The organism is Sinomonas sp. ASV486 (genome assembly GCF_030908215.1).
In the GTDB taxonomy this organism is placed as follows: domain Bacteria; phylum Actinomycetota; class Actinomycetes; order Actinomycetales; family Micrococcaceae; genus Sinomonas; species Sinomonas puerhi.
The window spans coordinates 114,723-229,401 of sequence record NZ_JAVFJK010000006.1; the positions used below are offsets into that span (position 1 = coordinate 114,723).

The 114,679-nt window shown below is 69.2% G+C and carries 102 protein-coding genes, 5 tRNA genes, 1 pseudogene and 1 riboswitch (1 of these 109 running past the window's edge); of the genes and pseudogenes, 69 read left to right on the forward strand and 39 right to left on the reverse strand.

All coding sequences use genetic code 11. From position 1 onward, the window contains the following. The first annotated feature begins 72 nt into the window (after window positions 1-72). The 3 genes from RBS60_RS10335 (at window position 73) to RBS60_RS10345 (ending at window position 4,811) form a co-directional block, all read left to right on the forward strand. Entirely contained in the window at window positions 73-2,103 is a 2,031-nt protein-coding gene (locus RBS60_RS10335; RefSeq protein ID WP_307957475.1) for a primary-amine oxidase, read from the forward strand. 271 nt (window positions 2,104-2,374) lie between these two features. Then, complete coding sequence (locus tag RBS60_RS10340; RefSeq protein ID WP_307957476.1) at window positions 2,375-3,898, forward strand: APC family permease; 1,524 nt, start codon at window positions 2,375-2,377, stop codon at window positions 3,896-3,898. 286 nt (window positions 3,899-4,184) lie between these two features. After that, the gene (locus RBS60_RS10345) at window positions 4,185-4,811 is read left to right on the forward strand and encodes a DUF1992 domain-containing protein (protein WP_307957477.1); all 627 of its coding nucleotides are present in this window, start codon (window positions 4,185-4,187) and stop codon (window positions 4,809-4,811) included. Window positions 4,812-4,936: 125 nt separating this feature from the next. Here the strand turns inward: RBS60_RS10345 and RBS60_RS10350 are convergent, their stop codons facing one another. From RBS60_RS10350 to RBS60_RS10400, 11 genes are all read right to left on the reverse strand, one after another. Continuing rightward, entirely contained in the window at window positions 4,937-5,788 is an 852-nt protein-coding gene (locus RBS60_RS10350) for an HpcH/HpaI aldolase/citrate lyase family protein (RefSeq protein ID WP_307957478.1), read from the reverse strand. Beyond that, on the reverse strand, window positions 5,773-6,573 hold the full coding sequence (locus RBS60_RS10355; protein WP_307957479.1) for a fumarylacetoacetate hydrolase family protein: 801 nt from the start codon (window positions 6,571-6,573) through the stop codon (window positions 5,773-5,775). Before RBS60_RS10355 ends, RBS60_RS10350 begins: the two co-directional genes overlap by 16 nt. Before the next feature lie 4 nt (window positions 6,574-6,577). Further along, a complete protein-coding gene (gene hpaD, locus RBS60_RS10360; protein ID WP_307957480.1) occupies window positions 6,578-7,744 on the reverse strand; it encodes a 3,4-dihydroxyphenylacetate 2,3-dioxygenase in 1,167 nt (388 codons plus the stop codon). A 45-nt stretch (window positions 7,745-7,789) separates the two neighbouring features. Next, window positions 7,790-9,328 (reverse strand): 5-carboxymethyl-2-hydroxymuconate semialdehyde dehydrogenase, encoded by a 1,539-nt coding sequence (hpaE, locus tag RBS60_RS10365; RefSeq protein WP_307957481.1) that lies wholly within the window; start codon window positions 9,326-9,328, stop codon window positions 7,790-7,792. Window positions 9,329-9,376: 48 nt separating this feature from the next. Continuing rightward, a complete protein-coding gene (locus RBS60_RS10370; RefSeq protein ID WP_307957482.1) occupies window positions 9,377-10,069 on the reverse strand; it encodes a GntR family transcriptional regulator in 693 nt (230 codons plus the stop codon). Next, entirely contained in the window at window positions 10,066-11,670 is a 1,605-nt protein-coding gene (locus RBS60_RS10375) for a fumarylacetoacetate hydrolase family protein (RefSeq protein ID WP_307957483.1), read from the reverse strand. The genes RBS60_RS10370 and RBS60_RS10375 overlap by 4 nt, the downstream gene beginning before the upstream one ends. Window positions 11,671-11,905: 235 nt before the next feature. After that, window positions 11,906-12,724: an alpha/beta hydrolase gene (locus tag RBS60_RS10380; RefSeq protein WP_307957633.1), complete on the reverse strand. Its 819-nt coding sequence runs from the start codon at window positions 12,722-12,724 to the stop codon at window positions 11,906-11,908. A 100-nt stretch (window positions 12,725-12,824) separates the two neighbouring features. Further along, a complete protein-coding gene (locus RBS60_RS10385) occupies window positions 12,825-13,154 on the reverse strand; it encodes a biotin/lipoyl-containing protein (RefSeq protein WP_307957484.1) in 330 nt (109 codons plus the stop codon). Beyond that, window positions 13,147-14,202, reverse strand: coding sequence for an alpha-ketoacid dehydrogenase subunit beta (locus tag RBS60_RS10390; protein ID WP_307957485.1), 1,056 nt, complete (start codon window positions 14,200-14,202; stop codon window positions 13,147-13,149). Before RBS60_RS10390 ends, RBS60_RS10385 begins: the two co-directional genes overlap by 8 nt. Next, window positions 14,195-15,175 carry a thiamine pyrophosphate-dependent enzyme gene (locus RBS60_RS10395; RefSeq protein WP_307957634.1) on the reverse strand — a complete coding sequence of 327 codons (981 nt, stop codon included), beginning with the start codon at window positions 15,173-15,175 and terminating at the stop codon, window positions 14,195-14,197. The genes RBS60_RS10390 and RBS60_RS10395 overlap by 8 nt, the downstream gene beginning before the upstream one ends. 385 nt (window positions 15,176-15,560) lie before the next feature. Next, complete coding sequence (locus RBS60_RS10400) at window positions 15,561-17,015, reverse strand: amino acid permease (RefSeq protein WP_307957486.1); 1,455 nt, start codon at window positions 17,013-17,015, stop codon at window positions 15,561-15,563. 246 nt (window positions 17,016-17,261) lie between these two features. Between RBS60_RS10400 and RBS60_RS10405 the strand changes: the two genes are divergently transcribed. The 6 genes from RBS60_RS10405 to RBS60_RS10430 all read left to right on the forward strand — a co-directional run bounded on the left by RBS60_RS10405 (window position 17,262) and on the right by RBS60_RS10430 (window position 24,026). Beyond that, window positions 17,262-17,732 carry an Lrp/AsnC family transcriptional regulator gene (locus RBS60_RS10405; protein ID WP_307957487.1) on the forward strand — a complete coding sequence of 157 codons (471 nt, stop codon included), beginning with the start codon at window positions 17,262-17,264 and terminating at the stop codon, window positions 17,730-17,732. A gap of 152 nt (window positions 17,733-17,884) precedes the next feature. Then, window positions 17,885-18,823, forward strand: a complete 939-nt coding sequence (locus tag RBS60_RS10410) for an NrtR DNA-binding winged helix domain-containing protein (RefSeq protein WP_307957488.1) — start codon at window positions 17,885-17,887, stop codon at window positions 18,821-18,823. Next, complete coding sequence (nadA, locus tag RBS60_RS10415; RefSeq protein WP_307957489.1) at window positions 18,820-20,106, forward strand: quinolinate synthase NadA; 1,287 nt, start codon at window positions 18,820-18,822, stop codon at window positions 20,104-20,106. Before RBS60_RS10410 ends, nadA begins: the two co-directional genes overlap by 4 nt. After that, complete coding sequence (locus RBS60_RS10420; RefSeq protein WP_307957490.1) at window positions 20,103-21,869, forward strand: FAD-binding protein; 1,767 nt, start codon at window positions 20,103-20,105, stop codon at window positions 21,867-21,869. Before nadA ends, RBS60_RS10420 begins: the two co-directional genes overlap by 4 nt. A gap of 1 nt (window position 21,870) precedes the next feature. Then, entirely contained in the window at window positions 21,871-22,872 is a 1,002-nt protein-coding gene (nadC, locus tag RBS60_RS10425) for a carboxylating nicotinate-nucleotide diphosphorylase (protein WP_307957491.1), read from the forward strand. Beyond that, entirely contained in the window at window positions 22,869-24,026 is a 1,158-nt protein-coding gene (locus RBS60_RS10430) for a cysteine desulfurase family protein (RefSeq protein WP_307957492.1), read from the forward strand. The genes nadC and RBS60_RS10430 overlap by 4 nt, the downstream gene beginning before the upstream one ends. A 46-nt stretch (window positions 24,027-24,072) precedes the next feature. Here the strand turns inward: RBS60_RS10430 and RBS60_RS10435 are convergent, their stop codons facing one another. The 7 genes from RBS60_RS10435 to RBS60_RS10465 form a co-directional block, all read right to left on the reverse strand. After that, window positions 24,073-24,594, reverse strand: coding sequence for a GtrA family protein (locus tag RBS60_RS10435; RefSeq protein WP_307957493.1), 522 nt, complete (start codon window positions 24,592-24,594; stop codon window positions 24,073-24,075). A gap of 51 nt (window positions 24,595-24,645) precedes the next feature. After that, the gene (locus RBS60_RS10440) at window positions 24,646-26,184 is read right to left on the reverse strand and encodes an amino acid permease (RefSeq protein ID WP_307957494.1); all 1,539 of its coding nucleotides are present in this window, start codon (window positions 26,182-26,184) and stop codon (window positions 24,646-24,648) included. Between the two features lie 154 nt (window positions 26,185-26,338). Continuing rightward, window positions 26,339-27,796: an aspartate ammonia-lyase gene (locus tag RBS60_RS10445; RefSeq protein ID WP_307957495.1), complete on the reverse strand. Its 1,458-nt coding sequence runs from the start codon at window positions 27,794-27,796 to the stop codon at window positions 26,339-26,341. 95 nt (window positions 27,797-27,891) lie between these two features. Beyond that, window positions 27,892-28,941 carry an asparaginase gene (locus RBS60_RS10450; protein WP_307957496.1) on the reverse strand — a complete coding sequence of 350 codons (1,050 nt, stop codon included), beginning with the start codon at window positions 28,939-28,941 and terminating at the stop codon, window positions 27,892-27,894. 121 nt (window positions 28,942-29,062) lie between these two features. Next, a complete protein-coding gene (locus RBS60_RS10455) occupies window positions 29,063-29,785 on the reverse strand; it encodes a FadR/GntR family transcriptional regulator (protein WP_307957497.1) in 723 nt (240 codons plus the stop codon). Window positions 29,786-29,878: 93 nt separating this feature from the next. Beyond that, the gene (locus RBS60_RS10460; RefSeq protein ID WP_307957498.1) at window positions 29,879-30,733 is read right to left on the reverse strand and encodes a fumarylacetoacetate hydrolase family protein; all 855 of its coding nucleotides are present in this window, start codon (window positions 30,731-30,733) and stop codon (window positions 29,879-29,881) included. Window positions 30,734-30,867: 134 nt separating this feature from the next. Further along, window positions 30,868-31,503, reverse strand: coding sequence for a DUF1684 domain-containing protein (locus RBS60_RS10465; protein WP_307957635.1), 636 nt, complete (start codon window positions 31,501-31,503; stop codon window positions 30,868-30,870). A gap of 206 nt (window positions 31,504-31,709) precedes the next feature. Here RBS60_RS10465 and RBS60_RS10470 point away from each other — a divergent pair, with 206 nt between their 5' ends. Both RBS60_RS10470 and RBS60_RS10475 read left to right on the forward strand, forming a co-directional pair. Next, entirely contained in the window at window positions 31,710-32,618 is a 909-nt protein-coding gene (locus RBS60_RS10470) for a hypothetical protein (RefSeq protein WP_307957499.1), read from the forward strand. Between the two features lie 15 nt (window positions 32,619-32,633). Continuing rightward, on the forward strand, window positions 32,634-33,437 hold the full coding sequence (locus RBS60_RS10475) for a transglutaminase family protein (protein ID WP_307957500.1): 804 nt from the start codon (window positions 32,634-32,636) through the stop codon (window positions 33,435-33,437). A 45-nt stretch (window positions 33,438-33,482) separates the two neighbouring features. Here RBS60_RS10475 and RBS60_RS10480 read toward each other — a convergent pair whose 3' ends face one another. The 7 genes from RBS60_RS10480 to bcp form a co-directional block, all read right to left on the reverse strand. Further along, complete coding sequence (locus tag RBS60_RS10480; RefSeq protein ID WP_307957636.1) at window positions 33,483-33,977, reverse strand: MarR family transcriptional regulator; 495 nt, start codon at window positions 33,975-33,977, stop codon at window positions 33,483-33,485. 53 nt (window positions 33,978-34,030) lie between these two features. Next, window positions 34,031-35,203 (reverse strand): CE1758 family FMN-dependent luciferase-like monooxygenase, encoded by a 1,173-nt coding sequence (locus RBS60_RS10485; RefSeq protein ID WP_307957501.1) that lies wholly within the window; start codon window positions 35,201-35,203, stop codon window positions 34,031-34,033. 111 nt (window positions 35,204-35,314) lie between these two features. Next, window positions 35,315-38,506 (reverse strand): efflux RND transporter permease subunit, encoded by a 3,192-nt coding sequence (locus tag RBS60_RS10490; RefSeq protein ID WP_307957502.1) that lies wholly within the window; start codon window positions 38,504-38,506, stop codon window positions 35,315-35,317. A 104-nt stretch (window positions 38,507-38,610) separates the two neighbouring features. Continuing rightward, a complete protein-coding gene (locus RBS60_RS10495) occupies window positions 38,611-40,101 on the reverse strand; it encodes a malate:quinone oxidoreductase (protein ID WP_307957503.1) in 1,491 nt (496 codons plus the stop codon). 114 nt (window positions 40,102-40,215) lie between these two features. Beyond that, entirely contained in the window at window positions 40,216-41,880 is a 1,665-nt protein-coding gene (locus RBS60_RS10500; RefSeq protein ID WP_307957504.1) for an ABC transporter substrate-binding protein, read from the reverse strand. A 120-nt stretch (window positions 41,881-42,000) separates the two neighbouring features. After that, a tRNA-Leu gene (locus RBS60_RS10505) sits at window positions 42,001-42,082 on the reverse strand. Between the two features lie 27 nt (window positions 42,083-42,109). Next, the gene (bcp, locus tag RBS60_RS10510; protein ID WP_307957505.1) at window positions 42,110-42,604 is read right to left on the reverse strand and encodes a thioredoxin-dependent thiol peroxidase; all 495 of its coding nucleotides are present in this window, start codon (window positions 42,602-42,604) and stop codon (window positions 42,110-42,112) included. Window positions 42,605-42,784: 180 nt separating this feature from the next. Between bcp and RBS60_RS10515 the strand changes: the two genes are divergently transcribed. Beyond that, a tRNA-Lys gene (locus tag RBS60_RS10515) sits at window positions 42,785-42,857 on the forward strand. Between the two features lie 46 nt (window positions 42,858-42,903). Here RBS60_RS10515 and RBS60_RS10520 read toward each other — a convergent pair. Together RBS60_RS10520 and RBS60_RS10525 are read right to left on the reverse strand one after the other, a co-directional pair. Then, window positions 42,904-43,068 (reverse strand): hypothetical protein, encoded by a 165-nt coding sequence (locus RBS60_RS10520; protein WP_307957506.1) that lies wholly within the window; start codon window positions 43,066-43,068, stop codon window positions 42,904-42,906. A 77-nt stretch (window positions 43,069-43,145) separates the two neighbouring features. Further along, entirely contained in the window at window positions 43,146-43,604 is a 459-nt protein-coding gene (locus RBS60_RS10525; RefSeq protein WP_307957507.1) for a hypothetical protein, read from the reverse strand. A gap of 83 nt (window positions 43,605-43,687) precedes the next feature. On the opposite strand from RBS60_RS10525, the gene RBS60_RS10530 reads away from it, so the two are divergent. The 8 genes from RBS60_RS10530 (at window position 43,688) to metG (ending at window position 54,277) form a co-directional block, all read left to right on the forward strand. Further along, window positions 43,688-44,611, forward strand: coding sequence for a LysR family transcriptional regulator (locus RBS60_RS10530; RefSeq protein WP_307957508.1), 924 nt, complete (start codon window positions 43,688-43,690; stop codon window positions 44,609-44,611). An 85-nt stretch (window positions 44,612-44,696) separates the two neighbouring features. Beyond that, entirely contained in the window at window positions 44,697-46,454 is a 1,758-nt protein-coding gene (ilvD, locus tag RBS60_RS10535) for a dihydroxy-acid dehydratase (protein ID WP_307957637.1), read from the forward strand. 290 nt (window positions 46,455-46,744) lie between these two features. After that, window positions 46,745-48,619 carry an acetolactate synthase large subunit gene (locus RBS60_RS10540; protein ID WP_307957509.1) on the forward strand — a complete coding sequence of 625 codons (1,875 nt, stop codon included), beginning with the start codon at window positions 46,745-46,747 and terminating at the stop codon, window positions 48,617-48,619. Window positions 48,620-48,621: 2 nt separating this feature from the next. Further along, on the forward strand, window positions 48,622-49,134 hold the full coding sequence (ilvN, locus tag RBS60_RS10545) for an acetolactate synthase small subunit (protein ID WP_307957510.1): 513 nt from the start codon (window positions 48,622-48,624) through the stop codon (window positions 49,132-49,134). A gap of 79 nt (window positions 49,135-49,213) precedes the next feature. Next, window positions 49,214-50,242, forward strand: a complete 1,029-nt coding sequence (gene ilvC / locus RBS60_RS10550; RefSeq protein ID WP_307957511.1) for a ketol-acid reductoisomerase — start codon at window positions 49,214-49,216, stop codon at window positions 50,240-50,242. A 136-nt stretch (window positions 50,243-50,378) separates the two neighbouring features. Beyond that, window positions 50,379-51,971: a phosphoglycerate dehydrogenase gene (gene serA / locus RBS60_RS10555; protein ID WP_307957512.1), complete on the forward strand. Its 1,593-nt coding sequence runs from the start codon at window positions 50,379-50,381 to the stop codon at window positions 51,969-51,971. Window positions 51,972-52,221: 250 nt separating this feature from the next. Then, complete coding sequence (locus tag RBS60_RS10560; RefSeq protein ID WP_307957513.1) at window positions 52,222-52,635, forward strand: hypothetical protein; 414 nt, start codon at window positions 52,222-52,224, stop codon at window positions 52,633-52,635. A gap of 82 nt (window positions 52,636-52,717) precedes the next feature. Then, complete coding sequence (metG, locus tag RBS60_RS10565) at window positions 52,718-54,277, forward strand: methionine--tRNA ligase (protein ID WP_307957514.1); 1,560 nt, start codon at window positions 52,718-52,720, stop codon at window positions 54,275-54,277. Window positions 54,278-54,518: 241 nt separating this feature from the next. On the opposite strand, the gene RBS60_RS10570 is transcribed toward metG, so the two are convergent. After that, window positions 54,519-55,490 (reverse strand): type IV toxin-antitoxin system AbiEi family antitoxin domain-containing protein, encoded by a 972-nt coding sequence (locus RBS60_RS10570; protein ID WP_307957515.1) that lies wholly within the window; start codon window positions 55,488-55,490, stop codon window positions 54,519-54,521. Window positions 55,491-55,719: 229 nt separating this feature from the next. Between RBS60_RS10570 and RBS60_RS10575 the strand changes: the two genes are divergently transcribed. From RBS60_RS10575 to RBS60_RS10610, 8 genes are all read left to right on the forward strand, one after another. Then, complete coding sequence (locus tag RBS60_RS10575) at window positions 55,720-56,772, forward strand: 3-isopropylmalate dehydrogenase (RefSeq protein ID WP_307957516.1); 1,053 nt, start codon at window positions 55,720-55,722, stop codon at window positions 56,770-56,772. A gap of 155 nt (window positions 56,773-56,927) precedes the next feature. Then, window positions 56,928-58,040 (forward strand): branched-chain amino acid aminotransferase, encoded by a 1,113-nt coding sequence (locus RBS60_RS10580; protein ID WP_307957517.1) that lies wholly within the window; start codon window positions 56,928-56,930, stop codon window positions 58,038-58,040. A 206-nt stretch (window positions 58,041-58,246) separates the two neighbouring features. Further along, window positions 58,247-59,023 (forward strand): fumarylacetoacetate hydrolase family protein, encoded by a 777-nt coding sequence (locus RBS60_RS10585; protein WP_307957518.1) that lies wholly within the window; start codon window positions 58,247-58,249, stop codon window positions 59,021-59,023. 154 nt (window positions 59,024-59,177) lie between these two features. After that, complete coding sequence (gene gltX, locus RBS60_RS10590) at window positions 59,178-60,701, forward strand: glutamate--tRNA ligase (protein WP_307957519.1); 1,524 nt, start codon at window positions 59,178-59,180, stop codon at window positions 60,699-60,701. After that, window positions 60,694-61,536: an HAD family hydrolase gene (locus tag RBS60_RS10595; RefSeq protein ID WP_307957520.1), complete on the forward strand. Its 843-nt coding sequence runs from the start codon at window positions 60,694-60,696 to the stop codon at window positions 61,534-61,536. Before gltX ends, RBS60_RS10595 begins: the two co-directional genes overlap by 8 nt. A 304-nt stretch (window positions 61,537-61,840) precedes the next feature. Beyond that, window positions 61,841-61,912, forward strand: a tRNA-Gln gene (locus tag RBS60_RS10600). Between the two features lie 66 nt (window positions 61,913-61,978). Then, window positions 61,979-62,051: transfer RNA gene (locus RBS60_RS10605), tRNA-Glu, on the forward strand. Between the two features lie 96 nt (window positions 62,052-62,147). Further along, window positions 62,148-62,220: transfer RNA gene (locus tag RBS60_RS10610), tRNA-Glu, on the forward strand. A gap of 60 nt (window positions 62,221-62,280) precedes the next feature. Here the strand turns inward: RBS60_RS10610 and RBS60_RS10615 are convergent. Beyond that, complete coding sequence (locus RBS60_RS10615; protein WP_307957521.1) at window positions 62,281-62,841, reverse strand: DUF1697 domain-containing protein; 561 nt, start codon at window positions 62,839-62,841, stop codon at window positions 62,281-62,283. 37 nt (window positions 62,842-62,878) lie between these two features. Further along, complete coding sequence (locus tag RBS60_RS10620) at window positions 62,879-63,598, reverse strand: IclR family transcriptional regulator (protein WP_307957522.1); 720 nt, start codon at window positions 63,596-63,598, stop codon at window positions 62,879-62,881. 135 nt (window positions 63,599-63,733) lie between these two features. Here RBS60_RS10620 and leuC point away from each other — a divergent pair, with 135 nt between their 5' ends. From leuC to RBS60_RS10650, 6 genes are all read left to right on the forward strand, one after another. Further along, window positions 63,734-65,173 (forward strand): 3-isopropylmalate dehydratase large subunit, encoded by a 1,440-nt coding sequence (leuC, locus tag RBS60_RS10625; RefSeq protein WP_307957523.1) that lies wholly within the window; start codon window positions 63,734-63,736, stop codon window positions 65,171-65,173. A gap of 17 nt (window positions 65,174-65,190) precedes the next feature. Beyond that, on the forward strand, window positions 65,191-65,790 hold the full coding sequence (gene leuD / locus RBS60_RS10630) for a 3-isopropylmalate dehydratase small subunit (RefSeq protein WP_307957524.1): 600 nt from the start codon (window positions 65,191-65,193) through the stop codon (window positions 65,788-65,790). Window positions 65,791-65,931: 141 nt separating this feature from the next. Then, window positions 65,932-67,257 carry a UDP-N-acetylglucosamine 1-carboxyvinyltransferase gene (gene murA, locus RBS60_RS10635; protein ID WP_307957525.1) on the forward strand — a complete coding sequence of 442 codons (1,326 nt, stop codon included), beginning with the start codon at window positions 65,932-65,934 and terminating at the stop codon, window positions 67,255-67,257. Between the two features lie 83 nt (window positions 67,258-67,340). Next, window positions 67,341-68,042, forward strand: a complete 702-nt coding sequence (locus RBS60_RS10640) for a lysophospholipid acyltransferase family protein (RefSeq protein ID WP_307957638.1) — start codon at window positions 67,341-67,343, stop codon at window positions 68,040-68,042. 68 nt (window positions 68,043-68,110) lie between these two features. After that, a complete protein-coding gene (locus RBS60_RS10645) occupies window positions 68,111-69,109 on the forward strand; it encodes an NAD(P)H-dependent glycerol-3-phosphate dehydrogenase (RefSeq protein WP_374049265.1) in 999 nt (332 codons plus the stop codon). Between the two features lie 4 nt (window positions 69,110-69,113). Continuing rightward, the gene (locus tag RBS60_RS10650; RefSeq protein WP_307957526.1) at window positions 69,114-70,241 is read left to right on the forward strand and encodes a D-alanine--D-alanine ligase family protein; all 1,128 of its coding nucleotides are present in this window, start codon (window positions 69,114-69,116) and stop codon (window positions 70,239-70,241) included. Between the two features lie 41 nt (window positions 70,242-70,282). On the opposite strand, the gene RBS60_RS10655 is transcribed toward RBS60_RS10650, so the two are convergent. Continuing rightward, entirely contained in the window at window positions 70,283-70,849 is a 567-nt protein-coding gene (locus RBS60_RS10655; RefSeq protein ID WP_307957640.1) for a DUF3515 family protein, read from the reverse strand. 149 nt (window positions 70,850-70,998) lie between these two features. Here RBS60_RS10655 and RBS60_RS10660 point away from each other — a divergent pair, with 149 nt between their 5' ends. Genes RBS60_RS10660 through RBS60_RS10690 form a run of 7 tightly spaced genes read left to right on the forward strand, consistent with a single transcriptional unit; the run spans window position 70,999 to window position 76,473 of the window. Then, complete coding sequence (locus RBS60_RS10660; RefSeq protein WP_307957527.1) at window positions 70,999-72,018, forward strand: thiamine-phosphate kinase; 1,020 nt, start codon at window positions 70,999-71,001, stop codon at window positions 72,016-72,018. Between the two features lie 22 nt (window positions 72,019-72,040). Then, window positions 72,041-73,036, forward strand: a complete 996-nt coding sequence (locus RBS60_RS10665) for a DAK2 domain-containing protein (RefSeq protein ID WP_307957641.1) — start codon at window positions 72,041-72,043, stop codon at window positions 73,034-73,036. After that, a complete protein-coding gene (locus RBS60_RS10670) occupies window positions 73,020-75,245 on the forward strand; it encodes an ATP-dependent DNA helicase RecG (protein WP_307957528.1) in 2,226 nt (741 codons plus the stop codon). Before RBS60_RS10665 ends, RBS60_RS10670 begins: the two co-directional genes overlap by 17 nt. Then, window positions 75,238-75,375: a hypothetical protein gene (locus RBS60_RS10675; protein WP_307957529.1), complete on the forward strand. Its 138-nt coding sequence runs from the start codon at window positions 75,238-75,240 to the stop codon at window positions 75,373-75,375. The genes RBS60_RS10670 and RBS60_RS10675 overlap by 8 nt, the downstream gene beginning before the upstream one ends. Beyond that, window positions 75,372-76,010, forward strand: a complete 639-nt coding sequence (rsmD, locus tag RBS60_RS10680; RefSeq protein ID WP_307957530.1) for a 16S rRNA (guanine(966)-N(2))-methyltransferase RsmD — start codon at window positions 75,372-75,374, stop codon at window positions 76,008-76,010. Before RBS60_RS10675 ends, rsmD begins: the two co-directional genes overlap by 4 nt. Next, window positions 76,007-76,255, forward strand: coding sequence for a hypothetical protein (locus RBS60_RS10685; RefSeq protein ID WP_307957531.1), 249 nt, complete (start codon window positions 76,007-76,009; stop codon window positions 76,253-76,255). The genes rsmD and RBS60_RS10685 overlap by 4 nt, the downstream gene beginning before the upstream one ends. Continuing rightward, window positions 76,252-76,473, forward strand: a complete 222-nt coding sequence (locus RBS60_RS10690) for a hypothetical protein (protein ID WP_307957532.1) — start codon at window positions 76,252-76,254, stop codon at window positions 76,471-76,473. The genes RBS60_RS10685 and RBS60_RS10690 overlap by 4 nt, the downstream gene beginning before the upstream one ends. A 3-nt stretch (window positions 76,474-76,476) precedes the next feature. Here RBS60_RS10690 and RBS60_RS10695 read toward each other — a convergent pair whose 3' ends face one another. Together RBS60_RS10695 and RBS60_RS10700 are read right to left on the reverse strand one after the other, a co-directional pair. Further along, window positions 76,477-77,265 (reverse strand): fused MFS/spermidine synthase, encoded by a 789-nt coding sequence (locus RBS60_RS10695; RefSeq protein ID WP_307957533.1) that lies wholly within the window; start codon window positions 77,263-77,265, stop codon window positions 76,477-76,479. Beyond that, on the reverse strand, window positions 77,262-78,488 hold the full coding sequence (locus RBS60_RS10700) for an aminotransferase class I/II-fold pyridoxal phosphate-dependent enzyme (protein ID WP_307957534.1): 1,227 nt from the start codon (window positions 78,486-78,488) through the stop codon (window positions 77,262-77,264). The genes RBS60_RS10695 and RBS60_RS10700 overlap by 4 nt, the downstream gene beginning before the upstream one ends. Window positions 78,489-78,579: 91 nt before the next feature. Here RBS60_RS10700 and coaD point away from each other — a divergent pair, with 91 nt between their 5' ends. From coaD to smc, 6 genes are all read left to right on the forward strand, one after another. Then, window positions 78,580-79,062, forward strand: coding sequence for a pantetheine-phosphate adenylyltransferase (gene coaD / locus RBS60_RS10705; protein WP_307957535.1), 483 nt, complete (start codon window positions 78,580-78,582; stop codon window positions 79,060-79,062). A gap of 182 nt (window positions 79,063-79,244) precedes the next feature. Next, complete coding sequence (locus tag RBS60_RS10710; RefSeq protein ID WP_307957642.1) at window positions 79,245-79,775, forward strand: YceD family protein; 531 nt, start codon at window positions 79,245-79,247, stop codon at window positions 79,773-79,775. Between the two features lie 30 nt (window positions 79,776-79,805). Further along, window positions 79,806-80,009 carry a 50S ribosomal protein L32 gene (gene rpmF, locus RBS60_RS10715; protein ID WP_066498296.1) on the forward strand — a complete coding sequence of 68 codons (204 nt, stop codon included), beginning with the start codon at window positions 79,806-79,808 and terminating at the stop codon, window positions 80,007-80,009. A gap of 16 nt (window positions 80,010-80,025) precedes the next feature. After that, complete coding sequence (gene rnc / locus RBS60_RS10720; protein WP_307957536.1) at window positions 80,026-80,727, forward strand: ribonuclease III; 702 nt, start codon at window positions 80,026-80,028, stop codon at window positions 80,725-80,727. A gap of 2 nt (window positions 80,728-80,729) precedes the next feature. Then, a complete protein-coding gene (gene mutM, locus RBS60_RS10725; protein WP_307957537.1) occupies window positions 80,730-81,689 on the forward strand; it encodes a bifunctional DNA-formamidopyrimidine glycosylase/DNA-(apurinic or apyrimidinic site) lyase in 960 nt (319 codons plus the stop codon). 79 nt (window positions 81,690-81,768) lie between these two features. Next, the gene (gene smc / locus RBS60_RS10730) at window positions 81,769-85,431 is read left to right on the forward strand and encodes a chromosome segregation protein SMC (protein WP_307957538.1); all 3,663 of its coding nucleotides are present in this window, start codon (window positions 81,769-81,771) and stop codon (window positions 85,429-85,431) included. Between the two features lie 15 nt (window positions 85,432-85,446). Here the strand turns inward: smc and RBS60_RS10735 are convergent, their stop codons facing one another. Continuing rightward, a complete protein-coding gene (locus RBS60_RS10735; protein ID WP_307957539.1) occupies window positions 85,447-86,316 on the reverse strand; it encodes an enoyl-CoA hydratase/isomerase family protein in 870 nt (289 codons plus the stop codon). After that, complete coding sequence (locus RBS60_RS10740) at window positions 86,313-87,569, reverse strand: CoA transferase (RefSeq protein WP_307957540.1); 1,257 nt, start codon at window positions 87,567-87,569, stop codon at window positions 86,313-86,315. The genes RBS60_RS10735 and RBS60_RS10740 overlap by 4 nt, the downstream gene beginning before the upstream one ends. Window positions 87,570-87,732: 163 nt before the next feature. Between RBS60_RS10740 and RBS60_RS10745 the strand changes: the two genes are divergently transcribed. Beyond that, complete coding sequence (locus RBS60_RS10745) at window positions 87,733-88,671, forward strand: LysR family transcriptional regulator (RefSeq protein WP_307957541.1); 939 nt, start codon at window positions 87,733-87,735, stop codon at window positions 88,669-88,671. A 58-nt stretch (window positions 88,672-88,729) separates the two neighbouring features. Here RBS60_RS10745 and RBS60_RS10750 read toward each other — a convergent pair whose 3' ends face one another. After that, window positions 88,730-90,121, reverse strand: coding sequence for an MFS transporter (locus RBS60_RS10750; RefSeq protein ID WP_307957542.1), 1,392 nt, complete (start codon window positions 90,119-90,121; stop codon window positions 88,730-88,732). A 152-nt stretch (window positions 90,122-90,273) separates the two neighbouring features. On the opposite strand from RBS60_RS10750, the gene ftsY reads away from it, so the two are divergent. Then, on the forward strand, window positions 90,274-91,497 hold the full coding sequence (ftsY, locus tag RBS60_RS10755; protein ID WP_307957543.1) for a signal recognition particle-docking protein FtsY: 1,224 nt from the start codon (window positions 90,274-90,276) through the stop codon (window positions 91,495-91,497). Between the two features lie 116 nt (window positions 91,498-91,613). Then, window positions 91,614-94,985 (forward strand): fibronectin type III domain-containing protein, encoded by a 3,372-nt coding sequence (locus RBS60_RS10760; RefSeq protein WP_307957544.1) that lies wholly within the window; start codon window positions 91,614-91,616, stop codon window positions 94,983-94,985. Between the two features lie 32 nt (window positions 94,986-95,017). Here RBS60_RS10760 and RBS60_RS10765 read toward each other — a convergent pair whose 3' ends face one another. Further along, entirely contained in the window at window positions 95,018-96,238 is a 1,221-nt protein-coding gene (locus tag RBS60_RS10765) for an MFS transporter (RefSeq protein ID WP_307957545.1), read from the reverse strand. 203 nt (window positions 96,239-96,441) lie between these two features. Here RBS60_RS10765 and RBS60_RS10770 point away from each other — a divergent pair, with 203 nt between their 5' ends. From RBS60_RS10770 to RBS60_RS10785, 4 genes are all read left to right on the forward strand, one after another. Further along, window positions 96,442-97,842: an ammonium transporter gene (locus RBS60_RS10770; protein ID WP_307957546.1), complete on the forward strand. Its 1,401-nt coding sequence runs from the start codon at window positions 96,442-96,444 to the stop codon at window positions 97,840-97,842. Beyond that, window positions 97,839-98,177 (forward strand): P-II family nitrogen regulator, encoded by a 339-nt coding sequence (locus RBS60_RS10775; protein WP_307957547.1) that lies wholly within the window; start codon window positions 97,839-97,841, stop codon window positions 98,175-98,177. Before RBS60_RS10770 ends, RBS60_RS10775 begins: the two co-directional genes overlap by 4 nt. Before the next feature lie 271 nt (window positions 98,178-98,448). Further along, window positions 98,449-99,882, forward strand: coding sequence for an ammonium transporter (locus tag RBS60_RS10780; protein ID WP_307957548.1), 1,434 nt, complete (start codon window positions 98,449-98,451; stop codon window positions 99,880-99,882). Then, window positions 99,879-100,217 (forward strand): P-II family nitrogen regulator, encoded by a 339-nt coding sequence (locus tag RBS60_RS10785; protein ID WP_307957549.1) that lies wholly within the window; start codon window positions 99,879-99,881, stop codon window positions 100,215-100,217. The genes RBS60_RS10780 and RBS60_RS10785 overlap by 4 nt, the downstream gene beginning before the upstream one ends. 139 nt (window positions 100,218-100,356) lie before the next feature. On the opposite strand, the gene RBS60_RS10790 is transcribed toward RBS60_RS10785, so the two are convergent. Further along, on the reverse strand, window positions 100,357-101,790 hold the full coding sequence (locus tag RBS60_RS10790; protein WP_307957643.1) for a glucose-6-phosphate dehydrogenase: 1,434 nt from the start codon (window positions 101,788-101,790) through the stop codon (window positions 100,357-100,359). Between the two features lie 253 nt (window positions 101,791-102,043). Between RBS60_RS10790 and ffh the strand changes: the two genes are divergently transcribed. Continuing rightward, the gene (gene ffh, locus RBS60_RS10795) at window positions 102,044-103,633 is read left to right on the forward strand and encodes a signal recognition particle protein (RefSeq protein WP_307957550.1); all 1,590 of its coding nucleotides are present in this window, start codon (window positions 102,044-102,046) and stop codon (window positions 103,631-103,633) included. Window positions 103,634-104,049: 416 nt separating this feature from the next. Here the strand turns inward: ffh and thiC are convergent, their stop codons facing one another. Next, window positions 104,050-105,810, reverse strand: coding sequence for a phosphomethylpyrimidine synthase ThiC (gene thiC / locus RBS60_RS10800; RefSeq protein WP_307957551.1), 1,761 nt, complete (start codon window positions 105,808-105,810; stop codon window positions 104,050-104,052). Further along, a riboswitch (TPP riboswitch) is annotated at window positions 105,805-105,912 on the reverse strand. (Overlaps the previous gene by 6 nt.) Before the next feature lie 31 nt (window positions 105,913-105,943). On the opposite strand from thiC, the gene RBS60_RS10805 reads away from it, so the two are divergent. The 14 genes and pseudogenes from RBS60_RS10805 to RBS60_RS10870 all read left to right on the forward strand — a co-directional run. After that, the gene (locus tag RBS60_RS10805) at window positions 105,944-107,059 is read left to right on the forward strand and encodes an amidohydrolase family protein (protein WP_307957552.1); all 1,116 of its coding nucleotides are present in this window, start codon (window positions 105,944-105,946) and stop codon (window positions 107,057-107,059) included. 56 nt (window positions 107,060-107,115) lie between these two features. After that, complete coding sequence (locus tag RBS60_RS10810; protein WP_307957553.1) at window positions 107,116-108,006, forward strand: VOC family protein; 891 nt, start codon at window positions 107,116-107,118, stop codon at window positions 108,004-108,006. A 111-nt stretch (window positions 108,007-108,117) separates the two neighbouring features. Next, window positions 108,118-108,573, forward strand: a complete 456-nt coding sequence (locus tag RBS60_RS10815; protein ID WP_307957554.1) for a hypothetical protein — start codon at window positions 108,118-108,120, stop codon at window positions 108,571-108,573. Between the two features lie 206 nt (window positions 108,574-108,779). Next, a complete protein-coding gene (gene rpsP, locus RBS60_RS10820) occupies window positions 108,780-109,202 on the forward strand; it encodes a 30S ribosomal protein S16 (RefSeq protein ID WP_307957555.1) in 423 nt (140 codons plus the stop codon). A 1-nt stretch (window position 109,203) separates the two neighbouring features. Beyond that, a complete protein-coding gene (locus tag RBS60_RS10825; RefSeq protein ID WP_307957556.1) occupies window positions 109,204-109,446 on the forward strand; it encodes an RNA-binding protein in 243 nt (80 codons plus the stop codon). Between the two features lie 97 nt (window positions 109,447-109,543). Next, window positions 109,544-110,104, forward strand: coding sequence for a ribosome maturation factor RimM (gene rimM / locus RBS60_RS10830; protein ID WP_307957557.1), 561 nt, complete (start codon window positions 109,544-109,546; stop codon window positions 110,102-110,104). Next, window positions 110,105-110,929 carry a tRNA (guanosine(37)-N1)-methyltransferase TrmD gene (gene trmD / locus RBS60_RS10835; protein WP_307957558.1) on the forward strand — a complete coding sequence of 275 codons (825 nt, stop codon included), beginning with the start codon at window positions 110,105-110,107 and terminating at the stop codon, window positions 110,927-110,929. A gap of 223 nt (window positions 110,930-111,152) precedes the next feature. Next, on the forward strand, window positions 111,153-111,512 hold the full coding sequence (gene rplS / locus RBS60_RS10840; protein WP_307957559.1) for a 50S ribosomal protein L19: 360 nt from the start codon (window positions 111,153-111,155) through the stop codon (window positions 111,510-111,512). A gap of 44 nt (window positions 111,513-111,556) precedes the next feature. Continuing rightward, window positions 111,557-112,222 (forward strand): signal peptidase I, encoded by a 666-nt coding sequence (gene lepB, locus RBS60_RS10845; protein WP_307957560.1) that lies wholly within the window; start codon window positions 111,557-111,559, stop codon window positions 112,220-112,222. A 95-nt stretch (window positions 112,223-112,317) separates the two neighbouring features. Beyond that, window positions 112,318-112,971, forward strand: coding sequence for a signal peptidase I (gene lepB / locus RBS60_RS10850; RefSeq protein ID WP_307957561.1), 654 nt, complete (start codon window positions 112,318-112,320; stop codon window positions 112,969-112,971). Continuing rightward, on the forward strand, window positions 112,968-113,750 hold the full coding sequence (locus RBS60_RS10855; protein WP_307957562.1) for a ribonuclease HII: 783 nt from the start codon (window positions 112,968-112,970) through the stop codon (window positions 113,748-113,750). Before lepB (RBS60_RS10850) ends, RBS60_RS10855 begins: the two co-directional genes overlap by 4 nt. Next, window positions 113,747-114,070, forward strand: a complete 324-nt coding sequence (locus RBS60_RS10860; protein ID WP_208712739.1) for a DUF2469 domain-containing protein — start codon at window positions 113,747-113,749, stop codon at window positions 114,068-114,070. The genes RBS60_RS10855 and RBS60_RS10860 overlap by 4 nt, the downstream gene beginning before the upstream one ends. Window positions 114,071-114,170: 100 nt before the next feature. Next, the gene (locus tag RBS60_RS10865) at window positions 114,171-114,527 is read left to right on the forward strand and encodes a YraN family protein (protein ID WP_307957563.1); all 357 of its coding nucleotides are present in this window, start codon (window positions 114,171-114,173) and stop codon (window positions 114,525-114,527) included. Next, window positions 114,527-114,679, forward strand: a pseudogene (locus RBS60_RS10870) (magnesium chelatase domain-containing protein); its annotated part runs 102 nt beyond the window's last position; the annotation flags it as partial. The gene RBS60_RS10865 and the pseudogene RBS60_RS10870, both read left to right, overlap by 1 nt.

Sequence of the window (114,679 nt, forward strand, 5' to 3'; positions counted from 1 at the left end):
GTGATTCAGCTTACAGTTCGTTATTCTCTACGTCTATAGAAAAAACTCCTTCGCCTACCCCAGGAGATCGCCATGAGCACGGAGACCACCATCCACGACCACGCGTGCCACGAGGCTGAAGGCGTCGAGCCGGAGGCTCAGGCCGCGGGCCAGTATGCCCTCGCGACGGCCGCCGAGGTCTCGGCCGCGCGCGGCATCCTTGAGCGCGCCGGCCTGTGGCACGAGACAACGCGCATCGCGTATCTCGGCCTCGTCGACCCGCCCCGCGGCCGGGGAGGGGATCAGGAGGGCATCGACCGCCGCTTCCGCGCGTTCCTGCACGACGTCGCCGGTGCTGCGCCGCACGACGTCACCCTTTCGGTGACGCGCGGCGAGGTGGACTCGGACGTCGAGCTCGACACCGCGGTGTCGGGCGAGCTGCCCGTCCTCGAGGAGGAGTTCGAGGCCGTCGAGGAGATCCTCAACGCCGATCCGCGTTGGCTCGCCGCCCTCGAGGCACGCGGTCTCGCGGTCTCCACGGTACGGGTAGCGCCGCTCTCGGCCGGCGTCTTCGACTACCCCGAGGAGAAGGGCCGCCGGATCCTGCGCGGCCTCGCGTTCGTGCAGGAGCACGAGACCGACAGCCCGTGGGCACACCCCGTGGACGGCCTCGTCGCGTACGTCGACGTCGTGAACCGCAGCGTGGACCAGGTGCTCGACTTCGGCGTGGTCCCGGTCCCGGCCGAGCACGGCAACTTCACCGACCCCGAGCTGACCGGGCCGATCCGCACCACCCAGAAGCCCATCGAGATCATCCAGGCCGAGGGACCGAGCTTCACGGTCACGGGCGGCAACCACGTCGAGTGGGAGCGCTGGAGCCTCGACGTCGGCTTCGACGTGCGCGAGGGCCTCGTGCTGCACAACATCGCCTTCGACGATGCGTCCGCAGGACAGGGCGCAGGGCATAGCACAGGACAGGGCACAGGACAGCCGGGCGATCCCCGCCCCGCGCGCCGTCGTCGGATCCTGGACCGTGCCTCGATCGCGGAGATGGTCGTGCCGTACGGCGACCCGTCCCCGGTGCGGTCGTGGCAGAACTACTTCGACACCGGCGAGTACCTCGTGGGCCAGTTCGCCAACTCCCTCGAGCTGGGCTGCGACTGCCTCGGCGAGATCACCTACCTCAGCCCCGTGGTGAGCGACGCGTTCGGCAGGCCCCGGACCATCGCGAACGGCATCTGCATGCACGAGGAGGACTGGTCCATCCTGTCCAAGCACTCGGACCTGTGGAGCGGGGTCAACTATGTGCGGCGCAACCGCCGTCTCGTCATCAGCTTCTTCACCACGATCGGCAACTACGACTACGGCTTCTACTGGTACCTCTACCTCGACGGCACGATCGAGTTCGAGGCCAAGGCCACCGGCGTCGTGTTCACGAGCGCCCAGCCGTCCAAGGACTACCCGTACTCGTCCGAGATGGCGCCGGGGCTCGGTGCGCCGTTCCACCAGCACCTCTTCAGCGCACGCCTCGATTTCGCGCTCGACGGCGGCCCGAACCGCGTCGAGGAGGAGGACGCCGTGCGCGTGCCGATGGGCCCCGGGAACGAGCGCGGCAACGCGTTCACGCGCAAGCGCACCGTTCTGGCCCGCGAGTTGGAGGCCGCACGCGACGCCGAACCTGCGCTCGGCCGATCGTGGGTCGTCTCGAACCCGTCCTCCCTCAACCGGCTCGGCGAGCCGGTCGCGTACAAGATCCATTCCCAAGGTCAGCCGACCCTCCTTGCCGACCCCGCGTCGTCGGTCGCGGGCCGCGCCGCGTTCGCTACGAAGGCCCTCTGGGTCACCCAGTACGACGAGGCCGAGCGGTACCCGACGGGAGACTTCGTCAACCAGCACCCGGGCGGCGCGGGCCTGCCGGCCTATCAGGCGCAGGACCGCGACATCGACGGGACCGACCTCGTCGTGTGGCACACGTTCGGGCTCACGCACTTCCCGCGTCCCGAGGACTGGCCCATCATGCCCGTGGACCACGTGGGCTTCAAGGTCCGCCCCGAGGGCTTCTTCGACCGCAGTCCGGTCCTCGATGTTCCCGCGCCGGTATCCGGCGGCCACTGCCACATGTAGCCGGTTCGTGCTGCGGGCAGGCCCCGCCACGCGCACGACGGCGCGCGCTCGCCTCCCGCGGTGGGCGCGCGCCGTCGTCCTCCGGGTCCGGCGTGCGGCGCGCTGCGCCGCTCCAGCTCGCGTGGACAACAACCGTTCGCTGTGCGACAAGTCACACCGTGTGCTGCTGCAGCACGATGGTTCTGCGGCCACCGCACTGCTCCCGATGCACCCCCGGCGGCATCCGTTCCCCGGCCGCTCCCAGAACCCCCCCGACATACTTGGAGGAACCATGAGCACCTCGACAAGCGCGCAGCGCACGGCGAAGGAGGGAGCAGTGGCCCAGGCCGCCCCCCACGGGCGCCAGCGCCGCCTCGGCGTCGCGTCGGTGACCCTCATGATCATCGCGGCGTCCGCTCCCCTGACCGTCCTGGCCGGAGGCGTGACGACGACGTTCGCCGTGACCGGCCTGCTCGGCGTCCCGCTGTCCTACCTCGTGCTCGGCGCCATCCTCGCGGTCTTCGCCGTCGGGTACGCCGCCATGAGCCGCCACGTGACCAACGCCGGCGCGTTCTACGCCTACGCGGCGCAGGGCATCTCCCGTCCCGCCGGCGTGGGCGTCTCGCTCGTGGCGCTCATGGCCTACAACCTCATGCAGGTGGGCATCTACGGGCTCTTCGGCTTCACGGTCTCCTCGCTCCTTGCCGAACGCTTCGGCATCGACGTCCCGTGGTGGGCGGCGGTGCTCGTGTGCATCGCGGTGGTCGCGGTCCTCGGCGTCAATCGCGTGGACCTCTCGGCGAAGGTGCTCGGCATCCTCGTGGCACTCGAGTTCCTCGTGGTGATCGTGTATGACGTTGCCGCGTTCGCCGCCGCCCCCGAGGGCATCACCGCCGAGCCCCTGTCGCCGTCGAGCCTGTTCGTCCCGGGCGTCGGCGCCGTGCTCTCATTCGGCGTCGCGGCCTTCATGGGCTTCGAGTCCGCCGCGATCTACGGCGAAGAGGCCAAGGACCCCCACCGCACGATCCCGCGCGCCACCTACACCGCCGTGGGCATCATCGCGCTGTTCTACGCGGTCTCCTCGTGGGCCATGGCCGTGGGCGTGGGCCCCTCGCAGCTTGCCGACCAGGCTGGCCAGCAGGGCCCGGACCTCGTCTTCACCTTCCTCGGGTCCCACGTCGGCCAGATCGCCGCGGACATCGCCCAGGTGCTGTTCATCACGAGCCTCTTCGCCGCGCTGGTGAGCTTCCATAACGCCGTTGCACGCTACTTCTTCTCGCTTGGCCGCGAGCGTGTCCTGCCCGGCTGGCTCGAGGCCACGAGCCACCACGGCGCGCCCAAGGCCGGCTCGCTCGTGCAGACCGGCATCGCCGTCGTCGTGACTGTCGCGTTCGCCATCGCCGGGAACGGCTCCGACCTCGGCCCGCTGTACCCGGTGCTGACCATGTTCACGTGGCTCACGAACGCCGGCGCCATGGGCCTTGTGCTGCTCATGGCGATCGTCTCCGTTGCCGTGATCGGCTTCTTCCGCCGGCGCCGCATCGCCGGCGTCGGGATCTGGACGTCCACTGTGGCGCCAGGCCTCGGAGCCGTTGCGCTCGCCGTCGTGTTCGGTCTTATCGTGGCGAACTTCGACGTTCTGCTCGGCCTCACCGAGCCGAGCGTCCTCAGCTGGGTCCTTCCGGCGATCGTGGTAGTGCCAGGCGTCATCGGGATCGTCTGGGCGCTCCGGCTCCGTAGCACGCACCCAGCCCTGTACTCGCGCATCGGCCATGGCGAGGAGGGGAAGGCCCACCACCTCGGCGACGACGACTGACTCCTCGGCGCTGTCTGGTGGGCGCTCCCGACGTCGGAGCGCGACCCAGCTGCTGCCACGCCCGTGACTGCAATGCCCGTGACTGCCGTGCCGTCACGTCCTACCGTGGACGTGACGGTACGGTTCTGTGTGCTCCGCTTGCGTGACCGCCGCTTCCGCAGGTCGCTTCCGGCGTTGCGGGGTCACTTCGGCGGGGTGTGCGCGTGTTGCGTGGCCCCGTCGGTACCGTGGTGAGCCCCGCGGTTCTGGCCGCGCACGCGACGAGAGGAGCGATGGAGATGACGAGATGACGGACGGCACGGACAGCCGACGCGGGGAGGAACTCAGACGCAGGCTCGAGCACGCGGCCGAGCTGCGGGCAGGCGGGGTGGCGCAGGGTCCCGAGGAAGCCGAGGAGATCGCGCGGGAGGACGAGCTCAAGCGCAGGCGCCGTCAGGTCGACAGTGCCCGGCGAGCCGACTATCTCATCCGTGACGCGATGGCGCGCGGCGAGTTCGACCACCTCGAGTACGCCGGCAAGCCTATCCCGAACCTCGACAACGCCAATGATCCCGACTGGTGGATCAAGGGCCTCATCCAGCGCGAGCAGCTCACGGGACTCGGCCCCGAGGCCCTGGTCCTGAGGGTGGAGGACGAGCGGCTTGAGGCCACGCTCGACGCGCTCCACACCGAGGGCCAGGTCCGCGAGAGCCTCGAGGCGTTCAACCGGCGCGTCATCGAGGCGCGCCGCCAGCTCCTCGGCGGGCCGCCTGTCATCACGAAGACGCGCGACATCGAAGCCGAGGTGCGCGCCTGGCACGAGCGGCGCACGGTCGCGGCGGCAGCCCGCGCGGAAGAGGAGGCGCACGACGACGCCGCTCGCCCGCCGTCGTTCTGGCGGCGGCTGGTCGGCAGACGCCGCGAAGGTGGTTGACCTGCAGCGACCGCGGTGGGTGAGCGCAGCCCCGCGGTGGTTGAGCGCAGTCGAAACGACGAAGCGGAGCGGAAACCCGAGGGGTTTCTGCTCCGCTCCGCACTCGATCACCGCAGCAGGCGACCTCAGTAGCTGGCCGGCCGCTCGCCGTCGTCCTGTGCGGAAGACGCGCCCGGCGCCGCGAAACGCGAGGCCAGCTCCTCGCTCGAGCGGGCGAGGATCGCCACGTCCGCGCCCACGAGCACGAAGCGCGCGCCGCGGTCGATGTAGTGCCGCGCGCTCGACTCGACGAACGCGTTGACGCCGGCGGGTTTCCCGGCCTTCCGGGCGGCGTCGAGGCACCGTTCAACCGCGGCCCGCACCTCGGGGTGCTCCTGCTGGCCGAGGAGTCCCATGGACGCCGCGAGGTCGGACGGGCCGATGAAGATCCCGTCGATGCCGTCCACCGCCAGGATCTCCTCGACCTTGGTGACCGCCTCGGCGGTCTCGATCTGGACCGTGAGCGAGATCGTCTCGTCGGCGCGCGCGAGGTATTCCGGGATGCGGTTCCAGCGTGCGGCGCGGGCGAGGGCGGAGCCGACGCCGCGGACGCCGTGGGGCGGGTACCGCACGCCCGCGACGGCGGCACGGGCCTGCTCGGCGTCGTTGACCATGGGGATCAGGAGGTTCTGGGCCCCCAGATCGAGGTACTGCTTGATCAGCACCGTGTCGTTCCACGGCAGCCGGACCATGGGCAGCACCGGGTAGCCGTGCACCGCGTGCAGCTGGGCCAGGACCGACTCGAGCGAGTTCGGGCTGTGCTCGGCATCGATGAGGAGCCACTGCGCGCCGGAGCCGGCCATGATCTCGGCCACCAGCGGACTGCCCGAACAGACCCACAGGCCGATCTGCGCGCTGGGGCCCTCGGGGCCGGCGCCGGTCTGGGCCTGGGCGAGGGCGTGGCGGAACGTCTTCTCGGGCTCTAGACGAAACGGCATGTCACCGTCCCCAGGGGCCCGTAGTCGGCGTAGACCGTGTCGCCCTCGTAGACCCACATGGGCCGCGTGAACGAGCCGGCGAGGATCAGGTCCCCCGCGCGCAGGTCCTGCCCGTGCTGGGCGAGCTTGTCCGCGAGCCACGCCACGCCTGTGGCCGGGTGATTGAGGACGCCGGCCGCCACGCCGGTCTCGACGATCTCCTGGTTGCGGTACAGGAGGGAGGCAATCCAGCGGAGGTCGGTCTCGTGCGGTCGCACCGGGCGGCCGCCCACCACCATCGCCCCGAGCGCGGCGTTGTCCGAGATGGTGTCCACGATGGTGCGGCCCTCCATCTCGATCCTCGAGTCGAGGATCTCGAGCGCTGGCACCACGTAGTCGGTCGCGTCGAGCACGTCGAACACCGTGACAGCTGTTCCGTTCGGGCCACGGCCCGTGAGGTCCTTGCCGAGCTTGAACGCGAGCTCGACCTCGATGCGCGGATGCGTGTAGCGCTTCCACTCGACGACGGCGCCGTTCTCGAGGACCTGGTCGTCGAAGATGACGCCGTAGTCCGGCTCGGTGATGCCCGTGGCCGCCTGCATGGCCTTCGACGTGAGGCCGATCTTGCGCCCGGCCACCCGCCGTCCCGCGGCCTCGAGCCGGCTGGCCCAGAGCTTCTGGACCGCGTACGAGTCCTCGACGTCCATGCCCTCGTACCGGGTGTGGAGGAGCGGGACGGGCGTGCGCGTCCGCCCCGCCTCCACGAGCTCGTCGGCGATCGCCGCGATGGTCTCCTCGTTCAGCATCGGATCAGAGCTGGTTGCCGAGCTTGAAGCCCTTGGAGGCCTCGCCGTGGTACGAGCCGGACTCGTCGCCGGCACGGGTGTAGGAGAACCCGTCCGCGCCGATCGTCACGTCCAGCTCGGAGGACTCGGTGCGCTCGATGATGGGCTGGGGGTTGCCGTCGAGGTCGAGGACGAGGGAGGCCTCGGTGTACCAGGAGGGGACGACCGGGTTGCCCCACCAGTCGCGGCGCTGGTTGTCGTGGACGTCCCACGTGACCACGGGGTTGTCCGGGTCGCCGGTGTAGTAGTCCTGCGTGTAGATCTCCACGCGGTGCCCGTCCGGGTCGAGGATGTAGAGGTAGAACGCGTTCGAGACGCCGTGGCGGCCCGGGCCGCGCTCGATCCGGTCCGACATGCGCAGCGCGCCGAGCTTGTCGCAGATCGCGAGGATGTTGTGCTTCTCATGCGTCGCGAACGCGACGTGGTGCATGCGCGGGCCGTTGCCGCCCGTCATCGCGGTGTCGTGGACGGTCGGCTTGCGGCGCATCCACGCGGCGTAGACCGTGCCCTCCTCGTCCTGGATGTCCTCCGTGACGCGGAAGCCGAGGTCCTGCATGAACTTCGTGGCACGCGGGACGTCCGGGGTGACCTGGTTGAAGTGGTCGAGGCGGACGAGCGAGCCGGGCGTGTAGAGGTCGTAGCGCCACGCGAGCCGCTCGACGTGCTCGACGTCGTGGAAGAACTCGTAGGGGAAGCCCAGCGGATCCGTCACCCGTACCGAGTCGCCGATGCCCTTCGTGAAGCCGTCCTTGCGGCGCTCCACGCGGCAGCCGAGCTCGGTGTAGAACGCGACGGCCGCATCGAGGTCTTCCGGCGTGCGCACGCGGTACGAGAACGCGGCGACGGCGGCGACGGGGCCCTTCCGGAGCACGAGGTTGTGGTGGATGAACTCCTCGAGCGAACGCAGGTAGATCGCGCTCTCGTCCTCCTCCGTGACGGTGAGCCCGAGCACGTCGACGTAGAAGTCCCGCGAGCGCTTCAGGTCGGTGACCACGAGCTCCATGTACGCGCAGCGCAGGATGTCCGGGGCGGGCGCGGAGGGGGTGGGGATCGGGTTGCTGCAGGAGATCGGGGCCTCCTGCGACACGTAGAACCCCGAGGAAGTGAGGGTCATGTCTTCACGGTTGGTCATGGCAGCGTCCTTGCTTTCAGTGAGGTGAATGGTGGCTTGCGGGGATCAGCGGGGGTCCGGGTCGTCGATATCCGACTCGGTGTGAAGCTCCTGCTTGCCGAACGTCGGGTTGTGCACCTTGCCGAGGGTGATGTGCACGGCCTGCTGGTCGGTGTAGAAGTCGATCGAGCGGTAGCCGCCCTCGTGGCCCAGGCCCGAGGCCTTCACGCCGCCGAACGGCGTGCGCAGGTCGCGCACGTTGTTCGAGTTGAGCCAGACCATGCCGGCCTCGACGGACTGGGCGAAGTTGTGGGCCCGCTTGAGGTCGTTGGTCCACACGTAGGCGGCCAGGCCGTACCTCGTGTTGTTCGCGAGCTCGAGGGCCTCGGCGTCGTCGTCGAACGGCGTGATCGCCACGACCGGGCCGAAGATCTCCTCCTGGAAGATGCGCGCATCCGGCTTGACGTCCGCGAAGACGGTCGGCGCGACGAAGTTGCCGAACTCGAAGCCCTCGGGCTGGCCGCCGCCGGCGACGAGGCGTCCCTCGGTCTTGCCGAGCTCGACGTAGCCCATGACCTTCTCGAAGTGCTCGGGGTGGACGAGCGAACCGACCTCCGTGGTCGCCTCGTGCGGGTAGCCGACCTTGACGCGCTTGGCCTGCGCGGCGTAGCGCTCGACGAACTCGTCGTAGATGTCGCGGTGGACGAGGATACGGGAGCCCGCCGTGCAGCGCTCGCCGTTGAGGGAGAAGACGCCGAAGATCGTGGCATCGATGGCCGCGTCGAGGTCCGCGTCGGCGAAGACGATCGCGGGGCTCTTTCCGCCGAGCTCCATGGACAGGCCCTTGAGGTACGGGGCGGCGTTGCCGAAGATGGTCTGGCCCGTGCGGCTCTCGCCGGTGAAGGAGATGAGCGGCACGTCCGGGTGCTTCACGAGTGCGTCGCCCGCGTCCTCGCCGAGGCCGTTGACGAGGTTGAACACACCCTGCGGAAGGCCTGCCTCCTCGAAGATCCCGGCCCACAGTGAGGCGGAGAGCGGGGTGAACTCGGCAGGCTTGAGCACCACGGTATTGCCCGTGGCGAGGGCCGGTCCCAGCTTCCACGACTCGAGCATGAACGGTGTGTTCCACGGCGTGATGAGGCCCGCGACGCCGATCGGCTTGCGGTTGACGTAGTTGATCTGGCGGCCTGGGACCTTGAACGTGTCATCTGCCTGGGCGACGATCAGGTCCGCGAAGAAACGGAAGTTCTCGGCGGCGCGACGAGCCTGGCCCAGGGCCTGCGTGATGGGCAGGCCTGAGTCGAAGGACTCGAGCTCGGCGAGGCGCGCATCGCGGGACTCGACGATGTCGGCAATCCTGTGCAGGACCCGGGAGCGCTCGCGGGGGAGCATCTTCGGCCAGGGTCCCTCCTTGAAGGCGCGGGTCGCCGCGGCTACCGCGAGGTCGATGTCGGCCTTCTTGCCCGCTGCGGCCTTGACGTAGACCTCGTTCGAGACGGGCTCGAGGACATCGAAGGTGTCGCCGTCGACCGAGTCGACGAACTTGCCGTCGATGTAGTGCTGGATGCTCGTCGGGAGATTCTCCGGGACGAATTTGCTGCTCACGTGTCGCTCCTTTGAAGGGCTGGTTGTCAGGTGGGACGGGTGGAGGGTCTAGAGGGTCGGAAAGCCGGGGCTCTCGCCCGTGTGGGCGAGGTAGGCCTCAAGGGTCGCGGAACGGTGGCGGCGCGCGGCGAGCTCGATGTCGGCCGTCGGCGCCCTCCGCTCGATGAGGCGCAGGAGCGCCTCGTGCTCCTCGGTGGACTGGCTCGCGCGCTCGGGAACGTAGCTGAACGTTGAGCCGCGCAGTGCCTTGAGCCGGTTCCAGCCGCGGTGCACGAGGTCGAGGATGTGGGGGTTCGGGCAGCGTTCGAACAGTACGGAATGGAACTCCCGGTTGAGGGCCGTGAAGACCACTGGGTCGAAGTGCACCGGATCGGCCGCGAGGAACGTGCGCATGCGCTCGTTGACCTCCCGCGCCGCAGCGATGTCCTCCGCCGTGACCAAGGGCGCCGAGAGCGCCGTGGCTGCCCCCTCGACGAGGCTCAGGGTCTGCATCGTGTACAGGTACTCGACGGGATCGATCCCGGCGACCGTGGCTCCGACGTTCCGCTCGAACGTCACGAGCCCCTCTGCCTCGAGCCTCCGGACGGCCTCTCGGACCGGAACCACCGAGACGTGGAGCTGCTCCGCGACCTGGGCGAGGACGAGGCGGGCGCCGGGCGCGAGCTCGCCCGAGACGATCTGCTCGTGGAGCCATTCGTAGGCGAGCTCGGACTTGCTCGCGGACGCCGGGGCGACGCTCATCGCTGGCCGGCCGCGCCGGTTGCCGACTGTGCGGCCTTGTACTTCGCGGTCCACTCGGCGTTCATCGGGAACAGCCCGTCGACGGCGTGGCCCTCGGCGACCCGCTCCGCGACCCAGGCTTCCATGCGCTCCTGGGCAACGGCGTCGTCGGCGACCTCCTCGGCGAGCGCCGGCGGGATGACGACGATCCCGTCCTCGTCGCCCACGATTACGTCGCCGGGCTGGACTGCAGCACCGCCGCACGCGACGGTGTCGTCGACACTCCAGGGGACATGCCTGCGCCCGAGCACGGCCGGGTGGGCGTTCGCGCCCCATGCCGGTATGTCCATGGCCGAGACGGGGCCGAAGTCCCGGATGCCGCCGTCGGTGATGACTGCCGCGGCGCCGAGCACCTGGGCACGGAGCGCGAGGACGTCTCCGAGCGTGCCGGAGCCCTTCTCGCCGCGCGCATCCATGACGAGGATGTCGCCCGGGCGGAGGGAATCGACGGCCCGCTTCTGTGCATTGAAACCGCCGCCGTGGGTCTTGAACAGGTCTTCGCGTGCGGGGATGTAGCGCAGCGTCCGGGCCGTCCCGACGACCTTCGCGCCCGGCTTGGTGGGGATGAGGCCTTCGATGTGGCAGTTCTGCATGCCGCGCTTGCGCAGCTGCACACTCAGGGTGGCCGTGCCGACCGAACGGAGCTTCTCCTCGAGTTCGGGGGTCACGACGCTCACTGGCCGCGTGTCCTCGGTCTGAACGGCGGACGACGGCGCGCCGCTGGCTTTTGCCTCGCCCGCGCCATCCGCTGGGAGTCCGGCTGCTTCGGGCGAGCCCCACGCGTCGATGCGGTCGGCGTCCGTGAGCTTGGGCAGGGCGCCGTAGGACTCGAGGACGAGTCCCGAGTCGACCACCGCGTTCGACAGGCGCCCGGTGGTGAGCGACGCGCCGTCGGACGCGACGCCGTCGACCTCGATCTCGACGACATCACCCGGCTGGGCCACCGTTGCGCCGGCAGGAGTGCCGGAGAGGATGATGTCGCCGGGCTCGAGCGTCATGAGGCGGGAGAGGTCCGCGACGAGCTGCGCGAACGGGAAGAAGAGCGTCGCCGTCGAGTCCTCCTGGGCGAGCTTGCCGTTGATCCACATGCGCACGCGCAGGGCCGCGGGGTCGAGCTCCTGCGCGGGGAGCAGCGTCGGACCGATCGGCGCGATGCCGTCGACGCCCTTGGAGCGGAGGTTGGAGCCCTTGTCTGCCCAGCGCAGGTCGGCAAGTCCGGCGTCGTTCGCGGCCGTCACATAGCCGACGTGCGCCCAGGCGTTCTCCGGGGAGATGTTGCGGGCGCGGGCTCCGATGACAAGTGCCACCTCTCCCTCGACCGTGAGGAGCTCGACGCCTTGCGGGCGCTTGAGCTCGGCGCCGTTGAGCGCCAGCGACGTTGCGGGCTTGAGGAAATAAGAGGGGACTGCGGGGGTGCGGCCGCGCTGGGCTGCGCGGCTCGGGTAGTTGAGGTGGACTGCGATGACCTTGCCGGCGGCGTCGATCGTGTCCTGGCGAACCTGGTCTGCGAGCTGCCCTGGATGCTGCACGTGGTCCTCTTCCTCGAGTCGGCCAGCTCTCATGGAACTGGATCGTATACGATCATCGTATACGATCCAGTGTGCCGTGGGACACTGCAACCCGTCAACCCCTCGACGCTGGGGGGTCACCTCTCAAGGTTGCGGGGTCATGTCTCGAGGTTGCGGGGTCACGTCTCGAGAGTGGGCCTTGCCACAGTAGAGAGGTGACTCCTCATCGTGCGGAGGTGACTCCGCAACGTTGGGAGGTGACTCCGCAACGTTGAGAGGTGACTCCGCATCAGGGGCGGGCGAGGAACTCGATGGCCGCCTGCTTGAATGCCCGCGCGGTGACGACGTTGACGTGGTTCCGGCCCGGGACCACGACGATCTCGGCGGAGGGCGCGAGCCCCTTGAGGACCTCGAGCGCACCCAACCGCTCGTCCTTCTCTCCTGCGACCATGAGCACGGGCTGACGCGGCACGGCTTCTGCGGCGTCGAACGGCTCCTCCTTGATGCCCTCGACGAGCGAGAGCAGCGCGTACATGTCGGACTCGGGGGAGGCCTGGGCCATCGTCACGAGCGAGGCGGTCGATGCGTCCTCGATCGGCGTCCCGTCGGCCAGGAAGCGCTGGACTGCCGGGAGGTCGAACTCGGCAAGCGGGTCGCGGTTGCTCGGGCCGCCGAGGACGAGGCGGCGCACGAGTGCGGGCTGGGTGGCGCCGAACTCCCACGCGAGGCGCGAGCCCAATGAGTACCCGATCACGTCCAGCCCGCTGTCGGCGTGGCGCGGATCGAGCGGTCGTGCGCCCGCATCGGTCACGATCTGAAGGAGGTCCGCGCGGATCCGTCCGGGAGTGTACGAATCGACGTCCTCGGGTGCCGTGCTCCTGCCGTGCCCGGGGAGGTCGACGGCGACCACGCGCCGTCCTGCCTCGAGGAGTGCCGCGATCCAGCCGCTCTGCTCCCAGTTGAGCGCGACCGAGGAGGCGAACCCGTGGATCAGCAGGACGGGCGGCAGGGCCGCGGGCGACTCGGGCTCGGCCACGACCACGTGGAGCCCCGGGTCGGTCCCCTCGACCGTGTGCTGTGCCGCCGACCCCGCGTGCTGTCCTGCCATCATGTGCGCCATCCCCTCGTCCTGCGCGGCCTCATCGTGCGTGGCCGTGCCGCGTGCTGCATCAAGGTCCAGCGTAGGTCCCTGCGGCATCAATCCTCGCTCAGTCCTCGTCGAGGTTTGCGCTCAGACGGACACGCCGCTTCGGCGCGTCCTCGGACGGCACGGTGCCGACGATCCCCGCGGTCTCGTCCGCGACCTCGAAGACGATGAGGGGTTCGCCCACCTTGATGACCTCGCCGGGCGCGCCGTAGACCTTCTTCACGACCCCGGACTGGGGGGAGGGAAGCTCAAGGGCGGACTTTGTGGTCTCGACCTCGACCATCGGCTGGTTCCGCTCGATCTGGTCGCCCTCGGCGACGAGCCAGTCGAGGACGGTGGCCTCGATGAGTCCCTCGCCGAGATCGGGGAGGGGGAAGGAAATCTCAGCCACGCTTGTACTCCAATACTCGCTGGATGCCGAACAGGATGCGGTCGATATTCGGGATGTACTCGTCCTCCAGGTCACCTGAGGGATACGGTACGTCGAAGCCGGTGACGCGCTCAACGGGTGCCTTGAGCGCTCCGAAGCAGCGCTCGGTGATGAGCTGGGCCACCTCGGCTCCAAGGCCCGCGGTGAGCGGGGCCTCGTGGACGACGACGGCGCGCCGCGTCTTCGCGACGGACGCCGCCAGGGTCTCGGCGTCGATCGGCTTGAGCCAGCGCAGGTCGACGACCTCGACGTCGATCCCGTCCTCCGCGGCCAGCTCGGCCACCTGCAGGCAGCGGGCCACCATCGCGCCCCACGCGACGAGTGTGAGGTGCCGCCCCGCGCGGGCGACGCGCGCCCCCCAAGGCGAATCGACGCGCGACGGCGAGGAGTCGCCGTCGTGCGCGCCCTCCGCCTCGGTCACGACCGGCCCCTTCTGCCAGTACCGCGACTTGGGCTCCATGAACATGACCGGATCGTTCATGCGCACGGCTGCCTTGAGCAGCGTGTAGCCCTGCTGCGGGTCGGAGGGGGAAACGACCTTGAGGCCCGGGACATGCGCGAAGACGGCCTCGAGGCTCTCGCCGTGGTGCTCAGGTGCCCGGATGCCGCCGAAGCTCGGGACCCGGAGGGTGACTGGCATGGGCAGGGTGCCGCGGGAGCGGTAGTGCATGCGGCCGAGCTGCGTGACGATCTGGTTCATCGCGGGGTACGCGAAGCCGTCGAACTGGACCTCGGGCACGGGCCGGAATCCGGCAATCGCTAGGCCGATCGACATGCCGAGGATCCCGGACTCGGCGAGGGGGGTGTCGAAGACGCGCTCCGCCCCGTGCGAGGCCGCGAGGCCGCTCGTGACGCGGAAGACTCCGCCGAGCGTGCCGACGTCCTCGCCCAGCACAAGGACCTTCTCGTCCTCGGCGAGGAGCTCGTCGAGGGCCAGATTGAGTGCCCCCTGGAGGGACAGCACGGGGGAGGGCGTGCGGGTTTCAGGTACAGCGACCGTCTCAGGCATGCTCGGACTCCTCGCGCCAGGCAGCCTTCTGCCGCAGCAGTTCGTCGGTGGGTTCGGTGAAGACGAAGTCGAACATCTCGGCGCCGGGCCGCGGACCGAGCGCGAGCACGCCCGCGCGCACCTCCTCGGCTTCGGCGGTCGCCGTCTCGTCGAGGGCATCAAGGGTCGACTCGGAGGCGATCCCGGCCGCCAGGAGCCGCTCGCGCAGTCGCACGAGGGGATCGGCACCGCCGTCGAGCCTCTCCTCATCGAGGGTGCGGTAGCGGCCGGGATCGTCGCTCGTTGCGTGGGGGCCTCGCCGGTACGTCATGGCCTCGACGATCGCCGGACCGTGGCCTGCGCGGGCATGGGCGACGGCGCGGCGGGTCGCCTCGAGCACGGCCGCGGCGTCATTGCCGTCGACCTGGAGCGACGGCATGCCGTACCCAGTCCCGCGGGCGGCAACGCTTCCGCCGGCGACCTGCTTCTCGGTGGGCACCGAGATGGCCCAGCCGTTGTTCTGCACGAAGAACACGACCGGGGCCGCGAACACGCCCGCGAAGTTCATGGCCTCGTGCACGTCGCCCTGGCTCGACGCGCCGTCACCGAGGTAGGTGACCGCGACCGCGAGCCCCTCGGCTGCGGCGCCGGCGGTGCGGGCGAGCAGTGTCTGACCATGCGCCCAGCCGACAGCGTGGAGCACGGACCCGGCCACGACGGCCTGGATCGGTGCGACGTGGGAGGCCGCGGGGTCCCAGAGGCCGCCGTGCCATGTGGCGAGGTGCGTGGACATGTACTCGACCATGTTGACCCCGGCGGCACGTGCAACGCCCAGCTCGCGGTAGGTCGGGAACACGAAGTCCCGGGAGAGGTCGAGGGCGAGGGCCGAGCCGACCTGGGCGGCCTCCTGGCCGAGCTCAGGGGCGTAGGCCGGAAGGATCCCCTGGCGCTGCCACGCGATGGCGGCCTGGTCGAGCCGGCGAACGGCCGTCATGAGGCGATAGAGCTCGAGGAGCTCGGCGTCGGTCGCCGGCGTAGCCGAGGGGAGTTCGGGGAGCGGCTTCCGTGGCCCCCCGGCCAGCCCGGCACGGCCCGGAGAGGCCGTGGCAATTGCTGAAGTCTGCATAGCATGACCGTAGATTGAGCAAACATCCTGTGCAATACAAGAGTTTCGAGCAATGCAATCTGTATAGAACACCGGGGTTGTGCCGTATATCACTGTGCACAGTGTCCAGCCGCACATGAGTGGCACAGCACGGGCCGGAATGCGGCAGGGGGCGGGATGCAGCAGCGGGCCGGATGCAGCAGCGGCTCCGGACCCGCGCTCGCGCGCTCGGGGTCCGGACCCGCTGCTTCTGGGCCCGTGCCGGCCCGCCGCCTCAGCTGTGCTGGTTTTGGACGGCGATGTCGGTCTCGACCGCCCCGTCACCCGACGTAGCGAATTCGGTCTGGCGGGCGCGTGCGCGTCGTCCGAGCCATGCGGCGAGCGCGATAGCCGCGACGAGGGCGAACGTGCTCAGGAGCTGGATGCGGCTGTCCTCGCCGATGAGGCCCACGAGGAAGATGGCGGCCAGCAGGAGCACGCCGAACCCCGAGAGCCAGGGGAACCCGGCCATGCGGAGCGGGAGCCGAGTTCCAGCGGCATCCGCCCTGCGGCGCAGCACGATCTGCGAGACGAGGGCGGAGCCCCACACCACGAGGCACGTGGAGCCGACGAAGTTGAGCAGCAGGGGGAGGACATGCTCGGGGAACAGCAGCTCGAGGACCGTGGCGATGAAGCCGAACGCCACCGAGGCGGCCACGGCGATCGCTGGCACCCTCGCCCCCGTGAGGCGCCTGAGTGCACTCGGGGCCTCCTGGCGCTCGGCGAGAGAGAAGATCATGCGCGAGGCGCCGTAGAGGTTTGCGTTGAGGGCAGAGAGGAGGGCTACCACGGCCACGAGCGTAATGACGGTCGCGGCGGCCGGAAGGCCCGCGATGTCGAGGACCCCCGCGAACGGGCTCTTGATTTCGGGGGAGTCCGACGGGATCACGGCGGCGATCACGAAGATGGAACCCACGTAGAACACCAGGATGCGCCACACGACCGTGCGGACGGCACGGGCCACGCTGCGCTCGGGGTCCCGCGTCTCGGCGGCCGCGACGGAGACGATCTCGGTGCCACCGAAGGCGAAGACCACCACAAACAGGCCGGTTGCGATGCCCGCCATTCCGTGAGGCGCGAAGCCGCCTGCGGCCGTGAAGTGGCCCAGGCCCGGCGAGGCGGCATTCGGGATCCAGCCGAGCAGGAGGGCTGCGCCGATCAGCAGGAAGACGACGATTGCCGTGACCTTCAGGAGCGCGAACCAGAACTCGAACTCGCCGAAGTTCCGCACCCCCGTCAGGTTCACTGCGGTGAAGACCCCCATGAATACCAGGGCCATGAGCCATACCGGCAGCGCGGGGAACACCGTGGCCAGCAGGCCGGCCGCGCCCAGGGCTTCGGCTGCGATCACCACCACGAGCTGAGCCCACCAGAGCCAGCCGACTGTTGCGCCGGCGACGCCTCCAAGGGCCTTGCCGGTGTATACGGAGAACGCGCCGCTGTTGGGGTTGGCGGCGGCCATCTCGCCGAGGGCCCACATCACAATGATGATGAGGGTGCCCGCGACAAGGTAGGAGATGAGGACGGCGGGGCCGGCGGCCTGGACGCCTGCGCCCGAGCCGATGAAGAGGCCGGCGCCGATCGCGCTGCCGAGCCCCATCATCGTGAGCTGGCGCGGAGACATGGAGTGTCCGAGCTTGGGTTCCTGCGTCGTCGTCGACGAGGAGCCGAGGCCCTTTGACGTGTGCATAGCTGTCATTTCCGTCTTTCGGATCTGCGGTGGCCGAGCGCGGGATGGGCGCCTGTGCGGCCAGAGGACCCACTGACCATAGCGCGTGCGCCGCCGGTCAGTGTGGTCTGGTTCACTGCACCGTGCATCGTGTGCAGTATCAGGGTGAGATGCGTCGCACGGCATGGCAGAATGCGCAGTACATGCGGGAGCGATCATCAATCTGTAGCATACGACCAACGCCGTTGCGACCATCTGGAGGCTTGCATGAAGGTCGACAAGCTCGACGCGAAGATCGTCCGCCTGTTCACCGACGAGCAGCGCATGAACGTGCTCGAGGCGTCCCGCATCCTCAAGGTGGCCCGCGCCACGGTGCAGGCCCGCCTCGACCGCATGGTCGCCAATGGAGTGATCGGCGAGTGGGCGCCACACCCCGAGCCGCAGGCCTTCGGGTTTCCGGTGGTCGCCTTCTGCTCGCTGACGATCAACCAGGACTTCGGGCACGACGCCGTGGCGTCGGCTCTCGCTGAGATCCCGGAGGTCCTCGAGGTGCATACGGTCTCGGGCGACAGTGACCTCATGGCCCGCGTCGCGGCACGCTCCAACTCGGACCTGCAGCGGGTGCTGGATGCCGTGACGGCGACCCGGGCCGTGGTCCGCTCGTCGTCGGTGATCGTCCTCAACACCCACTTCGAGGGCCGCACCCTCCCGCTGCTCGAGGCCTCCGCGGAGAGCTGAGGCGCAACCCCGCCGCTACGTCACCTTTTGTCTTCGGACCCGGGCTAGGCGTATCATGACTTAGAGTCAAACTGACTTTAACTAGCGGTGAACTTGTTGCCTAGCGATGAACTTGGCCCTGGTGAACCGGCACGCGGTATCGGGAGGTGCGCATGGGCGGGATCTTCGACCCGACGCTGCTGCGACCTGCCGCGCCGCACGGCGCCAATGTGGCGGAGCGGGCGCAGTTGCCGCCGTCGTTGGCCATTTCCACGGTGATCTTCGCCCTCACTCCGGACCGCGCCCGGGGCGAGGCCAGCCAAGGGCGCCCGACCCTCTGGATCCCGCTCGTGCGGCGCGTCAAGGAGCCGTTCAAAGGCCAGTGGGCGCTCCCCGGCGGCCCGCTGACCTCTACCGAGTCATTGGAGGATGCGGCCCGACGCAACCTCAAGGAGACCACAGGGCTCGCGCCCGAGTACCTCGAGCAGCTCTACGCGTTCGGTGGCCTCAACCGCTCGAGCCGGCCCGATCGGGGGAGCCAGCGCGTCGTGTCGATCGTCTACTGGGCGCTCGTCCGGCCGACCGAGGCCGAGCTCCTCGGTGCCGGGGAAGCGACGGGGAACGTTGCGTGGCACCGCGCAGACTCTGCTGGTGCAGACAAAGACGGTGCAGACACAGCCGGCTCGGGCGACGGTGGGCTTGCCTTCGACCATCGCGACATCGTCGACTACGCCCTGTGGCGGCTGCGCAGCAAGCTCGAGTACGCCCAGATCGCCTATCACTTCCTCGGCGAGACGTTCACCCTCGCGCAGCTCCGCGAGGTCTACGAGGCCATCCTCGCCAAACCGCTCGACCCCGCCAACTTCCGCCGCCAGCTCAAGGGGATGGCGGAGATCGAGCCGACCGAGCACGTCCTGGAGGGCGGCCGGCACCGGCCCCCGCGGCTCTACCGTTACACCGGAGCCCGGGGAGCCATCGATACGACCACCGCGCCGCCCCTGCTGGGTTCCGCGCCGGAGGCGCTTTCCGCACAACGGCCGCGTCCAGCACCGCAGCCCCGTCCTGTTTCCACCCCCTCCGACCTGACCGCATCCACCAGGAGCACCCCATGACCTCTGTTGCCACCGCCATCAGCCTCATTCCGCTCACGGATGCCGGCGCCAGCACGTGCGGGGCGGACCTCGCCAAGGGCCCCTGGGAGTTCGACGCCGCGGAGGCGCTCGCAGGGATGCCCGCCTACGGCCCCGGCGCCTCGAGCGCGGACACGGCTCCGGCCGCAACGCCACGGCAGGGCCAGCTCCCGCAGGAGTACAAGGACGCCTCGGAGGCGGAGCTCCACTCCCGGATCGTCGCAGCCAAGGAAACGCTCGGCGAGCGCGTCGTCGTGCTCGGGCACTTCTACCAGCGGGACGAGGTCGTTGAGCACGCGGACTTTGTGGGCGACTCCTTCCAGCTGGCCAACGCGGCGCTCACCCGGCCGGACGCCGAGGCGATCGTGTTCTGCGGGGTGCACTTCATGGCCGAGACCGCGGACATCCTCTCGCGGGGGGACCAGGCCGTCATCCTGCCGAACCTCGCCGCGGGCTGCTCGATGGCGGACATGGCGGACATCGACTCGGTCGAGCAGGCCTGGGCCCAACTCGAGGAGCTCTTCGGCACGGACCCCGACGCCGATGGCCGCGTTCCGGTCATCCCCGTCACCTACATGAACTCCTCCGCCGCGCTCAAGGGCTTCTGCGGCGAGCACGGTGGGATTGTCTGCACGTCCTCGAATGCGGCGACGGTGCTCGACTGGGCGTTCGAGCGTGGGCAGCGGGTCCTCTTCTTCCCGGACCAGCACCTCGGCCGCAACACGGCCAAGGCCATGGGCGTGCCGCTGTCGCACATGCCGATGTGGAACCCCCGCAAGCCGCTCGGGGGCAATGACGCGCAGACGCTCCGGGACTCGCGCGTGATCCTGTGGCACGGGTTCTGCTCCGTGCACCGCCGCTTCAACGTCGCCCAGATCGAGAAGGCGCGCGCCGAGTACCCGGGCGTGCGGGTCATCGTGCACCCTGAATGCCCCATGGAGGTCGTCGACGCCGCGGACGAGTACGGCTCGACCGACTACATCCGCAAGGCCATCGCGGCCGCAGCCGAGCCGACCGTCTTCGCCATCGGCACCGAGGTCAACCTCGTCAACCGGCTCGCCGCCGAGTACCCGCAGCACACCATCTTCTGCCTCGACCCCGTGATCTGCCCCTGCTCGACGATGTACCGGATCCACCCCGGCTACCTCGCCTGGGTCCTCGAGGGCCTTGCCGAGGGCGAGGTGCGCAACCGCATCGAAGTCCCGGCCGACGTCGCCGGAACGGCGCGCGTCGCGCTCGAGCGGATGCTGGCGGCGCGGCCGTGAGCCAGCCCCGGCGGGCGTCCCGGCGCCTCGTCGTCGTAGGGAGCGGTGTCGCGGGGCTGACGGCGGCGATCACCGCTGCCACGGCCAGCGGAACCTCGTCCGGGGCGGTATCGCCCGAGGTGACGGGCGCCGACGTCGTGCTCCTGACGAAGGCCCGGCTCGCCGACAGCAACAGCATGCTCGCGCAGGGCGGCTATGCAGCCGTGCTGCCCGAGGGCCAGCGCACCCCCGGCGACAGCCTGGTCAGCCACGTCGCCGACACGGTTTCCGCCGGTGCCGGAGTGGGGTCGCGCCCAGCCATTGAGCAGATGTGCCGGGCCGCTGCAGAGAGCGTGCTGGAGCTCGCGGCGCGCGGCGTCGTGTTCGACCGTGGCACCGATGGCCGTTTCCTCCTCGGCCTCGAGGCCGCCCACTCGTTCCCGCGCATCCTCCACGCGGGCGGCGATGCCAGCGGCGCGGGCATCACCCGAGCCCTCATCGCCCGGGTCCGCGAGCTTGAGGCGACCGGGCGCGTCACCGTTCTCGAGGACGCGATGGCCACCGAGATCCTGATCGACGCCGGTGCCGTCACCGGCGTTGCCTACACCCCGCGTGGCGCGGCCGAGGGCGCTCGGACGGCTTGCCGCACAGTAGCGGCGGACGCCGTGATCCTCGCCACCGGGGGAGCAGGCCAGCTCTACGCCCAGACCACGAACCCGGACGTCGCAACGGGCGACGGCGCGGCGCTCGCCTTCATGGCAGGGGCGGTGCTGAGGGACCTCGAGTTCTACCAGTTCCACCCCACGGCCCTGCAGATCGTGGGGCCGGACGGAACTCTGCGGTCGTCTCTCATCTCCGAGGCCGTCCGAGGCGAGGGCGCAGTGATCCGCGATGCGGCGGGCCACCGTTTCGTGGGCGACTACCACCCCCTCGCGGAGCTGGCGCCGCGCGACGCCGTCTCCCGCGCTATGGCCTTGCACGCGCGCGCCGGAGGCGGCCAGGCCTACCTTGACGCCACCGCTTTGGAAGCGGACCACGGCGAGGGCCTCCTGGCCAAACGCTTCCCGACGCTGAACGCGATGGTCCGGGATGCGGGGTACGACTGGCGGCGCGAACCGCTTCCCATCGGGCCGGCCGCCCACTACTGGATGGGCGGGGTCGCGACGGACGTGAACGGCGCCACGAGCGTCCCCGGCCTGTACGCCGTGGGCGAGGCAGCGTGCACCGGGGTCCACGGGGCCAACCGCCTCGCCTCGAATTCGCTGCTCGAAGGCGTTGTCTTCGCTGGCCGCGCCGTGGGCCACGCGCTGGCCGGGGACGCTCAGGCTTGGGGCGGTCCCGTGCGCGCAGCCGATCCGCTCCAGGTCAACGTGGCCCCTGGCGCCGATGCCGAGGTTCTGGCCGGCCTGGCGGGGCATGCCCGGCTCGCCGACGCGATGCAGCTCGACGGAGGCGTGATCCGCGATGGCCGCGGCCTCGCGCGGCTCTCACGCACGCTCGGCGGCTGGACCTCGGACGAGCCCGAGACCGCCCACCTCCTGGTCCTCGGTCGGCTGCTCGCGGAGGCCGCCGCGCACCGCGAGGGATCCGTCGGCGCCCACTACCGTCTCGACTTCCCAGAGCGCCGCTTCCCTGCGCCGGGCCCGGACGGCCGGGGCCGCGGCGACGTGCGCGCAGAGGGGCGGATCGACGTGGTGCGCGCGGTCGGGAAGCCCTCCCGGAACGCGTCGCCGCGTCCGTCCCGGCGCGCGCCCCAGCCAGCCCTGGCAGGGAGGAGCGCCTGAGATGACAGTGCACATCACGGCCCAGACAGCCCGGGCCCAGATAGCTCCGACCCAGACAATCAAGACAGCGGGGACAGTAGAAGTCGTGCAGCATCCCTCAGGGCTTCCAGCCCGTGTAGCGCCCATCCCGCTCCCGGAAGCCGCGGTAGGCCGCGTGCTCGAGGCAGCGTACGCCGAGGACGCCCCGAGCGGTGACCTCACGTCGCTGCTGCTCATCCCGGCCGAAGCCAGCGCGACCGCGGAGCTGCGCGCCCGGGTGCCCGGCGTGTTCTCGGGAGGACCGATCGTCGAGGCCGGGTTCCGGTTCCACGACCGCTCCGCCCGCACCGAGCTTCTCGTCGCCGAGGGAGAGCCCTTCGACGCCGGCGCCGTCCTCGCGCGGGTGACCGGACGCGCGCAGGCGATCCTCACGGCCGAGCGTGTGGTGCTCAACCTCGTGCAGCGGATGAGCGCGATTGCGGCTCTCACTGCCCGGTACGTTGCCCTCACAGCAGGTACGAAGGCCCGCATCGTCGACACGCGCAAGACCACGCCGGGACTGCGCGAGCTCGAACGGTACGCCGTACGCTGCGGCGGAGGCCGCAACCACCGCTTCAGCCTCTCCGACGCGGTCATGGCCAAGGACAACCACCTCGCCGTGCTGACGGGGGGCGACGCCTCGCGCCTCACCGGAGTGCTCCGGGCCGCGCGTGAGCGTCTTGGCCACACGACGCACTTCGAGGTCGAGGTGGACAGGATCGAGCAGATCGAGCCGGTGCTCGCGGCCGGCGTGGACACGATCATGCTCGACAATTTCAGCCTCGACGACCTCCGCACGGGCGTTGCACTCATCGACGGGCGGGCCATCGTCGAGGCGAGCGGCGGGGTTAACCTCGACACGGTGTCCGGAATCGCGGCGACCGGTGTCGACGTCATCTCTGTGGGCGCCGTCACGCACTCCGTGGTGAACCTCGACCTAGGGCTGGACATTGTGATCGACCGCGGGGAGGCGGACCCGGCGTGATCTACCTCGACGCTGCCGCGACCACCCCCGTGCGCCGCGAGGTCATCGAAGCCATGTGGCCGTACCTCACGGGCGACTTCGGGAACGCCTCGAGCCACCACGAGCTCGGTGCGCGGGCACGTGACGCGCTCGAGGGAGCCCGCGCGGAGGTGGCGGGTCTGCTGGGCTGCCGGCCGTCCGAGGTCACGTTCACGTCCGGGGGGACCGAGGCGGACAACCTCGCGGTCAAGGGGATCGCGCTGGGCAGGCGGGCTGCCGGCGCCGGGCGCGCTCGGCTCGCGGTCAGCTCGATCGAGCATCCGGCGGTGCTCGAGTCCGCGCGGGCTCTCGCGCGGCTGCACGGCTTCACCGTCGACGAGGTGGGGGTCGACGCTCTCGGGCGGGTCGAGCCTGATGCGCTGGCCGCCGTCGTCGGCCCGGAAACCGCCGTCGTCTCGGTCATGTACGCGAACAACGAGGTGGGGACGGTGCAGACCGTTGCCGAGCTGGCCGCCGTCGCCCGCGCAGCCGGGGTGCCCTTCCACACCGACGCCGTCCAGGCCGCCGGATGGCTGCCGCTTGACGTTCAGGCGCTCGGGGTCGACGCGCTCTCGGTCTCCGGGCACAAGATCGGCGCGCCCAAGGGCGTTGGTGCGCTGTACGCCGCCGGACGGCTTGCACTCGAGCCCGTCATCGACGGAGGCGGACAGGAACGCGGTCTCCGGTCCGGCACCGAGAACGTTGCCGGGGCCGTGGCGCTCGCCACCGCCTTGCGGCTCGCTGAGTCGGAACGCATGACGTCGGCGGCTCGCCTCACAGAGCTCCGCGACGCCTTCATCGCACGGGTCATCGAACTCGTGCCGGATGCGCTCCTGACCGGCCACCCCTCGGAGCGGCTCCCGGGCAGCGCGTCCTTCTGCTTCCCTCGGGTGAGCGGCGAGTCGGTCCTCCTCGAGCTCGAGCGGCGCGGGATCGTGTGCTCCTCAGGGTCGGCGTGCGCGGCGGGCTCGAGCGATCCCTCACACGTGCTCCTGGCGATGGGCCTGAACCCCGAGACCGCACAGACGGCCGTTCGATTCACACTCCCGGCATCAGTCGGTGCCGACGACCTCGATCAGACCGCATCCGCCCTCCGCGACGCCTACGCCGCTGTCACCGGGATCGCCCGAAGGTAGGAAGCCAGCGCGAGGTGCGCGGCGTCGTCATGCGTCAGCGGCCGTATCAGGCGTTGCGCGCGCGGCGGAAGATCCAGTGCCGCAGGAGGCTGAAGCGCACGGCGGTCGCGAGCCAGCCTGCGATCGTCGTCGTCCACAGCTCGGTCGCGACGGATGCCGAGGGGTCCACCCAATGGAGGCCGGCAAGGCTTCCGGCCGTGAGCACGAGGGCCACAGCCATGGCCACGAGGCCGTTGAGGTGGTCCTGGGCCAGCTTCGAGGACCCGCGCAGCTTGAAGGTGAAGCGCCGGTTGAGCGCGGTGTTCATGACCGACGTGAGAATGAGGGCGACGGCGTTCGCGGCCTGGGAGCCGAGGGTCGGCCGGCACAGCGCGTACAGCGCGAGGGACGTCACCGTGCAGACCAGCCCCACGCCCGTGAACCGCACGAGCTGCCGCATGAGCGGCGTCCGCCACGCCCGGCCCAGCGCCCCCGCGGCAAGGCCGGGGAGACGGCCGAGGGCCCCGAGCACCGGCGCGATGAGCACGCCTGCCTCAGGGTCCTGGGACCGTGTCTGCGGGTTGTCCATGCCTTCAGCCTCTCACGATGACGCTGTGGACGCGCTGTGGCCCAGCGGTGACTACTCGGACCGTCCCGGCAGCGGGCGGTTCGCGATCACGGGGGCTGCGCCGGTGAACCCGTCGCGTGCCTCGGCGATCTCGTGGATGCGCTCGCGGCTCGCGTACCACCCTGCCACCATGAGGACGCACGCCACCGCCGTGGCCAGGAGGGTCCACGGCGAGTCGATGAGGACCATGACGAGTACCACAACGAGGAAGACGAGCGTCACGTACCCCGTGTAGGGCGCACCGGGCATACGGAAGGACGGGCGCACCGTCCAGCCCTTCCTCGCCCACCGCGCCAGCTGCATCTGGCACAGCACGATGGTCGCCCAGGTCGAGATGATCCCGACAGACGCGACATTGAGGACGATCTCGAACGCGTCGGAGGGCACAAGGTAGTTCAGCGGCACACCGAGCAGCGACACGACGGCCGTGATGGCGATGCCGCCGTAGGGAACGCCGGCCTTGTTCATGCGCAGCGCGAACTTCGGTGCCGAGCCCGCGGCCGCCATCGACCGCAGGATGCGGCCGGTCGAGTACAGGCCGGCGTTGAGCGAGGAGAGGGCCGCGGTGAGGACGACGAGGTTCATGATGACGTCCACGCCCTGGATCCCGATCGATCCGAAGAACGTCACGAAGGGGCTCACGCCCTTCTGGTACGCGGTGTAGGGCAGGAGGAGCGAGAGGAGGATCACCGAGCCGACGTAGAACACCGCGATCCGGAACACGACCGCGTTGATGGCGCGGGGCATGATCTTCTCGGGGTTCTTGGTCTCTCCGGCTGCCGTTCCGATGAGCTCGACCGACGCGTACGCGAACACGACGCCCTGCATGAGCAGGATCATCGGGGCGATGCCCATCGGGAAGATGCCGCCGTGGTCCGAGATGAGGGAGAGTCCGGTGGGATCGCCGTTCGGGGTGCCGAAGAGCACGAAGTAGACGCCGACGGCGAGGAACGCCACGAGCGCCGCGACCTTGATGAGCGCGAACCAGAACTCCATCTCGCCGAAGACCTTGACGGAGACGAGGTTGAGCGAGAGCACGAGTGCGAGCGCGATGAGGGCCCACAGCCACTGCGGGACGGCAGCGATCCACGGAACGTACTTCCCGAAGAAGTGCATGTAGAGCGCCGCCGCGGTGGTGTCGACGATCGTCGTCATGGCCCAGTTGATCCAGTAGAGCCATCCGGAGATGTACGCGGCCTTCTCACCGAAGAACTCGCGGGCGTAGGAGACGAAGGAGCCCGACGAGGGGCGGTGCAGCACGAGCTCCCCGAGGGCGCGCAGGATGAGGAAGACGAACGCACCGCAGATCGCGTAGGCGAGCACGAGCGACGGCCCAGCCTGCGCGAGCCGTCCGCCAGCGCCGAGGAAGAGACCCGTGCCGATGGCGCCGCCGATGGCGATCATCTGGATCTGCCGGGCCTTGAGCCCCTTGTGGTAGCCGGTGTCCTCGGCGTGGATGACGTGGTCGGCCGCGTGGGCGTGGCCGTGGTCTTCGAGGTGGTCAGGGATGTCTGGAGGGCTCTGGGGCGCAGCAGGCGTGGGGGAGGACATCGGGTCCCTTTCGGTATGGAGGTGGCTGGGGGTTACCAGAGTGCGAGGGGGTCGGGCGGGAATCAGAAGTGGGAAGACGGAACCGCGCGAATCAGTGGGGTGCTGATCAGGGGCGGGCCTCGGGCGGGCCGCCCACCGGCGGCTTGGGCGGGTTCTAGGCGCTCAGGTTGGCCAGGCGCTCGGGCCGGAGCAGTTCTTCGAGGCGCTCGGCGGTGAGGAGCCCGCGCTCGAGGACGAGCTCGGCGACACCGCGCCCGCTCGCAAGCGCCTCCTGCGCGATGGCCGTCGATTCGGCGTATCCGAGGTAGGGGTTCAGCGCTGTCACGAGTCCGATCGAGTGCTCAACGCTCTCCCGCAGCCGTGCGGCGTTGGCGGTGATCCCGCTGACGCAGCGCCGGGAAAGCGTGTGGCAGGCGGCCGTGAGATGCGTGATGCTCTTGTGCAGGCTGTGCACGATCACTGGTTCGAACGCGTTGAGCTGGAGCTGCCCACCTTCGGCAGCCAGCGTGATGGTCACGTCGTTGCCGATCACCTCGAATGCCACCTGGTTGACGACCTCCGGGATGACGGGGTTGATCTTGCCCGGCATGATCGAGGAACCCGACTGCACCGGCGGGAGGTTGATCTCGGCGAGCCCCGCGCGGGGGCCCGACGAGAGAAGGCGCAGGTCGTTGCAGATCTTCGACAGCTTGACCGCCACGCGCTTGAGGACCCCCGAGAGATGGACGAACGCGCCCATGTCTTGAGTCGCCTCGATCAGGTCGAAGGCGGTCACGAGCGGCAGTCCCGTGATCCCGCCGAGATGGCGGCACGCCGCCTCGGCATAGCCGGCGGGGGCATTCAGGCCTGTGCCGATAGCGGTCGCCCCGAGGTTGATCTCGTGGACGAGCCCGGCGGATTCGCGCAGGCGCTCGCGGTCCTCGCCAATCGTCACGGCATACGTGCCGAACTCCTGTCCGAGGGTCATCGGCACGGCGTCCTGGAGCTGCGTGCGGCCCATCTTCACCACAGTGCGGAACTCGGTGGCCTTGGCTGCGAACGCGTCCTCGAGCTCACTCAGCGCGGCCAGCAGATCGTCGATGCCCATCACCGTCGCGATGCGGACGGCAGTGGGGTAGACGTCATTGGTCGACTGGCTCAGGTTGACGTGGTCGTTGGGGTGCAAGGCCGCATAGTCGCCCTTCTCCTGGCCGAGCAGTTCCAGTGCGCGGTTCGCGATCACCTCGTTCGCGTTCATGTTCGACGACGTCCCCGCGCCGCCCTGGATGACGTCAACCACGAACTCGCGGAGCAGTTCCCCGTCCAGGATCTCCCGGCAGGCGGCCTCGATCGCGTCCGCACGCTCGGCGTCGAGCAGGCCGAGCTCACGGTTCGCCCGGGCCGCGGCGAGCTTGACGGCCGCGAGTCCGCGAACCAGATGGGGATTGGTCGAGAGCGGCTGGCCGGTGATCGGGAAGTTCTCGATCGCGCGCAGGGTATGCACGCCCCAGTAGGCGGCCGTGGGGACGCGGCGGTCGCCGAGCAGATCGTGCTCGGTGCGGAACCCGGCGGGCTCGTCGACGGCGATCGTGGCGAGGGCCGCTGTGCTGCTCGCAACGGTCGTCGGGGTCATGGGGGAGACCATAGGGGTCACTTTCTGGAGGAGGTGGGGGCGTGAGGGAGAGAGGAGACGAGGGGTACAGACGGCCAGGGGTACAGGCGAACGGATCAGACGGCCGGGGCCGGGAACGCGCCGTCGAGCGCTGCGAACACGCCGACCTGACGGCCACCACCGAGCACCGGGCGGGTTGCGAGGGCCGCGAGCGGCCCGTCAGGGGCCGCCTCGGGGACGTCGAGGGCGGCGAGGGCGCGGACCGTGATCGGCAGACGGGCGCGATCGCCGCCGTCCGAGATCTTGATGGCGAGGCCCCGGCCATCCGGCAGCCCCACGAGCTGGATGCCCTCAAAGCCGTCCTTGGCCACCGTTCCAGGAAGGGCCCGCATGAGGAGCGTGACGTCACGGTCGGCTCCTGCAACCATCTCCGGGTGCGTGGTCATGGCACGGGCAACGGCAGCCTCGGCTGTCCCGCCAGCGGCGCGGGCGAGGCGACCGTAGGAACGGGCCATCCCCGCAAGGCTCACGGCGGGGAGAGGAGTGCCACAGCCGTCGGTGGTCCACAGGGAGGGCACCTCTCCCGTGAGCTCCTCGACGGTCGCGGCAATGAGCTGCTGCAGCGGGTGTCCGGGATCGAGGTATCCCTCGAGAGGCCAGTCGTTGAGCACGCACACCGAGACCATGGCAGCGTGCTTGCCGGAGCAGTTCTGGCACACGCGGTCCGCGTGCCCGCCACCGGCGAGCCACTCCTCGCGCTCGCGGATGCCATACGGAAGGTCTTCCGTGTTCGCGAGGACCGACTCGTCGAGACCGTTGAGGGACAGGATCCTGCGCGCGCCGTCCCGGTGCATGGCCGCGCCAGAATGGCTCGCGGCGGCGAGGGCGAGGAGCTCGTCTGGGAGGGCCAGCCCTGCGCGGACCATCGCAACCGCCTGGAGGGGTTTGAGCGCCGAGCGCGGGAAGACGGGAGCGGTGGCGGCTCCGGCCGCCCACAGGAGAACGCCATCGGCGTCGGTCGCGGCGACGCTGCCGTAGTGCACTCCCTCGATCATGCCGCCGCGGGTCTGGGCGGCGAGAGGGACGTGGGCGGGGAAGTCAGCGACGGCGCGGGCCGCTGCTGCGGCGTCCTGGAGGGTGAGTGCCGCGGATGCGGGAGGGATCATGGCTCGCTCACGGTAGGGGATCGGTGGTCAGGAGTCCGTGCGGTCGGTGCGGCCGGGGTTGAGGCCCGACGGCGCCGGGCAGTGCGGGGCGATAGGCCGGTTGTGTGGCCGCCAGCGGGTGTCAGGGGTTGGGTCCGAGGAGCCCGAGAGCCTCGTCCACGGCCGCAAGATGCTTGGCCATGGCGGCGCTGGCGCGCTCGGCCGAACCTGCCTCGATGGCGTCGAGGATTTCCTGGTGCTCGTTGTCTGAGGCGGCCTGACGGTCGGCGAGCAGGTTGAGCGTCTCCGACTGATGGGCCAAGGCTTCGCGGAGGTCGGCGAGGACGTCCTCGAAGATCTGGTTCCCGCTCGCCTTGGCGATGGTGCCGTGGAAGGCCGCCTCGAGGGTGACCCTTCTGGCAGGCTCGTCTTCGACGGCGGTCTCGGCGACGATTCCCCTGAGGGTCGCCAGGTCCTCCTCCGTACGTCGGAGGGCGGCGAGCCCGGCGGCCGGTACTTCAACGTGGGGCCGCGCCTCGGTGAGGTCCCGCGCTGAGTACCGTCCCAGGACCAGGTCGCCGGCAATCCGGCTAGACACCACAAACGTGCCCTTGCCGGTGTGGGTCTCGGTGAGCCCCAGTGCCGCGGACGACCGCAGGGCCTCGCGGACCACCGAGCGGCTAACGCCGTACCGCGCAGCTAGCGCAGCCTCGGAGGGGAGCTTTGCGCCGACGGGGACCGCCCCCGCTTCGATGTCGCCGCGCAGGTCGGCGAGCACGGCCTCGGCGGCGCCTACACGGACAATCGGCCGCTGGGCGGTCTGGCCAGCCGACTGCCTGGGTGTACGGCTGTCTGACAGGTTCACGCCACGACTATGGCAGCGATCACACTGCGTTGTCAAACGGGCAGCAAGGGCCCCTGTCTGGTGGTGGCAGGCCGCGCGTCGGGGGGTTCGCCCCTAGGGTGCCGCGACGACGCTGTTCGTCAGCGTGCCGATCCCGTCGATGCGGCATTCAACGTGCTGCCCGGCGGTGATGGTGCCCGATGTTCCGGGGAATCCGGTGAGGATTACGTCCCCGGGATGCAGGGTCATGAACGAGCTCGCGTACACGAGGATTTCCTCGATGCCCCATCCCAGATCGGCAACCGTTCCGCCCGGGAGCCGAGCGCCGTCGATCCCCACACCGATCCCCGCATCATCGTGCGGACGCTGCGTGACGATCCAGGGGCCGAGCGGGGTGAACGTGTCAGCACTCTTGGCGCTGATCCAGAGCTCGTCGCGGCCTTGTGCCAGCCGGTCGGTCACGTCGTTGCCGATCGTGAATCCGAGGACTGCCTCCATGGCGTTCTCGGTGGTCAGATGCCGAGCGAGGGCCCCGATGACGACCGTGAGCTCGGACTCGGGCTCGACCCGGGCGCCCGTCGGTGCCTCGATGGCGTCTCCCGGTCCGATGACGCTCGTGGCGGCCTTGTGGAACGCCTGCGGGGGAAGTGCTCGGCCAGCTGCCCCCGTGTTGTGCGCCATGCCGAGGACGTTGGACGGAGAGCAGGGTGCGAGGAAGGTGAAGGCGTCTTGCGTCACCTCGGCGCCCGCCTCCCAACCGGCGCGAGACGGCGAGGCCGCGTTGCCCGGCGAGCCTGGGAATGGTGTCTCCACGACGGTCCAGCGCTGCCCGTGGGGGGAGGCGAAGTCCTCTGCGCCGCTGGCCACGAAGAAGGACTCCTGTGCGTTGGGGGCGTCTGCCGGCCTCACGCGGGCGATGCGGAGCGGAGGTGCGGAGGTGGGTGCGGCTGGGGCGGGGGAGGCGGTCACAATGGACATCCTATGTCCCGGGGGCCGCCTGGGGCATGGCGCGGGGGAGTGGCGTTGCGGAAGCGATAGTGGCGCGGGGAGCAGGATTGCGTAGGGTCACGGCACACATGGATTCACAGCCACGCGCCGGCCGGTCACCCGTACAGTTCGCCAACCGGGATCTCAGCCTCGACGCGGTTCTCGGGCCCGGGCAACGGGCACGCCCATGCCTCGTTGTACGCGCAGCTGGGGTTGTACGCGAAGTTGAAGTCGAGGATGAAGCGCGGACCCAGCCGCGCGCCGTCGTGCGCACGGTCCGGGGCAGCGGAGTTCCGTGCGGCCGTCTCCTCGGCGACTCCGAGGAACGCGCCCTTGATCGTGTCGATGAGGTACCGGCCAGCCCCGTACGATCCCGCCCCACCGCCCGTCCTCCCCGCCGTAGCATCACGGAACGGGACGAAGATTCCGCCGCCGTAGCCCTGATGCCGCCACGCGGCGACGGAACCGATCCCCGGGACCTCGAAGGTTCCGAGCCGCACGAACGGCACCACGCCATCGGTGCCGGTCCGCACGGGGCGCTCCTGCCCCGCGCCCCCGGGGCTGAGTGGCAGTTCGAAGCGGTACGCGGGATCGTAGTCGGCCACCGAGAGGCCGGTGAACGCCGCACGGTCCCGCAACAGGAGCGGCGACGCGGGGTGCGTTCCCATGAGTGCGTCACGCTCGCGCCGCCACAGCGCGTGGGCTTCGCGCGGGCTGGCCGCCGCCCGGACCCGTTCGTAGACCGAGAACATGCGCAGGCGCCAGTCGACCACCTCGTGCGCCGGCAGGTCCAAGGCCGCCTGGGCATCCTCCCACTCGGCGTCGGACCATTCCGTGCTGTCTGGGCTGGCCGGGCCATCCTGTTCGCCCTGGCCGTCCTGGCCGTCCGACCTTGCGTCCCTGTGATCCTCGCGCATGGCGCAAGACTACTCGGGCCCCGCTTCGCTAGGGTGGGGGCATGGACGTCACGCCCCGAAGTGCACCCCACAGTGCACCGCGCACGGGACACCGAACCGGACACTGGACCGGACACTGGACTGGACACCGGGCAGCAGCCGCCAACCATGTCATCGCGGCGGGCGCCGCGATCGCCGTCGCCGCGGTTCTCACAGTTGCTCTGGCCGGGTGCGGCGCGGGTTCCACGGAACCGGTGTGGACTGGCGTTCCGAGCGGGTCGTCGTCGGCGGCACCCGGCGGCCCGACGTCCGGCAGCCCGGGCGCGGGAGGCACGACGGCGAGTGGTCCCGCGGCGTCGTCGGGAACGCCCTCGCCGGGCGCCACGAGCGCCCAGTGGAAGACGTATACGGATCCGGCCAAGAAGGTGAAGTTCGATCTGCCCGCGGCATGGATCGTCCAGTCCACCGATCCAGCTCCCGGTGCGGCCGCTGGGTCCCTGCGCCTGGAGGTCAAGAAGGCGGACGGGACCTTCGTCGCGGCGCTCGCCACGGGCCTCCCGGTGCCCGCGCCGTCCACCTGCGACCCCGCACAGGCCAAGGCCTACTCAGTGCTCAACAGCCTTCCCGTGACAGTGCCGTTCGCGGATGGCCCGAACGTCATCACGCCGCGGTTCGTGTTCCGCGTGATCCAGGGCTACAAGTTCTTCGGCACGTTCGGCCTCACGGGCCTCGCCACCTCCGCCCAGGACGGCAAGGCGTGCGTGCTCGTCAATGTCGTGCCCGGTCCCGCGGGCATCGGCGGCTACTCGTTCGCCGACACCATCGCGGCCACACCCCCCCAAACCGATGCGAAGGTTGCGCCCCTCAAATCTTTCGATACCCTAGCTCAGGCGTCGGCCTACGTCCGCGACTCGGGCGACTTCGCGGACGCGCAGCGCATGATCATGTCGCTGACCTTCACCCAGAACTAGCCCTACTGGAGCCCCATGCAGCGCACCGTCGGTGCCCAGCTGTCGTTCACGACCGCGGCACAGACCAAGCTGGCGATGGCGATTGCCGTCGCCCGCCACCCCGGCTACACGTCCTTCGAGGAGGAACTCGTTGTCACCGCGGACGGGGCGGCGGTGGAACCGCGGGAACTGCTGGACGGCCACGGCGGGCGATTCCACGTGCTCGAGCTGCCCGAGCCCGCACACGTCGAGGTCGCCTACACGGCCCGCGTCGAGGGAACGAGCGAGCCGGAGCCCGTCGACGAGATCGAGCTGATCCGCTACGTGCGCCCCAGCAGGTACGCCGAGAGCGACCGGCTCCTGCCCACGTCGTACGCCGAATTCGGGACTCTCCGGGGTCTTGAGCTCGTCCAGGCGGTCCGTGACTGGGTCAACCGCCAGCTCGCCTACGTGAGCGGCTCGTCCCGTGGCACCGACGGTGCGGTGGAGACGCTCCTCCACCGGCGCGGTGTGTGCCGCGACTTCGCCCACCTCGCGATCGCGCTGTTGCGGGCCAAGGACGTCCCGGCGCGGCTCGCGGCAGTGTATGCCCCCGGGCTGAGGCCCATGGACTTCCATGCGGTGGCCGAGGCCTACGTGGACGGCGCGTGGCACGTGATCGACCCGACGGGCCTCGCCCCGCGCGCCTCGATGGTCCGCATCACGGCCGGCCGGGATTCCGCGGACACGGCGTTCCTCTCGACCGTCGGCGGGCGGATCGTGCTCAAGAAGCTCACCGTCACGGCCGTGGCCGACGAGCTTCCGTTCGAGGACCCCCGGGCCTCCGTCCGCCTAGCCTGAGGGCTCGCGAGCTGTGCCTCCGCACCCCTACGTCGCGGGGTGCGGTCAGAGCGGGTGGTGGGCCACGACGTGCGCGCGGACGCGCTCGGTGAGGTCCCGCAGCTCGGCCAGCCCCCCAGTGTCGAGGGCGTCGCCCATGATCCGCTGGATCTCCCTCACGTGGGCGCGCCCCACCTCGCGCTGGAGCCGCGCGCCCTCGTCCGTGAGCCGCACGACGACGCCGCGCCCGTCCTCGGGCGAGCTCTCGCGCGCCACGAGGCCCTGCTTGGCGAGTCGTTCGACGAGCCTCGACAGGCTGGACTGGGCCAGCAGCACGTGGTCGTTGAGCTCGTTGAGCCGAAGGCCCGCGCCCTCGCACGTGCTCAGGGTGAAGAGCACGTCGTAGGCATTCATGCCGAGCTTCCGGAAGGCCGGGTCGCGCTGCAGGCGGCGCATCACCGCCACCTGGGCGCGGAAGAGCGACTCCCAGGCCTCCGAGACGTCCTTCACCGAGGGTGTGGGCCCGGGAGCCGCCGGGCGGGAAGGCGCCGGAGCTGCCATGAGCGAGGGCGCGGTGTCGGGCCCGGGAGCGGCGCCGGCCACCGGCTGCGTGCTCACCGCGCCGTCGCCCCGGCGGTCGCCTCAGCGGACGCCGTCGCAGCCGACCCGGTCCCGGAGCCTGCGTCCGTCTCGGCCGTCTCTGACCCGGACATGGCAGCGCTGCGGGCTGCGACTCGCGCGGCGTGCGTCGGCCCCTCGGGGACGTCCGCGGGACGCCCCTCGGCGAAGCCCGCCTTGAGCTCGGGAAGCACCTCGCCGAGCAGGTCGAGCTGTTCGAGCACGGTCTTGAGCGGAAGGCCCGCATGGTCCACCAGGAACAGCTGGCGCTGGTAGTCGCCGAAGTAGTCTCGGAACGCGAGGGTCTTCTCGACGAACTCGGCCGGACTGCCCACGGTCAGCGGGGTCTGCGCGGTGAACTCCTCCATCGATGGCCCGTGTCCATAGACGGGTGCGTTGTCGAAGTAGGGGCGGAAATCCCGCTTGGCGTCCTGGGAGTTCCTGCGCATGAAGAACTGGCCGCCGAGGCCCACGATCGCCTGGCTCGCCGTGCCGTGCCCGTAGTGCTCGAACCGCTCGCGGTAGAGGTTGATGAGGCGGATGTAGTGCTCCTTCGGCCAGAAGATGTTGTTGGCGAAGAAGCCGTCGCCGTAGTAGGCGGCGAGTTCGGCGATCTGCGGGGTGCGGATGGAGCCGTGCCATACGAACGGGGCCACCTCGTCGAGGGGGCGCGGCGTGACCGTGAAGTTGTGCAGCGGGGTGCGGAACTTGCCGCTCCACGTGACGGTCTCCTCGTCCCACAGGCGTCGCAGGAGCGCGTAGTTCTCGATCGTCAGCTCGAGGGAGTCCTGCGGGCTCTTGCCGAACCAGGGGTAGACGGGTGCTGTGTTGCCGCGGCCCAGCACGAGGTCCGTGCGGCCGCCCACGAGATGCTGGAGCATCCCGAAGTCCTCGGCGATCTTCACCGGATCGTTGGTGGTGATGAGGGTCGTGGTCGTGGAGAGGATGATCTTCTCGGTCTGCGCGCCGATGTACCCCAGGAGGGTGGTCGGCGAGCTCGGGTAGAACGGGGGATTGTGGTGCTCGCCCGTCGCGAAGACGTCGAGCCCCACCTCCTCGGCGTGCTTGGCGATCTTCACGATCGCCTGGATCCGCTCGCCCTCAGACGGCATGTGGCCGGTCGTCGGGTCGAGGGTGACATCTCCGACGCTGAAGATACCGAACTGCATGGAACGACCTTTCCTCACGCGGTTGCCCTGAGCTGCCGCACATTGAGATAAATGCATTTGCATCTATCTCAACGGGTGAGGTCCCCTGATCATTCCCGGGTCCGTTATGCCTTATGCCTTGGCGGCCCGCCGTCCGGTGACCTTCGGCACGGCACCCGTCGTCCAATCGCCCTCGTCTGTGTCATCGACGTCGTCGGCCGGGAGCTCTGGGGTGCGCTTCAGGCCGCGCAGGAGCCTGCTCTTCTCGAGCCGGCCCTCCACAAGCCGGTACAGGACGGGCACGAGGACGAGTGTGAGCGTCGTCGAGGACACCAGACCGCCGATGACGACGACGGCGAGCGGCTGCGAGATGAAGCCCCCGCCGCCGGTGAGCCTGAGGGCCATCGGCGTGAGCGCGAAGATCGTCGCGAGCGCGGTCATGAGGATCGGCCGCAGTCGTTGGCGCGCGCCCTGTTCGATCGCCTCGGCGAGCGGCAGCGCGGGCCTGCCGCGGTGCGGCCGCCGGTACTGGTTGATGAGGTCGATGAGGACGATCGCGTTGGTCACGACGATGCCAACGAGCATGAGCAGGCCGATGAGGGATGGCAGCCCCAGCGGAATCCGCGTCGCGAGGAGCAGCACGATCGCGCCTGTCGCGGCGAACGGGACGGAGACGAGCAGCACCAGCGGCTGGAGGAGGCTCTTGAAGGCAGCGACCATGATGACGTAGACGATCGCGATGGCCGCGAGGAGTGCCAGACCGAGCTGCTGGAACGACTGGGTCTGCTGGCTCGCCGCGCCGCCCACGGACGCCGTCGCGCCGCCGTCGAGCGTCAGATCCGCCACACGCTTGGTGACCTCGGCGCTGACCGAGCCGAGATTCGTGTCGCCGGGCGTCACGGAGACTGTCGCCGTGCGCTGTCCGGCCGTGCTCGTCACCGTCACCGGGACGTCGACGGCTGTGACGGAAGCGATCTGCGCAAGCGTCAGCCCGCCCGGCGCGCCGGCGATCGGCATGGCTCGGACGGCATCGATGCTTTGGAACTGGGTTCCCTTGCCGATGCGGACCGGGTAGTCCGTCGTGTCGATCCGCACGGTTCCCGCGGGAATCGGGCTCACGGTCGCGGCGAGCGCCGTGCTGATCTGCTGCTCATTGAGGCCAGCGGCAGCGGCCTTCGCGCGGTCAACCTTCACCTGGACCACAGGCTGGCCGGCGGCGAGGTTGCTCGTCACGCCCGTCGCGCCGGGGACATCCTTGAGAGCTGCCGAGACGGCGTCGTTGGCCTTCGCAAGCGCGGCGGAGTCGGGTGCCTTGACCGTCACATCGACGGTCGAGGCCGTGCCGAAACCGCTCTGCTGGCTCCCCACCGAGACGGTGCCGGCCCCGCTGAGGCGCCCGACGGCGTCGCGCACCTGCTGCTGGAGCGCAGCCTGGTCCTTGGACTCGTCCGTGATGACCGTGAAGGTCGCGTTCGAGGCGCCGGACGAGAGGAAGGCGCTGAAGCCGGTCGTGGAGTTGCCGATCGTGACCTGGACCGTCTGGATCCCGTCGATGCCGCGGAGCGCGTCCTCGACCTTCGCGGCGGCCGTGCTCGTCGCGTCGAGGCTTGTGCCCGGGTCTAGCTTCTGCGTCACGGTGAAGTTGTTCTGGCCCGTGTTGCCGAGGAGGTTGGTCGGAAGGAGCGGCGTGAGGGCGAATGTGCCCACGAGGATGAGCGCGCCCGCCACGAGCGTGATGACGGGGTGCTTCTGGGTCCTGTGGAGGATCGGAAGATAGCCGCGCTGGAGCAGGCTGCGGCGCTCCTTCTCGTGCGCCTGGGCTTCGACTTCTGCGGGGTTCACGGCGCCGGGTGACTTGTGCCCGAGGAACCAGTATGCGAGCACCGGAACGATCGTGAGAGAGACGACGAGTGATGCGAGCAGGGCGATCGTGACCGTGAGCGCGAACGGCCGGAACAGCTCGCCCGCGAGGTTGCCGACGAACGCGATGGGCAGGAAGACCGCGACGGTCGTGAGCGTCGAGGCGGTCACTGCGGCGGCGACTTCTCGCACGGCGCCCAGGATCGCCGTCGTCTTCTCCTCGCCGTAGCTCAGGTGCCGCTTGATGTTCTCGATGACCACGATCGAGTCGTCGACGACGCGGCCGATCGCGATCGTGAGCGCCCCGAGCGTGAGGATGTTCAGCGAGTACTTCGAGGCGTACAGCCCGATGAACGTGATGAGGAGCGAGAGGGGGATGGAGACGGCCGTGACGAGGGTCGAGCGGACGGAGAGGAGGAAGACGAGGATCGTCAGGACGGCGAATCCGAGTCCCAGGAGTCCCTCGGTCGCGAGGTCGCGGATGGACTTCTCGATGAACGGCGCCTGATCGAAGACGGCGGTCATCTTCGCGTTCGAGCCGAGGTCCGAGGCCAGCTGGGGGAGCGCGTCGCGCACGGCGTGCGAGACCGCCACGGTGTCGCCCTCCGGCTTCTTCGTCACGGACAGCGCGAGAGTGGGCTTGCCGTCGGTGCGGGTGATCGACGTCGCGGCGTCGTCCTCGATCGTGACGGCTGAGACGTCGCCGATGGTGGTCGGCTGCTTCGCGCCGGTGAGCGGCAGGCCCTTGACCGCATCCGTCGAGTCGACGGGGCTCCCGGCCTGGAGGGAGAGGGTCTTGCCCTGCTCGGACACCGTGCCGATCGGGACGAGCGAACCGCTGTTCTGCAGGGCCGTGCGGATCGAACCGATGTCGACGCCGCGGCTCGCCATGGCCGCCTGGTCCGGCTGGATCTGGAGGTGCTGCGTCGCGCCCCCGGTCACGTCCACGCTGCGGACTCCGTCGATCTTCGTGAGCTTCGGGACCGCCTGCTGGATCAGCTGGGTGTCGAGCTCGCTGAGCCGCTTGTCCGAGGAGACTGCGATGAAGACGATCGGGAAGTCGCTGATGCTGCCCGCGAGGGTGTTCGGCGAGGCATCGGCGGGCAGCTGGGACTTCACGTTGGAGATCGCCCGGTCGATCTGGTTGCGCGCGCGGTCGAGGTTCGTCCCGTACTGGAACGAGAGGCGGATCGTCGAGACCCCGGTGCGGGACGTCGATGCGCTGCTCTCGAGGCCCTCGACGGCCTGGAGCGACTTCTCCAGCGGCTGGCCGATCTGCTTGTCCACGACGTCCGGCGACGCGCCGGCCATCGCCGTGACGACCGTGAGCTGGGGAAACTCGATGGACGGGATGAGTTCCTGCTTGAGGCTTCCCGCAGTGATGACGCCGAAGACCGAGGCGAACACCATGATGAGCGCGATCAGCGCCCTGTTCGCCATGGACAGTCGGGCGAGCCGGAACATCAGAGGCCCTTTCGCAGGGGTCCCGGCCGAGCCGGGGAGAGGTGGACGGGTAGCGAACGGCCCGCGTCCTCGTTGAAGAGGTCACGGGCCGAGGAGGGACCGCCTTAGCGGGCCGGGGCCGCGAGGCCGAGGGACGTCGCGGTGTCCGCGGCGATCTCGGCAGCGAGGTCCGCGTTCTCGTTGAGCTTGAGGCCGTAGCCCGGCATCATCTCGCTGAACTTGGGTTCCCATCCCTTGAAGTTCTTCGGGAAGCAGCGCTGCATGAGCTCCAGCATGATCGGCACGGCCGTGGAAGCGCCCGGCGAGGCTCCGAGGAGGGCACCGATCGACCCGTCGCGGGCCGTGATGACCTCGGTGCCGAACTGGAGCTCGCCGCCCTTGGAGGCGCTTTTCTTGATGATCTGCACGCGCTGGCCCGCGGTGATGAGTTCCCAGCCGTCGCCTGCGGCCTCGGGGAAGTACTCACGCAGGGCCTGGACCTTCGCATCGCGGCTCTTGGCGACTTCCTTGATGAGGTAGGCCGTGAGGTCCATGTTGTCCTTGCCGACGGCGAGCATGGGGATGATGTTGCCGAGGCGGATCGAGCCGGGGAGGTCCCAGAGCGAGCCGTTCTTGAGGAAGTTCGTCGAAAAGCCCGCGTACGGGCCGAAGAGGAGCGAGCGCTTGCCGTTGACGTAGCGCGTGTCCAGGTGCGGGACCGACATGGGCGGGGCCCCGACGGACGCCTGGCCGTACACCTTCGCGTTGTGCTGGGCGGCAACCGACTCATCGGTGCTGCGCAGGAACTGGCCCGAGACGGGGAAGCCGCCGTAGCCCTTGCTCTCCGCGATCCCGGAGGCCTGAAGGAGGTGCAGCGCACCGCCGCCGGCGCCGACGAACACGAACTTGGCGTGGATTCCGCCACGCTCGCCCGAGGCCTTGTGCTTGGTCGCGACGCTCCAGCCGCCGCGGGAGCGCTCGAGGTTGGTCACGTCGGTGCCGTAGTTGACCTCGACTCCGTTGCCCGCGAGGAACCCGACGAGTTCCCTCGAGAGGCGGCCGAAGTCGACGTCGGTGCCCTCGGCCACGCGGGTGGCGGCGACGCGGCCGGCGCCGCGGCCGCCCATGACGAGCGGTGCCCACTCGGCGATCTTCGCAGGGTCCTCGCTGTACTCCATCGAGGAGAAGAGCGCGTTCGGGTGGAGCGCCTCGTAGCGGGCCTTGAGGAAGTCCGCGTGGGCGTCGCCAATCACGAAGCTCATGTGCGGCACCGTGTGGATGAAGTTCGACGGCGCGCCGATGCTGCCGTCGTTGACGAGGTGCGACCAGAACTGGCGCGAGAGCTGGAAGCCCTCGTTGATCCCCAGCGCCTTCGCCGGGCTCACCGAGCCGTCCTTGGCCTGGGGCGAGTAGTTCAGCTCGCAGTACGCCGCGTGCCCCGTGCCCGCGTTGTTCCAGGGGTCCGAGCTCTCGAGCCCCACATCGTCGAGGCGCTCGAAGAGGACGATGCTCCAGCTGGGCTCTAGCTTCTTGAGGAAGGCGCCGAGGGTGGCGCTCATGATGCCCCCGCCGATCAGAACGACGTCGGCAGATCGGGTGGTGGAAATGAAGGTCACTGAAGTCTCCCTGCACAATTGGACCAGTGGCAGAATATCCCCGCCATGGCCGGATCGCTAAATCCTCCGGTGCCGGTCAGTCAAGCCCCTTGAAGGATATTTTTCCGGCCTTCACTAGGCTGAGACAAGGGTCACATGATTGAAGGTCTCGTTGAGCACGGGCGACGTCGGATAGCTCGCCACCCGCGCCGAGACTGCAACCGCCGAGATCGGGTAGGCGATAGGCACCGCGGGCGCCGTTGAGCCGATCTGGCCGTTGATGTTCTGGTACGCCTGCGTCCGGTCGGTGCCGTCAGGGAGGCCTCGGGCGCGCTCGATCTTGCTGAAGATCTGGGCGTCGAACATCCCGAATTCGCCGTTCTTGGCGCCGAAGAGCGGAGCGAGGAAGTCATCGGGGTCGGCGTACGTGCCGTACCGGCCCAGGAGGTGGAAGGCGTGGTCCCCGGGGGAAGTGACCTTCTGCAGATATCCGTCGGACCAGTCCACCGGCACGGGCTTGATGTTCAGGCCCAGCAGCGTCAGCTGGGAGGCGATCTCCGCGTAGACCTTCTCGGGGCTCGGCAGGTAGAGGCGGGCCACGTTCAGCGGGTAGTAGAAGGGGAGTTCCTCGCCCTTGTAGCCGGCCTCGCTCAGCAGGCGCTTAGCCTTCTGGGGATCGTAGCCGGGGAAGCCGCCGGAGGTGTTGAAGCCGCTGAGCTTGGGCGGAACGAACTGGGACGCCGTCTTCGTGTCCTCGAGGAAGAACGGCTTGATCACCGCATCCTTGTTGATGCCGATCGCAATCGCCTGGCGCACCTTGTCGTTCTGCAGCAGCGGCACCGACTGGTTCATCCCCACATACATGACGGAGAACGGGTCGCGGCGGACCACTTGGAAGCCCTTGCGGACGAGCGTCTCGATGTTCGCCACGGTCACGGCGTCGTACCCGTCGATCGTGCCCGCGACGAGCGCCTGGAGCCGGCTCTGGGGAGTGTCGTAGACGACGAACGAGAGCTGGGAGATCTGTCCGCGCTCCCCCCAGTAGTCCGGTGAAGACTCGACGACCACAGCGTCCTTGGTCCATGCACGGAACCGGAAGGGCCCGGTGCCCACGGGATGCTGGGCGTAGCGCGAGATCGGGACCCCGGACGAGGTCTGGTCCTCCACGTCCGCGGTGCTGGCCGTGAGGGCAGCAGGGGAGGAGATCGCCAAGCCCGGCGCGGTCATGGCCGCCAGGAAGCTCGTGAGCGGCTGCGTCAGGTCGATGCGGACCTCGTGGTCGCCCAGGACGGTGCAGCCCTTGTACAGGGAGAGCGCTGCCTGATCCGCGTGCGCCTTGAACACCGCAGTGAAGGGAAGGCCCGGGTGCGAGGCGCGGAACTGCGGGGTGAACGCGAACCAGCGGTCGAAGTTGGCCTTGACGGCCGCGGCATTGAAGGGCGTTCCGTCGTGGAACTTCACGCCGCTGCGGAGGGTGAACGTCCAGGAGAGGAGGTCCGAGCTCTGGGTCCACGCGGTCGCGAGGGCGGGCGCCGGCGCCCCTGTGTCCGGATCGGTGGTCAGGAGGCACTCGAGGACCTGCCGGGTGATGCGCGATGACTCGATGTCCGGTGTCACCGCCGGGTCAAGGGCGATCGGCGGCGCCGGGGTCGCGAACGTGAACTTGGCGGTGGGGCCCGCTGAGCCACTCGGGGTGGGCGACGGTGCCGGGGAGGGCGACGGCGTGCAGCCGGCGAGCAGCGCCGCTGTCGCCGCAGCCTGGAGCAGTTCCCTGCGCCCGATGGTCCGTGAACGGCTCACGACTTCTTTGCCTTTCGCTTCCGCCGCATGCCCGGCGCCGTCATGACTGGGTGTCGACCTGTTCGGCCGGATCAACCGCTGGCCGGGTCGACCGCAACGGCGGGACTGGGCCGGAGGCAGTGCGCGAGGAGGGACTTGAACCCTCACGTCCTAGGACACAGGAACCTAAATCCTGCGTGTCTGCCAATTCCACCACTCGCGCGGACCCCGCCACGGCGGGGCAACCCGATCAGTCTACCGGCAGGATCTTCAGGTCCCGGTGGAGCTTGGCGACATGCCCCTTCGCGCGGACGTTGTACTGCGCAACGTCGATCCGCCCGTCGGCGCCGATCACGAAGGTCGACCGGATGAGCCCCTGGTAGACGCGCCCGTAGTTGACCTTCTCGCCCCACGTGCCGTACGCCTCGGCGACCGCGTGATCCTCGTCCGCGAGCAGGAGGAACCCCAGGTGCTGCGCGGCGGCAAATTTCCGCACGTCTGCGGCCGGATCAGGGGAGACGCCCACCACCCTCAGTCCGGCCCCGTTCAGGCCCGCAAGGCTGTCGCGGAAGTCGCATGCCTCCTGGGTGCACGCAGGCGTGTCCACCTGGGGGAAGAAGTACAGGATCGTGCGCTCGCCTGCGAGGTCCGCGAGCGACGTCGTGCCTCCCTCGGAATCCGGGAGGGAGAAGGCAGGGGCAGCATCGCCCGCGGTGAGGCGGCGTTCAGGTCCAGAAGTGGTCACGACGACGAGCCTAGCGGCCCCCGTAGAGCGACAGGGCAGCCGTCGACGCGGTGGCCGAGCTCACGCCGGAAAGGCTCGGCGCCGATTTCGTTTTTCGAAGGGACTCCTGTAGAGTTTCATGTCGTTGCGGGGCACGGAGATGATCCAAACGGATCGTCGAAATCTTCCTGCAGCGACAATGCGCCTCTAGCTCAACTGGCAGAGCAATTGACTCTTAATCAATGGGTTCCGGGTTCGAGTCCCGGGGGGCGCACGGAAGAAATTGAGGGCTCCGGCTGACGCCGGGGCCCTCAATGCGTTCAGGCCGAGGCCGGACCGCGAGGCACCGCGGATGCCGAGGTGAGCGTCCGGAGAGATCCACGATGCCGTCCGCGACGCGCCGTCGAGGCATCTTCGCGGACCACCGTCCATACGGCAAGGGCGAGCGTGATGGCGCCCGAGATCCCGATCAGCACCACGTCCATGGCAGCCTCCGTGAAGGTCCCGTCGCTGTGGACGGATGTGCCTATTGAACGACTCGTGCCCAGCCGGAGTCCAGTGCCTAGAGGTCCGCGAGATCGCGCAGGAAGGAGGCGAGATCGGCGGCATCCTCGTCCTGTGAGAGCGTACTGGCCGAATGGGGGCCCAGGACGCAGGTCGCGCGCAGGGTGAGGGTGATGATGCGGCCCGTGCTCATGGCAATGTCGAAGGCGCCGGGGGCGGCCTCGGCGACGAAGGCGAGATTGGAGAGGTCGATGGCAACCGGTCGGTCGAGCGCCGCGAGCGTCGCGCGGTTGAACGGGGTCAGGATCAGCTCGACAGGCCTGCGACGGTACCCGACGATGATGCCCGCCGGGACAGGTGCGGCCGGGCGCTGGCCCGTCACTGTCCCGCCGCACTCCGAGGCGCATACGAGGTTGTAGTCGCCGTAGTTGGGTATCTGGGTATCGAAGACATGGTGGAGCGCTGCCTTCAACGCAACGTCCGAGCCGGGAACGTCTCCGGCGGCTGTGCTGCTCATTCATGCTCCTTTCACCGTGGACAGTCTACGTATCCCGTCTGGCGGCGGGGCCGGACGGCGGCCCGGCCCAGTAGCCTGTGCGCATGGACTTCCGCAGACTCCTGCTCCTGCGGGAACTGGCCGATCGCCGCACCGTCGGCGCGACGGCCGACGCCCTCGGGATCACGCCGTCGGCCGTCTCGCAGCAGCTCAAGCTCCTCCAGGAGGAACTCGGGATCGTCCTCCTCGAGCGCCAGGGCCGCGGCGTGCGGCTCACCGAGGCAGGGGAGGCGATGGCGGCTGCCGCGGCCGGAGTGGCCGTCGCCATGGCCCGCGCGGAGGCCACGGCCGATGGCTACCGCCGCGGAGAACAGGCGATTGTGACGGCGGCTTTCTTCCCAAGCTCGGCTGAGATGCTGCTCCCGGGCCTGCTGGACCGGGTCGCGGAGCGTGAGGGCCTGCGCCTCGATGCTCGGCTCGAGGACCCGAACGTACAGGGCTTCATCGACCTCGCGGCGGATGTGGATGTCGTGGTGGCCCACTCGGTCAACGGGCCCGCCGAGTTCGCGAGGCCCGGCCTCGTGGTCGAGCTCCTCCTCGAGGAGCCGCTCGACGTTGCGCTCCCCGCGGCCCATCCGCTCGCAGCCAAGGCAGCGCTCGAACCCTCCGATGTGGCCAGCTATCCGTGGATCGGCGTGCCGTCGGGGTTCCCCTTCGACACCGTGCTGCGGCAGGTCGAGCTGCAGGCGGGCCATGTCATCGAGCGGACGCAGCTCATGCCGGACCTCAGGGCCATGGAGGCCCTCGTGCGGGGCGGGCACGGACTGAGCCTCCTCCCGCGTTTCACCGCGCGTGGGGCGCTCGCGAGCGGACTCGTTCTGCGGCCGCTCACGGGAGTCCACGCGGGTCGTAGCATCGTGCTCCTTGCGCGCGCCGAGGTGGCCGCGCGGCCCACGGTGCGCAGCGTCATGGACATGGTCCACGCTGAAGCGCGCCGAGTCCTGCACGACGACCTCCTGCGCGGGTGAAGGGACCCGCTCGCGATTGCACCTCCCGGACCCGTGATCTGCCTCACCCTCCGGTCCTAGACTGTGCGCCATGACCGAGCAGAGCATGGCCCAGACTGTGTCAGCGGATCCTTCAGCGTCGACGGCTCGTTCGGGGTCGGCGGCCCCTTCGACGCCGGTCGACCCCAAGCCGCGGAGCCGCGTGGTGACGGACGGCATCCACGCTGCCCCCGCGCGCGGCATGCTGCGTGCGGTCGGCTTCGGCGACGAGGACTTCGCCAAGCCGCAGGTGGGCATTGCGAGCTCGTGGAACGAGATCACCCCCTGCAACCTCTCCCTCGACCGCCTCGCCAAGGCCGCCAAGGAGGGCGTCCACGCCGCGGGTGGATTCCCGATGCAGTTCGGGACGATCTCCGTCTCCGACGGCATCTCCATGGGCCACGAGGGAATGCACTTCTCGCTGGTCTCGCGCGAGATCATCGCCGACTCGGTCGAGACGGTCATGCAGGCCGAGCGGATCGACGGGCAGGTGCTCCTCGCGGGCTGCGACAAGTCGCTGCCCGGCATGCTCATGGCCGCCGCGCGCCTCGACGTCTCCAGCGTCTTCCTCTATGCAGGCTCGATCATGCCGGGTTGGGTCAAGCTCGAGGACGGCACCGAGAAGGACGTCACGCTCATCGACGCCTTCGAAGCCGTCGGCGCCTGCGCGGCGGGCAGGATGTCCACCGGGGACCTGGACCGGATCGAGCGGGCCATCTGCCCGGGCGAGGGCGCCTGCGGCGGCATGTACACCGCGAACACCATGGCGAGCGCTGCCGAGGCGCTCGGGATGTCCCTGCCGGGCTCGGCAGCCCCGCCGTCCGCAGACCGGAGGCGGGACATGTTTGCCCACCGTTCGGGGGAGGCCGTCGTGAATCTGCTGAAGCAGGGCATCACCGCACGCGACATCCTCACGCGCGAGGCGTTCGAGAATGCGATCGCCGTGACGATGGCGTTCGGAGGCTCGACCAACTCGGTGCTGCACCTCCTGGCGATCGCCCGCGAGGCCGAGGTCGAGCTCGAGCTCGCGGACTTCAACAGGGTCGGGGACAGGGTTCCCCATCTGGGAGACCTCAAGCCGTTCGGCCGGTATGTCATGTACGACCTCGACAGGGTGGGCGGGGTTCCCGTCGTCATGCGCGCCCTGCTCGACGCCGGTCTCCTGCACGGCGACGCCCTCACGGTCACCGGCAGGACGGTCGCGGAGAACCTCGCCGAGATCGCACCCCCGGACCTCGACGGCAAGATCGTGCGCGCGATGGACAACCCGATCCACCGCACCGGCGGGCTCTCGATCCTGCACGGCTCGCTCGCTCCGGACGGCGCTGTCGTGAAGACGGCAGGCTTCGACGCCGAGGTGTTCGAGGGCACCGCGCGCGTCTTCGAGCGCGAGCAGGCCGCGCTGGATGCGCTCGACAACGGCCAGATCGCGGCGGGGGACGTCGTCGTCATCCGCTACGAGGGGCCCAAGGGCGGCCCGGGCATGCGTGAGATGCTCGCGATCACGGGCGCGATCAAGGGAGCCGGCCTCGGAAAGGACGTCCTCCTCCTCACCGACGGCCGATTCTCCGGCGGGACGACGGGGCTCTGCATCGGCCACGTGGCCCCGGAAGCGGTCGACGGCGGCCCGGTCGCCTTCGTGCGCGACGGCGACCGCATCCGCGTTGACATCCCGCAGCGGAGGATCGACCTCCTGGTCGACGACGCGGAGCTCGCGTCGCGCCGCGAGGGCTGGGCGCCGCTGCCGGCCAGGTTCACCAGGGGAGTACTGTCGAAATACGCCAAGCTCGTCCACTCGGCGAGTGAGGGCGCCGTCCTCGGGTGACCCCTCTGCGGGTGACCGCGCCCCTGAGTCTCACGTGCTGGATAAGCGTCCGTATATTGAGACGGGCGCGGGCCAGATTGACACGCCAGAGCGAGATTGGCAAGACTGTCCGCATGCAGACCGTTCCGACGAGCAGAGTGCTCGATGTCGTCGTCCTTGCCAAGCGCGTGGCTCACTGAGTCCGTCTGGCACGATCTGTCACGCGCAACCCCTCGAGACGCCAGGCGGCCGAGGGGTTTTTCGTTTCTGAGCACACAACCTTCGCCACGAAGATCCTAAGGAAGAGACTGATGAGCAAAGGAACGCCAATCAGCCCATCGCTGATGGCTTCGAAGCCGTCCTCGGCCAAGGCCGCGGATCCTGTCGACACCGTCGACTCTGCCTCTGCCGTCCTGGGGCCCAACCGTGTTGTTGAGCCCACAGAGATGACTGGATCTGAAGCAATTGTCCGCTCGCTCGAGGAACTGGGCGTGGACGATGTCTTTGGTCTACCGGGCGGCGCGATCCTGCCGACCTACGACCCTCTGATGGCTTCGAAGATCAACCACATTCTCGTGCGCCATGAGCAGGGCGCAGGCCACGCGGCCCAAGGGTACGCGATGGTCACCGGGCGTGTGGGAGTCTGCATTGCGACGTCAGGTCCGGGAGCCACCAATCTGGTGACCGCGATCGCCGACGCGCACATGGACTCCGTCCCCCTCGTTGCAATCACCGGTCAGGTCGCGAGCTCCGTGATCGGCTCGGACGCCTTCCAGGAAGCGGACATCGTGGGCATCACCATGCCCATCACGAAGCACTCCTTCCTGGTGACGAATCCGGCGGACATCCCCCAGGTCCTCGCCGAGGCCTTCCACCTTGCCTCGACCGGCCGCCCCGGACCCGTCCTCGTCGACGTGGCGAAAGACGCCCAGCAGGCCAAGACGGTCTTCAGCTGGCCGCCGAAGATCGACCTGCCGGGCTACCGGCCCGTGACCCGCGGCCACAGCAAGCAGGTCCGCGAGGCAGCCAAGCTCATCGCCGCCGCGTCCAAGCCCGTGCTGTACGTGGGCGGCGGCGTCGTCAAGGCCCATGCCTCGGCGGAGCTGCTTGCGCTTGCAGAGGTGACCGGTGCCCCCGTCGTCACGACCCTGACCGCCCGTGGCGCATTCCCCGATTCGCACCCCCAGCACCTCGGCATGCCGGGCATGCACGGCGGCGTCGCCGCGGTGACGGCCCTCCAGCAGGCCGATCTGCTCATCACCCTCGGCGCGCGGTTCGACGACCGCGTGACCGGCGTCCTGAGCACCTTCGCTCCGAACGCGACCGTGATCCACGCCGACATCGACCCGGCCGAGATCTCGAAGAACCGCACGGCCGACGTGCCGATCGTGGGCTCGGTCAAGGAGATCCTCCCCGAGCTCGCGGAGACCGTGAAGGCCAGCTACGAGAAGGACGGCGCGCCCGACCTCACCGCATGGTGGTCGTTCCTGAACAAGCTGCGCGAGGACTACCCCCTCGGCTGGACGGAGCCGGAGGACGGACTCCTCTCACCGCAGCACGTCATCCAGCGGATCGGTGAGCTCACCGGTCCGGAGGGCGTGTATGTCGCCGGCGTCGGGCAGCACCAGATGTGGGCTGCGCAGTTCATCAAGTACGAGCGGCCGCACGCGTGGCTCAACTCGGCCGGCCTCGGCACGATGGGCTACTCCGTGCCGGCCGCGATGGGCGCCAAGGTGGGCAATCCGGACCGGGTGGTCTGGGCGATCGACGGTGACGGCTGCTTCCAGATGACCAATCAGGAACTCGCGACATGCGCGCTGAACAACATCCCGATCAAGGTCGCGATCATCAACAACTCCTCGCTCGGCATGGTCCGGCAGTGGCAGACGCTCTTCTACGACGGCCGCTACTCCAACACTGACCTCCAGACGGGCGCCGACACGGTCCGCATCCCCGACTTCGTCAAGCTCGGCGAGGCCTACGGCTGCGCGTCCTTCCGCGTCGAGCGCGAGGAGGACATCGACGCCACGATCCAGAAGGCGCTCGAGATCAACGACCGGCCGGTGGTCATCGACTTCGTGGTCAGCCCCAATGCCATGGTCTGGCCCATGGTGCCCTCCGGCGTCAGCAACGACCTCATCCAGGTCGCCCGCAATTCCACTCCCGACTGGGAAGAGGAGGACTGAGCATGTCGCGCCACACCCTGTCCGTGCTGGTCGAGGACAAGCCCGGCGTCCTCACCCGCGTTGCCGGTCTCTTCGCCCGCCGCGCGTTCAACATCCACTCGCTCGCAGTGGGACCCACCGAAGTCCCGGGCGTCTCGCGGGTGACCGTGGTGGTGAACGCCGAAGGCGACCTCCTGGAGCAGGTCACCAAGCAGCTGAACAAGCTCGTCAATGTCATCAAGATTGTCGAGCTCCAGCCTGAGAGCTCGGTCCAGCGGGACCATCTGCTCATCAAGGTCCGTGCGGACGCTGTGACCCGGCTCCAGGTCACCCAGGCCGTGGACCTGTTCCGGGCGTCTATCGTGGACGTGTCGACCGATTCGGTCGTGGTCGAAGCCACCGGCACGACCGAGAAGATCCAGGCCCTGCTGAGTGTCCTCGAGCCGTTCGGCATTCGCGAGATCGTCCAGTCCGGGACGCTCGCGGTCGGCCGCGGCTCCAGGTCGATGAGCGACCGCGCCCTGCGCGCGGGCTAGCCTGACGCCCCTTCGAACTCGGCCGGCGGTGACCGCCGTCGGCACCCCCGCATGTGAAACAGACTCAAGGAGACACCAAGTGACAGCAGAGCTCTACTACGACGACGACGCCGACCTCTCGATCCTCCAGGGCCGCAAGGTCGCTGTGATCGGCTACGGCAGCCAGGGCCATGCCCATGCGCTCAACCTCCGTGACTCGGGCATCGACGTCCGCGTCGGCCTCCAGGAGGGCAGCAAGAGCCGTGCCAAGGCCGAGGAGCAGGGCCTCAAGGTCCTCACCCCGCGCCAGGCCGCGGAGGAGGCGGACGTCGTCGTCATCCTCGCGCCGGACCAGGCCCAGCGCCACCTGTACGCCGATGAGATCGCTCCGGCCCTCAAGGCGGGCGACGCCCTGGTGTTCGGCCACGGCTTCAACATCCGCTTCGGCTACATCCAGCCGCCGGCCGGCGTCGACGTGATCCTCGTGGCCCCGAAGGCTCCGGGCCACACGGTGCGCCGGGAGTTCGTCGCGGGCCGCGGCATCCCGGACATCATCGCGGTCGAGCAGGACGCCACGGGCAAGGCCTGGGACCTCGCGAAGGCCTACGCCAAGGGCATCGGCGGCACGCGCGCCGGCGTCATCAAGACCACGTTCACCGAAGAGACCGAAACGGACCTCTTCGGCGAGCAGGCGGTGCTCTGCGGCGGCGTGTCCCACCTCGTCCAGGCAGGCTTCGAGACGCTCACCGAGGCCGGCTACCAGCCGGAGATCGCCTACTTCGAGGTTCTCCATGAGCTCAAGCTCATCGTGGACCTCATGTGGGAGGGCGGCATCGCCAAGCAGCGCTGGAGCATCTCCGACACGGCCGAGTACGGCGACTACGTCTCGGGCCCGCGCGTCATCACCCCGGCCGTCAAGGAGTCCATGAAGGAGATCCTCGCCGACATCCAGTCGGGTGCCTTCGCGAAGCGCTTCATCGACGACCAGGAGAACGGCGCCAAGGAGTTCCTCGCGCTGCGCGAGAAGGAGGCTCAGCACCCGATCGAGGCCACTGGCCGCGAGCTGCGCTCCCACTTCTCCTGGAAGCAGCAGGACGCCGACTACACCGAGGGCTCTGCCGCGCGCTGACCCCCGCCGACCGCGGCGGCGGGCGACCTGAGCGCCCCGCCGCCGCGGCTTCTGGGGCGGATCGCCTCACCTACCCGCATCCCTCAGCACCGCTATTCCCGCCGTTACCCCGCCTGAACTGGAGAGGCCCCGCCCAGTGACCACCAAGCCCGTCGTCCTCCTCGCCGAAGAACTCTCTCCCGCCACGATTGCCGCACTCGGCCCGGACTTCGAGATCCGCTACACCGACGGCTCCGACCGCGCCCAGCTCCTGCCCGCAATCGCGGACGTGGATGCGATCCTCGTCCGCTCCGCAACCCAGGTGGACGCCGAGGCCATCGCCGCCGCCAAGAAGCTCAAGGTCATCGCCCGCGCCGGCGTCGGCCTCGACAACGTCGACATCAAGGCCGCCACGCAGGCCGGTGTCATGGTCGTGAACGCCCCGACCTCGAACATCGTCTCCGCCGCCGAGCTGACGTGCGGCCACATCCTGAGCCTCGCCCGCAACATCCCCGCCGCGAACATCTCGCTCAAGGGCGGCAAGTGGAAGCGTGCCAAGTACGCGGGCACCGAACTTCTCGACAAGAAGCTCGGCGTGATCGGCCTCGGACGCATCGGCGCCCTCGTCGCCGCACGCATGCAGGCGTTCGAGATGGAGGTCCTCGCCTTCGATCCCTACGTGACGGCGGCTCGCGCGGCCCAGCTGAACGTCAAGCTCGTCACCCTCGACGAACTCCTCGCGCAGAGCGACTTCATCACGATCCACATGCCCAAGACGCCAGAGACCGTGGGCATGCTGGGCAAGGACGCGTTCGCCAAGATGAAGAAGACCGCCTATGTGGTCAACGTGGCCCGCGGCGGTCTCATCGACGAGGAGGCCCTCGCCCGGGCGCTCGAGGACGGCGAGATCGCCGGCGCCGGCGTCGACGTGTTCTCGAAGGAGCCGAGCACGGACCTCGCGTTCTTCGGCCACGAGAGCGTCGTCGTCACGCCGCACCTCGGTGCGTCCACCGACGAGGCGCAGGAGAAGGCCGGGGTGTCCGTTGCCAAGAGCGTGCGGCTCGCCCTCGCGGGCGAGCTCGTGCCCGACGCTGTGAACGTGGCTGGCGGCGTCATCGCCCCGGACATCCGCCCGGGCATCCCGCTCATCGAGAAGCTCGGCCGCATCTTCACTGCGCTCGCGCAGGACTCGGTCACCCAGATCGACGTCGAGGTGGCAGGCGAGATCGCGAGCCTGGACGTCAAGGCCCTCGAGCTCGCGGCACTCAAGGGCGTCTTCACGGACGTCGTGTCGGACAAGGTCTCCTACGTCAACGCGCCCGTCCTGGCGGAGCAGCGCGGTGTTGCCGTCCGCCTCCTCACCACGACCGAGGCCGAGGACTACCGCAATGTGCTCACCATCCGCGGCCTTCTCCAGGACGGCACGCAGGTCTCGGTGGCCGGTACGCTGACGGGCCCCAAGCAGGTCCAGAAGCTCGTGGGCATCAACGGTTACGACGTCGAGATCCCGATCTCTGAGCACCTCGTGGTGATGTTCTACTCGGACCGCCCGGGCGTGATCGGCACGATCGGCCACATTCTGGGCATGAACGAGATCAACATCGCGGGCATGCAGGTGGCCCGGGCCGACGCCACGGGCACCGCGATGGCGCTGCTCACCGTGGACTCCGCGATTCCGCCGACGGTCCTCGAGACCGTCAAGCGCGAGATCGGCGCGACGGTGCTGCGCGAGGTCGACCTCGAGGACTGACCGGCCGCGTCCAAGGCGACGACTCACGACGGCGACCCTCACCGCACGCGGTGGGGGTCGCCGTTGTCCGTGGCCCGCAGTCCGTGGGCGCCCAGCAGGGCGGCCGAGATCCGCCGACGGGGGACTTTCGACGCTGGCACGGCGGAACGAGCCCTCCTACTGTCGTCATCAGGGATGTTCCTGATTCAGAGGCAGGCGAACCATGCGCGCGAGTGGACTGACCAGAGCTGCGCGGGGCAGCCTGATCGCAGTGGCTGTCTTCAACGCGCTGTCGGCTGTCGCGGGCGGAGTCGGCATGCTGCTCACGGACGGCCTGGGCATGCCCCGATCGTTCCTGGACAACAGTCCCTTCAACTCGTTCCTCGTGCCGGCGCTCATCCTGCTGATCGTCATCGGTGGCACCCAGACGCTCGCGACGGTACTCCTGATTGGCCGGCGCGCGTCCGCCCTCCTGTGGACCGCCGTTGCCGGGTTCGCCATGCTGATCTGGATCCTCACGGAGACGGTCATGATCCAAGGGTTCAGCTGGCTGCAGGCCCTCTACTTCGCCACGGGCGGCGTGGAGCTCATCCTCGTCCTTGCGCTCCTCGGCATCGTGTCCTGGCTCCCGCGGGCTGCGGACTGGGCGCCGGCGGTCCGGGCCGGGAACGGGCGGCGGCGCTAACGCTCCTCGGCGCCGACGGCTCACGTGGAGGCCGGAGCGGGCACTTTTCGCCACGGTCCACCGCATCCGGTAATTTCGTAGGGTGACGTCCGCATCTGAGAAGGTTCCCTTCTACCTCACCACTGCCATTACGTACCCGAACGGTGCGCCCCACATCGGCCATGCTTACGAGTACATCTCCGCGGATGCGATGGCGCGTTTCAAGCGACTCGACGGATTCGACGTCTTCTTCCTCACCGGAACCGACGAGCATGGGCTCAAGATCGCCCAGACCGCCGAGAAGGAGGGGCTCACGGCAAAGGAGTTCGTCGACCGTCAGGCTGCGGTGTACCGGGACGTGCACGAACTCCTCGGCACGAGCTACGACCGCCTCATCCGAACGACCGATTCGGACCATTACGCCGCGGCCAGCGATCTCTGGAAGCGCATGGAGGGCGCGGGGGACATCTACCTCGACAAGTACGAGGGCTGGTACTCGGTCCGCGATGAGGCGTACTACACCGAGGACGAGACCGTGGTGCGCGACGGCGTGCGGTACTCGAAGGAGACCGACACCGAGCTCACCTGGACCGCTGAGGAGAGCTACTTCTTCCGCCTCTCGGCCTACCAGGACAGGCTTCTGGCGTACTACGAGTCCCACCCCGAGTTCGGCGCACCGCAGTACCGGTTCAACGAGGTCATCTCCTTCGTCAAGCACGGGCTCGAGGACCTCTCGATCTCGCGCACGTCGTTCGACTGGGGCGTTCCCGTGCCGGACGCCCCCGGCCACGTCATGTACGTCTGGGTCGACGCGCTGACCAACTACCTCACCGGCGTGGGCTACCCGGACACGGACTCCGAGCCGTTCCGGAAGTACTGGCCAGCGGACGTTCACATCATCGGCAAGGACATCTCGCGCTTCCACGCGATCTACTGGCCCGCGTTCCTCATGAGCGCGGGGCTCGAGCTGCCCCAACGGGTGATGATCCACGGGTTCCTGCAGAACAACGGCGTCAAGATGTCCAAGTCATTGGGCAACGTGGTGGCGCCAGCGGACATGATCGCCCAGTACGGGCTCGATTCCGTCCGCTACTTCTTCCTGCGCGAAGTGCCTTACGGTGCCGACGGCAGCTACAGCCACGAGGCGATCGTGGGCCGCATGAACGCGGACCTCGCCAACAACCTCGGGAACCTCGCCCAGCGGTCGCTCTCGATGGTGGCCAAGAACCTGGGCGGCGTCGTGCCCTCGCCGGGGGAGTTCAGCGACGCGGACCGGGCGATCCTCGATGCCGCGGCTGGTCTGCTGGCGGCCGTGCGGGCATCGTTCGGCAAGCAGGAGTTCTCGCGCGCACTCGAGGCGATTTGGACGGTGCTCGGCGACACCAACGCCTACTTCGCTGACCAGGCCCCGTGGGTTCTGCGCAAGACGGATCCCGCCCGCATGGCAACCGTGCTGTACGTGACGCTCGAGGTGGTCCGCACGGTGGGGCTCCTCGTGCAGCCCGTGGTGCCCGCATCCGCAGCGAAGCTGTTGGACGTGCTCGGCCAGCCTGAGGGCGAATCCCGCCAGTTCGCCGCCATCGCGACCCCCATCGCCCCTGGCACTCAGCTCCCCGCCCCCGTGCCGGTCTTCCCGCGCTACGAGGAGCCCGCAGAGGCCTGACCGCCTCCCTCCCGCCGAGGTCACGCCGTGTGGTGTCGAGGTCACCGGGTGTGGTGTCGAGGTCACGGGGTGTGGTGTCGAGGTCACCGGGTGGGTGTTGAGGTCACCGGGTGTGGTGTCGAGGTCACGGGGTGTGGTGTCGAGGTCACCTCTGGCGCTGAGGTCGCCCGGTGGCCGCGGTCATCCGGCGGCACGGCGGCGACTGAACATCGCTGTCCGCAACGCGTCTGGGCAGTGTCTCTCACGCGACGTCGAACAGGGCATGCGGCGTCGTGAGGAAGGCACGCACTTTGGTGCGGAGAGCCTCGACGTCGTCGAGCTCGGGCCAGTACACGTTGAGAACGCGCCATCCAGCAGCGACCAGCCGTGCCTCGCGCTCACGCTGCGCTACAACCTTCGTGTCCGGCGGTCCGTAGTCGAAGTACTTCGCGTACCCATGAACCTCGATGACGAGCCGCCTCGCTGACCAGGCGAAGTCGACGCGTTCACGACCACCCGCAGTCGCGATCCAGAGCTGGAGCTCTGGTTCGGGAAGGTTCCATTCCTCCAGAAGCAGACGGAAGCGTGTCTCGGCCGGAGATTCCGAGAGCCCGTTGGCGGCGGCCAGCGCCTCACGGACTCGCCGTATTCCACGCGTGCCCCTGCCTTCGACGACGAGACGACGGATGGTCTCACGATCTGCGCCGTTTGCGAGCCCGGAGTCGGCGATGATCACGGCCAGCTCGAAGGGCAGCAACCGCGCGCAGTCGATGATGGTCCGCTCCAACGAGGTCACCCTGAGCCCGCCCCTGGTCGTGACCTGTGAGTCAGGGATTCGTTGGTTGTGCCGCACGATGTCGCACGCGGGACCGGAGTTTCCCCGACGGCCAGCATGCGCGACATGTACGAGCGGCCGCGCACGCCACACCGAGAGGCCCCAGATCAGCGCCGCCGATGTGTGGGTGTATACGTGCGAAGCACCGGTCGAGGCGGCATGGTGCGCGCAGATTCTGATGATCATGGGATCAGGAGTGCCAACCCCCATCGGCGCATAGACACCGCGTCCCTGTCGGGACAGGTCGCCAGAGTCGGTGAGGCTCCGGATGGTCTGGTCATCGAGACCGGCGGAGCGAAGCTGACGTCGCGTGAGCATGGGGACGGGGGAAGCCGCTGAGGCGGCCAGATCACCAATCCGGTTCCGGGCGTGGGGAGTGAGGTCGAGGTCGAGGTCCATGGTGGGAGTCTCCCGTCCCGACTCGTCATCCGCAGCGTCGCGACCTTGTATGTGGATAACTCAAAGGGTCGCGCGCCTGCAGCTCCAGGGCGACGTCGCGGCCGTAGGGGGTGACTTCGCGTCCACAGGGGGTGACCTCGCGCCCGCCGGGGGTGACTTCGGCGCTATGGCGTCCGCAGTGTGAGACCAATGTGACCAGCATGTGGATGATCGCGTTAGTCTTTCGATCATGACCCAGACGCAGCTCGATCTTGCAGTGATTCCCGGAGACGGCATCGGCCCCGAAGTGACGGCAGAGGCCCTCAAGGTCCTCCACAAGGCGCTCGAGGGATCGGGCCTCGAAGTCAAGGAGACGCGCTACAGCCTCGGCGCGGAGCACTGGCTCACGACGGGGGAGACGCTCTCCGAGGAGACCCTCGCGGACATCCGCGGCCGCGATGCCATCCTCTTCGGTGCAGTGGGTGCCGCCCCCGGTGACACACGCATCCCCTCGGGCATCCTCGAACGCGAGATCCTCCTCAAGCTCCGCTTCAGCCTCGACCACTGCGTCAACCTGCGACCGTCCCGGCTCTACGCGGGAGTTCCCAGCCCGCTCGCGGACCCGGGGCAGGTCGATTTCGTTGTGGTGCGCGAGGGCACCGAGGGCCCGTACACCGGCAACGGCGGCGCCCTGCGGGTCGGCACGCCCCAGGAGATTGCCACGGAGGTCTCCGTCAACACGGCCTACGGGGTCGAGCGCGTGGTTCGCGACGCCTTCCGCCGCGCCACCCAGCGCCGCAACAAGGTCACGCTCGTCCACAAGCACAACGTCCTCGTGTACGCGGGCCACCTGTGGAAGCGCACCGTCGAGGCCGTCGCCGCCGAGTTCCCGGGGGTCGAGCACGACTACCTGCACGTCGACGCGGCCACGATCTTCCTCGTCACCGACCCCTCCAGATTCGACGTCATCGTCACCGACAACCTGTTCGGCGACATCCTCACGGACCTCGCGGGTGCAGTAACGGGCGGCATCGGCCTCGCCGCAAGCGGCAACATCAACATCGACCGCACCGCGCCGAGCATGTTCGAGCCCGTCCACGGCTCGGCCCCCGATATCGCCGGCCAGCAGAAGGCCGACCCGACCGCCGCGATCCTCTCGGCCGCGCTCCTGCTCGACCACATCGGCCAGCCCGAGGCAGCTGCGCGCATCCAGGCTGCCGTGCGGGCCGATGTCGAGTCCCGTACCCCGGGCGAGGCGCGCACGACGTCTGCCGTTGGGGACGCCGTCGCGGCGCGCCTCTAGCGCGCCGCACCGAAGGAAGGAGGACGACGGCGGGTGCCACCCCGCCGTCGTCCTCGCACCGAATCCCGACGGGTGCGCAGGCGTAAGCTGGACGCACTTGCAGGCCCCGGGCCTGACGGCAGTGAGGCCGTCCGCCCGATCGATGTGGAGGAATCATGACTCAGAACGCTCTCAGCGTTGAATTCGCACGGCGGCTCTCGGAGACCCCGAAGAGCGCCGAGGAGCGTGCGGCGATCCTGGAGAACCCCGGGTTCGGCGACTATTTCACTGACCACACCGTCGTCGTCGACTGGAAGGTCGATCCCGAGGGGAAGGGCGGCTGGCACAACGCGCGGGTCGAGCCGTACGGCCCGATCGCGATGGATCCGGCTGCGGCGGTGCTGCACTATGGCCAGGAGATCTTCGAAGGCCTCAAGGCGTACCGCCACGCCGACGGCACCGTCTGGACGTTCCGTCCCGAGGCGAACGCTCACCGCTTCAACAAGTCGGCCCAGCGCCTCGCGCTGCCCGAGCTGCCGACTGAGGTCTTCATCGAGTCTCTGCGGCAGATCGTGTCCGCGGACAAGGATTGGGTGCCGAACGGCGACGGCGAGGCCCTGTACCTGCGCCCGTTCATGATTGCCACCGAGGCGTTCCTGGGCGTCCGTCCGGCCCGTGAGGTCTCGTATCGCGTCATCGCTTCGCCCGCGGGCAACTACTTCGGCGGCGAGCTCGAGCCTGTCTCGATCTGGCTCTCCGAGCACTATGCGCGTGCAGGCCACGGCGGCACGGGGGAGGCGAAGTGCGGCGGCAACTACGCGGCGTCGCTCGCGGCCCAGCTCGAGGCCGAGGCGAATGGGTGCAAGCAGGTCCTGTTCCTCGACCCGACCAACGACTTCGCTGTCGATGAGCTCGGCGGCATGAACATCTTCTTCGTGTTCAACGGCGACACCCTCGTCACGCCGGCGCTCAACGGCAACATCCTCCACGGCGTCACCCGCGACTCTGTCCTGCAGCTCGCGAGCGACCGCGGGCTCACGGTCGAGGAACGCAAGATCACGATCGACGAATGGCGTCAGGCCGTCGCCGACGGGACGCTCACCGAGGTCTTCGCGTGCGGCACCGCGGCCGTCATCACGCCTATCGGCGAGCTCAAGACCGCCGACGGTTCCCTCGTGACGCCTGAGCTCAAGGGCGAGTCGGTCGCGATGAGCATCCGCGAGCAGCTCCTCGGGATCCAGACCGGCACGGTCGAGGACCTGCACGGCTGGCTCACGCAGCTCGCGTAGCCTGCGCTGATCGAGCGGACCCGAAGACGCTGGTTGAGCGGAGTCGAAACCGAGGTTCCGCCGCACCGGGCTTCCGCTGTGCTGCGCACGACGGCGCGTCCCCGGCTCAGGCGGGCATCCCGCCTGCCTGCCCAGGGACGCGCTGTCGGAGGCTGCCCCTCACGGTGCCGCCAGGCCACCCGCCCGGTCACGATAGGGTGAACCCCATGCGCATTGCCCGTTGTGTACTCGACTCCGAACCCTTCTACGGCGTGGTCCAGGGGGAGCCCGGCCACGAGACCGTCGCCGTCATCAAGGGCGACCCCTTCTTCAACGGCGTCGAGCCGACGGGCGTCACCCACCCGCTCGAGGACGTGCGCCTCCTCGCGCCGATCATCCCCCGCAGCAAGGTCGTGGGGATCGGCCGCAACTACGCGGACCACGCCAAGGAGATGGGCAACGACCTGCCCACCGAGCCGTCCATGTTCCTCGTGGCCAACACGGCAGTGGTGGGCCCCGGCGACCCGGTCGTCCTGCCGGAGTGGACCGAGGAAGTCTCCTACGAGGGCGAGCTCTGCGTCGTGATCGGACGCATCTGCAAGGACGTGCCAGCAGAGAAGGCCGGGGATGTCATCTTCGGCTACACCGTGGGCAACGACCTCACGGCACGCGACAAGCAGCGCACTGATCTCCAGTGGGCGCGAGCCAAGTCGTTTGACACGTCCAAGCCCCTCGGACCCTGGATCGAGACCGACCTCGACGTCGAGGATCTCCGCCTCTCCACCAAGGTCAACGGCGAGGTCAGGCAGGACGGCAGCACCGCAGACATGGTCTTCGGCGTCAATGAGCTCGTTGCTGCCGTCTCCGCAGCCTTCACCCTCCTGCCCGGCGACGTCATCATGACCGGCACCCCTGCCGGCGTGGGCCTCGTGAAGGAGGGTGACCGCGTCGAGATCGAGATCGAGGGCCTCGGGGTCCTCTCGAACCCTATCGTGCGTCGGTAGCCGCTGCGCCGCAGGCTGAATGCCGTGTGCTTCCCTGCGGCGCGCACGACGCCGCGTGGCCGGCCCGCACGGGTCGGGAGCCCGCCGTCGTGCGCACCACAGCTGGGATGACGCGAGCCGAGCCAAGGGAGAGGCCCCTTAGAATAGGGGCACTATGACTTCCTCGCCCCCAGCACCTCTGCTCGACCCCGCCTCCATCCCGTCCGTCGTGCCCGACACGCCGGTGCGTGTGCGCTTCTGCCCCTCTCCGACGGGCACGCCGCACGTCGGCATGGTGCGCACTGCCCTGTTCAACTGGGCCTACGCGCGCCACACGGGCGGCACGTTCGTGTTCCGCATCGAGGACACCGACGCGCAGCGGGACACCGAGGAGAGCTACGAGCAGATCGTCGAGGCCCTGCGCTGGCTCGGCCTGACGTGGGACGAGGGGATCGACGTCGGCGGCCCGCACGAGCCGTACCGGCAGTCGCGTCGTCTCGACCTCTACAAGGACGTCGCGGCGAAGCTCAAGGACGCGGGGTTCCTGTACGAGTCGTTCTCCACGCCGGCCGAGATCGAGGCCCGCCACAAGGCGGCGGGCCGGGATCCCAAGCTCGGCTACGACAACTCGGACCGAGACCTCACGGACGAGCAGAAGGCAGCCTTCCGTGCCGAGGGACGCGAGCCCGTGCTGCGCTTCCGCATGCCCGAGGAGGACGTGGTCTTCAATGACATCATCCGCGGCGAGATCACGTTCAAGGCCGGAACAGTGCCGGACTTCGTCGTGGTGCGCGCGGACGGCTCGCCCCTGTACACGCTCGTCAACCCGGTCGACGACGCTCTCATGGGCATCACCCACGTGCTCCGTGGCGAGGACCTCCTGTCCTCGACCCCGCGCCAGGTCGCGCTCTACTACGCGCTCCACGCGGTGGGCGTTGCGAGCTACATGCCGATCTTCGGCCACCTGCCGTATGTGATGGGCGAGGGGAACAAGAAGCTCTCCAAGCGCGACCCGGAGTCGAACCTCTTCCACCACCGCGAGCGCGGCTTCATCCCCGAGGGCCTCCTGAACTACCTCGCGCTGCTCGGCTGGTCGATCTCGGCGGACGAGGACATCTTCACGGTGGAGCAGTTCACGTCCGCGTTCGACATCGCCGACGTGCTGCCCAACCCGGCCCGCTTCGACCTCAAGAAGGCCGAGGCGATCAACGGCACGCACGTGCGCCTGCTCGAGGCCGCCGACTTCCGCGAGCGCCTGGTCCCGTACCTGCGCGAGGCCGGCATCGTGGGGGAGGCCCTCACCCCGCGCCAGGACGAGATCCTGACCGAGGCCGCGCCGCTCATCCAGGAGCGCATCACGCTCCTCGGCGAGGCCCCCGAGATGCTCGGCTTCCTCTTTGCCGAGGACTCCGCGATCCGCATCGCCGACGATGCGCTGAAGGGCATGCCCGCGAACCTGCCCGAGGTCCTCGACGCCGCCCTCACGGCCCTCGAGCCGGTCACGGACTGGTCGGCTGAGGACATCCAGGCAGCCCTGCGCAGCGCCCTCGTGGAGGGACTCGGCATCAAGCCGCGCCTCGCGTTCGGGCCAGTCCGCACGGCCATCTCCGGCCGCCGCATCTCGCCGCCGCTCTTCGAGTCCATGGTCATCCTCGGCAAGGACTCGTCCCTCGCACGCATCAAGGCCTTCCGTGGCTGACACGGTGACTGCGACGGTGGCTGAGGCGCTGGCCGAGAGCACAGGACCCGCGACGCCGGCGACGCACGACGGCGGCCGCGCACCCGCCGTCGTTCGCGTGCCCGGCGTGGTCGGAACGGCGCAGGTGGAGGGCGTGCTCCTGGACATCGACGAGACTCTCGTGGATCTCGAGGGCGCCATGGACCGGGCGCTTCGTGAAGTCAGCGCTCCGCTCCTCCCCGGCCTGGTCGAGGCGGAGTGGGTGACGTTCTGCCGCATCTTCACGCGCGGGTCCGACGACATCTATGAGCGCTACATGGCGCACGAGATCACATTCGCCGAGCAGCGGGTGCTGCGGGCCGAGCGGTGCCTCGCGCACTTCGGGACGGGTTTCGCCTCCGATGCCCAGGCTGCTCAGTGGCTCAGCGAGTACGAGACGGCGCAGCCCTCATACGTGCGGGCGTTTGACGACGTGCACCCGTTCCTCGATGCCCTCGAGGCCGCGGGGATCGCCTACGGCGCCGTCAGCAACAACGTGCACGACTACCAGCGGGCCAAGCTCGATGTCGCCGGTCTCGAGCGCATCAGCGTCCTGGTGGGCATCGATGCGGTGGGCGTTGCGAAGCCGGATCCGGCCATCTTCCGTGAGGGACTGCGCCGGCTCGGCACGGCGGCCGAGCAGACGGTGTACGTCGGGGACAACCCCGCGCACGACGTCGTCGGGGCGGCCGGCGCGGGAATCCGCGGGATCTGGCTCAATCGCCGCTCGACGGTCCTCGACCCCGCGGCCGCACTGCTGGTGCCCGAGCAGGTTGCGAGCCTGGGCGAGATCCCGGGGATCCTCGGCCTCCTCTGACGCTCAGCGACCCCGCAACGTCCTGCCAGAGACCCCGCAACGTCCTGCCAGAGACCCCGCAACGTCCTGCCAGAGACCCCGCAACGCTGTAGGGTCTCTGGCGTTGTGCTGTGGGGTCTCAGGTCAGGCTCTCATCGCGCGAACATGACACGGATCACGTGCGCGAGGGGTTCCGTGACCGTGTTGCGGATTTTGCGCCCGACAGAGCATCGGGTAGAGTAATTACTCGTGCTGAGGGGCACGGGAGCATTCGGGTGGACCACCAAGGTTGACGCGAAGAGCCGAGCAGAGCCCCGATAGCCAGTGGGATATGGTGTAATTGGCAACACTACGGTTTCTGGTACCGTCATTCTAGGTTCGAGTCCTGGTATCCCAGCTCCTGATGTTCCGCCGTTGTGCGGAATCAAAGGAATGCTCATTTGTGAGCACGGTAAAGTACCACGGCCCCATCGTATAGCGGCCTAGTACGCCGCCCTCTCACGGCGGTAACGCGGGTTCGAATCCCGCTGGGGTCACGGACAGGGTGCCGGCAATTGCGCCGGGACCCTTTCTGAAAGAGCCTTCCTCAGGAAGGCAGGAGCGCCGTCCGGCAACGGGCTGGCGCAGTGCAGGGCCCCATCGTATAGCGGCCTAGTACGCTGCCCTCTCACGGCGGTAACGCGGGTTCGAATCCCGCTGGGGTCACCTCAGAGGAGGGCCCGGTCTTCGGACCGGGCCCTCCTTCGTTTCTCGGACTGGATGGCCTCACGCGAAGGCTGCCTGGACCTTCAGGAGCGTTCGGAGGTTGCGCGTCGTGGTCGTGGCCTTGAACGCCGGCTTGGCGCTGGCCTTGGAGATGGGCGCGTCAAGGGTGGAACCCTTCGGGCAGCGCCACGCGAGCGCCATCGGGGAGAGGCGCATGTGCTCCGTCTCGGCTGAGCTGCCGGTCTCCGGACGCGATTCCGCGAGGGCCGCCGCGGTGTCAAGGAGGCCGTCGAGCGCCGTGGGGTCCGAGGCGAGGGTGATGTACGCATGGACCGCGGGTTCGTCGGCCGGGTACGGGCAGGCTGCAACGAGCGAGTCGACCTCGTCGCGCGGGAGCACCACGACCCATGCGTCGTAGCCGAAATCGGACCGCAGCGCCCGCTCGACCAGGTCTTTGACCTCGGTCGTGGTCTTCTCGGCAGAGAGAACGGCGTTGCCGCTCGCGAGCAGCGTCTTGACGCCAGAGACCGGCAGCGCCGCAAGAGTCGCGCGGACGTCCGCCATCTTGAGCGTGATGCCGCCTACGTTGACGCCGCGCAGGAACACCGCGTACTCGGCCACTGGCCCCCCTCGTCCGCCTTGTCTCGGTGCTGCTGGCTCAGTCGTTGCCCTTGCGCAGGGCCTCCGTCAGGAGCCGTCCGGCATTGCATACGACCTCAGCATGCTGGCGGCCCGGCTGGCGGGTCAAGCGCTCGATGGGCCCCGAAATGGACACCGCTGCGATCACCCGGCCGGAGGGTCCCCGCACCGGGGCGGAGACGGAGGCGACCCCCGGCTCGCGTTCGCCGAGCGACTGGGCCCAGCCGCGGCGTCGTACTCCCGCGAGGACTGTGGGCGTGAAGCGCGCCTGGTTCAGGCCCTCGAGGAGCCGGTCGTGGTCTTCCCATGCTACGAGCACCTGTGCCGCCGAGCCTGCCTTCATGCTCAGCTGGGTGCCCACGGGGATGGTGTCGCGCAGCCCTACCGGGCGCTCGGCCGAGGCGACGCACACGCGCCAGTCGCCCTGTCGGCGGAAGATCTGGGCGCTCTCGCCGGTTGCATCGCGGAGCTGGACGAGGATGGGGCCTGCAGCGGCGATGAGGCGGTCCTCGCCCGCGGCGGAGGCGAGTTCGACGAGCCGCGAGCCGAGCACGAACCGACCCTGCATGTCCCGCGCCACGAGCCGGTGGTGCACGAGGGCGAGAGCGAGCCGATGGACGGTGGGCCGGGCGAGGCCGGTCGCCGCTACGAGCTGAGCGAGGGTCGTAGGCCCCGCCTCGAGGGCGTCGAGCACGAGGGCGGCCTTGTCGATGACGCCGACGCCACTAGAGTTGTCCATAGGATGATATTGGCGTCTCAGTATCTGAGATGCAAGTTGGCGGAGTGGCCAGCAGGGCCGCGGCGCTGGTGCACTGGTACGTAGACAGCCATGGCGGCTGGCCAGACAACTGGCACGAGCTGGAGGGAGTAGGCCGTGGGACGCACACTGGCCGAGAAGGTCTGGGACGCACACGTGGTGCGCAAGGGCGCGGATGGGCAGCCCGATCTGCTGTACATCGACCTTCACCTCGTGCATGAGGTGACGTCGCCTCAGGCGTTCGAGGGCCTCCGGCTCGCCGGCCGCAGACTGCGCCGACCCGACCTCACGATTGCGACCGAGGACCACAACACCCCGACGCTCGACATCGACAAGCCGATCGCGGATCCGACGAGCCGTACGCAGATCGAGACCCTGCGCGCCAACTGCGCGGAGTTCGGCGTCCGACTGCACTCCCTCGGTGACCGCGAGCAGGGCATCGTGCACGTGGTGGGCCCGCAGCTCGGCCTCACACAGCCCGGGCTCACGATCGTGTGCGGCGACTCGCACACGTCGACGCACGGTGCGTTCGGTGCCCTTGCCATGGGCATCGGCACATCCGAGGTTGAGCACGTGATGGCCACGCAGTCGCTCTCGCTCACTCCGTTCAAGACCATGGCCATCACGGTCGAGGGCACGCTCAAGCCCGGCGTGAGCAGCAAGGACATCATCCTCGCCGTCATCGCCAAGATGGGCACCGGCGGCGGCCAGGGCTATGTCCTCGAATACCGTGGCTCCGCGATCCGCGCCCTCTCAATGGAGGCGCGCATGACGATCTGCAACATGTCCATCGAGGCGGGCGCCCGCGCAGGCATGGTCGCGCCGGACCAGACCACCTACGACTTCATGAAGGGCCGCCCGCACGCCCCGCAGGGCGCCGAGTGGGATGCGGCCGTCGAGTACTGGGACACACTGCGGACCGACGACGACGCCGTGTTCGACGCCGAGGTGTTCCTCGACGCTGACACGCTCGAGCCGTTCGTCACCTGGGGAACGAACCCCGGCCAGGGCGTCTCGCTCTCGCAGGCCGTGCCGGATCCGGACGACTTCGCGGACGAGAACGCCAAGGCCACCGCGCGCCGTGCCCTCGACTACATGGGCCTCAGTGCGGGAACGCCGATGAAGGATATCCGCGTCGACACGGTCTTCCTCGGATCCTGCACCAATTCCCGTCTCGAGGATCTCCGGGCCGCCGCGGAGATCGTCCGCGGCCGCACCAAGGACCCGACGGTCCGCATGTTGGTTGTCCCGGGGTCTGCCCGAGTGCGCCTCGAGGCCGAGGCCGAGGGGCTCGACAAGGTGTTCAAGGACTTCGGTGCCGAGTGGCGCTTTGCAGGCTGCTCGATGTGCCTTGGCATGAATCCCGACCAGCTCCAGCCGGGCGAGCGGTGCGCCTCGACGTCGAACCGCAACTTCGAGGGCCGCCAGGGCAAGGGCGGCCGCACGCACCTCGTCTCACCCGTCGTCGCGGCGGCGACCGCGATCCGTGGCACACTCTCGTCGCCCGCGGACCTCGATCCCGTGCCCGACTCCCAAGCCGCCGGCGCGGCTGCCTAAGGAAGGACCACCCAGCCATGGAGAAGTTCACCACCCATACCGGCATCGGTGTCCCGCTGCGCCAGAGCAACGTGGACACGGACCAGATCATCCCTGCCGTCTTCCTCAAGCGCATCACGCGTACAGGCTTCGAGGACGCACTCTTCGCCAGCTGGCGCAAGGACGAGTCGTTCATCCTCAACCAGGAGCCGTTCAGCCGGGGCTCCGTCCTCGTGGCCGGTCCCGACTTCGGAACGGGCTCGTCCCGCGAGCACGCGGTGTGGGCGCTCAAGGACTATGGCTTCAGGGCCGTGCTCTCCTCGCGGTTCGCAGACATCTTCCGCGGCAACTCGGGCAAGCAGGGACTCGTGGCGGCGGTCGTGGCCCAGGATGACATCGAGCTCATCTGGAAGGAGCTCGAGAACCACCCGGGCACGCAGATCACCGTCGACTTGACCTCTAAGACTGCCACGTGCGGCAACATCGTGGCCCCGTTCGAGATCGATGACTACACGCGCTGGCGCCTCATCGAGGGCCTCGACGACATCGGCCTCACGCTCCAGCACGAGGACGAGATCGAGGCGTACGAGGCCGGGCGTCCGGCGTTCAAGCCCACGACCCTCCCCGCCAGGACCTGAGCGCGCGCAGTTCGCGCACCACGGCACTGAGGCTCGCGCCCGGGTTTTCACCTCCCCGGACGCGAGCTTCTATGCTTAGCAGGGTCCCGTGCCGGCGGGGTACTGACCGAGGCTATGGGGGCCAGTGAGGAAAAGGTGCAGATGAGCAGTGTCCTGACCATCCGAGGCGGCGTCCCCCTTTCGGGACGGGTGGCGGTCCGTGGTGCCAAGAACCTCGTTCCCAAGGCCATGGTGGCCGCGCTCCTGGGCAACGAACCGTCCACGCTCCGCAGCGTGCCGGAGATCAAAGACGTCGACATCGTCACGAGCCTGCTCCAGCTCCACGGGGTCTCGGTCAACCGGGACACCGCCACGGGCGATCTGACTCTCGACCCCACCAACGCCAAGACCGCGGCCGTGGCGGACATCGATGCCCACGCCGGTGACTCGCGGATCCCGATCCTGTTCTGCGGCCCGCTCATCCACGCGATCGGCGAGGCCTTCATCCCGGACCTCGGGGGCTGCCGTATCGGCGACCGCCCCATCGACTACCACCTCGACGTGCTGCGCCAGTTCGGCGCCGTGGTGGACAAGCGTCCAGGCGGCATCAGCATCTCGGCTCCCCGCGGACTCAAGGGCGCACGGATCTCGCTGCCGTACCCGAGTGTGGGCGCCACGGAGCAGGTGCTCCTGTCGGCAACCCGCGCGGAGGGCGTCACGGAGCTCAAGGGTGCCGCGATCGAGCCCGAGGTGATCGATCTCGTTGCCGTCCTGCAGAAGATGGGTGCGATCATCGCGGTCCTCAACGACCGGACGATCCGGATCGAAGGCGTTCCCGAGCTCGGCGGCTACACCCACCGCGCCCTCCCAGACCGCAACGAGGCGGCCTCCTGGGCGTCGGCGGCGCTCGCGACCCACGGCGACATCTTCGTCGAAGGTGCGAGCCAACGGGACATGATGACCTTCCTGAACGTCTACCGGAAGATCGGAGGCGGCCTCCAGATCACCGACGAGGGGATCCGCTTCTACCATCCCGGGGGCAAGCTCTCCCCGCTGGTCCTCGAGACGGACGTCCATCCGGGCTTCATGACCGACTGGCAGCAGCCGCTCATCGTGGCCCTCACGCAGGCTGAGGGCGTGTCGATCGTGCACGAGACCGTGTACGAGAACCGCTTCGGCTTCACCGAGGCGCTCGGCCGCATGGGTGCCACGATCCAGCTCCATCGCGAGTGCCTCGGCAGCGTTCCGTGCCGCTTCGGCCAGCGCAATTTCCTGCATTCGGCGGTCATCTCCGGCCCCACGCCGCTGCACGGCGCCGACTTCGACATCCCCGACCTGCGGGGCGGATTCAGCCACGTCATCGCGGCTCTCGCGGCCGACGGCGTGTCGCGGGCTACCGGGGTCGGCATCATCCGTCGCGGCTATGAGCATTTCACCGAGAAGCTCAGCGCCCTCGGCGCGGACTTCGACCTCGAGGAGACGAAGTGAGCACATCGCCCCGCGAGGGGGCTCGCGAGAGCACGGGCGAGAAGGTCGCGTTCGCCATCGCGGCCGCCGTCGTCCGGCCCATCATGAACCTTCTCATGAGCAAGGAGTGGCAGGGCACGGAGAAGCTCAAGGGCCTCCCCGGCCGGGGCGGCTTCATTGCATGCCCCAACCATTGCACTGAGCTCGACCCCCTCACGGTCGGCCACATGCTCTACAACCAGGGCCGCCCGCCGCATTTCCTCGCCAAGGCCGGTCTGTTCAAGCCCCCGGTCCTCGGCCAACTCATGCGCGGGACCAAACAGGTCCCTGTCGACCGAGGCGGGACGGGCGCGGGGGCCTCGCTCGAGGTTGCGCGCGAGGTCATCGACGAGGGTGGGGCGATCATCGTCTACCCCGAGGGGACCCTCACGCGCGACCCCGGACTCTGGCCCATGAAGGGCCACACCGGTGCGGCCCGGCTCGCGCTCAAGACCGGAGCGCCCGTCGTCCCCATCGCCCACTGGGGCGACCACGAGCTCTTCCCGCGGTATGCCAAGCGGCTGTACCCGTTCCCCCGGAAGAAGGCCGTCGTCCTCGTCGGTGACCCGGTGGATCTGAGCGACCTTGCGGGTCGCCCTCTCGACAAGTCAACGCTCGTCGAGGCCACCGAGCGCATCATGGACGCGATCACGGCGCTCGTGGCCGAACTGCGCGGCGAGCAGCCGCCGGCCCAGCGCTGGGACCCGTCGCAGCACCAGCAGAGCACCCACGGACGGGACGTCGAGCGGGGCGGGAAGTCCGCGTGACGACTGGAAACGAGGCGGGTGCGCCCGGCACTGGGACGGCGCGCGGGCCGCTGCGGCAGATCGCGGTGATGGGGGCGGGGAGCTGGGGCTCCACGTTCGCCAAGGTCCTCGGCGACGCCGCCGCAAGCCACGGGATCGAGCGCAGCATCCGCGTCTGGGGGCGCACCACGGACGTGGTCGCCGACTTCGGCCGGCATCGCAACACCAAGTACCTCGGGGACATTGCGCTGCCCGAAAGCATCACCGCGACGATGAGTCCCGCCGAGGCGCTCGAGGGTGCCCAGGTCGTCGTTCTTGCCATACCCGCCCAGTCGCTGCGCGCCCAGCTGACCGACTGGGGCGCCCACATCCCCCGGGACGCCGTGGTGCTCTCCCTCATGAAGGGGCTCGAGCTCGGCACCGACAAGCGCATGAGCGAGGTGATCGCCGAGCTCACGGGCCTGCCGCAGGGCCAGATCGCGGTGCTCTCGGGCCCGAACCTCGCCCTCGAGATCGCCCGCTCCCAGCCCACGGGGTCGGTCGTGGCGTGCACCGACCACGAGACCGCCCAATGGATCGCCGAGTCGTGCACCGCGCCGTACTTCCGCCCCTACATGAGCACCGACGTCGTCGGCGTCGAGATCGGCGGCATCGTGAAGAACGTGATCGCCCTCGCCGTCGGCATCTGCGAGGGCAAGGAGATGGGGGACAACACGAAGGCCACCGTCATCACGCGCGGACTGGCCGAGACGACCCGCCTGGCCGTAGCCCTCGGAGGCGATCTCACGACCATGGCCGGGCTCGCAGGCCTCGGTGACCTCGTTGCAACCTGCTCGTCCAAACTCTCCCGAAACCACACCGCGGGCAGCCTCCTGGGCCAGGGACTGGACGCCGATCAGGTGGGCGCCCGGATGACCCAGGTCGCCGAGGGAATCAAGTCGGCGCCCGCTGTGCTCGAGCTCGCCCAGCGGGTCGGGGTCGACATGCCCATCACGGCCGCCGTGGTGGCCGTGCTCAGGGGGGAACTCCCCGTAGACCAGCTCGAACCGCTGCTGCTGGCGCGGCAGCTCAAGTCAGAAGGCGACTAGAAGCGTGACAGAGACCAGGAAGAGCACAAAGACGAGAGTCGCACTTCTCTTCGGGGGGCGCTCGAGCGAGCACGCCGTGAGCTGTGTGACGGCCGCTGGAGTGATGGGCGCCATCGACGCTGAGAAGTACGAGGTGGTCCCGATCGGGATCACCCGCGAAGGCCAGTGGGTCCTCTCGCGCGGAGACTGGCACCGGTGGGCGCTCAACGCTGGCCACCCACCCGAGGTCGAGCCAAGCAGCGAGACGGTGCGCCTCTCCGAATCCGACGGCGCAGCCCACCTCGTGGTGACCGAGCCGAACCAGGTGCCGAGGGAGCTCGGCGACGTCGACGTCGTCTTCCCACTCCTCCACGGTGCCTTCGGCGAAGACGGCACGGTCCAGGGCCTGCTCGAACTCGCCGACGTCCGCTACGTGGGCGCCGGTGTCCTCGCGTCCGCGGTCGGGATGGACAAGCACTTCATGAAGGTGGCCTTCGAGGCGGCCGGCCTCAGTGTCGGGCCGTACGTCACGGTGACCGACAAGGAGTGGCGCCGCGACCCCCAAGCGGTGCGTGACGCCGTCGGCCGCCTCGGATTCCCCGTGTTCGTGAAGCCGTGCCGCGCGGGCTCCTCAGTGGGCATCTCCAAGGTAGACGGTCCCGAGGGACTCGACGCCGCAATCGCGGAGGCACGCCGGCACGACCTGCGGCTCGTCATCGAGGCGGGCATCACGGGCCGGGAGATCGAGTGCGGCGTGCTCGAGGGCCGCGGGTGCGACGCGCCCCGCACCTCGCTGCCCGGCGAGATCGTCGTGCAGGGAGGGCAGCATGCGTTCTACGACTTCGAGGCGAAGTACGTCGAGAACGATGCCGCCTCGCTCTCATGCCCCGCCGACCTTCCGCAGGAGGCCATCCACCGGGTGCGCGAACTCGCAGCGACCGCGTTCGACGCCGTCTCCGGCGAGGGCCTGAGCAGGGTGGACTTCTTCTACACACCCGAGGGAGAGTTCGTCATCAACGAGATCAACACGATGCCGGGCTTCACGCCCATCAGCATGTATCCGGCGATGTGGGCCGCGACGGGGATCGGCTACCGCGAGCTCATTGACGAGCTCATCCAGCTTGCCCTCGCACGGCCGACAGGCCTCCGCTAGCTCGCCCGCCCTCCAGAGCGAGGGCCGCTGCCTGCCAATGCTCAGCCGTTGGCGGGCAGCTTGGCGAGGTCTTCCTGCCCCACGCAGTGCTTGGTTGCGGGAACCTTCGACACCGCGGCCGAGAGGCTCGCGAGCACCGTCGCCGAGCTGATCCGGCCAGAATCCAGAAGGAGCTCGGTGGCGGGCTCTCGGCCGAACGTGGTGAGGGTGAAGGTTCCGCCGTCTGTGGCCGCAGCCGATGGCGAGGATGCTGCCGAGGGCGCGGATGCCGAGGGCACTGAGGACGCCGTGCTCGGCGAAGACGACGACGGACCTGCGTCCGGCGCGCCGGCATTGGTCTCCTTGATGACCCAGTCGACGCCGTTCACGCTGACGCAGCGGTCGGTCGTGGGACCAGGGGACGCCACACCGCACCGGAGCACGACGGCGGCGGGGTCGCCCCACGCGGCAGTGGCCTGGCTCGTGGTCTTCCGCAGTGACGCATCGCCGAGCGAGTCGGGGAGCGCAAGCATGAGCGGCGCGCACGCGGGGTTGGCGGCACCCGGAGCGGGCTGGACCGTGACAGGCGCCGAGCAGGCCGAGAGGGCGAGAGCGGGGACCGCGAGCATCAGCGGGATGCCGATCCGGGCTGCGCGGGTCAGGCTGCGTGCGGGCATGCTGCTCCATCCGGGGATTGGGGGTCCCCCCAGACTACCGCTGCAGGGGACCGCTGCCGGCTGCGGAGCCGACGCCGAGGAGCTGCCGATACGCTAAGGAGGTGACGGATTCCCAGCGGCGCAGGGCCCGCGTATGCGACCTGAGCGAGCGAGAGCTCCTTGAGCGGATCTTTCCCCGCTTGGCTGTCCTGGGCTCGCCGATCCTCGGCCCCGGGGACGACGCCGCGGTGGTCGCAGTCCCAGACGGCCGCGTCGTCATCAGCACCGACACCCAGACCGAGGGACAGGACTTCCGGTTCGAGTGGCCGAACGGATACCGCACGACCGGCGCTGACGTGGGGTGGAAGGCGGCCGCCCAGAACCTGAGCGACATCAATGCGATGGGCGCCGTCGCGACGAGCATGGTCGTGAGCCTCACCCTCCCCGCCGAGACAGAGGCTGGATGGGTCGAAGGCCTCGCCGACGGGCTCGTCGAGGCCATCCGAGCCCTCGGAGCCAAGGGCTGCACGGTGGCCGGAGGTGACCTCGGGAGAGGCGGTGAGCTTTCGGTGACGGTCACGGTCCTTGGGAGCCTTGAGGGCCGGGCTCCAGTGCTCCGCTCAGGCGCCCGATCCGGTGACGTGCTCGCCGTGGCCGGGCGGCTCGGTTCGGCGGCCGCGGGCCTCGCGCTCCTCGAGCACGGGCCAGCGTACGGCGTACTGGACGCGGATCTCCGCGACGTGGTCCAGAGCCAGTGCCGTCCCATTCCACCGCTCGCGGCCGGCCCCGCCGCCGCTCGTGCCGGCGCGACGGCGCTCATGGACCTCTCGGACGGGCTCCTCAAAGACGGCGACCGCATGGGCCGGGCGAGCGGCGTCGTGCTCGACCTCGATGAGGCGGCGATCAGGGATCACGCGGCGCTCCTCAGCGGGCCGGCAGAGGTCCTGGGGGCGGACCCGCTCCCTTGGGTCCTGGGCGGCGGAGAGGACCACGGACTCCTCGCGGCATTTCCCGCAACATCACAGCTGCCTCATGGCTTCACTGCGATAGGCTCGGTGGTGCCTCCGGCCGGTGGGCCGGGCGGAGTCGCCGTCGCTGGGCGTCCCGCGCAACCGAGCGGATGGGATCACTTTGCACGCTAAGATCGCCTCGAACGCCGCCGCCATGCGCCGGTGGCTCGCGGATGCCGAGACCGTGCTGGCCAACCACAGCGACCGCCTCAACGCGATCAACATCTTCCCGGTGGCCGACGGCGATACCGGCACCAATCTGTACCACACGGTCTGCGCCGCCTCCGCTGCCGCGGCAGAGGCGCCCGGAAACGACGTCGGAACCCTGCTCGCCGCTGCGGGCCAGGCCGCGATGGAGGACGCCTGGGGCAACTCCGGGACTCTCTTCGCCGTGTTCCTCGACGCCTTTGCCGCATCGCTCGCCGGACACCAGAGGCTCAGCGCGCCCCTGCTTGCGAGGGCTCTTCACCGTGCCCAGATCCGCGCATGGTCCGCCCTCAGCGAGCCTGTCGGCGGGACGATGCTCTCGGTCCTCGAGGCTGCGGCCGACGGCGCGGCCTCGGTTTCCGGGAGGGCGGCCCATGAGGACAGCAACGTTGCCCTGGCCGCGGCGCTCGACGCCGTCGTCGAGGCCGCACTGGGTGCGGTCGTGGCAACCGAGACCCAGCTCGGCGTCCTCACCAAGGCGCGTGTGGTCGACGCCGGCGGGGTCGGCCTGCTCCTCGTCCTCGCCGCGCTGCGCACCGCAGTCCTCGGGGAAGGCATCCCGGAGGACACCCTCGAGACACTCCATGGATTCCGCGTACAGGACCCGCACATCCACGGCGACCAGCCCGAGACCCAGGGGGTCGAGATCATGTGCACGATCACCCTCAGCCCCCTCGATGCCGCCGACCTCAGACGGCGCCTCGATGAGGTGGGGGATTCCGTGATCATGAGCCCGGTGGGTGCCTTCGACGACGTCGCCGGTGCGTGCCGGTGGCGTGTGCACGTCCACGTCACGGACCCGGACAGCACCCTGGAGCTGATCCGCACGGTGGGCGAGCCGGAACGTCTGGCCCTCACCGAGCTGCGGTCCGATGCCCCGGGGTCGGACGGCCAGCCGGCGGAGCATTTCGTGGAGGACACCGGGCGTGGCCGCACAGCGTGACCTCGACCTGTCCAGGCTCCTCGGCGGAGCCTCGGCCAAGAAGCTCAAGGACCATCTCGGCCTGGCGACGGCGGGCGAACTCCTCGACTACTTCCCCCGCCGGTATGCGGAACGCGGCGAGCTCACGCGCATCGCCGAGCTTCCGATTGACACTGACGTGACGCTCCTCGCGCGCGTGGTGAAGGCCACGAGCCGGACGATGACCACTCGCAAGGGCCGCATCACGGAGGTCGTGGTCAGCGACGGCATCGATGGCGCGCTCGAGACGATGAGTCTCACCTTCTTCAACTCGTTCGCCGCGGCCAAGCAGCTCACGCCGGGCACTGTCGCGATGTTCTCCGGACGGGTCGGTGCGTACCGCGGCCGGCTCCAGCTCACCAATCCCGACTACGTGCTGCTCGACGACGATGCCGCGGACGGCGCAAGCGCCGAGGAACTGGCCAATAAGCCCATCCCGGTGTACCCGGCCACTGCCAAGCTGCCCAGCTGGAAGGTCGCCCAGTCCGCCGCGACTCTCCTCGGGCAGCTCGACCTCGCCTCGCTCCCCGATCCGCTCCCGTCGGCGCTCCGTGGGAAGTACCGGCTGCCCGGCCTCTCCGACGCCTACCGCATGATCCACACCCCCGCCACGGCGCAGGAGTGGGCCGTGGCGCGGCGGCGCTTCCAGTACGAGGAGGCCCTCGTGCTGCAGACCGCGCTTGCGCGGCGCAAGGCCCAGCACGCTCAGCTGCCGTCCCGCCCGAGCCCTGCCCGCCGGGGCGGACTGCTCGATGCCTTCGACGCCCAGCTGCCCTTCACCCTCACCGAGGGCCAGCGTGAGGTGGGGGAGACGCTTGCCGCGGAGCTCGCGCTGAACCATCCCATGAACCGCCTGTTGCAGGGCGAGGTGGGCTCGGGCAAGACGGTGGTTGCCCTCCGAGCCATGCTGCAGGTGGTCGACGACGGCGGGCAGGCAGCCCTCCTTGCGCCCACCGAGGTGCTCGCGGGCCAACACTACGAATCTATCCGCCGGTCGTTGGGGAAGCTGGCCCGGGAGGGGATCCTCGGAGCCGCGGATGGCGTCGAGGTTGTCCTGCTCACTGGCTCGCAGAGCTCCGGGGAACGGAACCGTTCGCTCCTCGCGGCCGCGAGCGGAGGCGCGGGGATCGTCGTCGGCACCCATGCGCTCCTGTCTGAGAATGTGCAGTTCGCCGATCTCGGGCTTGTGGTCGTGGATGAGCAGCACCGGTTCGGCGTCGAGCAGCGCGATGCCCTCCGGGCCAAGAGCCTCGCCACGCCGCACCTGCTCGTCATGACCGCGACACCGATTCCCCGCACCGTCGCCATGACGGTGTTCGGCGACCTCGAGACGTCGACTCTGCGCGAGCTTCCCGCGGGCCGCTCGCCGATCGCCACGCACGTTGTCGGGCTCCTCGAGAACCCCGCGTGGGGGCGCCGCATCTGGGCCCGAGCGCGGGAGGAGGTCGACGCCGGACGCCAGGTCTACGTCGTCTGCCCCGCGATCGGCGAGTCCGGCGAGGACGAGGGAGACCTCGAGTCGCTCGACGAGGCCACGTGGGGCGGAACCGCGCTAGGACCGGGCGAGGCCCGGAAGCCCGCAGTCTCAGTCGGGGCCACCGTGGCCCAGCTTGCGGAGGAGCCGGCCCTTGCCGGGTCCAGCATCGGAGTGCTCCACGGCCGTCTGGCCGGCCCTGAGAAGACCGCCGCGATGGAGGACTTCGCCTCCGGGGCCACGGACCTGCTCGTCGCGACGACGGTCGTCGAGGTGGGCGTCGACGTTCCGAATGCGACCCTCATGGTCATCCTCGACGCCGACAGGTTCGGTATCGCGCAGCTCCACCAGCTCCGAGGGCGTGTGGGCCGCGGCGGGTATCCGGGAACGTGCCTGCTCGTGACCTCGCTCGAACCGGGGCACCCGAGCCGTGCGCGCCTCGAGGCGGTCGCCGCGAGCACCGACGGATTCGTCCTCGCCCAGAAGGACCTCGAGCAGCGCCGCGAGGGCGACATCCTCGGAGCCACGCAGTCCGGGCGCCGTTCGACCCTGCGGCTCCTGAGGGTCCTCCGCGATGCCGAGGTCATCGAGCGCGCCCGCGCCGATGCCCTCGAGATCGTCGCCGACGACCCCGGCTTGGAACGGCATGGCGCACTGCGCGCCGCCATTGATGCGTACCTCGAACCGGAGAAGGAGGTGTTCCTCGAGCGTGGCTGAGACAACGGGCGTGGCTGAGGCCAACGGCATGCCCCCGACAACCGGCGTGGCCGAGCCCATCCGTGTGGCACAGACAACGAGGGTGGCCCAGGCCGCCGGCATAGCCGAGATGATTCGGATCGCCCGATGAGCAGGATCATCGCTGGGATCTCCGGCGGTACCACCCTCGCCTCCGTCGCCGGTTCGGGCACCCGCCCGACCACGGACCGGGTCAAAGAGGCGCTCTTCTCGAGGCTCGAGGCGCTCGGGATGATCTCCCGGGCACGCGTCCTCGACCTGTACGCAGGCTCCGGGGCACTGGGCGTCGAGGCGGTGAGCCGCGGGGCCTCCACGGCCGAGCTCGTCGAATCGGACACGAAGGCCGTGGCAGTGTGCCAGCGCAACGCGCGCACCGTCAACGACGCCGTCGGCCGGCGTGCGGTGACCGTGCACCGCGGCAAGGTCGGTGCCTTCCTCGCGGCAACCCTTCCAGGGCGTCACTGGGACCTCGTCTTCATGGACCCTCCGTACCCTCTCGCAGAGGACCAGCTGGCCCAGGTGCTCACGCTGCTGGCGCCCCACCTCGCCGAGGACGCGATCGTCGTCGTCGAGCGGTCCACGCGCTCGCCCGAGCCGGTGTGGCCCGCGGGCCTCGCCCACTATGCCGACCGCAAGTACGGTGAGACGCATCTGTGGTTTGCGGAGCCGGCGCCTCAAACTGAAGTGGGTGCGGGGCGCGCTGGGGACGCAGACGTGTCGGATTCCCCCGATAGCCTGGCTCCATGATGCTCCCGGGCTCGGCCATTGCGTTCAGCACGCAGGTATCCAGCACGGATATAGCCAGCACGGATGTGGTCGGCGCGGATGTTGCCAGCGCGGACACCGCCGCGGCGTCTGTGCCGTTCTGGTGGGAGATCGTCGCGGCCCTCGCACCGGTCGGGACGCTCGCGGCCGCTGTCGTCGCGGCGATCGTCGGGCTCAGCACGATCCGCCAGCGCTCGTACCTGCAGGCAGGGAAGGAGATGCTGTGAGCAAGGACGCCGAAGGCAAGGCCGCGCTCCCCGGCAAGGGCGAGGGCAAGGACACCGGTGAGACCGACGCGGAGCAGACGCTCGAGCGACGCCCCGGGGCGTCGGACCGCAGGGTCCAGATCGCCGCGGCCAAGCTGCGCGTGGTCCTCGACGAGAGGCTCAAGCGGCCGACACCGGAATGGGTCAAGCGCCTTGCGGAGCAGAAGCTCGCGAGCTGACGGTCATCCCGCGAGCGGATCGAGGTCGACGCCGCGCGCGAGCCGTGTCGGGTGGGGTCCGGCTGCGGGCAGGGCTGCCGTCCACTCCTCGGGCCAAGGTGCCCGGAGCCCGATCGCCACGATGTTCCCCGGGAACCGCGCCGTGAACATGTCCGGCTCGGCCAGCACTGCGACCTCGTCGAAGGCGGAGCGCATTGCGCGCAGCTGCGAGCGCACCAGAGTGAGCGGCGGATCGTCGCCGATGTTCACGAGGAGGGCACCGCGGGGCGAGAGGAGCCCCGCCGCTTCCCGATAGAAGTCCGGGTGCGCGATGTGCCCCGGTGCCTCCGGACCGGAGAAGATGTCCAACACGATCACTTCGAACGGCCCCTGCTCGGCGACGGCGGGGAGTTCCCAGCGGGCATCGCCGAGGTGAAGCGTCAGATCCGTTCCGGGCGCGAGAGGCAGCTGCTCGAGCACGAAGTCGAGGAGCTCGCGTTCGAGCTCGACGGCGGCCTGGACAGATCCGGGCCGGGTCGCCGCGATGTACCGCGCGAGAGTCAGCGCGCCGGCGCCGAGATGGAGCGCGCGGATGGGCGAGCCGGCAGAGGCGATGAGGTCGACGACGTTGGCGACACGGCGCAGGTACGCATAGAACACGTGGGCCGGATCGGCCAGGTCCACGTGGGACTGCTCGGCGCCGGCGATCGAGAGGACGTACGCCCCGGGAACGTGCACATCGGGCTCGACACTCGCGTGGGCCCCGATGCCGCGGAGGTACCGGGTGGTCCGCGCGCGGTCGTGCGCGCTCACACGAGGTCCGCGAGACGTGCGAGCCGGTTGGCGGCTTCGGCCAGAAGAGGCTCCTTCTTGCAGAACGCGAAGCGCAGGAGCGAACGCGTCCGTCGGGCGCCGTCGGCATGGCAGAAGACGGAGACGGGGATACCCGCGACCCCGACGAGCTCGGGAAGCCGCCGAGCGAGGTCCGCGGCGTCGTCGAACCCGAGGGCCCTGGTGTCCGCTGTGATGAAGTAGGTGCCAGCGGGCGAGAACACCTCGAACCCGGCAGCGCGCAGGCCGTCCGAGAGGAGGTCCCGCTTTGCCTTGAGGGTGCTCGCAATGCCGCGGAAGAACTCGTCGGGGTAGCCGAGGCCGAGCGCCACCGCCTCCTGGAAGGGCGTGCCCGAGCTGTAGGTGAGGAACTGCTTGATGGTGCGGACGCGGCCCACGAGCTCCTCGGGGCCGGTGACCCACCCGATCTTCCAGCCCGTGAAGGAGAACGTCTTCCCCGCTGAGGAGATCGTCAGCGTGCGCGCGGCCGCACCCGGCAACGAGGCGACGGGAAGATGCGGTTCGCCGAACACGAGGTGCTCGTAGACTTCGTCGGTGACGACGACCGCGTCGTGCGCCGCGGCGAGCTCGACGATCCGGGACAGCACCTCCCGGCCGAACACCGCGCCCGTGGGGTTGTGCGGGTTGTTGACGACGACGAGGCGCGTCTTCGCGCTGAACGCCGCCTCGAGTTCGACGAGATCGGGCTGGAACGTCGGTGCATGCAGGGGCACCGTGACGTGCTCCGCTCCCGCTAGCCCGATCATGGCGCCGTAGGAGTCGTAGAACGGCTCGAACGAGATGACCTCGTCGCCGGGTCCCGCGAGCGCGAGGACGGCCGCGGCGATCCCCTCCGTGGCACCGGTGGTCACGATGACCTCGCGCCACGGGTCGACTTCGAGGCCGTAGAAGCGCTTCTGGTGGGCGGCGATGGCCTCCCTCAGGCGCGGGATGCCCTGACCCGGGGCGTACTGGTTCGCGCCGGCCAGGATCGCGGCGCGCGCGGCCTCCGCCATCTCGGCGGGGCCGTCCTCGTCGGGGAACCCCTGGCCGAGGTTGATCGCCCCATGCTTGACGGCGAGCGAGGTCATCTCCTCGAAGATCGTCAGGCCCAGCTTGCCGTCCGCGCCGAGGAGGTTCGCCCCGGCTGCCGTGCGCTGCCACGCGGATCCCCGCGGCCCGCGCCGCTGTGCATCAGGTGTCATCCCGCCATGCTATCGGCGCCCCGCGGCACGGCGCAGCGGCGCGGCACAGCAGCGCCGCATCGTGACATGCGCCATGCAGTATCTTGGCCGTATGCGACGCGCGGTATGCCCCGGCTCCTTCGATCCCATCCACAATGGGCATCTCGAGGTGATCGCGCGGGCCGCGAACCTCTTCGACGAGGTCATCGTGGCCGTGTCGACGAACTATGCCAAGAAGTACCGGTTCGACCTCGAGGAGCGGCTCACCATGGCCCGGCGCACGCTAGGAGCCATCAGCGGGATCCTCGTCGAGCCGATGGGGGACGGGCTGCTCGCGGAGTACTGCCGGGAGCGCGGGGCCAGCGCGATCGTCAAGGGGCTCCGGTCGTCGTCGGACTTCGACTACGAGCTGCCGATGGCGATCATGAACCGTCAGCTCACGGGCGTCGAGACGGTGTTCCTCGCCGCCGAGTCGCACTACGTCCACCTGTCCTCGACGCTTGTCAAAGAGGTCCACGACCTCGGAGGCGACGTCTCGGAGTACGTCCCGCGCTCGGTCTTCGTCCGGCTAGCCGAGACACGCCCCGAACGCTGACCTCGGAGCGTTGGGCACCGCGAACGGGTAGAATGGCCGGGCGCCGCCAGCAGGCCGCTGTCGGGTGAACGCTGTCCGCCGTGGCTGTGTGCCCGGTTTGGGGCCTGCCGCCGCAGAGGCTAGGATAGTGTGTCGGTCTATGTTCTACAGGAGTTCTCATTAAGCGCGAAGCACGTTCGCCTCTGGCGTTCGATGTCAAGGACCTCGGGCGCAGCCCGGGGACAATGCGGACCCTGACGGAGCATGTACCCGCACCGGGTGGCCTCGGTGTAGCACTCATCGGCGTCAGCGAAGGGTCCCCTGTGGATCTGGACCTGAGGTTCGAGTCGGTGCACGAGGGGATCCTGGTCTCGGGAACGGCGCACGTCACTGTGACGGGCGAATGCGGCCGCTGCCTGGATCCCATCGAGTACGGACTCGATGCCGAGGTGCAAGAGCTTTTCTTCTTCGAGGGCCTCGGGTCCCCGAATGGAGAAGATGATGAAGAGCAACGTCGAGTCGAGCACGATTCCATCGATCTTGAGCCGGTGTTGCGGGACGCAGTGGTACCGCTGCTGCCGTTCCAGCCGGTGTGCCGGGAAGACTGCGAAGGCCTGTGCTCCGAATGCGGAGTTCGCCTCGCGGACGAGCCGGGGCACCACCATGAGGTCGTCGACCCCCGGTGGGCCGCCTTGGCGGATCTGGCGAAGCCAGACCGGCACGACGATGAGTAAGTGTTGGCACTTTAGAGAAATGAGTTAGCCGTGGCTGTTCCCAAGCGGAAGATGTCTCGCTCGAATACCCGCGCCCGTCGCTCCCAGTGGAAGGCCTCGGTTCCGACCCTGGTCAAGACCGTCGAGAACGGCCGCGTGACGTACAGCCTCCCGCACCAGGCGAAGGTCGTCACCGACTCCGCCGGTACCGAGCTGTTCCTCGAGTACAAGGGCCGCAAGGTCGCCGACGTCTGAGTCGGTCGATTCTCGAATGGTCCCTCAGGACGAGCTTCTGGAGCGTCGCGGCGGCGACCTCGACGCCGCGACGCGCCGGCTTGCCCTGACCCATCGTTCCTACGCCTACGAGAACGGCGGCATACCGACCAACGAGCGGCTCGAGTTCCTAGGTGACTCGGTCCTCGGCTTCTCGGTGACAGAACTGCTGTACCGGGAGTACCCCGGCCTCGCCGAAGGCGATCTCGCGAAGCGGCGCGCCGCCGTCGTGAGCACCCGTGCCCTCGCCGGGATTGCCCGCCGCCTCGGCGTGGGCGACTTCATCTTCCTCGGCCAGGGCGAGAAGGTGACGGGCGGCAAGAACAAGTCGTCCATCCTCGCGGACACGATGGAGGCGCTCATCGGCGCCACCTACATCTCCAGCGGGCTCGAAGCCGCCCGGCAGTTCGTCGTCGGCCTGGTCAAGCCTCTCCTCGCCGATGCAGCCGTGCTCGGCGCGGGCACCGACTGGAAGACCCACATCCAGGAGCTGGCCGCGAACCGACAGCTCGGCACCATCCACTATGCCGTGGTAGGCGAAGGCCCCGACCATGCCCGCACCTATACGGCCACGCTGCTCATCGGCGGAACGGCGTACGGCACCGGGACCGGCAACTCCAAGAAGGAAGCCGAGCAGCAGTCCGCGGCGAACGCGTGGAAGGTCCTCGGGCCTGACGCGACGCTCGCAGCCACTGAGTAGAGATGCCCGAGCTGCCCGAAGTCGAGGTCGTCCGCCGAGGCCTCGCATCGTGGGTCGCCGGCCGGCGCATTGAGCGTGCCGACGTCGTGGATCCCCGCTCGGTACGGCGGCACCTGCTCGGACCCGAGGACTTCTCCGGGCAGCTCGAGGGCGCCCTCGTCCTGGATGCCGTTCGCCGCGGAAAGTACCTGTGGATGCCGCTCGCGGACCCGGACGACGACCGCGCCGACCCCGGCTACGCCCCGCACACGGCACTCCTCGCGCACCTCGGAATGAGCGGCCAGCTCTTGGTCGAAGACTCCTCCCAGCCGGACGAGAAGCACCTCAAGGTGCGGCTGCGGCTCAGCGATTCCCCGGACCTGCCGGCGGAACTGCGCTTCGTGGACCAGCGGATCTTCGGCGGGCTCGCGGTCGTGCCGCTCGCCCCGACGCACGACGGCGGCGCGGGGGGCCGCGCGGAGATTCCCTTCGCGCTCGTCCCGGCAGAGGTCGCGCACATCGGCCGTGATCCCCTGGACCCCCTCTTCAATCCGGATGCCTTCCACACGAGCCTGCGGGCCAGGCGCACCGGGATCAAGCGCGCGCTCCTGGACCAGACGCTCGTGTCCGGGATCGGCAACATCTATGCTGACGAAGCCCTGTGGGGCGCCCGACTCCATTACGCCCGGCCGACCGAGACGCTGCGCCGTCCGGAGACCGCGCGGCTCGTGTACGCCGTCCGTGATGTCATGGACCGCGCGCTGGCGGCCGGCGGCACGAGTTTCGACTCCCTGTACGTCAACGTCAACGGCGCCTCGGGGTACTTCTCGCGCTCGCTCGACGCCTACGGCCGTGTCGGGCTCCCATGCCGACGGTGCTCGCAGGAGGGGCGGCCAGGCGTCATTGTGCGGGAACCGTTCATGAACCGATCCTCCTATCGGTGCACCGTGTGCCAGCCGGTTCCGCGCAACGCTCGCTGGTAGCACCAGTTCTGTCGGCCCTCAATGGCACAATGAGGCCACACGACGGGCTACCCACAGAAATCAGGAGGCCAACAGACCTTTGCACCTCAAGACCCTGACGATCCGAGGCTTCAAGTCCTTCGCCTCTGCCACGACCTTCGAATTCGAACCTGGCGTGACGGCCGTTGTCGGCCCCAACGGTTCCGGGAAGTCGAACGTCGTGGATGCGCTCGCGTGGGTCATGGGGGAGCAGGGCGCCAAGACGCTGCGCGGCGGCAAGATGGAGGACGTCATCTTCGCCGGGACCGCGGGCCGCCCGCCCCTCGGCCGTGCGCACGTCTCGCTCACCATCGACAATGCCGACGGCGCGCTGCCCATTGAATACGCCGAGGTCACGATCTCGCGCACGCTCTTCCGCTCGGGCGGCTCCGAGTACGCGATCAACGGCAGCTCGTGCCGTCTCCTGGACATCCAGGAGCTCCTGTCCGATTCGGGCCTGGGCCGCGAGATGCACGTGATCGTCGGCCAGGGGCAGCTTGACCGCGTCCTCCACGCGACTCCCGAGGACCGGCGCGGGTTCATCGAGGAGGCCGCCGGAATCCTCAAGCACCGCCGGCGCAAGGAACGCACGGTCCGCAAGCTCGAGGCGATGCAGGCGAACCTTGCCCGGCTCGGCGATCTCACGGCCGAGCTCCGCCGGCAGCTGGGACCGCTCGGGCGGCAGGCACAGGTTGCACGCCGGGCCCAGACGATCCAAGCCGACGTCCGCGACGCCCGGGCGCGGCTTCTCGCGGACGACATCGCGGGCCTGCGCGCAGCCATGGAGAAAGAGGAGGCGGACCAGAGCGCCCTCGATGCCCGCCGCGCCGCCGCACAAGGGGAGCTGGATGCTGGCCGAAGGGCCCAAGCAGAGGTCGAGCGGTCCGCCGCCGCAGCGACGCCGCACGTGAATGCTGCACGCGAGACCTGGTACAGGCTGTCGCAGGGACGGGAACGGCTCCGCGCGCTTGCGGCGCTCGCCGAAGAGCGGCGCAGGCTCCTCGGATCCCCGGATCCGCCCTCCCGCGGCCGCGATCCGGAGGCACTTGAGCAGCAGGCCGGAGACCTCCGCCTCGAACTCGAGGCGGTCTCCGATGCCGTGGAGCTGCGTGTCGAGGCACTGACAGAGGCCGAGGAGAGCCGCCTCGCAGCGGAAGAGGCCGCCACAGCCGAGGACCGCCGGCACACCGCGCTGCTTCGGGCGCAGGCGGACCATCGGGAAGGGCTCGCTCGGCTCGCAGGGCAGGTTGCGGCTGCGCGGAGCCGCGTGGAGTCGGCCGAGGGTGAGATCGGCCGACTGCGCGAAACCCTCGCCGGCGCGGCGGGGCGAGAGCGAGCCGCCAAGAGCGACTACGTGGCCCTCGAGTCGCAGATCGCCGGCGTCGAGGCAGGGGAGGAGGACCTCGACACCGCCTACGAGCAGGCGGCGGCGGAGCTGGCGGCCGCCGAAGCCGAGCGGGAGGGCCTGCTCGAGCGCCGTCGCCGGGCCTCAGCTCGGAAGCAGGCGCTCGAGGCGCGCATCGAAGCATTGACCGCAGGGTTCAAGGATCGGGACGCCACGGGCACCGTGGCGGGCTCGGCCTCCGGTGTGCTCGGGAGGGTCGCAGACCTCGTGCGGGTCGCTGCGGGCTTCGAGGCCGCGGCGGCCGCCGTGCTCGGACCGTTTGCTGAGGGCCTCGCCTTGGTTGACGCTGAGGCCGCAGCGGAGGCACTGTCCGACCTCAAGACGGACGACGCCGGGCAGGCGGCACTGCTCGTTGGCGCACACGGGGCTGGTGCGCCCGCGTATCCGGAGGGGCAGATGAGGCGCCAGATCCATACCGGAGACGGCGAATCGGGCGCGAGATCCATACCCGAGACGGAGAAGTGGGTGAGGGTGGAACTGCCTGCGGGCGCACGGTGGCTCGCGGACGTCGTCGAACCCGATCCACGCATCGCCGGTGCGGTTGCCCACGTGCTGCGCGGCGCCGCCGTCGTGCGGACGCTCGGCGAGGCGATCGAGCTGACGTCCTCCTGTCCCGAGCTCACAGCCGCGACGCACGACGGCGATCTGGTCACCGCCGCGGGCCTGCGCGGGGGATCGCCGGGGGCGCCGTCGACGATCGAGCTGCAGGGGCTCGTCGACGCGGCCCGCGCCGAGCACGCGGCCGCCCAAGCGGAGAACGAGCGATGCGGGTTCGCTCTGGCGGGCGCGCAGGAGCGCGAGAATGAGGCCCGGGAGCGTGCGGACGCGGCGCTGGCAGCGCTCAACGACTCCGACGCGCGCTTCGCGGCCGTGGCCGAGAAGCTTGCGGCTCTTGGGCCGCAGCTGCGCAGCGCGTCGGCCGAAGAGCAGCGCCAGCGCGCCGCCCTCGACGCCGCGTGTGCGCAGCTCGAGGCCGAACAGGTGGCGCTCGAGGCCGTGGCCGAGCGGCTCGAGCTCGCCGAGGACGCCCCGGACGCCGAGGAACCTGACTCGGGTGACCGCGACCGGCTCCAGGCCCAGGCCGCCGGCGCGCGGGCGCGGGAGCTCGAGGCGCGGCTCGCCCTGCGCGCCGCGGAGGAACAGCACCGCTCGCTCGAGGGACGCGTGCAGTCCCTCGAGCGCGCAGCCCAGTCGGAGCGCCGGGCGGCTGAGGAGGCCCGCCGCCGGGCGGAGCAGCGCGCACGCGAGGCGGCTCGGGCGGCGTCGGTGGTCTCGGCGGCGAGGATCGGGCTGGCCCGCATGGACGAGGCCGTGGCCGCGGCCGATGCCGAGCGCGAGGAGGCCGAGGCGCGCCGGTCCGAGCTCGACGAGAGACTCGCTGTGCTGCGCCGCCGCAACGACGAGCTCGCCGGGGAACTCGGCCGCCTCAACGACGCGGCCCACCGGGATGATCTCGCCAGGGCCGAACAGCGGCTCCGGCTCGAGGCCCTCGCCGAGCGGGCCGTCGATGAACTCGGCCTTTCGGCCGACGATCTGGTGCGTGAGTTCGGCCCCGATCGCCCCGTTCCGGTCCCCGCCGAGGAAGGCGACGACAAGTGGGCCGCCCTGCGCGTCGCGGTCGACGACGACGGCCGTCCGCTCGAGGGCGGGATCACCTTTGTGCGGGCCGAGCAGGAGAAGCGGCTGCGGAAGGCGGAGCGGGACCTGGCCGCCCTCGGCAGGGTCAACCCGCTCGCCCTCGAGGAGTTCGCTGCCCTCGAGGAGCGGCATCGCTTCCTCGCTACCCAGCTCGAGGACCTGCAGAAGAGCCGCAAGGATCTGCTGCAGATCATCGCCGAGGTCGATGAGAGGGTCCAGAAGGTCTTCGCCGAGGCGTACACGGACACGGCCGTCCAGTTCGAGCGTGTGTTCGGCCGGCTCTTCCCGGGCGGGGAGGGGCGGCTGGTGCTGACAGATCCCGACGACCTCCTCACCACTGGCCTCGAGGTAGAGGCACGCCCGGCCGGAAAGAAGATCAAACGACTCTCCCTCCTCTCCGGCGGCGAGCGATCGCTCACGGCCGTCGCGTTGCTGGTGGCGATCTTCAAGGCCCGACCTTCGCCGTTCTACGTCATGGACGAGGTCGAGGCGGCCCTCGACGACACGAACCTGGGACGCCTCATCACGATCTTCGAGGAGCTGCGCGAATCGAGCCAGCTCATCGTCGTCACTCACCAGAAGCGCACCATGGAGGTCGCGGACGCGCTCTACGGCGTCTCTATGCGCGGCGACGGAGTCTCGACGGTGATCAGCCAGAAGCTCGAGCGCGTCGAGGCGTGAGCGAGTCGGGTCAGGCTAGATCTGGGCCGCGCTGCTCCATGGCCCTCGCCACGCGAACGCCGGCCGTTCCTTGGCCAGGAAGGCGCTGACGCCGATGGCCGCGTCGGGGCTGTGTGCCATCTCGCGCTGCCAGTAGGAGCTGAGCTCCGCGAGGCCGTGGGAGCCTGCCGCGATCTCGTCGATGAGCGACTTATGCGCCCAGGCTGAGAACTGCGAGCCATCCGCGAGCCGGTGTGCGAGTCCGTCGACCTCGTGTCGGAGTGTCGCCCGTGGCACGGTGGCGCTCAGGAGACCGGCACGCTGTGCTTCGGGCGCAGTGATGAGGTCGCCCGTGAGGAGAAGGCGCTTCGCAGTCGCCGGACCCACGAGCCGCACGAGGCGCGCGATTCCCGAGAACGGGTAGACGATGCCCAGTCGTGCGGGGGTAATGCCGATCATGGCGTCCTCAGTGGCGACGCGGAGGTCGCACGCACCCGCGAGTTCCCACCCGCCGCCGACGCAGTGGCCGTCAATCGCGGCGATGGTCGGCTTCCTGAAGCCTGCGAGGGCCTCTTCGGCGACAGTGAGGTCGCCGCCCTCGCTGGTCTCCGAGTCCCCGCGGAGGATGGCCTCGACCTCGCGGATGTCGGCACCTGCCGAGAACGTCCCGCCGGCCCCCTGAACGATGAGGACCTTGATGTCTGGATCGCGCTCAAGCCCTGCCAGGGCTGGCGCGAAGCTTTGCCACATGTGGCGCGAGAGAGCGTTGCGGCGCCCCGGATTGTCGATCACGAGCCGGGCGATCGGTCCCTCCCGCTCGATCCTGAGCCGCCCCGGGCCTTGGCCCTGCTCGCGGGCCGAAGGCGTGTTGACGGCGTCGATGTGCCTCAGGACTTCGGCCTTCATGCGACTGCCTGCTCTCGCCCGTCGGCTGTGAGGATGACGCCGGCGTCGATCAGCGCTGTCACGCGTCGCGGGGGGAGCCCGAGCTCCTCGAGGACATCCCTCGTATGTTCGCCGAGGGCCGGGGGAGCCTTCCGCACCGCGAGCGGCGAGCGGTCGAGCGAGAGCGGCCCGCGCAGGAGCGGAAGATGCGAGCCGTCCGCGCGACGGACCGACGTGACCATTGCGAGGTGCTTGACCTGCTCGTCGGCGAAGGCCTGGGCGTAGGTGTAGATGGGGCCGGTGGGGATCGAGGCTTCTCGCAGGACGGCGAGCCAATGGTTCCCAGGCTGTGCGCGGAGCTTCTCTTCGAGGGCGGCTGAGAGACTTGACCTGTTCTGGCTCCGCAGCGCCCCGGTGCAATAGGCGGGATCGGAGGCGAGCTCGGGTGCCCCGACCAGGGAGCACAGCTGCTCCCACTGGCGTTCGGTCCCCACCGCCACGATGATCGGCAGGTCTGCCGTCTGGAAGACGCCATAAGGCGCGAGAACGGGGTGACTGTTGCCCTGGGGCTCGGGCACGGTGCCGGCGCTGAGGTAGGCCTGGCCTTGGAAGGCCGAGAGGGACAGGGCGGATTCCAGGAGGGACGTGGAGACCTCGCGCCCGCCGCACGAGCGTTCACGCCCGCAGAGCGCGGCAGCGACGCCGAGGGCGAGATAGATCCCGGAGACCATGTCGATGATGGGAACGCCCACGCGCAGGGGATGCTCAGCGTCCTCGCCCGTGACAGACATGAGCCCCGACATTCCCTGGGCCACCTGGTCGAGGCCTGCCGACTGGCTGAGCGGACCCGTCGCGCCGAATCCGCTCACCGACGCGATGATGATCACCGGCTTGGCCTGGCGGAGCGCGTCCGGGTCGAGTCCCATGCTGCTCAGGACGCCCGGCCGGAAGTTCTCGACGACCACGTCGGAGCTCATCGCAAGGTCCCAGAGGATCGTTCGGCCTTCGTCGGTGTAGAGGTCGACGGCGACCGACTGCTTGCTCCGGTTTGCAGAATCGAAGTAGAGGCTGTGCTCGCCTTCGAAGGGCGGCCACGAACGGCTTGAGTCGCCCCCTCGGGAGCTCTCGACCTTGATGATCTCGGCGCCGAGATCCCCGAGCAGCGCAGTCGCCCAAGGACCAGCAAGGGCGCGGCTGAGGTCGAGGATCCGAATGCCGTCCAGAGGCAGTGCCTTCCCGGCGTGGACCGAGTCTGGCCGTGGTGTGTGGTTCATCGTGAGGACTCCTTGGGATGCGGTGCTGCGTGCATCTGGCGCTGGGATCCCAGGGCGTCCAGCCCCGGGCCCTTCCACGATCACAGCCTTGATACAGTGCAGGCAAGAACAGATAGGGCAGAATGCATGTGCATGAGTGCACATCAATGGGCAGGGAGGGCCGATGGTCGATTTCAAGGGGCTGCCGAGTCCGGATGATCTGCTCATCCTCCTCACGGTGGCGCGGCTCGGGCGCTTCACGGCTGTCGCAGAGGCGCTCGAAACCACGCACACGACGGTTTCTCGGCGGGTCGCCGCGCTCGACAGGAGGCTCGGCGGGCGGACGCTCGCCCGGACACCCCATGGGTGGGAGCTGACCGAACTAGGACGGCGTGCGGTTGCAGCCGCTGAGGGCATCGAATCGAGCCTCGGCGACCTCTCCGCGAGCATGGCGAATAAGGACGAGTCCCTCACCGGCCACGTGAGGGTCGGCGCGTCGGATGCGTTCGGTGCGCTGATCGTGGCCCCAGCCCTCGCGCGGTTGCAGGAGGAGCATCGGCTCCTGCGCGTGGAGCTCGTGACGGCGACCAGGCGTCTGAGCCGGAACCGCTCGGGCTTCGATCTCGAGATCGTCCCGGGCACGGCGGAGGCGCCCCGCGTCCAGGCCGTCGTCGTGACAGACCACGTACGTCGGCTGTACGCAGGCAGGGGATACGTGCGCAGGCGCGGCATGCCGCACTCCCTTGAGGAGCTCACCGGCCACGCGTTCGTGGGGTACGCCGAATCGGCGCTCCAAGTCGCTGAACTCGCCTACGGCCGGCAGAGCATCACCGATGAGCCGGCTGCCTTCCAGGCGACGAGCATCTTCCCCCAGGCCGAGGCCGTCCGTGCGAACGCCGGAATCGGGCTTCTCCCCGAGTACGTGGTCCGGGGCCACAGCGACTTCGTGCCCGTGCTCCACCATGAGTTCGAGCGCCACGTCCGCTTCTGGGCGGCTGCACGATCGGAGTCGATGCGCTCGCCCGCCGTCCGTGCGGTGGTCTCGTACCTCCTTGAGGAGGCCCAGCGCCGCCGGCACCAGCTTCTTCCTCCTCCGAGGATCTGGGACGAGGAGGAGGCATAACCGCGTCGGCACGCAGCTGCGCGGCCGGGAGTGGTCCCGGCCGCGCAGCTGCGTGGGCTCAGCGGGCCTGTGCCCCGTCCAGAGGGGCCGCCTGCGCCTCCGCAGCGGGGGATGCACCATGCAGCGCGGCGTCCTGCACATCGAGCTCGCGGAGGTCGATGCCGCGTGTCTCCTTGAGTGCCAGCACCGCGACCGCCGTGACAGCGCACGAGCCGAGGAGATACAGGGCAATCGGTGTCGATGACTGGTAGGTGCCCAGCAGGGCCGTAGCGATGATCGGGGCCACCGATCCCGAGGCGATGGAGGTCACCTGTGACCCGATCGACAGCCCGGAGTAGCGCATCCTCGTGGGGAACATCTCGGCCATGATCGATGGCTGCCCGGAGTACATGAGCGCGTGGCACGCGAGTCCGAACAGGATCGCGCACAGGATGAGCACGTCGTTACCGCTGTCCATCATCGGGAAGGCGAGGAATCCCCACGTTGCGCCGGCGACCGCACCGAGGAAGTACGTTGGCTTGCGCCCCCACGTGTCCAAGAGCCGCCCCGCGGCCGGGACCATGAAGAAGTGGATCGCGTGCGCTACGAGGAGCAGGAGGAGGATGCGCGAGGTATCGACGTGGACGATGATCTTCAGGTATGTGATGGAGAAGGTCACGACGAGGTAGTAGATGACGTTCTCTGCGAAGCGGATGCCCATCGCGGTGAGGATCCGTCGGGGATAGCGCCGCACGACCTCGAGCACGCCCGAGCGTTCGGCCGACTCGTCGTCGTGCGCCGACTCGAGGAAGATCGGTGCGTCGCTCACCTTGGTCCGGATGTAGTAGCCGATCACCACGATGACCGCGGAGAGCCAGAAGCCGATGCGCCATCCCCAGCCCAGGAAGGACTCCGGGCTGAGGGTCGCCGAGAGGACGAGGAGAACCGCGGTCGCAAGCAGGTTGCCCAGCGGCACCCCCGCCTGCGGCCAGGAAGCCCAGAAGCCGCGTGAGCGGTTGGGACTGTGCTCGGCGACGAGGAGGGCCGCTCCGCCCCACTCGCCTCCCACCGCGAACCCCTGCAGGAACCGCAGGGCCACGAGGGTGATCGGCGCCCCATAGCCCCACAGTGCAAATCCGGGAAGGCAGCCCATGAGGAAGGTGGCGGTGCCGACGAGCACGATGCTGAGCTGGAGGAGCTTCTTCCGGCCGAACCTGTCACCGAAGTGCCCGAACACAAGGCCCCCGACGGGCCTGGCCACGAAACCGACCGCATAGGTCAGGAACGCGTCCATGATCCCGTCGAGTTCGGAGTGGGCGTTGGGGAAGAAGAGCTTCCCGAAGACGAGGTTGGCCGCCGTCGCATAGAGGAAGAACTCGTACCACTCCACGACGGTCCCGGCCATGGATGCGCCGACGACGCTCCTCAGCCCTTTCGCCACTGATTCACCGGTGCCGTGCTGCACGCTCATGGATGTCTCCCTTTGACTGCCGATTCCCTGATGTGATCTCCGCCACGCCAGACGTCCCGAGTATGTCAACGGCAAATGTGCAGAACAATGATGGTTATCGCAGACCTGATGAACGCTCATGCACATCGCCGCCCTGTGAGAAGCTAGGGGGCGTGACAGACCTCTCCGCCCTGCTGCCCATCATCATCATCGTCGGGATCGTGGTCCTGATCGTTGCCGGGATCGTCATCGGCCTCGTGAGCGGACGCCGGAAGAAGATCACCTACACCGGCCCGCGCGACGCGAACGACCAGACCGTCGCCCCGGCGCCCCCGCGCGGCGCCGTCGACGGCGAACCCGCGCCGGGAGCCGGCGTCGGAACGCTCCCGGCCCCGGCGGAGCCGGAGGCTGGCGCGCCCGAGGAGGACGTCCTTGACGAGGCGGTCGCCGAGCGCGTTCCGACCGAGACCCCCGCGCCTGTCGCGGGTCGGCTCCAGCGCCTGCGCGAACGGCTCGTCAAGAGCAACAGCCTGTTCGGCAAGGGGCTGCTCGCCCTCCTTTCGAGCGACACCATCGACGAGAACGTGTGGGACGAGGTCGAGGAGACCCTCCTGCTCGCAGACATCGGCACCGAGCCGAGCCTCGAGCTCGTCGGCACGCTGCGCGACCGCGTGAAGGTCATGGGTACCCGCAGCCCTGAGGACGTCAAGACGATGCTTCGCGAGGAGCTCGTCAAGCTGGTCGATCCGGGCATGGACCGCGAGCTCAGGATCTCGCGCGTGGACGGCAAGCCCGCCGTGGTCCTCGTGGTCGGTGTGAACGGCGTCGGCAAGACGACGACGGTGGGCAAGCTGGCCCGCGTCCTCGTCGCGGAGGACAAGGATGTGCTCCTCGGCGCGGCCGACACGTTCCGCGCCGCCGCAGCGCAGCAGCTCGCCACGTGGGGCGCGCGCGTCGGCGTGCCGACCGTGAAGTCCGACGTCGACGGCGCCGATCCGGCCTCGGTGGCCTTCGAGGCGGTCAAGGCGGGCATCGAGCAGGAGGTCGACGTGGTCATGATCGACACCGCTGGGCGGCTGCAGAACAAGGTCGGGCTCATGGACGAGCTCGGCAAAGTCAAGCGCGTCATCGAGAAGCAGGCCGAGGTCGACGAGGTCCTCCTCGTCCTCGACGCGACCACCGGCCAGAACGGCCTCACGCAGGCCAAGGTCTTCGGTGAAGTCGTTGACATCACGGGCATCGTCCTGACCAAGCTCGACGGCACCGCGAAGGGCGGCATCGTCGTCGCCATCCAGAAGCAGCTCGGTGTCCCCGTCAAGCTCGTGGGTCTTGGCGAGGGCCCCGACGACCTCGCGCCCTTCGACCCCGAGGCGTTCGTCGACGCGATCCTCGCCTGAGGCGGCGTAGCGGGCGGCGTAGCGCACGCCGCGGGACCTTGACACGGGTGTTCGGCACGGAGCACCGTATTGGGGCGGGGCGCGTTCCATTCCTGGCCTGAGCACTAGGAGGAGCGATGCTCTTCGCCCGCCGAACGTCCGTCCTCGCCGCCGCGACCGCGGCCCTCATCGCATCGTTCGGCCTGGTGGCTGTCCCGGCGCACGCCGCCTCGGCGCCCGCCTTTGTGCAGCAGGGGTCCGCCCACAAGGGTGGGGCCGCCTCCCTGGCCGTCACCCCTGCCTCGGCTGTCACAGCGGGGAACCGCCTCATCGTCGAGGTGGGGATCTGGAACTCCTCTTCGGCGACCGCCGCCAGCGTCACAGACACGGCCGGAAACACCTACACCGAGCTCATCCACTTCGCAGCATCCGAGCACACCGAGCTGAGCGTGTGGAGCGCGCCCATCACAGCGGGCGGCGGGACCAAGCCGACGGTTACGGTCAAGCCGACGTCCACGGCCGATGTCGGCCTCGCCGTCCTCGAGTACTCAGGACTCTCGACGGCGGCCGGGGTCGCCGCGATGGATGTGCACGCCCAGACGTCGGGGACGACGTCGGGGGCCGGCGCGGTCGCGTCCGGGCCCACCCCCGCCACGTCCGGAGACGGCGAACTCGCAGTGGGCTTCTACGCGGATTCGGGCTTCGGGGCAACCCTCGGGGGAGGCTCCGGGTTCACGCTCCGGACGGCCATCTCCAATGCTTCCGACATGGAGCTCGCCGTCGAGGATGCCGCCGTGGGCGCGGGCGTCGCTGAGAACGCGGCATTCACGACCGCGGCGAACACCACGTGGCTCGCGGCCACGATTGTGTTCCGGCCTGCCAGCGCAGCGAACCCCACCGCCCCGGCCGCACCGACCGGCGTAGCAGCGACTGCCGGCAACGCCGCGGCCACGGTGTCCTGGACCGCGCCCCCTGACGGCGGCTCGCAGATCTCCTCCTACACGGTCACGCCCCTTGCCGGCGGCGCGGCGCAGACTCCCACAACGGTGAGCGGCGCCCCGCCGGCCACCTCGGTCCAGGTCGCGGGCCTCGCGAACGGCACGTCCTACACGTTCACGGTCACCGCCACGAACGCAGTCGGCACCGGGCCCGCATCGGCACCTTCGAACGCGGTCATCCCGAGCACCACTACGAACGGCCAGTGGAGCGCCCTGGCGACCTGGCCGGTCGTCGCCGTCCACTCCGTAGTCCTCGATTCCGGCAAGCTCCTCGTGTGGGACGGCTGGGAGACACCCGAGCCGACGTCGGTCTACGACCCCGCGGCGAAGACGTTCACCACCGTGACCGCGCCCTCGAGCATTTTCTGCTCGGGCAACGCGAAACTCCCGGACGGGAGGGTGCTCGTGGCGGGCGGCTACGGCGTCACGACGACCGGCAATCTCGGATTGACGGACGCGAGCGTGTTCGACCCAGCGGGCCAGACCTGGAACCGGGTGGCCAGCATGAACTCGCCGCGGTGGTATCCGGACCTCGTCGAGCTCCCCGATGGAAGGTTCGTGGCGATCAGCGGGAATTCTTCCAGTGCCTCGGCATGGGCGGACACCCCGGAGGTCTATGACCCTGCGGCGAACACGTGGACCTCCCTGTCCAAGATCAGCACCCCTCAGATCCACGAGGAGGAGTACCCCTTCTCCTTCCTTGCGCCCAACGGCAAGGTCTTCACAATCGGCCCGGCTGAGGACGTGTCCTACTGGCTTGACGCCTCCGCCCAGACCTGGACCCCGGTCGGGGCGAGCGGGATCACGAATGGGTCTGCGGTCATGTACCGGCCCGGCAGGATCCTCTACACGGGCGGCGCCCAGAGCGTGATCACGACGACACCGGCCCGCGCCGGGGCGGCAACAATCGACCTGACATCGGCGTCACCCGCCTGGACGCCGATCGCACCGACGCACTATCCCCGCGTCTACCACACCCTCGTGACGCTTGCCGACGGCCGGGTGCTCGCCGTGGGCGGTGCGCCGAGCTCTGACCAGACCCAGGTGACGACTGGCGTCCTGCCTGCGGAGATCTGGGACCCGGCCACGGGCGCGTGGAGCGTCATCGGCTCGCTCGCCGCCGCCCGCACCTACCATTCGACTGCAGTGCTGCAGCCCGACGGGAGCGTCCTCGTGGCCGGGGGCGGGCACGAGGACTCCCTCAGCAATCCGGGACAGTACAGCGCCCAGGTGTACTCGCCGTCGTACCTGCAATCCGGGGCGAGACCGGCGATCAGCCAGACGCCGGCCGCCGCCTACTACGGGACCACCTTCAGTGTGGGCACTCAGGACGCGGCATCGATCTCGGCCGTCAACCTCGTCTCGTTCGGCGCGGACACCCACCAGGCGGACATGGACCAGCACTTTGTGCCCCTGACCTTCACGGCCGGGCCCGGGGCGCTGAGCGTCCAAGCGCCGGCGAACGGAGGAATGACGCCGCCGGGGGACTACATGCTGTTCATCGTCAACAGCAGCGGGGTGCCGTCCATGGCGGCGACCGTGCACATCGGACCGCAGCCCTCAGTCCCCGCGGCGCCCATGGCTGTTCAGGCCACGGCCGGCAATGCGTCGGCCATCGCCGGCTGGACCGCTCCTGACAATGGCGGATCCCCCATCACGTCCTACACCGTCACCCCGTGGACCGCCGGATCGCCCCTGGCTCCAACCACGGTGACGGGCAGCCCGGTCCCGACCACCGCTAACGTGACCGGATTGACCAACGGAACAGCGTATACGTTCACGGTCACGGCGGCCAACGCGGCTGGCACGTCTGCGGCATCGGCGCCCTCGAACAGCGTCACGCCGTCCGTGGCCGTCGTGCCCGCGTTCGTCCAGCAGGCCTCCACCCACGTCGCCAACGTCCCGTCGGCGACAGTGTCCACCGGCCAGCCGGTGCGCTCCGGCGACAGGCTCGTCGTCGAGGTCGGGGTCTGGGGCCCGGGGTCGCCGACGGCGAGCGGGGTGACGGACTCGGCCGGCAACACCTACACCGAACTGACGCATTTCACGGCCTCGGATCACACCGAGCTGAGCGTCTGGAGTGCCCCGATCACGGGCGGCGGAGCGTCACCGGTGAGCGTCACGGCGTCGACGACGGCGCCTGCGGACGTCGGAGTCGGCGTGCTCGAGTACGCCGGGCTCTCCACGGCCGCCGGCTCTGGAGCGCTCGACGTCCAGGCCCACGCGACCGGGACCACGGGGAGCTCCGGCGGGTCCGTCGCCTCCGGCGCCACCACAGCCGTCTCCGGTGCGAATGAGCTCGCGATCGGGTTCTACGCCGACTCCGGGTTCGGTGACGCTCTGGGCCCGGGCGTCGGCTTCACCCAGCGGGTTAACGTCTCGTCCACCCAAGACATGGAGTTCGTGGTCGAGGACCAGCTCCCGGCCGCCGGGGCAACCCCGTCGGCTGCGTTCACAACCGGAGCGCGCACCACGTGGCTCGCTGCGGCCGTGGTGCTCAGACACGGCTGATCCGGCCCTGACCGCCTCGACCGGGTGGCGCGTCAGGTCACGTCCCTCTCGCGGATCGGGAGCTGGCGCTCCGACGCGGCGGCTGCCCGCCACGTCCACAGCGGCAGGGCCGCGAGCAGGCAGAGACCGGACACCGCGAACGCCCACCCATAGCCGACGCCGTCGGCGAGCGCGCCCGCCGCGAGCGGGCCGAGGATGCTGCCCACATCGGAGGACATCTGGAACACGGCCAGGGGCCGGCCTCCGCTGCGGTCCGAGCCGATGGTGTCCGCCACCGTCGCCTGAAGCGACGGTCCGAGGAAGCCCGCGCCGAATCCCGCGGCCACGGAGAGCGCGAAGAACACTGCTTCCGAGCCGCTGAAGCCGAGGAAAGCCGTCGGTACGGCGGTGGCGACGAGGCCGAGCACGGCCACCGGCCGACGGCCCCAGCGGTCCGCCAGCCGCCCAGAGAAGGTGAGGGCCGTTGCCGTCCCGGCCGCGTACAGCGCGAGCGCGAGTCCCGCGGCCTGGGGCCCCGCGCCGAGGGCCGCCGAGGCGAACAAGGGCACGAGCGCCATGCGGATCCCGAAGGCGGCCCACCCGTTCGCGAAGTTCGATCCGACGGCCGCTCGGTAGGGGGCCTGGCCGAGCGCCTCGGTGAGGTCGAGCGGCGGGCGCGCGGTCGCCGTCGTGCGCTGCCCCCCGGAGACTCGGCCCAGCAGGAGGTGCACGACGGCGGCCGCCACCACGAGCGCGACGGCGTAGACAATGAACGGCACCCGCAGCCCGAAGCCGGCCAGGAGGCCGCCGATGACGGGCCCGGCGATGTTGCCGAGCAGGAAGGACCCCGCGTAGAGCCCGCTCACACGGCCCCGGGCGTCGGGCGGGGCGAGCCGGACCATGAGCCCGGACGCCGAGATCGTGAACATGGTCGAGCCGATCCCGCCGAGGCCCCGGACGGCCAGGAGGGTCCAATAGTCGGGCGCGAACGCGCAGGCAGCGCTCGAGGCCGCGACGAGCAGGAGCCCGGCGACGTACACAGGCCGCTCCCCGAGCCGGTCCACGAGCGAACCCGCAGTGGGGGCGAGGACGAGACGGGCGAGCGCGAAGGCGCTCACGATCACCGAGGCTGCCGTGGCCCCGACGCCGAAGCTCGTGGCCAGCTGGGGCAGCACGGGGGCGACGAGCCCGAAGCCGAGGGCAATGACGAACGCAGCGGTGATGAGCACCCAGACGTCGCGGGGCACCGGAGATCGCGGAGAGCGGCTGGGCATGGCTCCACCTTAACGAAATGTCCCCGAAACACTCGTGTGACCGAGCCTTAACACACCGCTGGGAGTTGTAACGGTGCCGCAATGTGGCCCGCGCCTCATCGAAACACCTCCGGAGGACTCTGGTTCCAGAAGGCCCGAGCGGGAGCTGGGAACAGCAACCGAAGGGGCCTGGCAGTTCCGTCCACCCCCCGAAAGGCAATCCCATGACCACCACCTTCAGCGCTGGGGACACCGCCTGGGTGCTCGCCGCGGCGGCGCTTGTGCTGCTGATGACGCCCGGGCTCGCGTTCTTCTACGGCGGCATGACGCGCGCCAAGTCAGTCCTGAACATGATGATGATGAGCTTCGGTGCAATCGCCCTCGTGGGCGTGCTCTGGGTGCTCATCGGATACTCAATGTCCTTCGGCACCGACTGGTTCGGTGGCCTCGTGGGCAACTTCGACAAGTTCGCCCTGCACGGGACGCTCTCGACCGGCGACGACATGGCGCTGGCAGGGACGATCCCGGAACTGGCCTTCGTGGGCTTCCAAGGCGTCTTCGCGATCATCACCGTCGCGCTGATCTCCGGCGCGATCGCCGACCGCGCCAAGTTCGGCGCCTGGATGGTCTTCGCGTTCTTCTTCTCGATCCTCGTCTACTTCCCGGTTGCCCACTGGGTGTTCGACGCCAACAAGGACGCCAACGGCAACTTCATCGGCGGCTGGCTCAACGGTCTCGGCGTGATTGACTTCGCCGGTGGCACCGCCGTCCACATCAACGCCGGCGCGGCCGGTCTGGCGCTCGCCCTCATCCTGGGCAAGCGCAACGGCTTCGGCAAGGACCCGAACCACCGTCCGCACAACCTCCCGTTCGTGATGCTCGGCGCGGGCCTCCTGTGGTTCGGCTGGTTCGGCTTCAACGCGGGCTCGGCCCTCGGGGCCAACGGCGTGGCCGCGTTTGCCTGGATCAACACGCTCGTGGCCCCCTGCGCGGCGGTGCTCGGATGGCTCATCGTGGAGAAGCTGCGCGACGGCCATGCGACATCCCTCGGTGCGGCCTCGGGCGCAGTGGCCGGCCTCGTGGCCGTCACCCCCGCGTGTGCCGCGATCTCGCCGCTCTGGGCCATCGTGCTCGGTCTCCTCGCCGGGGCGGTCTGCGCCCTCGCCGTAGGCCTCAAGTACCGGTTCGGCTACGACGACTCGCTTGACGTGGTGGGCGTCCACCTCGTCGGCGGCATCGTCGGCACGCTCTTCATCGGCCTCGCGGCGGGACCCGGTGCCCCGTCCAAGGGCCAGGGCCTGTTCTACGGCGGCGGCTTCGAACTCCTCGGCAAGCAGGCTATCGGCGCGGGTTCGGTGCTCGTGTACTCGTTCGTCCTCTCCCTCGTGATCGGCTGGATCATCTCCAAGACGATGGGCTTCCGGGTCTCGACCGAGGCGGAGGAGGCCGGCGTCGACATTGCGCTCCACGCCGAGACGGCCTACTCGGCCGGCACGGCAGGCTCGACGGGCGCCAGCTTCCACCCGCTCGGTTCCAAGGCCCAGGCCGAGGTCGACGCGTTCAACGCAGACGACCTCCTGGCTCGGCCATCAGGCAAGCAGAGTGGAAAGAAGATCAACGCATGAAACTCATCACGGCGATCGTCCGACCCGAGAAGCTCGACGTGATCCGGGAAGCCCTCGAGGCCTACGGGGTCCAGGGCATCACGGTGAGTGCGGCGAGCGGCTATGGCCAGCAGCGCGGCTACACCGAGGTCTACCGCGGCGCCGAGTACAGCGTGGACCTCCTCCCGAAGATCCGCATCGAAGTCCTCGCCACGGACGATCAGACCGATGACATCCTCGATGTGATCATCACGACGTCCAACACCGGACGGGCCGGGGACGGCAAGGTCTGGACCGTGGACGTCCACGAGGCGATTCGGGTCAGGACCGGTGAGCGCGGGGCGGCAGCGATCTAGCGGCCCCACGGAGATACGAGAGACAAGACAGATAACTGGACGGACGACGGCGGGTTCCCACCCGCCGTCGTCCGCTTGGGTGGGGGCGCGGAGACGGACCGGACAGGATCAGCGAGGGGCTCCGCGAAACATGGCGTTAACCTTTGCGTGACCGGCACTTAACAATGGGCCCGATCCTGTAACGCGAGGGCAACATGGGCGGTGCGGGAAGGAAACACCGGGACGGGATTCTTGAGTAACTGCTCCAGTCCCGTCGAAAGGCCACGCGAACATGAACACTGGCGACACAGCCTGGGTCCTCGTCTCGGCTGCCCTCGTGCTCCTCATGTCTCCGGGACTGGCCATCTTCTACGGGGGCATGACCCGGGTGAAGTCGATGCTCAACATGATGATGATGAGCTTCGGGGCCCTCGCCCTCGTCGGTGTGCTGTGGGTGCTGTTCGGGTACTCGATCGCGTTCGGGACGGACGCTGGAGGAGGCCTCTTCGGCAACCCGTTCGAGGACTTCGGCCTGCACAACCTCCTCGCGACGGACGGCTCGATGCCGCTCGTCGGCACGATTCCCGAGATCGTGTTCGTCGGGTTCCAGGGCGTCTTCGCGACCGTCACGGTGGCACTCGTATCGGGCGCCATCGCCGACCGCGCCAAGTTCGGCTCGTGGATGGTCTTTGCGGGCCTGTTCGCCGTGCTCGTCTACTTCCCTGTGGCCCACTGGGTGTTCGACTCGAAGAAGGACGCCTCGGGCACGTTCATCGGCGGCTGGCTCAACCACCTCGGCCTCATCGACTTCGCGGGCGGCACAGCCGTCGAAGTCCTCGCAGGCGCCGCGGGCCTCGCCCTTGCCCTCGTGCTCGGCAAGCGCGTCGGGTTCGGCAAGGACCCCGAGCACCGCCCCCACAACCTCCCGCTCGTCATGCTGGGCGCCGGCCTCCTGTGGTTCGGCTGGTTCGGCTTCAACGCCGGTTCGGCCCTCGCCGCCAACGGCGAGGCGGGCTTTGCCTGGATCAACACGCTCGTTGCCCCATGCGCCGCCGTGCTCTCGTGGCTGGTGGTCGAGCGGGTGCGCGACGGGCACGCCACCTCGTTCGGCGCCGCTTCCGGTGCGGTCGCGGGCCTCGTCGCGATCACGCCGTCGTGCGCCACGATCGACCCCGTGTGGGCGATCGCGCTCGGCATCGTCGCTGGCGCGGTCTGCGCACTGGCCGTGGGCCTGAAGTACCGCCTCGGCTTCGACGACTCGCTCGACGTGGTGGGCGTGCACCTCGTCGGCGGCATCGTCGGCACGCTCTTCATCGGCCTCGTGGCCGATCCGGCTGCTCCAGTTCCGGGCCAGGGCCTGTTCTACGGCGGCGGCTTCGCCCTCCTGGGAACCCAGGCCCTCGGAACCGGTGCCGTCCTCGTCTACTCCTTCGGTGTGGCCCTCGGACTCGGCTTCGCGATCAAGGCGGTCATGGGCTTCCGGGTGGCCCGGGATGTCGAGGAGGCCGGCGTCGACCTCGTGATCCACGCCGAGACGGCGTACGCCGCGCATGCAGTTCCGGCCGGTGTGGGCGGCGGCTTCCACCCGCTGGGTGTGCGCCACACCGTCGAGACGATCCTCGAACAGCATCTCGAGAAGCTCCACCAGCCTGGTGTGACGCGCACTGCAGCACATTCAGAGGGGGTGCTCGCCGGAATGGTTCCGGCAGGTACTGTTGGCCCGTGAAGCTCATTACCGCCATCGTCCGGCCCGAGAAGCTCGACGCCATCCGTGAACAGCTCGAGTCCGAGGGCGTCCAGGGCCTGACCGTGAGTGGTGCGAGCGGTTATGGCCGCCAGCGCGGCTACGTCCAGGTGTACCGCGGCGCCGAGTACAGCGTGGACCTGATCCCCAAGATCCGGATCGAGGTCCTCTCCACGGACGAGCAGGCGGAGGAGATCCTCGAATCCATGATCACTGCGGCCTCGACCGGCTCCCAGGGCGACGGCAAGATCTGGGTCGTCGAGGTCCAGGACGCGGTTCGCGTCCGCACCGGGGAGCGCGGCGCCTCAGCCATCTGAGGCCGACTTCCTGGGCGGTGCCCCTTCGCGGTGCCCGTGAGCAGTCCCGCGGCGAGGCGGGCGCACGACGGCGGGACCAGCCCGCCGTCGTCCGCCCGCCTTTGACCTGCCGTCAGGGGCCGGAGGCGCACGCAGCGCTTCAGGCGTCGTCGCCCGACGTCGGGCCCTCGAGCCCTCCCTCGGTTCCGTCCTCGCCCTTCGCCGAGGTGGCCCAGCCCGCTGGACCACCGCTGCCGGCCGGGTAGGCATCCATCGGCACCTCGTCAGCGGCCCACGCGTTGAGCACGGGCTCGACGACGCGCCAGCAGCTCTCGGCGGTGTCACCGCGCACGGACAGCAGGGGGTCGCCGTTCAGCACGCCGTCGAGGACCTCGCCGTAGGGGAGGAGATCGGTCTCGCCGAGGTCGGCGTCGAGTGTGACCCGGTTGAGGTTCAGGACGTCGCCGGGTCCATTGACGTCGACGTCGAGCTGGAGGACGTCAGGGCCGAACCCGATGCGGAGGCGGTTCGGCTCGTCGACGCCACGGAATCCTTCGGGCAGGTGCGGCACGGGCTTGAACGTGACCACGGCCTCCTTGCGCTTGGCCCCGAGGGCCTTGCCGGAGCGGAGGATGAACGGCACCCCCGCCCAACGCCAGCTCGCGAGGGTCACGGTGATCTCGGCGAGCGTCTCCGTGCCCCTGGACGGGTCGACTCCGGGTTCCGACGTGTAGTCCGGGACATCGCGGCCGGCGAGGTTCCCGGCCGTGTAGCGGGCACGGCGCGTCGAGCCGCTGAACGGCGCCTCAACCCGGGCTGAGCGCAGTACGGAGCTGATGCCATCGCGCAGGTCGCGTTCGTCGAGCCGTGCGGGCGCGTCCATCGCGATGATCGCAAGCACATGCAGCAGGTGGCTCTGGATCATGTCCCGGAGCGCGCCGGCGCGGTCGTAGTAGCCCGCGCGCCCCTCGAGGGCGAGGTCCTCGTCGAAGAAGATCTCTACTTTCTCGATGTGGTCGCGGTTCCAGACAGGCTCGAGGAAGTTGTTCGCGAAGCGCAGACCCAGGATGTTCAGGACCGTTCCCTTGCCGAGGAAGTGGTCTATCCGGTGGATCTGGCTTTCGGGGACCAGCTGGCGGAGCGTGTTGTTGAGCTCCGCCGCGGAGGCTTCGGACGAGCCGAACGGCTTCTCGAGGGCCAGACGCGTGCCCTCGGGCAGCTCGGAGGCCTTGAGGAGGCTGCACGCCTTCTGGCTCACGGCGGGCGGGAGGGCGAAGTAGACCGCGACCGGAGCCGGAAGCCTGGCGATCTCGCCGGCGAGCGCGCCGGGCGCCGTGACATCGAGGTTCTCGTAGGTCGACTCGCGTCGGATCCGTTCGAGTTCGGCTCGCCCGGCGTCCGTGGCGTCCTTGAGGGAATCCTCCGTGGCGTCGTGAACCCGCTGCGACCACTGGTCCGCGGTCCAGTCCTCGGAACCCGCGCCCACTACCGTGAGGCCCGCGTGCCGGCCCGTCGCGAGCAGCCTCGCGAGGCCGGGGAACAGGAGGCGGCCAGTGAGGTCGCCGGATGCCCCGAGGATCAGCAGGCTACGCACGGCGGGCGAGGACCCGCGCGGCGCTTCGGCGGCAGGCCGTGTCTCATCGGTGTGGTCAGTGTGCTGTGTCGTATCCGGTGTCTGCGTCACGGGGCAAGCATGCCACCTCGTCCGGTTGGTAACCTTGAGGATGGTCAGATCCGTCCTCGGCGGGTCGGGCTCCAAGGCGATACCACTCAAAGGCGATGCTGCGGCCGGACTAAGCGTCCGGCAGTGACGCTCACCGAACCACGACTGAAAGCGACTGGGGCACGTGTTCAACTCCCTCTCTGACCGTCTCACTGCGACGTTCAAGAATCTCCGCGGCAAGGGCCGCCTGAGCGAGGCGGACGTCGACGCCACAGTCCGGGAGATCCGCCGGGCGCTGCTCGACGCCGATGTCGCCGTGCCCGTGGTCCGCGACTTCGCCGCCCGTATCCGCGAGCGTGCGCTAGGCGCGGAAGTCTCCGGCGCGCTGAACCCGAGCCAGCAGATCGTGAAGATTGTCAACGAGGAGCTGCAGGGCATCCTCGGTGGCGAGACGCGCCGCCTGAGGCTCGCTAAGAACCCGCCGACAGTCATCATGCTCGCGGGCCTCCAGGGCGCTGGCAAGACGACCCTCGCCGGAAAGCTCGGCAAGTGGCTCAAGGCCCAGGGCCACTCCCCGCTGCTCGTCGCAGCAGATCTCCAGCGCCCCAACGCCGTCACCCAGCTCCAGGTGGTCGGCCAGCGCGCGGGCGTGGCCGTGTTCGCCCCCCACCCCGGCATCCAGTCCGAGTTCGAGGCCCCGACGGGCAACCCGGTCGCGGTGGCACGGGACGGCGTGGCCGAGGCGCGCGCCAAGCTGCACGACGTCGTCATCGTGGACACCGCCGGCCGTCTCGGCGTCGACGCCGAGATGATGCAGCAGGCCGCGGACATCCGCGCTGCCGTGGACCCGGACGAAGTGCTGTTCGTCATCGACGCGATGATCGGCCAGGACGCCGTCAACACGGCCAAGGCGTTCGAGGAGGGCGTCGACTTCACGGGCGTCGTGCTTTCTAAGCTCGACGGCGATGCCCGTGGCGGTGCTGCGCTCTCGGTCGCGTCGGTGACGGGGCGCCCGGTCATGTTCGCCTCCACCGGTGAGGGCCTCGACGACTTCGAGCTCTTCCACCCGGACCGCATGGCTTCCCGCATCCTCGACATGGGGGATGTCCTGACGCTCATCGAGCAGGCCGAGCAGAGCTGGGACAAGGACGAAGCCGCCCGGATGGCGAAGAAGTTCGCCGACCAGGAGGACTTCACCCTCGAGGACTTCCTCGCCCAGATGCAGCAGATCCGCAAGATGGGCTCGATGAAGAAGATGCTCATGATGATGCCGGGCGCCGCCCAGTTCCGGCAGCAGCTCGAGCAGTTCGACGAGCGGGAGATCGACCGCGTCGAGGCCATTGTCCGGTCTATGACGCCGCACGAGCGCGTGGCCCCCAAGATCATCAACGGCTCGCGCCGTGCCCGCATCGCGCGAGGCTCTGGGGTGCACGTCTCGGAGGTCAACGGACTGCTCGAGCGCTTCGGCCAGGCGCAGAAGATGATGCGCAAGATGGCCCAGGGCGGCGGGATCCCCGGCATGCCAGGGATCCCCGGCACCGGCGGCTTCGGCGGAGCCAAGAAGGGTCCCGCGAAGGGCAAGAAGAAGGCGAAGTCGGGCAATCCGGCCAAGGCGGCGCAGCAGCTCCGTGAGGCGGAGGCCAGGCGGACCGCCGGTGCATCCAAGGCGCTCGATACCGCACAGGGGTCTTCCTTCGGCGGGGCGCAGGCGCAGGATTTCGACCCGTCCTCGCTCAATCTGCCCAAGGGCTTCGAGAAGTACCTCGGCAAGTAGTCCGAAACCGGTAAAACGGCGTACAAGAGTAGGACGGCGAGCGGACGTCAGCGAAAGTACGACGGCGAAGGGGCGCCTCCCAGACACAGCGGGAGGCGCCCCTTCGCCGTCGTGCGCCTCCCCACGCCGAGTTCCGGCCCCCTGAGCGCGAGGTCACCCCGTGTGCCGCCGAGGTCACCCCGGGTAGCGCTGAGGTCACCTGAGCGAGCCGCAGACCACCCTTTGCGGCCCCGGCGAAGTCGGGTTGTTGCGCGCAAAGGGCATCACTACTTGCCCTATTCCGAACCTTGGCTCGGCGAAAACGGGACTGAACTCGCGTCCCCATGGGGTGACCTCGCACTCACTTGGGGTGACCTCGCGCTCACATGGGGTGACCTCGGCGTCAGGAGGCCCGACCTCGGCGGGAGGAGGACCGGCTACTCCGGGGCGCCGACCGTGATGGTCTCGGGCAGGTACACCTTGCCGCCGGTGGCTAGGAACTCCTCGCTCTTCTGCCGCATGCCGGCCGCGATGTCGACGAGCTCCTCCTGAGCCGCCTTCGAGCCGAACTCGTTGCGGATGTCCTGGGAGATCCGCATCGAGCAGAACTTGGGCCCGCACATCGAGCAGAAGTGCGCGGTCTTGGCCGGCTCGGCAGGCAGCGTCTCGTCGTGGAAGGCCTCAGCCGTGGCGGGATCGAGCGACAGCGAGAACTGGTCTCGCCAGCGGAACTCGAAGCGGGCCTTGGAGAGGGCATCGTCGCGCTCGTGCGCGCCTGGGTGGCCCTTCGCGAGGTCCGCGGCGTGCGCGGCGATCTTGTACGTGATGACGCCGGTCTTGACGTCGTCCTTGTTCGGCAGACCGAGGTGCTCCTTCGGCGTGACGTAGCAGAGCATCGCCGTCCCGTACCGCGCGATCTCGGTCGCCCCGATAGCCGAGGTGATGTGGTCGTAGCCAGGGGCCACGTCCGTCACGAGCGGACCGAGCGTGTAGAAGGGGGCGCCGTCGCACAGCTCCTGCTGCCGCTCGACGTTCTCGCGGACGAGGTGGAACGGAATGTGGCCGGGCCCCTCGACCATGACCTGGACGTCGTACTTCCAGGCCCGCTTCGTCAGCTCGGCGAGCGTGTCGAGCTCGGCGAACTGCGCGGCGTCGTTCGCGTCCGCGGTCGAGCCTGGGCGAAGGCCGTCGCCGAGCGAGAACGCGACGTCGTACCGCGCGAAGATCTCGCACAGTTCGTCGAAATGCGTGTAGAGGAAGTTCTCCTCGTGGTGGGCGAGACACCAGCCGGCCATGATCGACCCGCCGCGCGAGACGATCCCCGTGACGCGCTCGGCGGTCAGGGGCACGTAGCGCAGGAGCACGCCGGCGTGGATCGTCATGTAGTCGACGCCCTGCTCGCACTGCTCGATGACGGTGTCGCGGAAGATCTCCCATGTGAGTGCCGAAGCGTCGCCGTTGACCTTCTCGAGCGCCTGGTAGATCGGCACAGTGCCGATCGGCACGGGGGAGTTGCGGATGATCCATTCGCGGGTGGTGTGGATATCGTCGCCGGTCGAGAGGTCCATGACCGTGTCGGCACCCCACTTGGTCGCCCACTGGAGCTTGTCGACCTCCTCCTCGATCGAGGAGGTCACGGCGGAGTTGCCGATGTTGGCGTTGATCTTCACGAGGAAGGCCTTGCCGATGATCATCGGCTCGCTCTCGGGGTGGTTGATGTTGTTCGGGATGATGGCCCGACCCGCGGCGACCTCGGAGCGGACGAGCTCGACATCGCAGTTCTCGCGGAGCGCCACAAACCGCATCTCGGGAGTCACGACGCCGGCCCGCGCGTAGTGCATCTGCGTCACCCGCTGTCCGGGCTTGGCACGCAGCGGCACGGGCTTCGCGCCCTTCCACTCCGCCGAGGCCTCGCCGCGCCGAACGGCCGAGCGGCCATCGTCGAGGAGGTTCCTTTCGCGGCCCTCGTACGGCGCGGTGTCCCCACGCTCAGCGATCCACGCGGATCGGAAGGCCGGCAGCCCCACGACGGGATCGCTGCCCGGGCCCGAGGTCCGGTAGACCCGCAGCGGCGCGTTGGCCTCGCCGTTCGGCGCGTCGTCGAGCGCGATCTCGGTAACCGGCACCTTGAGGCCGTGTTCGGGATCCTCAACGAAAGCGAGCGAGTGGGCAGGGTGCTGTTCTTGCAGGTGTTCCATGGAGTTCTCACTTCCTACGCCGGCATAACCCGGACAGGTTCGACGGTCGCAGGCCGCGTCAGCCTGATCTCAGCCCCTGCGAGGGCACCCGTGTGGACGCGTTGGACCTTAGCACGGTCGCTACGCTGGGTGCATGCATGACGCTGTCCACCTGAGTGGTCCCGTGCTGGCAGGCCTCCACGACGAACGGCCGGAGGCTTGGATGGCGGGCGGTCGGATCACCTATGTCGCACCGCCGGGGCCCGTGGCCCGAACGGTTGCGGGCTGGGCCGTCCCGGGCCTCGTGGACGCGCACTGCCACATCGGGCTGGTTCCGGGAGGGGCGCCCGACGACGCCGCGGCGCTCGCCCACGCTCGGACCGAGGCCGCCGCCGGGGTGCTCCTGGTGCGGGACTGCGGCAGCCCCACCGACACGCGCTGGCTGCAGGCGCGCGACGACGTCCCTCGCCTCGTGCGGGCCGGCCGGCATCTTGCGCGGTCGCACCGCTATCTCCGCGGCCTCGCGCACGAGGTAGCGCCCGAGGGCCTCGTCGAGGCCGTGCGCAAGGAAGCGCGCGCAGGCGACGGATGGGTCAAGCTCGTGGCCGACTGGATTGACCGGGAAGCCGGCGACCTCGCACCCGCGTTCCCACCCGCCATCGTGCGCGAGGCCGTCGCCGCGGCGCATGCCGAGGGTGCAAGGGTCACCGCGCACACCTTCGCCGAGGAGACGATCGACCACCTCATCGATGCGGGCATCGACTGCCTCGAGCACGCGACCGGCCTCCAGGAGCGGCACCTCCCTCGCCTCGCCGATGCGGGCATTCCCATCGTGCCGACCCTGGTCAATATTGCGACGTTCCCCCAGATCGCCGCCACTGGCGAGGCGAAGTTCCCGCGTTATGCAGCGCACATGCGCGCCCTCTGGGAGCGCCGCCACGAGCGGATCGCCGCGGCACATGCGGCCGGCGTGCCCGTCTATGCGGGCACCGACGCCGGGACGGTGATCGCCCACGGGCGCATTGCCGATGAGGTGGCGGAGCTCGCCGTCGCCATCGGCCCCGCAGCGGCGCTCGACGCCGCTTGCTGGTCCTCGAGGCGCTGGCTCGGCGTTGCGGCGCTCGATGAGGGGGAGGCGGCCGACGTCGTGGTGGTGGCGGACGATCCGCGCCGCGACGTCGGGACGCTCGCCGCGCCTCTGGCCGTGTTCCGCAACGGTGCGCTGGTCGCGGGCAGGGGAGTAGGCGAGGGAATATCTCCGGTTGATTGAAGCTTCAAGTAACCATACACTTGAATCAGACTCGACCGGCACTCTAGGAGCCACCCATGACCACGCAAGCCTCGTCCGCCGCCACGCAGGACCTCCTGCCCGCTGATCTCACCATGGGCACGGTGATGCTCAAGGTCGGCGACATGAAGCTCATGCTCGACTACTATCAGCGTGCTCTGGGGCTCGTCCCGATCTCCGAGTCCTTTGGCGGCGTCTACCTCGGACGGCAGGGGCTTCCGGTGATCCACCTCAGCCCGGCTGCTGGCCTGCAGATTCCCGGCCGCGGCGAGGCGGGCCTGTTCCACACCGCGATCCTCTTCGACAGCCGCGCGGATCTCGCGGCCACCGTGGCGACTGCCGCGCAGTACGAGCCGCGTCTGTTCGCCGGCAGCGCAGACCACCTGGTCTCGGAGGCGTTCTACTTCACCGACCCCGAGGGCAACGGCGTGGAGCTCTACTTCGACAAGCCGCGCGACACATGGCAGTGGAACGGCGACCACGTGGTGATGGACTCGCTTCCCCTGCCCCCACAGGTATTCCTGAACCAGAACCTCACCGAGGCATCCCTCGACGGTCAGCGCGAGTCGGTGGCTGGCATCGGGCACGTCCATCTCCAGGTCGGCGACGTGGAGACCGCCCAGAGGTTCTACGTCGACACGCTCGGTTTCGAGAAGACCGCGGGATGGCACGGTCAGGCGCTCTTCGTCTCGGCAGGTCGGTACCACCACCATATGGCGATGAATGTGTGGAACTCACGCGGCGTCGGGCCCCGCCGGGACACGCTGGGCCTCGGCGAGGTCCTCATCAAGGTCCAGGCGCAGGATGATGTGCTCGCAGCGGCCGATCGCCTCAAGGTCGGCGGCATCGCCACCCAGCACACGGGTGCCGAGCTGCGCTTCGAGGATCCGTGGCGCAACCAGATCCGCATGGCCGTCGTGGAAGCCTGACACTCCCTGCGCTACGCTCAACGTGTCCGCGCTCGCCGCGGACACCGTGAACGGCAGCCATGGCGAGCCGCCACGTGCCAAGAGAGCCAAGTGCCCATTGAGGGGGAACCAGTGTCCGCTCCCAGTCCCTTCGCTGAGATCTTCGTCTCCACCCATGAAGATGCGATCGCCAGGGCAGCCAAGCTCGACGGCGGCGTCTCCGACGACACCGGGGGTCTGCGTATTCCGGGCGTTTCCGACTACGAGATCGAACAGCTCGGCACCCTTGTCGGCGCGGCCGTGCATGCGCCCGGGGCGGATTACGAGCTGAGCATGGTCGATGTCGGCTCGGACAGCCTCCTGGCCGTTCCATCGTCCATGGTCCGGGCCCTCGCAGACCTCCTCGGCTACGAGTCCGAGGAGGGCGAGGGGAACGCCGTCGAGCGTGTGGCCGCAGCATGGGTCGATCAGGAGGATTTGCCGTTCGAGGCGCGGGAGGCCTACGACTACGTCGAGCAGCTCGCCAAACTCGCGGCCGACGTCGACGACTCGGATCGGCAGGAGCTCTACGTCTGGGCGGGGTCCTGAGCCGGCCCCTCGCGCAAGCACCCGGGGGCGCAGGCAGAATGCAAAACACCGCGGCATCTGGCACAATAGACAGGTACTCGATCCGCGCGGCCCCCTCTCTCCGTGTGCATCGTGTTGACAAAGAGCCCTGACGAAGTACGGCCCGCCCCACGGGAGCGAAAAGGTCCGGGCTCGCCTCATGTTCAGAAACAGGAGTGACCACAACCGTGGCCGTTAAGATTCGACTCAAGCGCTTCGGCAAGATGCGCGCCCCGTACTACCGCATCGTCGTCGCCGACTCGCGCACCAAGCGCGATGGCCGTGCCATCGAGGAGATCGGCAAGTACCACCCCACCGAGGAGCCCTCGTTCATCGAGGTCAACTCCGAGCGTGCCCAGTACTGGCTCGGTGTCGGCGCCCAGCCGACCGAGCAGGTCGCCGCGCTGCTCAAGATCACCGGTGACTGGCAGAAGTTCAAGGGTCTCCCGGGCACCGAGGGCACCCTCCGGACGCGTCAGGGCAAGGAGGCCTTCGTGGCCCCCGAGAAGAGCTCCGTGATCGTCCCCGAGGCCCCCAAGGCAGCCAAGGAAGAGGCTCCGGCCGAGAACCCTGCTGGAGCTGACGCTTCCGCCGAGGCTGAGGCTGAGTAACTTGCTGGCTGAGGCACTCGAGCACCTCGTCCGCGGCATCGTGGACAACCCGGATGACGTCACGGTCCAGGCGAAGAGCAACCGCCGTGGGGACATCCTCGAGGTCCGAGTCCACCAGGAGGACCTCGGCCGCGTGATCGGCCGTCAGGGCCGCACCGCCCGCGCCCTGCGCACCGTGGTGGCGGCCCTCGCCGACGGTGAGGCGGTCCGGGTCGACGTGGTCGACACCGACCATCGCCGCTGACGCAGTCCCACAGCAGCATCCGGCCCCTCCGCCCGCTAGGGTGGAGGGGCCGTGCCGTTCCCGGCCCGCACAACAACTCAGGAGAGCACACAACCCGATGCATGTTCAGGTCGCCAGGCTCGGTAAGCCGCACGGCATCCGCGGAGAGGTCACCGCACAGGTCTTCACGGACGCCCCCGAGGACCGGTTCGTGCCCGGCGTGGAGTTCACCGTCGAACCCGACGCGCACGGACCCCTGACCCTGCTCGGGGCACGGTGGAACAAGGACATCCTCCTGCTCTCCTTCGCCGAGGTCTCCGACCGGAACCGCGCCGAGGAGCTGCGCGGGGCGATGCTCTTCGTCGACACCGAGGAGCTCGAGGACGACGACGAGGGCTGGTACGAGCACGAGCTCGTGGGCCTCACCGTCCGCGTGGACGGTGAGGACGTCGGCACCGTGGCCGCGCTCCGGACCCTTCCGGTCCAGGATCTCCTGGTCATCGAAACTCCCCAGGGCGAGGTGCTCGTCCCCTTCGTCGAGGAAATCGTCCCGGAGGTCGACACGGAGGGCGGCTTCATCGTCGTCGTCCCCCCGCCCGGCCTTTTCGAGCTCAACCGCGAGGCTCCGGACGCAGCCCCAGAAGGCGAGCCAGCGCGGCAGCCGAACGGGGAAGCCTAGGTGCGCATCGACGTCGTCAGTATCTTCCCGGAGTACCTTGCGCCGCTGGCGCTCTCGCTCCTCGGGCGGGCCCAGGAGGATGGGCTCCTGACTCTCGCGGTGCACGATCTCCGTGAGTTCACCTTCGACCGCCACCGCACCGTGGACGATACCCCCTACGGCGGCGGCGCCGGGATGGTCATGAAGGCGGAGCCTTGGGCGCTCGCCCTCGAGGCGGTGCTCGCCGAGCAGACCGGGGAGGCATCTGCGGCGAACCTTCACGACGGCGCCTCGGTCGCCCCCCGCCGCCCCGTGCTCGTGGTCCCGTCCCCAGCGGGGGCCGTGTTCACGCAGGCCATGGCCTACGAGCTCGCCGAGGAGCCGACCTTGGCCTTCGCGTGCGGACGCTATGAGGGCATCGACGAGCGGGTCCTCGAGTGGGCCTCAGAGGCCTTCGACGTTCGCCCGGTGAGCCTCGGCGACTACGTGCTCAACGGGGGAGAAGTGGCGGTCATGGCCATGGTCGAGGCCATAGGGCGCCTCGTGCCCGGTGTCGTCGGCAACCCAGAGTCCCTCGTCGAGGAGTCCCACTCCGACGGACTACTCGAGTATCCCGTGTACACCAAGCCGTCGTCGTGGCGCGGGCACGAGGTCCCGGAGGTCCTGCTCTCGGGGAACCACGGCAAGATTGCCACATGGCGGCTCGAGCAGCAGCTCCGGCGCACCGCGGCGCGCCGGCCTGAGCTCCTCGACGGCGCCGACGCCGCCGCCTACGGGAAGGCCGAGCGAGCGGTCCTGCGCGAGCTCGGCTACGAGGTCGCTGACGGCAGGCTCCGCCGGGCCTGAACGGCGCGGCGCCGATATGCGCCGGACCCGGCGTCTGTGGCACAATGGATCGTTGTGTCTACCGGGCACGGGACCTGCCACAGGGGGCCCTGGCCAACGGATGAGGGCACACCGCCTCGCCGGGACCTTCGGCTGGCGGTCAAGGATTCGGGTCCGGTCGCTTCCATGCGGCGCGGACCGCGCACCAAAGCGGGTGACCTGTGGCATCTGCCAGGAGAAGATCATGAACATTCTCGACTCCGTCGACGCCGCCTCGCTGCGGTCCGACATTCCGGTTTTTGCTCCCGGTGACACCATCAAGGTGCACGTGAACATCATCGAGGGCAAGAACTCCCGCGTCCAGGTCTTCCAGGGCTTCGTCGTCGGCCGTCAGGGCCACGGCGTGCGCGAGACCTTCACGGTCCGCAAGGTCTCCTTCGGTGTCGGCGTCGAGCGTACCTTCCCGGTGCACTCCCCGATCATCGACAAGATCGAGGTTGTGACCAAGGGTGACGTGCGCCGCGCGAAGCTCTACTACATGCGCGAGCTCCGCGGCAAGGCCGCGAAGATCAAGGAGAAGCGCGACTACAGCAACGCCAAGTAGCCTCAGCGCTGCTTCGCGTGCTCAACGCTTCCATACCTGAAGAAGTGGTAAGGCCAGAACGCCAGTCCCGTCTGCGGGGCTGGCGTTCGGTCGTTCTGGCCGTCACCGTCGCGCTCATCGTCTGGGGCGTCATCAGGGCCCTCGTTCTCGACGTCTTCTACATCCCCTCCGGTTCGATGGAGCCGCTCCTTGCTCCCGGCGACCGGATCGCCGTCGTGCGGACGTCCTCCGACTCCGAGCCGATTCGCCGTGGGGACGTCGTCGTCTTTGACGGGAGGGGCTCGTTCGCGCCGCTGAGCTCCGGCCGGGGCTGGGGGGCGGATCTCGTCCAGAGCGCCGCAGAATGGTTCGGCCTCGTGCCGAACGAGACGGTCTACGTCAAGCGTGTGATCGGCGTCGGCGGGGACCACGTCCGGTGCTGCACGGCCGGGGGGAAGATCGAGGTGAACGGCGAGCCCGTCGATGAGCCGTACGTCTACGCCGGTGACGCGCCGAGCACACAGGCGTTCGACGTCGTCGTCCCGTCCGGGCGCCTGTGGCTCCTCGGCGACCACCGCTCGGTGTCCTCGGACTCCAGGGCCCTCCTGGGTGCTCCCGGGGGTGGGCTTGTGCGCACCGACAAGGTCATCGGGCGACCGACGGCGATCCTGTGGCCACTTGATAGATTGGGCGGGTTGACCACTCACGCGACACCGAAGGACACTCATTGATGCGCAGCCGAGACGCCGGACCCGACGCCACCGGAGCGGGGCCGGAACCCGGAGCTTCCGCGTCTGAGGACCACAGCGCCAGACGTAGCGGCCTTATGGCCTGGCTGCGGGAGATCGCCATCATCCTCGGCGTTGCCATCGTCCTCTCGTTCCTCATCAAGACCTTCCTCTTCAAGGCGTTCTATATCCCCTCAGAGTCGATGGTGCCCACACTCGAGGAGAACGACCGCATCTTCGTGAACCTCTTCGTGCCCCGGAACTTCGCGCTCGAGCGCGGCGAGGTGGTGGTGTTCAAGGACACCAAGGGGTGGCTGCCAGCCGTCCCGGCCACGACCTCGAATCCCGTGACGGACACCCTCGAGTTCGTCGGCCTGCTCCCTGACACCTCCCAGCAGCACCTCATCAAGCGGGTCATCGGGCTTCCCGGCGACCACGTGGTCTGCTGCGACGCCTCCCAGCGCCTCACGGTCAACGGGCAGGCGCTCACCGAACCCTACGTGAACCCCGCCGAGACTCCTCGGGTGGTCCCGTTCGACGTCACTGTGCCCGCAGGGAGCATCTGGGTTATGGGGGACAACCGCAACCACTCGGCGGATTCCCGCTACCATGAGGGCATCCAGCCCGGTTCCGGGTTTGTCTCCATCGGAGACGTCGAGGGACAGGCAGCGGTGATCGCGTGGCCGCTGAACCGGATCCGCTCGCTGGACAGCTACCCGGACGCATTCAAAGACGTGCCCGCACCGAAATGAGCACCCACGCAGCAGTCGGCAGGACGCGGGGCCTCGCGCCGCGGCGCACGACGGCGCCCACTCTGCGTTTCGTGAACCGGCTCGCTGCAGCCTACGGTCCCCTGATCGCCGGGTGCGACGAGGTGGGCCGCGGAGCCCTCGCGGGACCCGTCAGCGTAGGGATCGTGGTGGTCGATGCGCGCAGCGTCGTGACCCGCACCGTGCTCCGGGACAGCAAGCTGCTCACTCCGGAGCGCCGGGTCGAACTCGTCCCCCTCGTGCGCTCGTGGGGCGTGGGCTGTGCCGTCGGGCACGCCAGTGCACAGGAGATTGACGAGGTCGGAATCATGGACGCGCTCCGCCTCGCTGGCGTGCGAGCTCTCGACGAGCTTGCTGCGGCCGGCGTGGTCCCTGACGTAGTTCATCTCGATGGCAACTACAACTGGCTCTCGCGCGGAGGCCAGGCGTCCCTCTTCGACCCTCCTGCTGCGCTGCCTGCCGTTCCCGTCGAGACCACGATCAAGGCGGACCTTTCGTGCCAGGCGGTGGCGGCGGCGAGCATTCTGGCCAAGGTGGCGCGGGATGCGATCATGGTCGGCTACGGCAGCGTCGATCCCCGGTTCGGCTGGGCTGTTAACAAGGGGTACGCCACCGCCGAGCACCGGGCGGCGATCCTCGAGCACGGACCGACCGAGCTGCACCGCCGTTCCTGGCACCTCGGCACTGCCGAGGATGAGCAGACTGCCGAGGAAGCCATCGTGTCCGAGGGGGACCTCGGCGGGAGGAAGATAGGACTATGAGCGCCGAAGACCTTGAGAACTACGAGACGGACATGGAGCTCCAGCTCTACCGCGAATACCGGGACGTCATCTCGCTGTTCAGCTATGTGGTGGAGACGGAGCGCCGGTTCTATCTCGCCAACCATGTGGATCTACAGGCACGCTCCGCCGACGGCGAGGTCTACTTCGACCTGACTCTGCAGGACGCGTGGGTCTGGGACGTGTACCGCAGCGCGCGCTTCGTCAAGAGCGTCCGCGTCATCACGTTCAAAGACGTCAATGTCGAGGAGCTTCCCAAGGTTGAGGACCTCGGTCTGCCCAAGGGCGGCCTCGGCACCTAGCGCCCTTCGCTTCTCCTCCACAAGAGCCGGTTCCGGCGTGTCGTCCACATAGCGCTGGAGGCCCGTTCCGCGCCCGATGGGATCGAACCAGTCTGGTTCCATGAGAGCCAAGGACAGACTCGGTCAGCGCGGGGAACGCCTCGCGGAAGAGTACCTTCGGTCAACGGGCGCGGCCATTCTGGACCGCAACTGGCGTTGTCGCGAGGGAGAGCTGGACATAGTCGCCGCGGACGCCGGGACGCTTGTGGCCGTCGAGGTCAAGGCGCGCCGCTCGTGGGACTTCGGGCATCCTTTCGAGGCGGTCGACGCCGCGAAGCTCGGCCGCATCGTGCACCTCCTGAGCGCGTGGGCCGCGGTGCACGGGGTCCACAGCCGGGCCAGGCGCATTGACGTCATCGCCGTGACGGGTCCGGCCGGGGAACGCTCGGTCATCGAGCACCTCAAGGGCGTGGCCTGATGGCCGGCATCGGCAGGGCTCTTGGGGTGGCTCTCGTGGGCCTCAACGGCTACCTCGTCGAGGTCGAGGCAGACATCGGGCAGACACTGCCCAGCTTCGTGCTGCTCGGACTTCCCGACTCCGCGCTCAGCGAGGCCCGCGAGCGTATCCGC

Excerpts from the sequence above, each read along its gene's own strand:
- RBS60_RS10335 (WP_307957475.1), top strand. The coding sequence starts at position 73 with ATGAGCACGGAGACCACCATCCACGACCACGCGTGCCACGAGGCTGAA.
- RBS60_RS10340 (WP_307957476.1), top strand. The coding sequence starts at position 2,375 with ATGAGCACCTCGACAAGCGCGCAGCGCACGGCGAAGGAGGGAGCAGTG.
- RBS60_RS10345 (WP_307957477.1), top strand. The coding sequence starts at position 4,185 with ATGACGGACGGCACGGACAGCCGACGCGGGGAGGAACTCAGACGCAGG.
- RBS60_RS10350 (WP_307957478.1), bottom strand. The coding sequence starts at position 5,788 with ATGCCGTTTCGTCTAGAGCCCGAGAAGACGTTCCGCCACGCCCTCGCC.
- RBS60_RS10355 (WP_307957479.1), bottom strand. The coding sequence starts at position 6,573 with ATGCTGAACGAGGAGACCATCGCGGCGATCGCCGACGAGCTCGTGGAG.
- hpaD (WP_307957480.1), bottom strand. The coding sequence starts at position 7,744 with ATGACCAACCGTGAAGACATGACCCTCACTTCCTCGGGGTTCTACGTG.
- RBS60_RS10370 (WP_307957482.1), bottom strand. The coding sequence starts at position 10,069 with ATGAGCGTCGCCCCGGCGTCCGCGAGCAAGTCCGAGCTCGCCTACGAA.
- RBS60_RS10375 (WP_307957483.1), bottom strand. The coding sequence starts at position 11,670 with ATGAGAGCTGGCCGACTCGAGGAAGAGGACCACGTGCAGCATCCAGGG.
- RBS60_RS10380 (WP_307957633.1), bottom strand. The coding sequence starts at position 12,724 with ATGGCAGGACAGCACGCGGGGTCGGCGGCACAGCACACGGTCGAGGGG.
- RBS60_RS10390 (WP_307957485.1), bottom strand. The coding sequence starts at position 14,202 with ATGCCTGAGACGGTCGCTGTACCTGAAACCCGCACGCCCTCCCCCGTG.
- RBS60_RS10395 (WP_307957634.1), bottom strand. The coding sequence starts at position 15,175 with ATGACGGCCGTTCGCCGGCTCGACCAGGCCGCCATCGCGTGGCAGCGC.
- RBS60_RS10400 (WP_307957486.1), bottom strand. The coding sequence starts at position 17,015 with ATGCACACGTCAAAGGGCCTCGGCTCCTCGTCGACGACGACGCAGGAA.
- RBS60_RS10405 (WP_307957487.1), top strand. The coding sequence starts at position 17,262 with ATGAAGGTCGACAAGCTCGACGCGAAGATCGTCCGCCTGTTCACCGAC.
- RBS60_RS10410 (WP_307957488.1), top strand. The coding sequence starts at position 17,885 with ATGGGCGGGATCTTCGACCCGACGCTGCTGCGACCTGCCGCGCCGCAC.
- nadA (WP_307957489.1), top strand. The coding sequence starts at position 18,820 with ATGACCTCTGTTGCCACCGCCATCAGCCTCATTCCGCTCACGGATGCC.
- nadC (WP_307957491.1), top strand. The coding sequence starts at position 21,871 with ATGACAGTGCACATCACGGCCCAGACAGCCCGGGCCCAGATAGCTCCG.
- RBS60_RS10435 (WP_307957493.1), bottom strand. The coding sequence starts at position 24,594 with ATGGACAACCCGCAGACACGGTCCCAGGACCCTGAGGCAGGCGTGCTC.
- RBS60_RS10440 (WP_307957494.1), bottom strand. The coding sequence starts at position 26,184 with ATGTCCTCCCCCACGCCTGCTGCGCCCCAGAGCCCTCCAGACATCCCT.
- RBS60_RS10445 (WP_307957495.1), bottom strand. The coding sequence starts at position 27,796 with ATGACCCCGACGACCGTTGCGAGCAGCACAGCGGCCCTCGCCACGATC.
- RBS60_RS10450 (WP_307957496.1), bottom strand. The coding sequence starts at position 28,941 with ATGATCCCTCCCGCATCCGCGGCACTCACCCTCCAGGACGCCGCAGCA.
- RBS60_RS10465 (WP_307957635.1), bottom strand. The coding sequence starts at position 31,503 with ATGTTCTCGGTCTACGAACGGGTCCGGGCGGCGGCCAGCCCGCGCGAA.
- RBS60_RS10470 (WP_307957499.1), top strand. The coding sequence starts at position 31,710 with ATGGACGTCACGCCCCGAAGTGCACCCCACAGTGCACCGCGCACGGGA.
- RBS60_RS10475 (WP_307957500.1), top strand. The coding sequence starts at position 32,634 with ATGCAGCGCACCGTCGGTGCCCAGCTGTCGTTCACGACCGCGGCACAG.
- RBS60_RS10480 (WP_307957636.1), bottom strand. The coding sequence starts at position 33,977 with ATGGCAGCTCCGGCGCCTTCCCGCCCGGCGGCTCCCGGGCCCACACCC.
- RBS60_RS10485 (WP_307957501.1), bottom strand. The coding sequence starts at position 35,203 with ATGCAGTTCGGTATCTTCAGCGTCGGAGATGTCACCCTCGACCCGACG.
- RBS60_RS10490 (WP_307957502.1), bottom strand. The coding sequence starts at position 38,506 with ATGTTCCGGCTCGCCCGACTGTCCATGGCGAACAGGGCGCTGATCGCG.
- RBS60_RS10520 (WP_307957506.1), bottom strand. The coding sequence starts at position 43,068 with ATGGACGTGGTGCTGATCGGGATCTCGGGCGCCATCACGCTCGCCCTT.
- RBS60_RS10525 (WP_307957507.1), bottom strand. The coding sequence starts at position 43,604 with ATGAGCAGCACAGCCGCCGGAGACGTTCCCGGCTCGGACGTTGCGTTG.
- RBS60_RS10530 (WP_307957508.1), top strand. The coding sequence starts at position 43,688 with ATGGACTTCCGCAGACTCCTGCTCCTGCGGGAACTGGCCGATCGCCGC.
- ilvD (WP_307957637.1), top strand. The coding sequence starts at position 44,697 with ATGGCCCAGACTGTGTCAGCGGATCCTTCAGCGTCGACGGCTCGTTCG.
- RBS60_RS10540 (WP_307957509.1), top strand. The coding sequence starts at position 46,745 with ATGAGCAAAGGAACGCCAATCAGCCCATCGCTGATGGCTTCGAAGCCG.
- ilvN (WP_307957510.1), top strand. The coding sequence starts at position 48,622 with ATGTCGCGCCACACCCTGTCCGTGCTGGTCGAGGACAAGCCCGGCGTC.
- RBS60_RS10570 (WP_307957515.1), bottom strand. The coding sequence starts at position 55,490 with ATGGACCTCGACCTCGACCTCACTCCCCACGCCCGGAACCGGATTGGT.
- RBS60_RS10575 (WP_307957516.1), top strand. The coding sequence starts at position 55,720 with ATGACCCAGACGCAGCTCGATCTTGCAGTGATTCCCGGAGACGGCATC.
- RBS60_RS10580 (WP_307957517.1), top strand. The coding sequence starts at position 56,928 with ATGACTCAGAACGCTCTCAGCGTTGAATTCGCACGGCGGCTCTCGGAG.
- RBS60_RS10585 (WP_307957518.1), top strand. The coding sequence starts at position 58,247 with ATGCGCATTGCCCGTTGTGTACTCGACTCCGAACCCTTCTACGGCGTG.
- gltX (WP_307957519.1), top strand. The coding sequence starts at position 59,178 with ATGACTTCCTCGCCCCCAGCACCTCTGCTCGACCCCGCCTCCATCCCG.
- RBS60_RS10620 (WP_307957522.1), bottom strand. The coding sequence starts at position 63,598 with ATGGACAACTCTAGTGGCGTCGGCGTCATCGACAAGGCCGCCCTCGTG.
- leuD (WP_307957524.1), top strand. The coding sequence starts at position 65,191 with ATGGAGAAGTTCACCACCCATACCGGCATCGGTGTCCCGCTGCGCCAG.
- murA (WP_307957525.1), top strand. The coding sequence starts at position 65,932 with ATGAGCAGTGTCCTGACCATCCGAGGCGGCGTCCCCCTTTCGGGACGG.
- RBS60_RS10640 (WP_307957638.1), top strand. The coding sequence starts at position 67,341 with ATGAACCTTCTCATGAGCAAGGAGTGGCAGGGCACGGAGAAGCTCAAG.
- RBS60_RS10645 (WP_374049265.1), top strand. The coding sequence starts at position 68,111 with ATGGGGGCGGGGAGCTGGGGCTCCACGTTCGCCAAGGTCCTCGGCGAC.
- RBS60_RS10655 (WP_307957640.1), bottom strand. The coding sequence starts at position 70,849 with ATGCTCGCGGTCCCCGCTCTCGCCCTCTCGGCCTGCTCGGCGCCTGTC.
- RBS60_RS10665 (WP_307957641.1), top strand. The coding sequence starts at position 72,041 with ATGCGCCGGTGGCTCGCGGATGCCGAGACCGTGCTGGCCAACCACAGC.
- rsmD (WP_307957530.1), top strand. The coding sequence starts at position 75,372 with ATGAGCAGGATCATCGCTGGGATCTCCGGCGGTACCACCCTCGCCTCC.
- RBS60_RS10685 (WP_307957531.1), top strand. The coding sequence starts at position 76,007 with ATGATGCTCCCGGGCTCGGCCATTGCGTTCAGCACGCAGGTATCCAGC.
- RBS60_RS10700 (WP_307957534.1), bottom strand. The coding sequence starts at position 78,488 with ATGACACCTGATGCACAGCGGCGCGGGCCGCGGGGATCCGCGTGGCAG.
- coaD (WP_307957535.1), top strand. The coding sequence starts at position 78,580 with ATGCGACGCGCGGTATGCCCCGGCTCCTTCGATCCCATCCACAATGGG.
- rnc (WP_307957536.1), top strand. The coding sequence starts at position 80,026 with ATGGTCCCTCAGGACGAGCTTCTGGAGCGTCGCGGCGGCGACCTCGAC.
- mutM (WP_307957537.1), top strand. The coding sequence starts at position 80,730 with ATGCCCGAGCTGCCCGAAGTCGAGGTCGTCCGCCGAGGCCTCGCATCG.
- RBS60_RS10735 (WP_307957539.1), bottom strand. The coding sequence starts at position 86,316 with ATGAAGGCCGAAGTCCTGAGGCACATCGACGCCGTCAACACGCCTTCG.
- RBS60_RS10740 (WP_307957540.1), bottom strand. The coding sequence starts at position 87,569 with ATGAACCACACACCACGGCCAGACTCGGTCCACGCCGGGAAGGCACTG.
- RBS60_RS10745 (WP_307957541.1), top strand. The coding sequence starts at position 87,733 with ATGGTCGATTTCAAGGGGCTGCCGAGTCCGGATGATCTGCTCATCCTC.
- RBS60_RS10750 (WP_307957542.1), bottom strand. The coding sequence starts at position 90,121 with ATGAGCGTGCAGCACGGCACCGGTGAATCAGTGGCGAAAGGGCTGAGG.
- RBS60_RS10760 (WP_307957544.1), top strand. The coding sequence starts at position 91,614 with ATGCTCTTCGCCCGCCGAACGTCCGTCCTCGCCGCCGCGACCGCGGCC.
- RBS60_RS10765 (WP_307957545.1), bottom strand. The coding sequence starts at position 96,238 with ATGCCCAGCCGCTCTCCGCGATCTCCGGTGCCCCGCGACGTCTGGGTG.
- RBS60_RS10770 (WP_307957546.1), top strand. The coding sequence starts at position 96,442 with ATGACCACCACCTTCAGCGCTGGGGACACCGCCTGGGTGCTCGCCGCG.
- RBS60_RS10775 (WP_307957547.1), top strand. The coding sequence starts at position 97,839 with ATGAAACTCATCACGGCGATCGTCCGACCCGAGAAGCTCGACGTGATC.
- RBS60_RS10780 (WP_307957548.1), top strand. The coding sequence starts at position 98,449 with ATGAACACTGGCGACACAGCCTGGGTCCTCGTCTCGGCTGCCCTCGTG.
- thiC (WP_307957551.1), bottom strand. The coding sequence starts at position 105,810 with ATGGAACACCTGCAAGAACAGCACCCTGCCCACTCGCTCGCTTTCGTT.
- RBS60_RS10805 (WP_307957552.1), top strand. The coding sequence starts at position 105,944 with ATGCATGACGCTGTCCACCTGAGTGGTCCCGTGCTGGCAGGCCTCCAC.
- RBS60_RS10810 (WP_307957553.1), top strand. The coding sequence starts at position 107,116 with ATGACCACGCAAGCCTCGTCCGCCGCCACGCAGGACCTCCTGCCCGCT.
- rimM (WP_307957557.1), top strand. The coding sequence starts at position 109,544 with ATGCATGTTCAGGTCGCCAGGCTCGGTAAGCCGCACGGCATCCGCGGA.
- rplS (WP_307957559.1), top strand. The coding sequence starts at position 111,153 with ATGAACATTCTCGACTCCGTCGACGCCGCCTCGCTGCGGTCCGACATT.
- lepB (WP_307957561.1), top strand. The coding sequence starts at position 112,318 with ATGGCCTGGCTGCGGGAGATCGCCATCATCCTCGGCGTTGCCATCGTC.
- RBS60_RS10855 (WP_307957562.1), top strand. The coding sequence starts at position 112,968 with ATGAGCACCCACGCAGCAGTCGGCAGGACGCGGGGCCTCGCGCCGCGG.
- RBS60_RS10860 (WP_208712739.1), top strand. The coding sequence starts at position 113,747 with ATGAGCGCCGAAGACCTTGAGAACTACGAGACGGACATGGAGCTCCAG.
- RBS60_RS10865 (WP_307957563.1), top strand. The coding sequence starts at position 114,171 with ATGAGAGCCAAGGACAGACTCGGTCAGCGCGGGGAACGCCTCGCGGAA.